This is a genomic window from Vibrio sp. V12_P9A6T4, assembly GCF_963874835.1.
In the GTDB taxonomy this organism is placed as follows: Bacteria; Pseudomonadota; Gammaproteobacteria; order Enterobacterales; family Vibrionaceae; genus Vibrio; species Vibrio anguillarum.
In genome coordinates this window covers 1-115,343 of the sequence record NZ_CAWNJO010000049.1, presented here as the reverse complement: position 1 = coordinate 115,343, position 115,343 = coordinate 1, and the positions used below count along the sequence as shown (strand labels likewise).

88 protein-coding genes, 2 tRNA genes and 1 pseudogene (1 of these 91 running past the window's edge) are annotated in these 115,343 nt (G+C 45.7%); 51 read left to right on the top strand and 40 right to left on the bottom strand.

What is annotated here, in order from left to right; all coding sequences use genetic code 11:
* The 3 genes from pilB to nadC form a co-directional block, all read right to left on the bottom strand.
* Nucleotides 1–814, bottom strand: partial view of a type IV-A pilus assembly ATPase PilB gene (pilB, locus tag AACQ42_RS07685; RefSeq protein ID WP_094165885.1) — the 5' end (the start) only. 875 nt of this gene lie to the left of the window's left edge; the window shows 814 of its 1,689 coding nt (coding positions 1–814); it begins with the start codon at nucleotides 812–814; its stop codon lies beyond the left edge, outside the window.
* Nucleotides 814–1,218, bottom strand: a complete 405-nt coding sequence (locus tag AACQ42_RS07680) for a pilin (protein WP_176429689.1) — start codon at nucleotides 1,216–1,218, stop codon at nucleotides 814–816. Before AACQ42_RS07680 ends, pilB begins: the two co-directional genes overlap by 1 nt.
* A 258-nt stretch (nucleotides 1,219–1,476) precedes the next feature.
* Nucleotides 1,477–2,364: a carboxylating nicotinate-nucleotide diphosphorylase gene (gene nadC, locus AACQ42_RS07675; protein WP_094165883.1), complete on the bottom strand. Its 888-nt coding sequence runs from the start codon at nucleotides 2,362–2,364 to the stop codon at nucleotides 1,477–1,479.
* Nucleotides 2,365–2,467: 103 nt separating this feature from the next.
* On the opposite strand from nadC, the gene ampD reads away from it, so the two are divergent.
* Nucleotides 2,468–3,040 carry a 1,6-anhydro-N-acetylmuramyl-L-alanine amidase AmpD gene (ampD, locus tag AACQ42_RS07670; protein WP_094165882.1) on the top strand — a complete coding sequence of 191 codons (573 nt, stop codon included), beginning with the start codon at nucleotides 2,468–2,470 and terminating at the stop codon, nucleotides 3,038–3,040.
* A 21-nt stretch (nucleotides 3,041–3,061) separates the two neighbouring features.
* Here ampD and fldB read toward each other — a convergent pair whose 3' ends face one another.
* Entirely contained in the window at nucleotides 3,062–3,580 is a 519-nt protein-coding gene (fldB, locus tag AACQ42_RS07665) for a flavodoxin FldB (protein ID WP_013857680.1), read from the bottom strand.
* 152 nt (nucleotides 3,581–3,732) lie between these two features.
* On the opposite strand from fldB, the gene xerD reads away from it, so the two are divergent.
* From xerD to lpdA, 7 genes are all read left to right on the top strand, one after another.
* Complete coding sequence (gene xerD / locus AACQ42_RS07660; RefSeq protein WP_013857679.1) at nucleotides 3,733–4,641, top strand: site-specific tyrosine recombinase XerD; 909 nt, start codon at nucleotides 3,733–3,735, stop codon at nucleotides 4,639–4,641.
* A 13-nt stretch (nucleotides 4,642–4,654) separates the two neighbouring features.
* The gene (locus AACQ42_RS07655; RefSeq protein ID WP_094165881.1) at nucleotides 4,655–5,428 is read left to right on the top strand and encodes a thioredoxin fold domain-containing protein; all 774 of its coding nucleotides are present in this window, start codon (nucleotides 4,655–4,657) and stop codon (nucleotides 5,426–5,428) included.
* A 41-nt stretch (nucleotides 5,429–5,469) separates the two neighbouring features.
* Nucleotides 5,470–7,209, top strand: coding sequence for a single-stranded-DNA-specific exonuclease RecJ (gene recJ, locus AACQ42_RS07650; RefSeq protein ID WP_094150049.1), 1,740 nt, complete (start codon nucleotides 5,470–5,472; stop codon nucleotides 7,207–7,209).
* A gap of 428 nt (nucleotides 7,210–7,637) precedes the next feature.
* The gene (gene pdhR, locus AACQ42_RS07645) at nucleotides 7,638–8,405 is read left to right on the top strand and encodes a pyruvate dehydrogenase complex transcriptional repressor PdhR (protein WP_013857676.1); all 768 of its coding nucleotides are present in this window, start codon (nucleotides 7,638–7,640) and stop codon (nucleotides 8,403–8,405) included.
* 53 nt (nucleotides 8,406–8,458) lie between these two features.
* Nucleotides 8,459–11,134: a pyruvate dehydrogenase (acetyl-transferring), homodimeric type gene (gene aceE, locus AACQ42_RS07640; RefSeq protein ID WP_094165880.1), complete on the top strand. Its 2,676-nt coding sequence runs from the start codon at nucleotides 8,459–8,461 to the stop codon at nucleotides 11,132–11,134.
* A gap of 18 nt (nucleotides 11,135–11,152) precedes the next feature.
* Nucleotides 11,153–13,036, top strand: a complete 1,884-nt coding sequence (aceF, locus tag AACQ42_RS07635) for a pyruvate dehydrogenase complex dihydrolipoyllysine-residue acetyltransferase (RefSeq protein WP_094165879.1) — start codon at nucleotides 11,153–11,155, stop codon at nucleotides 13,034–13,036.
* Nucleotides 13,037–13,336: 300 nt separating this feature from the next.
* On the top strand, nucleotides 13,337–14,764 hold the full coding sequence (lpdA, locus tag AACQ42_RS07630; RefSeq protein WP_013857673.1) for a dihydrolipoyl dehydrogenase: 1,428 nt from the start codon (nucleotides 13,337–13,339) through the stop codon (nucleotides 14,762–14,764).
* 118 nt (nucleotides 14,765–14,882) lie between these two features.
* Here the strand turns inward: lpdA and AACQ42_RS07625 are convergent, their stop codons facing one another.
* Nucleotides 14,883–15,500 carry a LuxR/HapR/OpaR family quorum-sensing transcriptional regulator gene (locus AACQ42_RS07625; protein WP_017043694.1) on the bottom strand — a complete coding sequence of 206 codons (618 nt, stop codon included), beginning with the start codon at nucleotides 15,498–15,500 and terminating at the stop codon, nucleotides 14,883–14,885.
* A 371-nt stretch (nucleotides 15,501–15,871) separates the two neighbouring features.
* Between AACQ42_RS07625 and hpt the strand changes: the two genes are divergently transcribed.
* Nucleotides 15,872–16,402, top strand: coding sequence for a hypoxanthine phosphoribosyltransferase (gene hpt, locus AACQ42_RS07620; protein ID WP_010319544.1), 531 nt, complete (start codon nucleotides 15,872–15,874; stop codon nucleotides 16,400–16,402).
* A gap of 84 nt (nucleotides 16,403–16,486) precedes the next feature.
* Here the strand turns inward: hpt and can are convergent, their stop codons facing one another.
* Nucleotides 16,487–17,155 carry a carbonate dehydratase gene (gene can / locus AACQ42_RS07615; protein WP_013857670.1) on the bottom strand — a complete coding sequence of 223 codons (669 nt, stop codon included), beginning with the start codon at nucleotides 17,153–17,155 and terminating at the stop codon, nucleotides 16,487–16,489.
* A 250-nt stretch (nucleotides 17,156–17,405) separates the two neighbouring features.
* On the opposite strand from can, the gene AACQ42_RS07610 reads away from it, so the two are divergent.
* From AACQ42_RS07610 to AACQ42_RS07595, 4 genes and pseudogenes are all read left to right on the top strand, one after another.
* Nucleotides 17,406–19,073, top strand: coding sequence for a SulP family inorganic anion transporter (locus AACQ42_RS07610; protein ID WP_038220398.1), 1,668 nt, complete (start codon nucleotides 17,406–17,408; stop codon nucleotides 19,071–19,073).
* Between the two features lie 141 nt (nucleotides 19,074–19,214).
* Entirely contained in the window at nucleotides 19,215–20,135 is a 921-nt protein-coding gene (locus AACQ42_RS07605; protein ID WP_026027559.1) for an ABC transporter ATP-binding protein, read from the top strand.
* Nucleotides 20,136–20,140: 5 nt separating this feature from the next.
* On the top strand, nucleotides 20,141–20,911 hold the full coding sequence (locus tag AACQ42_RS07600) for an ABC transporter permease (RefSeq protein WP_094165897.1): 771 nt from the start codon (nucleotides 20,141–20,143) through the stop codon (nucleotides 20,909–20,911).
* A gap of 157 nt (nucleotides 20,912–21,068) precedes the next feature.
* A pseudogene (locus AACQ42_RS07595) lies at nucleotides 21,069–22,457 on the top strand (IS4-like element ISVa18 family transposase).
* A 508-nt stretch (nucleotides 22,458–22,965) separates the two neighbouring features.
* On the opposite strand, the gene panC reads toward AACQ42_RS07595, so the two are convergent.
* The 7 genes from panC to sfsA all read right to left on the bottom strand — a co-directional run bounded on the left by panC (nucleotide 22,966) and on the right by sfsA (nucleotide 28,913).
* On the bottom strand, nucleotides 22,966–23,847 hold the full coding sequence (gene panC, locus AACQ42_RS07590; protein ID WP_010319549.1) for a pantoate--beta-alanine ligase: 882 nt from the start codon (nucleotides 23,845–23,847) through the stop codon (nucleotides 22,966–22,968).
* Between the two features lie 11 nt (nucleotides 23,848–23,858).
* Nucleotides 23,859–24,653: a 3-methyl-2-oxobutanoate hydroxymethyltransferase gene (gene panB / locus AACQ42_RS07585; RefSeq protein WP_094165878.1), complete on the bottom strand. Its 795-nt coding sequence runs from the start codon at nucleotides 24,651–24,653 to the stop codon at nucleotides 23,859–23,861.
* A complete protein-coding gene (gene folK / locus AACQ42_RS07580) occupies nucleotides 24,653–25,159 on the bottom strand; it encodes a 2-amino-4-hydroxy-6-hydroxymethyldihydropteridine diphosphokinase (protein ID WP_047690048.1) in 507 nt (168 codons plus the stop codon). Before folK ends, panB begins: the two co-directional genes overlap by 1 nt.
* Nucleotides 25,156–26,517 carry a polynucleotide adenylyltransferase PcnB gene (gene pcnB, locus AACQ42_RS07575; protein ID WP_026028232.1) on the bottom strand — a complete coding sequence of 454 codons (1,362 nt, stop codon included), beginning with the start codon at nucleotides 26,515–26,517 and terminating at the stop codon, nucleotides 25,156–25,158. Before pcnB ends, folK begins: the two co-directional genes overlap by 4 nt.
* 107 nt (nucleotides 26,518–26,624) lie before the next feature.
* Nucleotides 26,625–27,494 (bottom strand): tRNA glutamyl-Q(34) synthetase GluQRS, encoded by an 870-nt coding sequence (gene gluQRS / locus AACQ42_RS07570; RefSeq protein ID WP_094165877.1) that lies wholly within the window; start codon nucleotides 27,492–27,494, stop codon nucleotides 26,625–26,627.
* A 92-nt stretch (nucleotides 27,495–27,586) separates the two neighbouring features.
* Entirely contained in the window at nucleotides 27,587–28,033 is a 447-nt protein-coding gene (dksA, locus tag AACQ42_RS07565; protein ID WP_013857662.1) for an RNA polymerase-binding protein DksA, read from the bottom strand.
* A 139-nt stretch (nucleotides 28,034–28,172) separates the two neighbouring features.
* On the bottom strand, nucleotides 28,173–28,913 hold the full coding sequence (sfsA, locus tag AACQ42_RS07560) for a DNA/RNA nuclease SfsA (protein ID WP_017049757.1): 741 nt from the start codon (nucleotides 28,911–28,913) through the stop codon (nucleotides 28,173–28,175).
* A gap of 55 nt (nucleotides 28,914–28,968) precedes the next feature.
* Here sfsA and hrpB point away from each other — a divergent pair, with 55 nt between their 5' ends.
* From hrpB to acnB, 4 genes are all read left to right on the top strand, one after another.
* The gene (gene hrpB, locus AACQ42_RS07555) at nucleotides 28,969–31,437 is read left to right on the top strand and encodes an ATP-dependent helicase HrpB (RefSeq protein ID WP_094165876.1); all 2,469 of its coding nucleotides are present in this window, start codon (nucleotides 28,969–28,971) and stop codon (nucleotides 31,435–31,437) included.
* A complete protein-coding gene (gene mrcB, locus AACQ42_RS07550; RefSeq protein WP_094165875.1) occupies nucleotides 31,434–33,782 on the top strand; it encodes a penicillin-binding protein 1B in 2,349 nt (782 codons plus the stop codon). The genes hrpB and mrcB overlap by 4 nt, the downstream gene beginning before the upstream one ends.
* An 88-nt stretch (nucleotides 33,783–33,870) precedes the next feature.
* A complete protein-coding gene (locus tag AACQ42_RS07545; RefSeq protein WP_176429690.1) occupies nucleotides 33,871–36,129 on the top strand; it encodes a patatin-like phospholipase family protein in 2,259 nt (752 codons plus the stop codon).
* Between the two features lie 246 nt (nucleotides 36,130–36,375).
* Nucleotides 36,376–38,973: a bifunctional aconitate hydratase 2/2-methylisocitrate dehydratase gene (gene acnB, locus AACQ42_RS07540; RefSeq protein ID WP_094165873.1), complete on the top strand. Its 2,598-nt coding sequence runs from the start codon at nucleotides 36,376–36,378 to the stop codon at nucleotides 38,971–38,973.
* 208 nt (nucleotides 38,974–39,181) lie between these two features.
* On the opposite strand, the gene AACQ42_RS07535 is transcribed toward acnB, so the two are convergent.
* From AACQ42_RS07535 to AACQ42_RS07525, 3 genes are all read right to left on the bottom strand, one after another.
* Nucleotides 39,182–40,321, bottom strand: coding sequence for a glycerate kinase (locus AACQ42_RS07535; protein WP_094165872.1), 1,140 nt, complete (start codon nucleotides 40,319–40,321; stop codon nucleotides 39,182–39,184).
* A gap of 20 nt (nucleotides 40,322–40,341) precedes the next feature.
* The gene (locus AACQ42_RS07530) at nucleotides 40,342–41,607 is read right to left on the bottom strand and encodes a GntP family permease (protein WP_013857655.1); all 1,266 of its coding nucleotides are present in this window, start codon (nucleotides 41,605–41,607) and stop codon (nucleotides 40,342–40,344) included.
* Between the two features lie 133 nt (nucleotides 41,608–41,740).
* Nucleotides 41,741–42,886: a sugar diacid recognition domain-containing protein gene (locus tag AACQ42_RS07525; RefSeq protein WP_094165871.1), complete on the bottom strand. Its 1,146-nt coding sequence runs from the start codon at nucleotides 42,884–42,886 to the stop codon at nucleotides 41,741–41,743.
* 81 nt (nucleotides 42,887–42,967) lie between these two features.
* Here AACQ42_RS07525 and AACQ42_RS07520 point away from each other — a divergent pair, with 81 nt between their 5' ends.
* The 6 genes from AACQ42_RS07520 to AACQ42_RS07495 all read left to right on the top strand — a co-directional run bounded on the left by AACQ42_RS07520 (nucleotide 42,968) and on the right by AACQ42_RS07495 (nucleotide 49,049).
* A complete protein-coding gene (locus tag AACQ42_RS07520; RefSeq protein WP_017043017.1) occupies nucleotides 42,968–43,354 on the top strand; it encodes a YacL family protein in 387 nt (128 codons plus the stop codon).
* Between the two features lie 191 nt (nucleotides 43,355–43,545).
* A complete protein-coding gene (locus tag AACQ42_RS07515) occupies nucleotides 43,546–43,884 on the top strand; it encodes a P-II family nitrogen regulator (protein WP_010317537.1) in 339 nt (112 codons plus the stop codon).
* Between the two features lie 27 nt (nucleotides 43,885–43,911).
* Nucleotides 43,912–45,141: an ammonium transporter gene (locus AACQ42_RS07510; RefSeq protein ID WP_094133030.1), complete on the top strand. Its 1,230-nt coding sequence runs from the start codon at nucleotides 43,912–43,914 to the stop codon at nucleotides 45,139–45,141.
* Nucleotides 45,142–45,281: 140 nt separating this feature from the next.
* Nucleotides 45,282–46,295 carry a Fe(3+) ABC transporter substrate-binding protein gene (locus tag AACQ42_RS07505; protein WP_088720897.1) on the top strand — a complete coding sequence of 338 codons (1,014 nt, stop codon included), beginning with the start codon at nucleotides 45,282–45,284 and terminating at the stop codon, nucleotides 46,293–46,295.
* 100 nt (nucleotides 46,296–46,395) lie between these two features.
* Entirely contained in the window at nucleotides 46,396–48,021 is a 1,626-nt protein-coding gene (locus AACQ42_RS07500; RefSeq protein ID WP_094147074.1) for an ABC transporter permease, read from the top strand.
* A complete protein-coding gene (locus tag AACQ42_RS07495) occupies nucleotides 48,021–49,049 on the top strand; it encodes an ABC transporter ATP-binding protein (protein ID WP_088720899.1) in 1,029 nt (342 codons plus the stop codon). The genes AACQ42_RS07500 and AACQ42_RS07495 overlap by 1 nt, the downstream gene beginning before the upstream one ends.
* 106 nt (nucleotides 49,050–49,155) lie before the next feature.
* Here the strand turns inward: AACQ42_RS07495 and AACQ42_RS07490 are convergent, their stop codons facing one another.
* The 14 genes from AACQ42_RS07490 to hemL form a co-directional block, all read right to left on the bottom strand.
* Nucleotides 49,156–50,568 carry a phosphoglucomutase/phosphomannomutase family protein gene (locus AACQ42_RS07490; RefSeq protein ID WP_013857648.1) on the bottom strand — a complete coding sequence of 471 codons (1,413 nt, stop codon included), beginning with the start codon at nucleotides 50,566–50,568 and terminating at the stop codon, nucleotides 49,156–49,158.
* Nucleotides 50,569–50,630: 62 nt separating this feature from the next.
* Entirely contained in the window at nucleotides 50,631–53,036 is a 2,406-nt protein-coding gene (locus AACQ42_RS07485; RefSeq protein ID WP_094165870.1) for a GH36-type glycosyl hydrolase domain-containing protein, read from the bottom strand.
* Nucleotides 53,037–53,129: 93 nt separating this feature from the next.
* Nucleotides 53,130–55,043, bottom strand: a complete 1,914-nt coding sequence (locus AACQ42_RS07480) for a beta-N-acetylhexosaminidase (protein ID WP_094165869.1) — start codon at nucleotides 55,041–55,043, stop codon at nucleotides 53,130–53,132.
* Nucleotides 55,044–55,052: 9 nt separating this feature from the next.
* Entirely contained in the window at nucleotides 55,053–55,928 is an 876-nt protein-coding gene (locus AACQ42_RS07475; protein ID WP_094165868.1) for an N-acetylglucosamine kinase, read from the bottom strand.
* Nucleotides 55,925–57,652 (bottom strand): glycoside hydrolase family 9 protein, encoded by a 1,728-nt coding sequence (locus AACQ42_RS07470; protein ID WP_094165867.1) that lies wholly within the window; start codon nucleotides 57,650–57,652, stop codon nucleotides 55,925–55,927. The genes AACQ42_RS07475 and AACQ42_RS07470 overlap by 4 nt, the downstream gene beginning before the upstream one ends.
* A 148-nt stretch (nucleotides 57,653–57,800) precedes the next feature.
* Complete coding sequence (locus AACQ42_RS07465) at nucleotides 57,801–58,793, bottom strand: ABC transporter ATP-binding protein (protein WP_013857643.1); 993 nt, start codon at nucleotides 58,791–58,793, stop codon at nucleotides 57,801–57,803.
* Between the two features lie 37 nt (nucleotides 58,794–58,830).
* Nucleotides 58,831–59,814: an ABC transporter ATP-binding protein gene (locus AACQ42_RS07460; protein WP_013857642.1), complete on the bottom strand. Its 984-nt coding sequence runs from the start codon at nucleotides 59,812–59,814 to the stop codon at nucleotides 58,831–58,833.
* Nucleotides 59,815–59,816: 2 nt separating this feature from the next.
* Nucleotides 59,817–60,842 carry an ABC transporter permease gene (locus AACQ42_RS07455; RefSeq protein WP_013857641.1) on the bottom strand — a complete coding sequence of 342 codons (1,026 nt, stop codon included), beginning with the start codon at nucleotides 60,840–60,842 and terminating at the stop codon, nucleotides 59,817–59,819.
* A gap of 2 nt (nucleotides 60,843–60,844) precedes the next feature.
* Nucleotides 60,845–61,831, bottom strand: a complete 987-nt coding sequence (locus AACQ42_RS07450; protein ID WP_013857640.1) for an ABC transporter permease — start codon at nucleotides 61,829–61,831, stop codon at nucleotides 60,845–60,847.
* 166 nt (nucleotides 61,832–61,997) lie between these two features.
* The gene (locus tag AACQ42_RS07445; protein WP_013857639.1) at nucleotides 61,998–63,668 is read right to left on the bottom strand and encodes an ABC transporter substrate-binding protein; all 1,671 of its coding nucleotides are present in this window, start codon (nucleotides 63,666–63,668) and stop codon (nucleotides 61,998–62,000) included.
* 744 nt (nucleotides 63,669–64,412) lie between these two features.
* Nucleotides 64,413–67,805: a response regulator gene (locus tag AACQ42_RS07440; RefSeq protein ID WP_094165896.1), complete on the bottom strand. Its 3,393-nt coding sequence runs from the start codon at nucleotides 67,803–67,805 to the stop codon at nucleotides 64,413–64,415.
* Nucleotides 67,806–68,004: 199 nt separating this feature from the next.
* The gene (rsmC, locus tag AACQ42_RS07435) at nucleotides 68,005–69,048 is read right to left on the bottom strand and encodes a 16S rRNA (guanine(1207)-N(2))-methyltransferase RsmC (RefSeq protein WP_017049773.1); all 1,044 of its coding nucleotides are present in this window, start codon (nucleotides 69,046–69,048) and stop codon (nucleotides 68,005–68,007) included.
* Between the two features lie 83 nt (nucleotides 69,049–69,131).
* Nucleotides 69,132–70,217 (bottom strand): AI-2E family transporter, encoded by a 1,086-nt coding sequence (locus AACQ42_RS07430; RefSeq protein WP_094165866.1) that lies wholly within the window; start codon nucleotides 70,215–70,217, stop codon nucleotides 69,132–69,134.
* A 276-nt stretch (nucleotides 70,218–70,493) separates the two neighbouring features.
* On the bottom strand, nucleotides 70,494–71,789 hold the full coding sequence (hemL, locus tag AACQ42_RS07425; protein WP_026028237.1) for a glutamate-1-semialdehyde 2,1-aminomutase: 1,296 nt from the start codon (nucleotides 71,787–71,789) through the stop codon (nucleotides 70,494–70,496).
* Nucleotides 71,790–72,111: 322 nt separating this feature from the next.
* Between hemL and erpA the strand changes: the two genes are divergently transcribed.
* The 3 genes from erpA to AACQ42_RS07410 all read left to right on the top strand — a co-directional run bounded on the left by erpA (nucleotide 72,112) and on the right by AACQ42_RS07410 (nucleotide 76,793).
* Nucleotides 72,112–72,453 carry an iron-sulfur cluster insertion protein ErpA gene (gene erpA / locus AACQ42_RS07420; RefSeq protein ID WP_026027518.1) on the top strand — a complete coding sequence of 114 codons (342 nt, stop codon included), beginning with the start codon at nucleotides 72,112–72,114 and terminating at the stop codon, nucleotides 72,451–72,453.
* A gap of 126 nt (nucleotides 72,454–72,579) precedes the next feature.
* On the top strand, nucleotides 72,580–73,686 hold the full coding sequence (locus tag AACQ42_RS07415; protein WP_094165865.1) for an efflux RND transporter periplasmic adaptor subunit: 1,107 nt from the start codon (nucleotides 72,580–72,582) through the stop codon (nucleotides 73,684–73,686).
* Nucleotides 73,687–73,694: 8 nt separating this feature from the next.
* Nucleotides 73,695–76,793: an efflux RND transporter permease subunit gene (locus AACQ42_RS07410; RefSeq protein ID WP_094165864.1), complete on the top strand. Its 3,099-nt coding sequence runs from the start codon at nucleotides 73,695–73,697 to the stop codon at nucleotides 76,791–76,793.
* Nucleotides 76,794–76,844: 51 nt separating this feature from the next.
* Here AACQ42_RS07410 and AACQ42_RS07405 read toward each other — a convergent pair whose 3' ends face one another.
* Nucleotides 76,845–78,137: a peptidoglycan DD-metalloendopeptidase family protein gene (locus AACQ42_RS07405; protein WP_017045385.1), complete on the bottom strand. Its 1,293-nt coding sequence runs from the start codon at nucleotides 78,135–78,137 to the stop codon at nucleotides 76,845–76,847.
* A 129-nt stretch (nucleotides 78,138–78,266) separates the two neighbouring features.
* On the opposite strand from AACQ42_RS07405, the gene tyrS reads away from it, so the two are divergent.
* Both tyrS and AACQ42_RS07395 read left to right on the top strand, forming a co-directional pair.
* Nucleotides 78,267–79,454 carry a tyrosine--tRNA ligase gene (tyrS, locus tag AACQ42_RS07400; protein WP_013857629.1) on the top strand — a complete coding sequence of 396 codons (1,188 nt, stop codon included), beginning with the start codon at nucleotides 78,267–78,269 and terminating at the stop codon, nucleotides 79,452–79,454.
* Between the two features lie 470 nt (nucleotides 79,455–79,924).
* Nucleotides 79,925–80,770: a magnesium transporter gene (locus AACQ42_RS07395; protein ID WP_064624449.1), complete on the top strand. Its 846-nt coding sequence runs from the start codon at nucleotides 79,925–79,927 to the stop codon at nucleotides 80,768–80,770.
* Here the strand turns inward: AACQ42_RS07395 and dacB are convergent.
* The gene (gene dacB / locus AACQ42_RS07390) at nucleotides 80,749–82,191 is read right to left on the bottom strand and encodes a serine-type D-Ala-D-Ala carboxypeptidase (protein ID WP_094165863.1); all 1,443 of its coding nucleotides are present in this window, start codon (nucleotides 82,189–82,191) and stop codon (nucleotides 80,749–80,751) included. The genes AACQ42_RS07395 and dacB overlap by 22 nt on opposite strands.
* Nucleotides 82,192–82,290: 99 nt before the next feature.
* The gene (gene ompU, locus AACQ42_RS07385; RefSeq protein WP_081245022.1) at nucleotides 82,291–83,256 is read right to left on the bottom strand and encodes a porin OmpU; all 966 of its coding nucleotides are present in this window, start codon (nucleotides 83,254–83,256) and stop codon (nucleotides 82,291–82,293) included.
* A 553-nt stretch (nucleotides 83,257–83,809) separates the two neighbouring features.
* Here ompU and greA point away from each other — a divergent pair.
* Entirely contained in the window at nucleotides 83,810–84,283 is a 474-nt protein-coding gene (gene greA / locus AACQ42_RS07380) for a transcription elongation factor GreA (RefSeq protein WP_010318528.1), read from the top strand.
* A gap of 88 nt (nucleotides 84,284–84,371) precedes the next feature.
* Here greA and yhbY read toward each other — a convergent pair whose 3' ends face one another.
* On the bottom strand, nucleotides 84,372–84,668 hold the full coding sequence (gene yhbY / locus AACQ42_RS07375; RefSeq protein WP_010318529.1) for a ribosome assembly RNA-binding protein YhbY: 297 nt from the start codon (nucleotides 84,666–84,668) through the stop codon (nucleotides 84,372–84,374).
* Between the two features lie 119 nt (nucleotides 84,669–84,787).
* On the opposite strand from yhbY, the gene rlmE reads away from it, so the two are divergent.
* The 17 genes from rlmE to AACQ42_RS07290 all read left to right on the top strand — a co-directional run bounded on the left by rlmE (nucleotide 84,788) and on the right by AACQ42_RS07290 (nucleotide 102,765).
* Nucleotides 84,788–85,417, top strand: a complete 630-nt coding sequence (gene rlmE / locus AACQ42_RS07370; protein WP_010318530.1) for a 23S rRNA (uridine(2552)-2'-O)-methyltransferase RlmE — start codon at nucleotides 84,788–84,790, stop codon at nucleotides 85,415–85,417.
* Between the two features lie 98 nt (nucleotides 85,418–85,515).
* Nucleotides 85,516–87,465, top strand: a complete 1,950-nt coding sequence (gene ftsH, locus AACQ42_RS07365) for an ATP-dependent zinc metalloprotease FtsH (protein WP_017049783.1) — start codon at nucleotides 85,516–85,518, stop codon at nucleotides 87,463–87,465.
* A gap of 58 nt (nucleotides 87,466–87,523) precedes the next feature.
* Nucleotides 87,524–88,354 (top strand): dihydropteroate synthase, encoded by an 831-nt coding sequence (gene folP / locus AACQ42_RS07360; protein ID WP_094165862.1) that lies wholly within the window; start codon nucleotides 87,524–87,526, stop codon nucleotides 88,352–88,354.
* Between the two features lie 22 nt (nucleotides 88,355–88,376).
* A complete protein-coding gene (gene glmM / locus AACQ42_RS07355) occupies nucleotides 88,377–89,717 on the top strand; it encodes a phosphoglucosamine mutase (RefSeq protein WP_094165861.1) in 1,341 nt (446 codons plus the stop codon).
* A gap of 263 nt (nucleotides 89,718–89,980) precedes the next feature.
* Nucleotides 89,981–90,316, top strand: a complete 336-nt coding sequence (gene secG, locus AACQ42_RS07350) for a preprotein translocase subunit SecG (RefSeq protein ID WP_010318534.1) — start codon at nucleotides 89,981–89,983, stop codon at nucleotides 90,314–90,316.
* A 26-nt stretch (nucleotides 90,317–90,342) separates the two neighbouring features.
* A tRNA-Leu gene (locus tag AACQ42_RS07345) sits at nucleotides 90,343–90,426 on the top strand.
* 54 nt (nucleotides 90,427–90,480) lie between these two features.
* Nucleotides 90,481–90,557, top strand: a tRNA-Met gene (locus tag AACQ42_RS07340).
* A gap of 210 nt (nucleotides 90,558–90,767) precedes the next feature.
* Nucleotides 90,768–91,223 carry a ribosome maturation factor RimP gene (gene rimP / locus AACQ42_RS07335; protein ID WP_013857619.1) on the top strand — a complete coding sequence of 152 codons (456 nt, stop codon included), beginning with the start codon at nucleotides 90,768–90,770 and terminating at the stop codon, nucleotides 91,221–91,223.
* Nucleotides 91,224–91,259: 36 nt separating this feature from the next.
* The gene (nusA, locus tag AACQ42_RS07330; RefSeq protein ID WP_013857618.1) at nucleotides 91,260–92,747 is read left to right on the top strand and encodes a transcription termination factor NusA; all 1,488 of its coding nucleotides are present in this window, start codon (nucleotides 91,260–91,262) and stop codon (nucleotides 92,745–92,747) included.
* Between the two features lie 24 nt (nucleotides 92,748–92,771).
* Nucleotides 92,772–95,486, top strand: coding sequence for a translation initiation factor IF-2 (gene infB, locus AACQ42_RS07325; RefSeq protein WP_047690112.1), 2,715 nt, complete (start codon nucleotides 92,772–92,774; stop codon nucleotides 95,484–95,486).
* Nucleotides 95,487–95,591: 105 nt separating this feature from the next.
* A complete protein-coding gene (gene rbfA / locus AACQ42_RS07320) occupies nucleotides 95,592–96,008 on the top strand; it encodes a 30S ribosome-binding factor RbfA (protein ID WP_026028089.1) in 417 nt (138 codons plus the stop codon).
* Nucleotides 96,009–96,959 (top strand): tRNA pseudouridine(55) synthase TruB, encoded by a 951-nt coding sequence (gene truB, locus AACQ42_RS07315; protein WP_094165860.1) that lies wholly within the window; start codon nucleotides 96,009–96,011, stop codon nucleotides 96,957–96,959.
* 109 nt (nucleotides 96,960–97,068) lie between these two features.
* Nucleotides 97,069–97,338 (top strand): 30S ribosomal protein S15, encoded by a 270-nt coding sequence (rpsO, locus tag AACQ42_RS07310; protein WP_010318921.1) that lies wholly within the window; start codon nucleotides 97,069–97,071, stop codon nucleotides 97,336–97,338.
* A gap of 316 nt (nucleotides 97,339–97,654) precedes the next feature.
* Entirely contained in the window at nucleotides 97,655–99,781 is a 2,127-nt protein-coding gene (gene pnp, locus AACQ42_RS07305; protein WP_010318920.1) for a polyribonucleotide nucleotidyltransferase, read from the top strand.
* 152 nt (nucleotides 99,782–99,933) lie between these two features.
* A complete protein-coding gene (gene nlpI, locus AACQ42_RS07300) occupies nucleotides 99,934–100,854 on the top strand; it encodes a lipoprotein NlpI (protein ID WP_026029106.1) in 921 nt (306 codons plus the stop codon).
* A 119-nt stretch (nucleotides 100,855–100,973) separates the two neighbouring features.
* On the top strand, nucleotides 100,974–101,384 hold the full coding sequence (locus tag AACQ42_RS07295) for a MarR family winged helix-turn-helix transcriptional regulator (RefSeq protein ID WP_010318918.1): 411 nt from the start codon (nucleotides 100,974–100,976) through the stop codon (nucleotides 101,382–101,384).
* Nucleotides 101,385–101,424: 40 nt separating this feature from the next.
* Nucleotides 101,425–102,765 carry an MATE family efflux transporter gene (locus AACQ42_RS07290; protein WP_026029105.1) on the top strand — a complete coding sequence of 447 codons (1,341 nt, stop codon included), beginning with the start codon at nucleotides 101,425–101,427 and terminating at the stop codon, nucleotides 102,763–102,765.
* A gap of 37 nt (nucleotides 102,766–102,802) precedes the next feature.
* Here the strand turns inward: AACQ42_RS07290 and AACQ42_RS07285 are convergent, their stop codons facing one another.
* From AACQ42_RS07285 to AACQ42_RS07275, 3 genes are all read right to left on the bottom strand, one after another.
* Entirely contained in the window at nucleotides 102,803–103,681 is an 879-nt protein-coding gene (locus AACQ42_RS07285) for a U32 family peptidase (RefSeq protein ID WP_094165858.1), read from the bottom strand.
* 16 nt (nucleotides 103,682–103,697) lie between these two features.
* Entirely contained in the window at nucleotides 103,698–104,711 is a 1,014-nt protein-coding gene (gene ubiU / locus AACQ42_RS07280; RefSeq protein WP_010318915.1) for a ubiquinone anaerobic biosynthesis protein UbiU, read from the bottom strand.
* A 101-nt stretch (nucleotides 104,712–104,812) separates the two neighbouring features.
* Nucleotides 104,813–106,861 (bottom strand): bifunctional diguanylate cyclase/phosphodiesterase, encoded by a 2,049-nt coding sequence (locus tag AACQ42_RS07275; protein ID WP_026027438.1) that lies wholly within the window; start codon nucleotides 106,859–106,861, stop codon nucleotides 104,813–104,815.
* A gap of 196 nt (nucleotides 106,862–107,057) precedes the next feature.
* On the opposite strand from AACQ42_RS07275, the gene ubiT reads away from it, so the two are divergent.
* The 4 genes from ubiT to rimI all read left to right on the top strand — a co-directional run bounded on the left by ubiT (nucleotide 107,058) and on the right by rimI (nucleotide 109,189).
* The gene (ubiT, locus tag AACQ42_RS07270) at nucleotides 107,058–107,585 is read left to right on the top strand and encodes a ubiquinone anaerobic biosynthesis accessory factor UbiT (protein ID WP_010318913.1); all 528 of its coding nucleotides are present in this window, start codon (nucleotides 107,058–107,060) and stop codon (nucleotides 107,583–107,585) included.
* Complete coding sequence (locus AACQ42_RS07265; RefSeq protein ID WP_094165857.1) at nucleotides 107,569–108,072, top strand: GNAT family N-acetyltransferase; 504 nt, start codon at nucleotides 107,569–107,571, stop codon at nucleotides 108,070–108,072. The genes ubiT and AACQ42_RS07265 overlap by 17 nt, the downstream gene beginning before the upstream one ends.
* Before the next feature lie 261 nt (nucleotides 108,073–108,333).
* Entirely contained in the window at nucleotides 108,334–108,738 is a 405-nt protein-coding gene (locus AACQ42_RS07260; protein ID WP_094165856.1) for a DNA polymerase III subunit psi, read from the top strand.
* 4 nt (nucleotides 108,739–108,742) lie between these two features.
* Nucleotides 108,743–109,189, top strand: a complete 447-nt coding sequence (gene rimI / locus AACQ42_RS07255; protein ID WP_013857606.1) for a ribosomal protein S18-alanine N-acetyltransferase — start codon at nucleotides 108,743–108,745, stop codon at nucleotides 109,187–109,189.
* Nucleotides 109,190–109,251: 62 nt separating this feature from the next.
* On the opposite strand, the gene AACQ42_RS07250 is transcribed toward rimI, so the two are convergent.
* Nucleotides 109,252–111,303: a putative bifunctional diguanylate cyclase/phosphodiesterase gene (locus AACQ42_RS07250; RefSeq protein ID WP_013857605.1), complete on the bottom strand. Its 2,052-nt coding sequence runs from the start codon at nucleotides 111,301–111,303 to the stop codon at nucleotides 109,252–109,254.
* Between the two features lie 222 nt (nucleotides 111,304–111,525).
* Here AACQ42_RS07250 and prfC point away from each other — a divergent pair, with 222 nt between their 5' ends.
* Nucleotides 111,526–113,115 carry a peptide chain release factor 3 gene (prfC, locus tag AACQ42_RS07245; protein WP_026028084.1) on the top strand — a complete coding sequence of 530 codons (1,590 nt, stop codon included), beginning with the start codon at nucleotides 111,526–111,528 and terminating at the stop codon, nucleotides 113,113–113,115.
* Between the two features lie 101 nt (nucleotides 113,116–113,216).
* On the opposite strand, the gene srmB is transcribed toward prfC, so the two are convergent.
* On the bottom strand, nucleotides 113,217–114,449 hold the full coding sequence (gene srmB, locus AACQ42_RS07240) for an ATP-dependent RNA helicase SrmB (protein ID WP_017046308.1): 1,233 nt from the start codon (nucleotides 114,447–114,449) through the stop codon (nucleotides 113,217–113,219).
* A gap of 92 nt (nucleotides 114,450–114,541) precedes the next feature.
* Nucleotides 114,542–115,264, bottom strand: a complete 723-nt coding sequence (locus tag AACQ42_RS07235) for a tRNA1(Val) (adenine(37)-N6)-methyltransferase (RefSeq protein ID WP_094165855.1) — start codon at nucleotides 115,262–115,264, stop codon at nucleotides 114,542–114,544.
* Nucleotides 115,265–115,343 lie beyond the last annotated feature (79 nt).

The following is a 115,343-nucleotide window of genomic DNA, read 5'->3' as shown; positions in this document are numbered from 1 at the left end:
AAACGCGCATATCGATGGCGGTGTCTTGATTCAACCGCAGTTTAATTCGTCCATCTTGTGGTAAGCGCCGCTCGGCAATATCGAGTTTGGATAAAATTTTAAGCCGCGCGGCAAGCCGGCGACTTAAGTTGCTTGAGGGACGCTGCGTTTCCACCAAAATACCATCACAGCGCAATCGTACTCGGTAAAGCGCTTCGTACGGTTCGAAATGGATATCGGATGCGCCTTTTCGCACCGCATCAAGCAGGATTTGGTTAATAAAGCGACTGACTGGGGCGTCATCTTGGCTGAGGTCTTCAATCGATTGAATCTCATCATCAGAGAGCTTAACTAAGTTCGCCAGTTCATCTTGGCTGATCTCTTTCCCTGAAGAAGAGGATCCTTGAATTGTTCGGCCATACAAGCGCCGGATGGCTGCTTGCAGCGCTTTGTAGTCGGCTAAAACCAGTTCGACTTGTAAGCCTGTCGCAAAGCGAAAATCATCTTCCACTTGTAAATGGGTCGGGTCGGAAACCGCGATGGTCAGGGTTTGGCCATTATGGGCAATCGGCAGTGCTTGGTAACGGGTGATGAGATCACGCAAACCAAGCTGTTGGCAGAGCTGCGGGTAGTCGTAGCGGGTTAAGTCGGTGTCCGGTAGGCCAAAAAGGGTACTTAACTGCTCAGTCAGATCATGAGGATGGAAAAAATCCAAAGCGAGCAAAGCTTCTGGCACACTCGCACCAGACGCTTTGATATGTTCAATAACTGCGTGTTCTTGCGTCGGGCTCAATATCTGGGCCTGACGCAGAATCGCAGGTAGGTTGGTTAGCATTAGTTGCAGTTGTCTAAAACCGCAGTACCATCATTACATTCCCAACCTGAAGTGGTTTTAGTCAAAGTAATAGTATCACCAGTGAGAGAACCTTTGTTAAAGGTAAAAGTCAATACAGCAGCGCTTACACCGCTACCAGTTGTAGTAATAGAGCCTAGCGCATGTGAGGCTGAACCGCCTAAATCGGTAACGGTACCAGTAAGTGCTCCATCTTGCTGGAGTTTTAATTCTGCTGGAGTAACCAGCGCTCTCAAACTTCCTAATGCAGTAGCCGCTTCACTTTTAGCTACATAATTTTGATAAGCAGGAACGGCAATCGCAGAGAGTACGCCAATAATTGCCACCACAATCATCAATTCAATTAAGGTAAAACCACTTTGTTTCGTTTTCTTATTTGTGTTCATTATTTGATTTGCTCCGTTTGAACGCATAAGGATGGGCAGAGCATAAGAAGCTTGTGGGTTGGTGGGAATGAGATAAAGAGCAGTGCGCGAGCGATTTGGATTTTTTACCTGTTTAGTTGCATATATCAATCACTGAAATACGACTGACTTAAAAATGCCGTCTTGATTTTGATACGCAAGCAATAAAAAAGGAAGCTCGTCCGGCTTCCTTAACTATTTGAAATTTTTGATCTTTATTCCAATAATTGATGTAATTAATTACTGAAAGCGCATTGAGAGATCGAGTGCTTTAATGTGCTTAGTCAGCGCGCCGACTGAGATGTAATCGACACCGGTTCGCGCGTAATCGCCAATGGTTTCTAATGTGACGTTACCAGAATTTTCTAAAGCCGCGCGGCCTGCGTTAATTGCTACCGCTTCGTGCATCATCTCAATGCTAAAATTATCCAGCATAATGATGTCAGCGCCCGCTTGAATCGCCTCTTCTAACTCTTGCAAGCTTTCGGTTTCGACTTCGACGGGTTTACCGGGGTTGAGCTGTTTAGCGGTGCTGATGGCTTGGGTAATACCGCCACAAGCAATGATATGATTTTCTTTAATTAAATAAGCATCAAACACGCCAATACGATGGTTAAAGCCGCCGCCACACGCGACAGCATATTTCAGTGCGCTGCGCAGGCCAGGGATAGTTTTGCGTGTATCAAGTAGTCGGCATTCGGTGCCTTCTAGCTGTTTGGCATACTGAGCAGTAATGCTGGCGCAACCTGACAAGGTTTGAATGAAGTTCATCGCATTGCGTTCACCAGTCAGCAGCGCGCGAGCTGGACCTTCAAGAGTGCACAAAACTTGGTTTGGCTTAACTTGATCACCATCTTGGACATGCCAGTCAATTTTCACTTCACCACCAAGTTGTTTGAAGACTTCCTCTGCCCATGCTTGGCCACAAAGTACGCCATGTTCACGGGTGATGAGAGTCGCAGTATTGCGCGCATCCGCTGGAATAAGGTTTGCGGTGATATCAGCAGTCGCATCCAAGCTGCCACCGAGATCTTCTCTGAGTGCATCGCTAACGGCACGAGTAATTTCCAATGGGAGTTGCTGTTTCAGATAATCAAGGCGTTGTTGGCTGTTGTGTGTATTTTTCATCGCAAATCTAATATGGTGTTGAACAGAGTGAGAATGATACGCTGAGTTTTACTCAAATTCAGCCACTAATCTCGCATTTCCTCTGGCTAAGGTTCATTTTTGTTTGAGTGTAAGGGGTCAACTGATGATCGATAAAAAGGGTTGGTATCAAAGCGCACGTCGAGTGCCATCGCCGTTTTATGATCAGCGAAGCGATGCGCAAGATATTTCATTGCTGGTGGTACATAATATCAGCTTGCCTCCGGGCCGGTTCGGCGGCCCATATATTGAGCAGTTTTTCACTGGCACGCTTGACCCGAATCAACACCCTTTTTTTCAAACCATCCACCAGATGCGCGTCTCGGCTCACTGCCTCATTCGGCGAGAGGGAGAAGTAGTGCAATTTGTGCCATTTAATGCCAGAGCTTGGCATGCTGGCCAGTCAAGCTTCGCTGGCCGTGCAAAATGTAATGATTATTCGATAGGGATTGAATTGGAAGGGAGCGATGAGACGGCTTATACACCTGCGCAATATCAAGCCTTAGCGACTTTGACGTGTGCATTGCAGCGGCGTTATCCGCTCATCACCAATCAACGCATCACCGGGCACCAATACATTGCGCCATTACGCAAAACTGACCCCGGTTTGGTATTTGATTGGCGGTGCTATCGAGCCTTGTTGGCAACAAATGACTAACAACAAATAGCGAACAACGAATTAAATCGAATCGTGATATTCCACTAAAATTTGCTCAACCCAGCATTGAATGCGTTCGTCGCTTTGCTCGTATTGCGAATCTTCATCGAGTGCCAGACCAACAAAGTGGCGGCCATCTTTCGTTAGGGCTTTTGACGCTTCAAAATGGTAGCCTTGGTTGGGCCAGTAGCCAATCAATTGAGCACCAATTTGTTTTAGCTCATCATGCAGCATCCCCATCGCATCGAGGTACCATTCGCCATAACCTTCTTGATCGCCTAAGCCGAATAATGCGACGTACTTGCCGTTTAGCGACACGCCACCGATTTGATCCCATATTGCGCTCCAATCTTCTTGGATTTCGCCAAAGTCCCAAGTTGAGATGCCCAGTATTAAAAGATCATAGTTGCTCATCAAAGAGAGTGGCGTTTCTTTCACATTGTGAATCTCCACCAAATCCTCACCGATGAGCGCACGGATCTTCTCTGCTGCCATTTCGGTATAACAAGTTGTTGAGCCGTAAAAAAGACCGATCTTCATAATTTTGTGTTCGTTTTAAATCAAGAATAGTGAATTCTAACCATAAAATGACGCGCTTTGCAGCGATTATCCTGCCGATGATGTTTTTTTATGGTATTAAACCAGTGGCTCACATAACCTGAGCAACTCGATTTTCACCACAGAGGTTTGATGTGTCTGAATATATTTCTCCTGATCAAGGGGTTGTGGAACAGTTTTTAGATGCGATGTGGATGGAGCGTGGTTTAGCTGAAAACACGCTCTCATCGTATCGCAATGATCTGACGAAATTGTTGCAATGGATGCAGCACAATAATTATCGCCTTGACTTTATTAGTGTCACTGGTTTGCAGCAGTACCAAGCGTGGCTCGCGGATCAAGACTATAAGCAAACCTCGCGGGCACGTATGTTGTCGGCGATTCGTCGTTTATTTCAATATCTTCACCGTGAGAAGCTCCGCGGCGATGATCCGAGCGCGCTCTTAATTAGCCCTAAATTGCCGCAGCGTCTGCCTAAAGATTTATCCGAGCAGCAAGTGGAAGATCTATTGAATGCTCCCGATACCAATAATCCTCTAGAATTACGTGACAGAGCGATGTTGGAACTCTTGTATGCAACAGGGCTACGGGTGACCGAATTGGTTTCACTGACCATGGAAAATATCAGTTTACGTCAAGGCGTAGTAAGAGTGATTGGTAAAGGTGGCAAAGAGCGTCTTGTACCGATGGGCGAAAATGCCGTTGATTGGATTGAAACTTTTCTTGAACAAGGGCGGTCTACTTTGCTGGGCGAACAAACGTCGGATGTGGTTTTCCCCAGCCGACGAGCAAGGCAGATGACTCGTCAAACCTTTTGGCACCGAATTAAACACTACGCAGTGATCGCACAAATCGATGTGGAAAAACTCTCTCCACACGTATTAAGGCATGCTTTTGCCACGCATCTACTCAATTACGGTGCCGATTTGCGTGTAGTGCAAATGCTGCTCGGTCATAGTGACTTATCGACCACGCAAATTTATACTCATGTTGCGACTGAGCGACTTAAACAATTACATAGCGAGCACCATCCAAGGGCTTGAAAAGGTGAATTTAATGAGCGTATTACGCCAACTGACTCTTCTTACATTTCCACTTTTTGCTGTGGCGTGTAACGCCGAAACCACAGAGCAAGTGACGTCAACGGCTGTGCAAGCGGCTGCGCTTGATAAAACGGTTTTTGAACAACGTTTTTCTAAACTCGGATTGGAAGTACTGAGTGTTCAAGCCTCTGATATTCCGGGAGTGATTGAAGTGCAAACTTCCGGTGGCGTGCTGTTTTCTGCGCCTGACGCGAGCCATTTTATCGCCGGAACCTTGTATGAATTAGATAAGAATGGTGGTTATGTCGATGTGTTAGCCAAACGCCAAGCGCCCGTTAATGCGGCGAAGATCGCGCAGTTTGAATCGAGTATGATCGAATACAAAGCCGCCAACGAAAAATACGTGGTGACTGTTTTTACTGATATTACCTGTGGTTATTGCACTCGTTTGCATAGTCAAATGAAAGGGTATAACGACCTAGGGATCACCGTGCGCTATATGGCTTACCCGCGTCAAGGCGTTACGGGGCAGGTAGCTGATCAAATGGCCGCTATCTGGAATGCAGATGATAAAATGGCAGCGATGAATGAGGCCAAAACCAATCATAAGTTGCCAGAAGCAGGACAGAACATTCAACAGGCTAAGCAGTTGATTACCAAGCACTATCAGCTCGGGCGTGAGTTAGGCATCAACGGCACGCCTGCGATTTTCCTACCGAATGGCGAAATGGTTGGCGGTTATTTACCACCAGAGCAATTGTTGCAACGCCTTCAGCAGATTCAATAACTTTAGGAGTCGGGCTTGAGTGTTCTTGAGCCCGCTGATTTATGATTGAAATAAAACAAAGACCAGCCCCCGATCTTTCGCAACTCCCTGACACGATTCCTACACTGCTTAAACGTATCTATATCAACCGTGGTATCACAAACCTTGAACAACTCGACAAGGCCGCGAAAGCACTGCATTCCTACCAACAATTAGGTGGTATAGAGCAAGCGGTACAACTACTTTTTCACGCCATCGAGCAGCAGCAGCGCATCATAGTCGTCGGGGATTTTGATGCTGATGGCGCAACCAGTTGCGCTTTATCTGTTTTGGCGTTGCGAATGTTGGGATCGCACAATGTGGACTATCTCGTGCCTAACCGTTTTGAAGATGGTTATGGCTTAAGCCCTGAAGTGGTCGATCAAGCGATTGAGCTTGGCGCGCAGATGATCATGACGGTCGATAACGGCGTCTCCTCTATCGACGGGGTGCGTTATGCCAAGCAGCAAGGGCTGACCGTCTTGGTGACCGATCACCATTTACCGGGACACGAGTTGCCAGAGGTTGATGCGATGGTGAATCCCAATTTGGCTAACTGCCCGTTTCCCTCGAAGGCATTAGCTGGCGTAGGGGTGGCTTTCTATTTGATGATGGCGCTGTGCGTGCATATGCGAAAAAACGGCTGGTTTACTCGACAAGGTATGAGTGAACCCAAGTTGATGGAGCTGATTGACTTAGTCGCACTGGGTACTGTCGCTGATGTTGTGCCGCTCGATGAAAACAACCGCATTTTAGTGTATCAAGGTTTGCAACGCATTCGCGCCGGGCATGCAAGGCCGGGTATTCAAGCTTTGATTGAGGTTGCTAAACGTGACGCGAGGCGTTTAGTTGCCTCGGATTTTGGCTTTGCGTTAGGGCCACGCATCAATGCGGCAGGGCGCTTGGATGATATGTCATTTGGCGTTGAGCTGCTAATGTGCAATGACATTCACGCTGCGCGTAGAATGGCTAGTGAGCTGGATGGCCTTAACCAAACTCGCAAAGAGATTGAAGAGGGGATGAAGCAAGAGGCGCTGGCTTTTTGTGAGCGCCTGCAACTGAGTGAAAATAGCGAATTGCCACACGGCTTAGTACTGTTTCAGCGCGATTGGCACCAAGGTGTGATTGGTATTTTAGCCTCACGTATTAAAGATAAATACCATCGCCCTGTGATTGCGTTTGCCGATGGTGGCGATGGCAGTATCAAAGGGTCATGCCGCTCTGTTGCTGGGTTACACATGCGCGATGTGCTGGATCGCATTGATACACAAAACCCCGGTTTAATCGTCAAATTTGGTGGTCACGCGATGGCGGCAGGTTTAACTATTGCCGAAAAAGAGTTTGAGCGTTTTGCTGAGCTGTTTGATCAAGCCGTACGTCGCGAGTTAGATGAAAGCGCGCTCAAGGGCGTGATTTTATCCGACGGGGAGTTAACACCTGAAGAGTTCTCGATGCACACCGCTGAAACCTTGCGTTCCGGCGGCCCATGGGGGCAGGCGTTTCCTGAACCTCTCTTTGACGGTGAGTTCAAACTATTGCACCAAAAGCTGGTGGGAGAAAAGCATTTGAAACTGATGCTTGAGCCGTTATTCAAAGGCCACCCAACCAATATTATGATCGATGGTATCGCTTTTAATGTCGATTTAAGACGCTGGCCAGATGCGTCGGTGAAAACGGTGCGTCTTGCGTATAAGCTTGATATTAATGAGTTTCGCGGCAATCAGTCATTGCAATTGATGATTGATCACCTCGAAGCGAAGTAACGGCTTGATATTTCTCTTCTTTCGATGCGTGACATAACCTTCCCTCCCCTAGAAAGGAGATCTCAACGAATGTTTGCTCTTACATTCCCTCCCCTTATTAGGGGAGGGTTAGGGTGGGGTGTCTCTTTTGATTGATTTTGTATTTTTCGAATTACCCCCTCCCAGCCTCCCCCTAGAAGGGGGAGGAGCCAAAGAATGTTTCCCCATTTCTAGCCCATCATTTCCCCATCTGTATTCATTTTGTAATTGGTCTGACCAATAATATTGCTGTTTTAATCGACTATTGTTATCAAAGTGTTTAGGCGTGGGCTGTTCTATGATTTAGGTCAACTTTTGGCTGGACAGCTACGTTTTAATTATGTTAATTTCTGCACCAACTTGAAATTGGTATTACCAATTGACTGCAAAGAGTAGAAGAATAATAAATTATGGCTTATCAAAGGATTCGTCAGCCAAAACTCTCTGATGTAATTGAACAGGAGTTAGAAAGGCTGATAGTGGAAGGAACACTCTCTCCGGGGCAACAATTGCCTCCAGAACGAGAACTGGCAAAACAGTTCGAGGTGTCTCGTCCATCCATTCGTGAAGCCATTCAACGCCTCGAAGCCAAGCGTTTATTAACCCGCCGTCAAGGTGGAGGTACGTTTGTCAGTGAGAACATTTGGCAGAGTTTTTCTGATCCTCTGCTAAATTTATTGTCTAGCCACTCTGAAACCCAGCTCGATCTATTGGAATCGCGCCACGCGATGGAAGGTATTTCAGCTTATTTCGCAGCATTGCGTGGTACTGAGGAAGATTTTGCTCGCATTCAAGCCTGTTTGGCGAGAATTGGTGAACAACAAGCGAAAAAAGAGGTCGAAGCAGAGGCGTCTGCGGTGGTCGCGTTTTTAGTCGCTCTCACTGAAGCGGCCCACAACGTGGTGCTTTTGCATATTGTTCGCAGCCTCGCTCCTTTGCTTGAGCAAAATGTTCTACAGAATTTAAAACTATTACACCGCCGCCATGAAGTGGTGGAGAAAGTAAGTAGACACCGAGCTAATATCGTGGATGCGATCGTTTCTGGTCAGCCGGAAAAGGCGCGCGAAATGTCCCATTCTCACTTAGCTTATATCGAAGAAACATTGCTGGATTTGACCAAAGAAGAGTCTCGTCGTGAGCGTTCGTTGCGCCGAATTCAGCAGGGTAATGAGTCGTAACCTACGGCGAATTGCTTGTTTTATAGATCCAACCAATAGAAGGATAGATCGCCATGTCTGACATGAAGCATGACGTAGATGCACTGGAAACTCAGGAATGGCTAGCCGCCCTTGAGTCAGTTGTACGTGAAGAAGGTGTAGAACGCGCTCAGTTCTTACTTGAGCAAATTCTAGATAAAGCACGTCTAGACGGTGTTGATATGCCAACCGGTATTACCACGAACTACATCAACACCATTCCAGCTGCGCAAGAACCAGCATACCCAGGTGACACAACGCTTGAGCGTCGCATTCGCTCAATCATCCGTTGGAACGCGATTATGATCGTTCTACGTGCATCGAAAAAAGACCTCGATCTTGGCGGCCACATGGCGTCATTCCAGTCTTCTGCTTCGTTCTACGAAACATGTTTTAACCACTTCTTCCGTGCGCCTAATGAAAAAGATGGCGGTGACTTGGTTTATTATCAAGGTCACATCTCTCCAGGGATCTACGCACGTGCGTTCGTTGAAGGCCGCCTAACGGCTGAGCAACTTGACAACTTCCGCCAAGAAGTGGATGGCAAAGGTATTCCTTCCTACCCACACCCGAAATTGATGCCTGAATTCTGGCAATTCCCGACCGTATCTATGGGTCTGGGGCCAATTTCTGCAATCTATCAAGCGCGTTTCCTCAAATATCTTGATGGCCGTGGTATGAAAGACACTTCTGAACAGCGTGTATACGCGTTCCTAGGTGATGGCGAGATGGATGAGCCAGAATCACGCGGTGCGATTTCATTCGCCGCTCGTGAGAAGCTTGATAACCTATGTTTCCTTATCAACTGTAACTTGCAACGTCTAGACGGCCCGGTCATGGGTAACGGTAAGATCATCCAAGAACTTGAAGGCCTATTTAAAGGCGCAGGTTGGAACGTTGTTAAAGTGATTTGGGGTAACAACTGGGATTCTCTACTGGCGAAAGACAGCACAGGTAAGCTGCTTCAGTTGATGAACGAAACCATCGATGGTGACTACCAAACATTTAAAGCGAAAGATGGTGCTTACGTGCGTAAACACTTCTTTGGTAAATACCCAGAAACAGCGGCGCTTGTTGCTGACATGACTGACGATCAAATTTTCGCGCTTAAGCGTGGTGGTCACGAGTCTTCTAAACTGTACGCAGCCTTTACTAATGCTCAAGACACGAAAGGCAAGCCAACCGTGATTCTGGCGAAGACCGTTAAAGGTTACGGCATGGGTGAAGCGGCAGAAGGTAAGAACATCGCTCACCAAGTGAAGAAAATGGACATGACTCACGTGCTGCAACTGCGTGATCGTCTTGGTCTACAAGATCTTCTAACAGATGAAGCTGTGAAAGAGTTGCCATACCTAACATTGGCAGAAGGCTCGAAAGAGCACGAATACTTACACGCTCGCCGTAAAGCGCTAAAAGGTTACACACCTCAACGCTTGCCTAAGTTCACTCAAGAACTTGTGATTCCAGCGGTTGAAGAGTTCAAGCCTCTGCTTGAAGAGCAAAAACGTGAAATCTCAACCACAATGGCATTTGTCCGTGCGTTGAACATTTTGCTCAAAGATAAGAGCATTGGTAAAAATATTGTGCCAATCATTGCAGATGAAGCACGTACTTTCGGTATGGAAGGTCTGTTCCGTCAAATCGGTATCTATAACCCACACGGTCAGAACTACACTCCTCAAGACCGCGACATCGTTTCTTACTATAAAGAAGCGACTTCAGGTCAGGTACTGCAAGAAGGGATCAACGAGCTGGGTGCTATGTCTTCATGGGTTGCTGCTGCAACTTCATACTCGACAAACGATCTGCCAATGATTCCGTTCTACATCTACTACTCTATGTTTGGTTTCCAACGCGTTGGCGACATGGCATGGATGGCAGGTGACCAACAAGCACGTGGTTTCCTATTGGGCGCTACCGGTGGTCGTACGACGCTGAACGGTGAAGGTCTACAGCACGAAGATGGTCACTCGCACATATTGGCGGCAACGGTCCCTAACTGTCTTTCTTACGATCCAACATTTGCTTACGAAGTTGCAGTCATCATGCAAGACGGTATTCGCCGCATGTATGGCGATCAAGAGAACGTGTTCTACTACCTAACGCTGATGAACGAGAACTACGCAATGCCTGAAATGCCACAAGGCGCTGAAGAAGGTATTCGTAAAGGTATCTACAAATTAGAAAGCTACGCTCCACAAGGAACGACTGGCTCTAAAGGTAAAGTTCAGTTAATGAGCTCAGGTACGATCATGAACGAAGTACGCAAAGCGGCTCAAATCTTAAGTGATGAGTACGGCGTGGCTTCAGATGTTTACTCAGTAACATCATTCAATGAAGTTACTCGTGATGGCCAAGCATGTGAGCGTTACAACATGCTTCACCCTGAAGCGCAGCCGCAAGTACCTTACATTCAAACGGTAATGGGTAGCGAGCCTGCCATCGCAGCAACTGACTACATGAAGAACTACGCTGAGCAAGCGCGTGCGTTTATCCCGGCTGAATCATACAAAGTACTAGGTACTGATGGTTTTGGTCGTTCTGATAGCCGTGAAAACCTACGTCGTCACTTCGAAGTGAACGCAGGTTACGTGGTGGTTGCCGCGCTAAGCGAACTAGCGAAACGTGGTGATGTTGAGAAATCAGTTGTGGTTGAAGCGATTAAGAAATTCAACATCGATACTGAAAAAACAAACCCGCTATACGCTTAATTAAGGTAGGAAAGAATAATGGCAATCGAAATTAATGTACCGGATATTGGTGCGGATGAGGTTGAAGTTACTGAGATTCTTGTCAGCGTTGGCGACAAGGTTGAAGAAGAGCAATCTCTTATTACTGTAGAAGGTGATAAGGCTTCTATGGAAGTACCAGCTTCTCAAGCGGGTATTGTAAAAGAAATCAAAGTAGTCGCTGGCGATAAAGTATCGACCGGTTCACTTATCATGATTTTTGAAGCAGAAGGCGCTGTGGTCGCAGCGCCAGCAGTGGAAGCTGCACCGGTTGCGGCTCCTGCTGCCGCGGCTGTCGCTGAACTTAAAGAAGTTCACGTGCCAGATATCGGCGGTGATGAAGTGGAAGTCACTGAAATCATGGTCGCAGTCGGCGATTCAATCGCAGAAGAGCAATCTCTACTGACGGTTGAAGGTGACAAAGCCTCAATGGAAGTACCTGCTCCATTTGCTGGTGTACTGAAAGAGATCAAAGTGGCCGCGGGCGATAAAGTATCGACAGGCTCACTGGTGATGATCTTTGAAGTGGCGGGTTCTGCTCCGGCGGCAGCCTCTGCTCAAGTGGCAGCACCTGTAGCTGCAGCACCAGCCGCTTCGGCAGCAAAAGAGATCCACGTACCGGATATCGGTGGTGATGAAGTCGAAGTGACGGAAATCATGGTGGCGGTTGGCGATACCGTGAGTGAAGAGCAGTCTCTTATCACCGTTGAAGGCGATAAAGCATCAATGGAAGTTCCTGCGCCGTTTGCTGGTGTTGTGAAAGAGATCAAAGTTGCAGCTGGCGATAAAGTGTCAACAGGCTCTCTTATCATGGTGTTTGAAGTTGCCGGTGCAGCGCCCGTTGCCGTAGCGGCCCCTGCGCAAGCAGCGGCTCCAGCAGCATCAGCGCCAAAAGCGGAAGCGGTAAAATCAGCGGTGGCAGCACCTGCCGAGTTTGAAGAGAACAATGAGTACTCTCACGCATCACCTGTTGTGCGCCGTATTGCGCGTGAATTTGGTGTTAACCTAGCGAAAGTCAAAGGTTCTGGCCGTAAGAGCCGCATCCTAAAAGAAGACGTGCAAAACTACGTGAAAGAAGCGCTGAAGCGTCTTGAATCGGGTTCTGCCGCAGTGGCTTCTGGTAAAGGTGATGGCGCCGCGCTTGGCTTGCTACCTTGGCCAAAAGTGGACTTCAGCAAGTTTGGTGACACAGAAGTAAAACCGCTTTCACGTATTAAGAAGATCTCTGGTGCTAACTTGCATCGTAACTGGGTGATGATCCCACACGTTACCCAATGGGATAATGCGGATATCACCGAGCTTGAGAACTTCCGTAAAGAGCAAAATGCGATTGAAGCGAAGAACGACACTGGCATGAAGATCACCCCACTGGTGTTCATCATGAAAGCGGTAGCGAAAGCACTAGAAGCATTCCCATCGTTTAACTCTTCACTTTCTGAAGATGGCGAAAGCTTGATTCTGAAGAAGTACGTGAACGTGGGCATTGCTGTTGATACGCCAAATGGTCTTGTTGTTCCTGTCTTCAAAGATGTGAACAAAAAAGGCATTTATGAGCTATCAAGAGAGCTGGCTGAAGTATCGAAGAAAGCCCGTGCAGGTAAACTGACCGCTGCAGACATGCAAGGTGGCTGTTTCACTATCTCTAGCTTAGGTGGCATCGGCGGTACAGCGTTTACGCCGATCGTTAACGCGCCAGAAGTCGGTATCCTTGGGGTATCTAAGTCTGAGTTTAAGCCAGTGTGGAACGGTAAAGAGTTCGAACCACGCCTACAACTGCCACTATCATTGTCATACGATCACCGTGTGATTGATGGTGCGGAAGGTGCACGTTTCATCACATTCCTAAATGGCGCGTTATCAGACATTCGTCGTCTGGTTCTGTAAGCCAAGTTTAGTGAAAGAGAGGGCGGCCGTTAAAGCCGCCCTTGTTAACACGAATAATTGAACAATTGGATTATGAAGGGTTTTTTCTTAATCGAATTGTCGTCTAGCTCACAGGCTAAATGGATTTACTTTTCACACCATTAACATCTCTGTAAACTGTTGCGGTCTGAAAATAATTCGTTTTAATTCATTTGTTTTAAGTAATTGGCTCAGTCATGGGTTTAATTCATTGGATTAAACACTAAAAACAACGAGAACATCCACTCAGCCTGTTAGGGATAATGACTACAAGAGGTCAAAATGAGCAAAGAAATCAAAGCCCAAGTCGTCGTACTTGGTGCCGGTCCTGCTGGTTACTCCGCTGCATTCCGCTGTGCAGACTTAGGTCTTGAAACAGTACTTGTTGAACGCTACAGCACCCTTGGCGGTGTGTGTTTGAACGTGGGTTGTATCCCATCAAAAGCGTTGCTGCACGTTGCAAAAGTTATCGAAGAAGCGAAAGCATTGGCCCAGCACGGTATTGTGTTTGGTGAACCACAAACGGATATCGATAAAATCCGCCTTTGGAAAGAAAAAGTTATCAACCAGTTAACGGGCGGTCTTGGCGGCATGGCGAAGATGCGCAAAGTGACGGTCGTGAACGGTTTCGGCAAATTTACTGGCCCTAACGCCATTGAAGTTGAAGGTGAAGACGGCAAAACCGTGGTTAACTTTGATAACGCCATCGTTGCAGCTGGCTCTCGTCCAATTAAACTGCCATTCATTCCTCATGAAGACCCACGCATTTGGGATTCAACGGATGCACTTGAACTGAAAGAAGTTCCTGGAAAACTGTTGATCATGGGTGGTGGTATCATCGGTCTAGAAATGGCGACGGTTTACCACTCGCTAGGTTCTAAGATTGATGTGGTTGAGATGTTTGACCAACTTATCCCAGCGGCGGATAAAGACATGGTTAAAGTCTACACCAAACGTATCAAAGATAAATTTAACCTGATGCTTGAGACCAAAGTAACCGCTGTTGAAGCAAAAGAAGATGGTATCTACGTTTCAATGGAAGGCAAAAAAGCACCAGCGCAAGCTGAGCGTTATGATGCCGTTCTTGTTGCTATCGGCCGCGTACCAAACGGTAAGCTGATGGATGCTGAAAAAGCAGGTATTGAAGTGGATGAGCGCGGCTTTATCAATGTTGATAAGCAAATGCGTACTAACGTTCCTCATATCTTCGCGATCGGTGATATCGTTGGTCAACCAATGTTGGCGCACAAAGGTGTGCATGAAGGCCACGTAGCGGCAGAAGTAATTTCTGGTAAGAAGCACTACTTCGATCCTAAAGTTATCCCTTCAATTGCGTACACTGAGCCAGAAGTGGCTTGGGTTGGTAAAACTGAAAAAGAAGCCAAAGCAGAAGGCATTAACTACGAAGTCGCGACATTCCCATGGGCAGCTTCTGGCCGTGCTATCGCTTCTGATTGTGCTGACGGTATGACTAAGCTTATCTTTGATAAAGAGACTCACCGCGTGATTGGTGGCGCTATCGTCGGTACTAACGGCGGCGAACTGCTTGGTGAAATCGGTTTGGCTATCGAGATGGGTTGTGATGCAGAAGATATCGCTTTGACGATTCATGCTCACCCAACGTTACATGAATCGGTAGGCCTTGCTGCGGAAGTATTTGAAGGCACGATTACTGATCTGCCAAACGCAAAAGCGAAGAAGAAAAAGTAACCTCAACGCTGATGCGTTAAATTACTGGTTCGTTAAATTGCCGGTTCGTAACATAGTAAAAAACCGCTGAATTCAGCGGTTTTTTTATGCTCATAATTCAGAGACTAGGAAGTTAAGCCTAGTGATCTTTTTTATAGATGCAGAGCATGCTGAGGTAGCTTTTCACGAGTACACCCATGCTGGCTTCGTCTTGTATGCGATTTGCTTGTACAAATAGTGAGTAGAAGATACCAAGAAAGAGCGTAGCAAGATGTTCTGGCTCATGTTGATCGCACACTTCGCCACGTTCAATGGCTTTGATAAACATATTTTGTACCAAAAGTTGATTAGTACGGTTGGTGGAGACAAAAAGTGGCCACACTTCTTCGCGCGTTGAAGCGCTCCATTCAAACCATACTTTTAACCAGTGACAATCTTCAATCACAAGAGAAATCATCTTAGTGGTGATGTTGGTTAAGTTATCTTTCGCATGCAAATCAAGATCAATATTATCTGCGAGGAAGTTTGAAAACTGACGTACAACATGAGTGAGTACGTCGTCGACTAAATCTTCTCGGGTTGGAAAGTAGTTAAAGACAGTAGCGACTGAAACTTGGGCGATTTCAGCAATATCTGCGTGGCCACCTCGGCCTATTCCCCGTGTTGCAAACACTTCAAGGGCGATTTCCATCAGTTGAAGTTTGCGTTTTTGTGGTGATAAGCGAGTTCTGGGACGTTTTTCTATCGATGTTTCCATGAGTTCTTAATCCTTGCCAATGACTGTTGAATTGAGCTTTTCGCTCTAATGATTATTTTGTTAGTTGCTTTAAAGCTTTATGAGTGTACTGCTGCATATGGTTGAGGTCAACGTTTCGAGTTTGTTTTTTGTGCGATCGTGTTAAATCCCATCAGATTCAACGTGTTTTATTGTATCTTTTATTGATGTGGCGTATTTGTGGTGAGCGTGTCTGCGGCAGCGTAGGAGCTTTATTTCATCATATCCAGAGTTTTGCTAATTATTTAACTATCCTGTGTGGCAGTGGTACTATACGCGCCAAGCTAGTTACGCGACGCCATCATTAAACTGCGATGATCGTAGCGTGTCGCATCACCCGAAAAGAGAACAGTATGAAACATACAGTTGAAGTGATGATTTCTGAGCAAGTGGTTCAGGAACGAATTCGTGAATTAGGCAAACAAATCACAGAGCATTACCAAGGTAGTGAAGATCTGGTGCTGGTGGGCTTGTTGCGCGGCTCATTTGTCTTCATGGCAGACTTAGCTCGCGCGATCGACTTAGTTCATCAAGTCGATTTTATGACCGCGTCAAGCTATGGCAACACGATGCAAAGCTCACGTGATGTGCGCATTCTGAAAGATCTGGATGATGACATTAAAGGTAAAGATGTGTTGCTGGTAGAAGACATTATTGATACGGGTAATACACTAAATAAAGTAAAAGAAATTTTGTCTTTACGTGAACCTAAATCCATTCATATTTGTACTTTACTGGATAAGCCTTCACGCCGTGAAGTACCTGTAGAGGTCAAGTGGATCGGTTTTGAAATCCCAGATGAATTTGTCGTGGGCGTAGGTATCGACTACGCGCAAAAATATCGTCACCTACCTTACATTGGTAAAGTTGTGCCGCAAGCGTAATTTTGCCAGCGATAATAGAATGCCCACTAAATAGTGGGCATTCTGTATTTTTAACTATCAGTTTTAACGGCAATTAACACGCTGTTATCGACACAGCAAGTTATGTTGCGCATTAAGAATTTTTTCCATCGCTTTTTGATAGGTGTCGTTGACTCGCTCACGTGAATCGCAGCGAACGCCTAAGTATTCCAAACGTCCGTCTTCAATACCGTAGACCACGCCATGCAGCTCGACATCTTGGCCGCGCTCCCATGCGTTTTGCAGTACGGTTGAGTTACCTAAATTATACACTTGCTCGGCAACGTTGATTTCGCACAATTTGTCGGCTTTATCCTGTTCTGGCATCGCATCTAAGTAGGTACGGTGTTTAAGGTATAAGTCACGCACGTGCAGTAACCAGTTGTTGATCAAGCCCAGCGGTGGGTTATCAATCGCTGCGTTGACGCCACCGCAGTCATAGTGCCCACAGATGATGATGTGCTTGACCTTCAGTACGTCAACCGCGTACTGCACTACAGAAAGGCAGTTAAGGTCGGTGTGAATCACTTGGTTTGCAACGTTGCGGTGTACAAACAGCTCACCAGAATAAAGCCCAGTCAAACGCTCGGCCGGAACTCGGCTATCAGAACAACCAATCCATAGAAAATCTGGGTCTTGCCCGCGAGCGAGTTTTGCAAAGTACTCAGGACGTTCAGCCTTAATCGATTCAGACCAACGTGAGTTATTTTCAAAAAGCTGTTTCAGTTCTGGCATCTCACTTCCCTTAAAAATAGTTCAATCGCATCAATGGTAATGCGCAAGAATAGGCCTGACTATACACAATGTTACAATTCTGTTCTCTTATAAAATGACAAAACACTCACTCATCTGACGAGTTTTCCTAGTAAAAAAATTAAACTGCTTCCATCGCTATTTGGATGGTCAACAGAGAATCAATCACATGTAAAATAATGGTTAATGATTAGAATGATGATTTGTTAGAGTGAGACAACCTATTTTGAGTATGAGGAAAAGCATTGTGTTTAGAGGCCGTTTTGCCGATATCGACCTAAAAGGTGACGTCTTTGGTGGCGTCACGACCGCGATTATTTCACTGCCACTTGCCTTGGCTTTTGGTGTGGCGTCTGGTGCGGGTGCAGAAGCAGGGCTTTGGGGAGCAATATTGGTGGGGCTGTTTGCTGCCTTGTTTGGTGGTTCATCTACATTAATTTCTGAACCCACAGGGCCAATGACGGTCATTATGACGGCCATTTTAACCAGCATGGTGGCGCGTTATCCTGAAACGGGGCTTGCAGTTAGCTTCACGGTTGTCATGATGGCAGGCGCTTTTCAGATTGTACTTGGCACTTTAAAACTCGGGAAATACATCACCTTAATGCCCTATAGCGTGATCTCCGGCTTTATGTCAGGAATTGGGGTGATTTTGATTATCCTGCAGTTGTCACCGCTGCTTGGTCAGGCGGCCCCCGCAGGGGGAGTGATGGGAACGTTAACCGCGTTGCCCGAGATCATTAGTCAGATGAAGTTCAGTGAGCTCTTTCTTGGTTTGTTAACCTTAGGCATTTTATTTTTTCTCCCGGCTCAATATCGCAAACAAGTGCCCGTTCAATTGGTCGCTTTAGTCGGCGTGACGCTTGTTTCGGTACTGTTATTTGATAGCGAAGAGATCCGCCGTATTGGTGTGATCCCTGCTGGCTTACCCTCTTTTGTTATTCCAACCTTCAATGCCGAGATGTTCACCACCATGGTGATTGACGCTTTAGTACTCGGTACGCTCGGCTGCATTGATACGTTGCTCACCGCGGTAATTGGCGATTCTCTAACGCGTAAAGAGCATGATTCCGATAAAGAACTGCGAGGGCAAGGGCTGGCTAATATGATCGCGGGCTTATTGGGTGCGTTGCCAGGTGCAGGCGCAACCATGGGTACGGTGACCAATATTCAGGTCGGCGCGCGTTCTCCTCTGTCTGGTGTAGTTCGTGCCTTAGTATTAGCCTTAGTGGTATTGGTGGCGGGAGGCTTAACCGAACCGATTCCAATGGCTGTATTGGCAGGGATTGCGGTGTATGTTGGTTTTAATATTCTTGATTGGAGCTTTATCCAACGCGCGCATAAAGTGAGTGTGCAGGGGATGGCCATCATGTATGGCGTGATGCTGTTAACTGTCTTTGTCGATTTGATTGTTGCGGTTGGCTTGGGCGTTTTTATCTCAAATATTTTGATCATAGAACGCTTGAGCCGCGAGCAAGCTCGCCAAGTGAAAGCCATTAGTGATGCTGATGAAAACGATGTGCCATTGACTGATAGCGAACGAGCTTTATTGGATCAAGCCAATGGTAAGGTGCTGTTTTTTTATCTCTCAGGGCCGATGATTTTTAGTGTATCTAAAGCGATCGCTCGCCAGCACAATCACATCAGTGACTATGAAGCGATGATTTTAGATCTTACTGATGTACCTATGATTGATGTGACGGTTGGGCTTGCTTTAGAAAATGCGATTAATGATGCCTTAGATGCCCACTGCGCGGTCTACTTACTTTGCCCAAATGTGCACACCAAACAGCAACTGGAAAAGTTTCATATTTTGGATCTGGTGCCAACCGAGCAGACTTTTTCGTTTCGTTATGAAGCGCTCAATGCTGCGGTTAAGCAGGTAGCCCAAAATCGTTAAGCGTTAAGGTTGTGCAAGAATGAATTACGCAGATCGCTGGATCTGCGTTTTTTTATTTTATCAATTTCTAATATTGGGTTGAAAAACGCGAGCCTTAGCAGCACATTGGATAGGTTAACATCACAAAGAGTGATCCGTGGAATGTACGCATTAGAAATAGAACAATTACGAAAAACTTACGCTGGTGGGTTTGAGGCCCTAAAAGGGGTGAGTTTACAGGTTGAAAAAGGCGATTTTTACGCACTGCTTGGGCCCAATGGAGCCGGGAAATCAACCACCATTGGCATTATCTCTTCGCTGGTCAATAAAACCTCTGGCACCGTTAAAGTGTTTGGTTTTGATATTGATAAAGATCTTGAGCTTGCCAAACAACACATTGGTTTAGTGCCGCAGGAGTTTAACTTCAACCAGTTTGAAACGGTTGAGCAAATTGTGTTGCAGCAAGCTGGGTATTACGGCGTGACGAAAGCGTTAGCGAAAGAGAGGGCAGAGAAGTACCTCTCAAAACTCGATTTGTGGGAAAAACGTAAAGAGCGTGCGCGTAATCTTTCTGGTGGTATGAAACGCCGTTTGATGATTGCTCGAGCCTTAATGCATGAGCCTAAGTTACTGATTTTAGATGAACCCACCGCCGGTGTGGATATTGAACTGCGCCGTTCGATGTGGGAGTTCTTAACCGAGATTAACGCGCAAGGGATCACCATTATCTTAACCACGCACTATTTAGAAGAAGCGGAGATGCTGTGCCGCAATATCGGCATTATTAACCGAGGTGAGCTTATTGAAAATACCTCGATGAAGGATTTGCTGGCCAAATTACAGCTCGAAACCTTTATTTTAGATATCGCAGAGAATTCTCCGCCAGCGCCACAACTCAGTGGTGTGATCTCGCAAACCATGCTCAACGGTTCGTTACAAATTGAGTTGGAGAAAACGAAAGGGCTAAATTCAGTCTTTTCACAGTTAACAGAACAGGGAATTACGGTGCTTTCGATGCGTAACAAAGCGAACCGCCTTGAAGAGCTGTTTGTCAGCATTGTTCAACAGCAAAGCCGAGGATAATCATGATGTATCGTTTATATTGGACGGCTTTTTGCAGTTTGCTGACTAAAGAAATCAACCGTTTTACGCGTATTTGGGTGCAAACCTTAGTACCGCCAGCCATCACCATGACGCTCTATTTCATTATTTTTGGCAACCTAATTGGTTCGCGTATTGGCCAGATGAACGGCTTTAGCTATATGGAATATATTGTCCCGGGCTTAATCATGATGTCGGTGATCACTAACTCATACTCGAACGTCGCCTCTTCTTTCTTTAGTGCGAAGTTTCAGAAAAACATCGAAGAGTTGTTAGTTGCACCTGTACCTAACTACGTCATTATCGCCGGATTTGTGATGGGCGGGGTAGTGCGTGGCTTGCTGGTGGGTACGATAGTGACCCTTGTGTCGCTGTTCTTTGTTGATCTCAAGGTCGATCATTGGGGGATTATTGTGGCGACGGTTTTTCTCACCTCTGTTGTGTTCGCTTTAGGTGGCATGATTAACGCCATTTTTGCTAAAACCTTTGATGACATTTCGATTATTCCTACCTTTGTATTGACGCCATTAACCTACTTAGGTGGGGTGTTTTATTCGATCAACCTATTGCCTGACTTTTGGCAAGCGGTATCGAAAATCAACCCAATCGTCTACATGGTTAATGCCTTCCGCTACGGTTTTCTTGGTGTGTCGGATGTGGGAATTGTTACCTCGTTCAGTGTGCTTGGTATTTTTGTAGTGGCGCTGTATGGGGTTGCGCATTATCTGGTTTCGCGTGGTATCGGGTTAAGGACTTAATAGTTCCTCCCCCTTTTAGGGGGAGGCTAGGAGGGGGTTCACCCCACCCTAACCCTGTCTCTTATACACAAACCCCCAAGCCTCTGCTTGGGGATTTTTTTGAACTAATTTTATGTTTCATGATCTGATCATCTAAGCAATAATAAGGATGATTAGAATGACTTATATAGAACCAACCCTCTGGGCACAAAAGCAATTTGGTCAAGCTCACCTCAATGACCCAAGACGTACTCAAAGACTCGTTGCCCTAGCTGCCTCTCTGGCCGAGTAACCTGGCGTATCGGTCTCGAAACTCATCATCTCCCCTGCAGATATGGAAGGGGCTTATCGCTTTATCCGTAATGAGCAAATCAAAGCAGAAGATATCGCTGAAGCGGGCTTTCATGTCACAGCGCAAGAGGCTTTAGAACAACAAACACTTCTTGCATTAGAAGATACGACTTCTCTAAGTTACTCCCATCGCAGCATACAAGATGAACTTGGGCACTCCAATCAAGGCAATCGAAATCGAGCTATGTTCATACACTCGACCTTACTTTTTGCTCCCGAAACTCAAGTGGTTGTTGGCTTAATTGAACAACAACGCTGGACTCGAGATATTGAAAAGCGTGGACAAGGACACCAGTACGCCACTCGACCATACAAAGAGAAAGAAAGCTATAAATGGGAGCAAGCTTCTCGCCATGTCGCAGAGCGACTTGGCGATAAAATCTCAGATGTTATTTCTGTGTGCGATAGAGAAGCCGACCTATTTGAATACCTCACTTACAAGCAAGAGCAACAACAGCGATTCCTCGTTCGCTCAATGCAAAGTCGCTGTATAAAAGAGCATGATAATCGTCTTTATGACTACGCTTCCAAGCTGCAATCAGCAGGAGAAAGAGTGCTCGACATACCGCAAAAAGGCGGCCGTAAAGCTCGCACGGTTCACCTAGACATCAAATATGCCCCCGTGACACTCAAATCTCCCGCGAAGAAAAAAGAGTTCAATAACATTTCGCTTTACTACGTGGGATGCATAGAGCAAGGAGAGAGTAACGATAAGCTCGCATGGCACTTACTGACCTCAGAGCCAGTAACGAGCAGGGAAGAGGCACTTAAAATTGTCAGTTATTATGAGCTGCGTTGGCTAATTGAAGATTTTCATAAAGTCTGGAAAAGTGAAGGCACTCAAGTCGAGCAATTGAGAATGCAAAGCAAAGATAACTTAGAAAGGCTCAGCGTTATTCTGGCTTTTATCGCGACTCGGTTGCTCCAGTTGAGATTTATGAATGAATCAGATGAGTTATCTAAGAGAAGTTGTGAGCCGATATTAAAAGGCAAAGCATGGAAGCTAATGTGGCTAAAGCTAGAAAGAAAAGGGCTACCGAAGGAAGCTCCGGACATATCATGGGCTTACAGAGGTATTGCTCGATTAGGGGGTTGGAAGAATACAAAGCGAACGGGTCGTGCTTCTATAAAGACATTATGGCAAGGATGGTTTAGGTTACAAACCATCCTTGAAGGGTATGAACTGGCTAAGTCTCTTGATTCACCAGACTTGTGATCAAGAGACAGACCCTAACCCTCCCCTTGAAGGGGAGGGAATTAGTTTTGTGAGCGTTGGGAGTAAGCTATTTATGATGATAGATGTGGTTTGCTAAAACAGTTTTTGCCACTTAATGCTTTAAAGTAGAAGCTCATAACGGTTCTGTTCCTCCCCCTTTTAGGGGGAGGCTAGGAGGGGGTTCACCCCACCCTAACCCTCCCCTTGAAGGGGAGGGAATTAGTTTGTGATCGTTGGGAGTAAGCCATTAATGATGATCGACGTGGTTTGTTAAAACAGTTTCTGTCCAAAAATGAGCTAAAAATTTATCACTATTTATTGTCATTTCATCAACCTTAGTAGTAACGAACCTCAAAAATGATCAAACTATATTGTTCTCCGACAATCGCGTTCACCTCAGTTAAATAACGAGACAAAAAAGGTCGCTCCTTATGGGCGACCTTTGCAATATAGGGTTTTGAAGTGAGAATGAGTCATCACTTCATCACTTCATCACTTGAAATAGCAATTACTCTTCTTCAGGGTCCGCTTTCGTTTCGGCGCTAAATTCCAACACTTGGTTGTCGATTAAGCGTACTTTACCCAGAAATGCAGACACTAAGATCACCGCTTGTGTGGTCTCATTAGAGATCAGTTGCAGCGTTTTGGCATCGCGAATAAACAACTCATCAGGTTGTAGCCCAGCAGCGCGCAATTGGTCACTGGCATCTTCAATGATCGACGCGTAATCGTCGCGGCCACCACGCAGTGCACTGCTTATCCAACGCATGGTGCGAGCAAGGACAGGTGCACGTTGGCGTTCATCTAACGTCAGCAGCCCGTTACGTGAACTCATCGCCAAGCCATCCATTTCACGGACGGTAGGGACGCCGACAATCTCGATATCCATACAAAGATCGCTGACCATTTGGCGGATTACCGCCAACTGTTGAAAATCTTTTTCACCAAAACAGGCAACATTCGGCTGCACTATGTTGAACAGTTTAGCAACTATGGTTGCAACGCCACGGAAATGCCCTGGTCTTGATGCGCCTTCGAGCATATGAGAAAGCCCCGGTACTTCAACAAAGGTCTGTTTTTCTAATCCTTGCGGGTACATTATTTCTGGGGTTGGGGTAAAGACCAAATCAACCGCTTCCGCGTTGAGTTTACTTAAGTCTTCATCCAGTGTTCTCGGGTAGTTATTTAAGTCATCCGCGCGGTCAAATTGCATCGGGTTAACAAAAATACTGACCACGACCACATTGCCCTCTTCACGTGCTTTACGCACTAGGGTTAAGTGGCCTTCATGTAAATTGCCCATGGTCGGTACAAAAGCGACTCGGCGGCCTTCACGCTTATACTGTTTGATCTGCTCGCGAAGAGCTGAAATGTCAGCAAAAGTTTGCATGAATATCTCCTTTAGGCGATGGTATGAGCGTCATCAGGGAAAGCGGCACTTTCTACATCTGCGATGTATTTTGCGACGGCTTTACGCATATCCCCTGTTTCAGCAAGAAAGTTTTTCGAGAATTTTGGCATGTAATTCGCCGAAATTCCGAACATATCGTGCATTACTAGAATTTGTCCATCGGTCACGTTACCTGCGCCAATGCCAATCACTGGCACATCAAGCACTTCGGTAATTCGCGCTGCTAGGCTGGCCGGTACACACTCTAATAACACAATTTGTGCGCCCGCTTCTTGGAGCGCCAACGCGTCTTTGACCATTCGGTCTGCTTTTTCTTGGTCGCGGCCTTGTACTTTATAGCCACCAAAAATATTGACCGATTGTGGTGTTAAACCAAGGTGTGCGCAAACCGGAACCGCGCGTTCAGTCAGCATTTTCACCGTATCGACCAGCCAATCACCACCTTCGATTTTGACCATATTTGCACCCGCTTGCATCAATTTAGCGGCGCTTTCACAGGCTTGTTGTGGTGTGGCATAGCTCATAAAAGGCATATCAGCCATCAATAAACAGTTAGGGCTACCAGCACGCACGCTGCGTGTGTGGTAGGCAATCTCTTCAACGGTGACGGGTAGGGTATCTGTGTGACCTTGTAGCACCATGCCTAGAGAATCGCCCACTAATAATACAGGCATCTCTTGGCTTTCAAAAAGCTGAGCAAAGCTTGCGTCATACGCGGTGACGGTTGCAAATTTACGACCTTGTTGTTTCCATTGGATCAGATCGTTTATGGTGATTTTTTTCATTAAATGTCCTTACGAGGCGCTGGCGAGTGCCAAATACCGAGCCCGTTACGTTCGACGAGCGGTAACAGTTGATTGAGCTCAGTCCCATCAGGGAGCTGTAAACTTGGTGCGATTTCGGCGAGCGGGTAGAGCACGAATTCACGTACTTTCATTCCGTAGTGAGGAATGGTCAATCGCTCGGAATCGATCACCTCATTGCCGTAAAGAAGAATATCCAGATCGAGTGTTCTTGGCCCCCAACGTTCTTCTTTGCGAACTCGCCCTTGCTCTAACTCGATATTTTGGGTGCAATCGAGTAGCTCAAGTGGCGTTAAATCGGTTTCTATCGCAACCACCGCATTGATGTAATCGGGCTGGTTTTGTGGCCCCATCGGTGTACTACTGTACAAGGATGAGGCGCTTAAAAATCGAGAGTGTGGCAAACATTTCAAGGCTTCAATGGCCTGCTTAGCTTGCGCGATTGGGTCGCCTAAATTACTGCCAACAGCAATATAAACGAGAATCATGATTCTGGGCGGCTCTTTTTATTACGTGGGCTTCTGCGGCGGCGTACATTCGGCTTGTTACTTGCGCCACTTTCCAAATCATTTGCCATCGCTTGGCGCATATCTCGCCCGGCGCTTTCAAACGTTGTCCACCAGTCAGCCAGCTTTTTCGTCTCTCCGCCTTCGATCTCGCCACGCATTTGTAGAAAATCAAAACCCGCTCGGAATTTGTTGAGCTCCATAAGGCGGAAGGCGCGTTTCCCATTGCGACGTGGTAAGCGCAACTGCAATTGCCAAATTTCGCGAATTGTCGCGGTATGACGACGAGGTATCGCAAGGGTTTTCACCACTTGGTCAAGGATGAGGTTACTCGCTTCCATGACGGCGTCGTAATAGGCGAAATTACGCTGCTGCATTAACGCATCAGCCAGTTTCACCGTCGGGTACCAGAACATGGCAGCAAACATGAAGGCTGGGTTGATGCGTTTACCTTCTTCAATACGCAGGTCGGTTGAATCTAAGACCAGATCCAACATCTGTTCTGTGTGCGAGTCGTAGTCTGGAGTGAACTCTTGAGCTATCACAGGGAACAACTGCTGGAACAGGTTGTACTCACGCATTAAGTGGTAGGTTTCTAAACCGTGGCCAGTTTGCAGCATCTTTAGCGATTCTTCGTACAAACGTGCCGCAGGAATATCTTGCAGTAAAGGAGCGAGATGTTCGATTGGGTCGGCTGTTTCTTCTTCGATATCGAAATCGAGCTTGGCCGCAAAACGAATGGCACGCAACATGCGCACTGGGTCTTCACGGTAGCGCGTTTCAGGATCGCCAATTAAGCGGATGAGCTTATCTTCTAAGTCGTCCATGCCGCCAGCATAATCATGAATGCTGTAATCACCGATGTTGTAATACATGGCGTTAATCGTAAAGTCCCGGCGTTCTGCATCTTCATCAATGGTGCCGTAGACGTTATCACGCAGCAGCATACCCGCTTCAGATTGTGCTGAGACGTTTTGGCTCGGCTCTTGATGGTGTCCACGGAAAGTCGCCACTTCCACCACGTCGCGGCCAAACATGATGTGCGCTAAGCGAAAGCGACGGCCGATCAAGCGGCAGTTGCGAAACTGTTGGCGTATTTGCTCTGGTGTTGCATTAGTGGCGATATCAAAATCTTTTGGTGTCTCACCTAATAGTAGGTCGCGTACTCCACCACCGACTAAATAGGCGTCAAAACCTGCGCCATGAAGTCGGTATAGCACCTTGAGCGCATTATCGCTGATTTGCTTGCGCGAAATATTGTGTTCATCACGAGTGATAATATTTAGAGCTAAGTCTTGGTAAACGCGATTTTCGCGTGGTGTATAGTCGTTTTTATTCATGTGCATCTGGCAATAATTGGTTTTTGCCAACCTTGCTTTTGTTATTTAAAGTGCCCGTTCGGGACGATTTTGCGGCTAATCATAGCGTAAGGATAGCCTTTTGAGAATCACGGTGTGATCTCTGTCTCCCGAGGGAGTTGTTCAACGTGCCAATTCTGACTGCCCCAAAAGATAATTTCATCGATGGAAGCGTCGCTAATCTCTTGTTTTATCTCAAACCCTAAAAAGCGCATTGCCTTAAGCAAGGTAGGTTTAGGATTTTGAATATCAATGGCTGTGGCATGATTCTGTTTGGATAATTTATTGCCATTACCATCCATCGCGAGCGGCAGGTGAAGGTAGCTTACCGGAGTTTTATGTAAGCAATGATACAAGCTGATTTGTCGTCCTGTTGGTTCAATTAAATCGGCTCCCCGCACCACTTCCGTCACTCCTTGATTGATATCATCGAGCACTACGGCAAGATTATAAGCAAATAAACCGTCACGTCGCTTAATGATGAAGTCTTCCTGTGCTAATGCTTTAGGAATGTGAATTTCGCCATGTTTTTGGTCGAAAAATGACTCTACCGGTGTATCAACACGCAACCTAACCGCGCAATCTTCGGTTAATGTTGGTTTTTTATAGCGGCATGTACCGGGATAAAAGCCACCCATCTGTTTAATTTGTTTACGCGTGCAATCACAATAATAGGCTTGCCCCGATTCAAGCCAAGCCTCAATTTGATCTTGGTATAAAGTGTGGCGCTGGCTTTGATAAACCACCTCGTCATTCCAATGCAAACCATAGGCTTCGATGGCTTGAAGTATCAGGGTGGAGGCTCCTGGCATTTCCCTTGGCGGATCTAAATCTTCGATGCGAACCAACCACTTACCTTGCTGTGATTTTGCTTGAAAGTAGCTGCCAAGTGCAGCGATCAAAGAACCAAAATGAAGTGGGCCTGAAGGTGATGGGGCAAATCGGCCAATATAGTGCATTGCGATTCATCCAAGTTACAAGTTATTTGGGTATCGAGTGAAAACAAAAAGGGAGCTTTAGCTCCCTTTTTTAACACAAACAAAAGGTAAGATTAACCTTGCATCTGCTTTTCTTTAAGTTCGGCTAGCGTTTTGCAGTCAATGCAAAGGTCCGCCGTTGGTCGAGCTTCTAAGCGACGAACGCCGATTTCCACGCCACAAGATTCACAAAAACCAAAATCATCTTCTTCAATTTTGCTTAATGTTTTTTCAATTTTCTTGATCAAGCGACGTTCACGGTCACGGTTACGCAATTCCAAGCTGAATTCTTCTTCTTGAGAAGCGCGATCAACGGGATCGGGAAAGTTTGCGGCTTCATCTTGCATATGGTGAACGGTACGCTCAACTTCTTCACGAAGTTGGTTGCGCCAAGCACTTAAAATTTTTGTAAAGTGAGCTATTTGCTCAGGTGACATATACTCTTCACCTGGCTTTTCCTGATACGGCTCAACACCTGCAATGGCTAGGATGCCTATCGCTTTTTTCTTTAATTCCGGCATGCAGCATCTCCTACTAACACCTAGTCAACTGCGCGAGCAGCTAATTTTAGGCGGGTATCTATAGCAAAAAGATCTATAGGAGGCAAACACTCAATCGTAAACTTATTGTCAATGTGAAGGCGCCATCAATTTTTTGTCACTAATGGGCGAATTCTACAGTGTTAACGAGCTTGATTTCATTCCTTGAAAGTACAGCCTTGTAGCACAGTACTTCCACCCCTTCTTTTTGCGCTTGTTTCAATAATAGTGAATAGTTTGCGTCTATATGGAGTGCAGGCGAGACTTTTTCAATCCCTGAATGCAAAACAGCAAACAAAAGTACTGCTCTGCTTCCACTTTTTGCCATTTCCGTTAATTCACGCAAATGCTTTTGTCCACGCGTTGTGACGGCATCGGGGAAATAACCTTGCCCTGAATTGCAGGCGACATCGTCGTGTGGAGAGTAACGCTCATCCAATAAGGTGACGCTTTTCACTTCTATATAGCACGTCGGTTTAGAGGGTGATTTGAGCAAGATATCAATTCGGCTATTTTCTTGGCCGTAGCGCACTTCAGTTTGTAATTGCTCATATCCTTGCAGCTCTTTGATGATGCCGTTTTGAATCGCTTCTACTGCCAGCGTATTCGCCCGAGCAGTGTTGACGCAAATGCAGTGGCCTTGCTGGGTTTCAGTCAGCTCCCAACTGTGTGGGTATTTACGTTTAGGGTTGTCCGAGGTGGAGAACCAGACACGATTACCCGCCTCGGCGCAGCCCGTCATCGCGCCAGTATTGGCGCAGTGAATAGTCTCTTGTTGACCATCGGCAAACTCAATGTCGGCCAAAAAACGCTTGTAGCGTTTGAGCAAGGTCGCGGATCGAAGTGGAGGATTGAACTGCATTTATCTACTGTTTTTATGTACAATGTTGCCGCCATTTAACCATAAGGATTGCACATTGTCACAATTGCCCATTCAAGCTGTGATGCCCGAGCTGCTGGCGGGAGTACAAGCTCACCCACAGATGATTGTAAAAGCCGCTCCTGGCGCGGGTAAGTCGACCCATTTCCCGTTACAGCTATTAAAAGCGCAATTATTCACGGGTAAGATCATCATGCTTGAACCGCGTCGTTTGGCGGCGCGCAGTATTGCTTGCTATTTAGCACAGCAATTAGGTGAGAGTGTTGGGCAAACCGTCGGCTATCGTATGCGTGGTGAGAGTAAAGTCAGCGCAGCGACGCAGCTTGAAATTGTGACAGAAGGGATCATGACACGTATGATCCAAACCGATCCTGAGCTAGGCGGAATCGATCTCTTGATCTTCGATGAGTATCACGAGCGGAGTATTCACGCGGATACGGCTCTCGCACTCAGTTTGGAAGTGCAATCAGCGCTGCGAGAAGATCTTAAAATCGTCGTAATGTCAGCAACCTTAGATCAACTGGCACTGCAGTCATTATTACCCCAAGCGCTTTATGTGCAATCTGAAGGTCGCGCTTATCCAGTTGAAGTGCGCTATGCACCGCTGCGAGCCAATGATTATCTTGTGCCGACGATGAGCAAACAGATTGAAGGCTTGATGCGAGCTGAAAGTGGCTCTCTGCTGGCTTTTTTACCTGGCGTTTCAGCCATTAAACAGCTTGAACAGCAGCTCGTACACTTAGCCGATGAGTTTGATATTTGTCCTTTATATGGGCAGTTGAGTCTACAAGCGCAGCAAAAAGCGATTGCGCCTGCAGTAGCAGGCAAACGGAAAATTGTGCTAGCGACTAATATTGCCGAAACATCGCTGACCATTGAGGGGATACGCTTAGTGGTGGATGCAGGGCTAGAGCGGATAGCGAAGTTTGATCTTAAAACGGGCATCACTCGTTTAGAGCAAGTGAAAATTGCCCAGTCATCGGCGCAGCAACGCACGGGGCGCGCCGGACGCCTAGAATCTGGCATCTGTTTGCGCCTTTACAGCGAAGCACAATATAAGCAGCAACCCCAAGTGCCGAGCGCGGAAATATTGCACAGTGACTTAGCGCCTTTAGCGATGGAGCTTGCGCAGTGGGGTGTGGTGTCGGTCAACGATTTGCCTTGGTTGGATGCACCACCAGCAGCAGCGATGCAGCAAGCTTGGAGTCTATTGCATACGCTTGGTTTGATGGACAGCAAACAGCAGCTCAGCGCATTGGGTAAAAAAGCGCAGTCACTCGGTGTGGAACCAAGGCTGGTGAGTATGCTGCTCAAAGCCCATGAAACGAGTGATTCAATGCTAAATACGGCGCTCGCTGTGACCGCTTTATTGGAAGAGCCTGAGCGTAATGTGCTGGATTTACAACATAGCTTAATGCGTTGGCAGCAAGCGACTCACCTTAAAACACAAAACCTACATCAGCGTGCCACGACGCTTGCGCGCGCACTCGGTGGCCAATTTCAGCTAACACAAGTGGATGAATCATTGTTGGCGTTAGTGCTGAGTTTGGCTTTTCCCGATCGCATTGCCCAGCGTCGCAGCGAGTCGCAACGGGGGCAGTTTTTATTGGCGAATGGTCACGGCGCGCAAATGCGTGACGATGAACGTCTCGCGGGCGCGCACTATTTAGTGGTGGTGGATTTAATGCGCAGCGGCTCACAAGCGAGCCAAATCTTTGTTGCGACAGAGTTGGATATTGATGCACTGCAAGCCCATTTCCCTGAGCTATTTAGTACACAAGAACGAGTCGATTGGGATGAGAAAGCGGGGAAACTTTGCGCGGAAAGGCTAACCCTGTGCGGTAAATTGGTCATTGAGCGTGAAGCACTGCAAGAGCCTGCTCATGAAAAAATGACGCAAGCCTTGCTCAATTATGTCCGTCGCAAGGGGTTATCGGTATTACAGTGGAGCGAAGCGGCGGGCGCTTTATTAACGCGCATGCGTTGCGCTGCGCAATGGCTACCGGAAGCGGCGTGGCCTGCTGTCGAGGAACAAGCGCTGCTTGATGATCTTGAAATTTGGTTAGCCCCCTATTTAGTCGGAGTAAAATCGGTCAAAGCGTTAGCGAAAGTACCGCTTTTTGATGCGCTCAATGCCTATTTAGGTTGGCCATTAAACCAAGAGATTGATCGCTGGCTTCCAACTCACCACCCGCTACCCACAGGTAATCGAGCCGCCATTCGTTATCAACTGGGCGCGGAGCCGATGCTGTCGGTCCGTATGCAGGAGATGTTTGGCGAGCAAGATTCCCCCACCATCGCTCAAGGGCGCAAAAAAGTGGTGATGGAACTGCTCTCACCTGCGCAGCGACCTTTGCAAGTAACTCAAGATCTCGCCGGTTTCTGGCAGGGCGCTTATAAAGAAGTACAAAAAGAGATGAAAGGGCGTTACCCAAAACACGTTTGGCCTGATGATCCTGCCAACCACATAGCGACGACGAAAACTAAGCGGCAATTAGCACAATGACAACCCAGAAAAAGCCTACGGGCACTCAAAAAAATAGCGTAAAAAAACCTTCACGTCGCCCGGCTAAGAAGCTTTCATCGCCACGCAAAGCATGGTGGAAAATTGTGTGGGGTATTGGCTGGAAACTGAGCCTTGCACTGGCTGCGGTGCTGTTGTTTGTTGGTATTTACTTAAATAGCGTGGTTAAACAACGCTTCGAAGGCCAGCTTTTTGATTTACCGACCGTCGTGTATGCACGCATTTTGAATTTAGCACCCGGTGATGACATCCCGCTGCAAGAGCTGCGCAATGAGCTTGATGTACTCAACTATCGCAAAGTGAACCAGCCACGCTATGCTGGCGAGTACTCTTCATCATCAAGCAAAATTGAGATCATCCGCCGCCCTTTTGAGTTTGCCGATGGCCCTGAGCCTGACCGCCATGTGATGCTCCATTTTAATGACAGCGGTTTAGTTCGTATCCAATCTCTTGAGCAAAAAGGGGATTTAGGTTACTTGCGTATTGAGCCCAAAATGCTCGGCATGCTTGAAAAAGGCAACGATGAGCAGCGGCTATTTTTACGTCGTGATCAGTTTCCTGAAGTGATGGTGGATGCGTTGCTTGCGACCGAGGATCGCTATTTTTATCAACATGATGGCATCTCTCCATTTGCGATTGCCCGTGCTTTAGTGGCCAACATCAAGGCTGGGCGCACTGTGCAAGGCGGCAGTACGTTAACTCAGCAGCTGGCAAAAAACATTTTCTTATCTAGCGATCGAACCTTATGGCGTAAAGTGCGTGAAGCTTATATGGCGCTCATTATCGACTATCGCTACAGCAAAGATCGCATTTTAGAAGCCTATCTAAATGAGGTCTATTTGGGGCAAAGTGGCGGTGAGGCGATTCACGGTTTCGGCCTCGCCTCACGGCTTTATTTCGGTCAACCATTGCAAGAATTGCGCATTGATCAATTAGCGTTGTTGGTGGGCATGGTTAAAGGGCCTTCTTATTATAACCCTGCGCGTTACCCTGAACGTGCTAAAGAGCGTCGCGACTTGGTTTTAAAGCTGATGATGCAGCAAGATATTTTGACGGCTAAACAGTTTGAACAAGCGGCCAGTCGACCGTTAGATGTGCAAAAGCATCCTCACATTGCTAGCCGGCAGCCAGCGTATTTTCAGCAGTTAAAAATTGAACTGAAAGAGAAAGTGGGCGAGATCTTCAAAGCGGATACTGGCTTGCGCGTTTTTACCTCGCTCGATCCTGTTTCGCAAGCCAAATTGGAGCTGGCGATTGATCGACAAATTCCAGTGCTTTCCAAAACGGCGGGGAAAAACTTAGAAGCCGCAGCGATCGCTGTTGATCGAACCAGTGGTGAGATCCGTGCCATGGTTGGCGGTAAACAGACCGGTTATGACGGCTTTAACCGCGCTTTAAATGCAAGCCGTCCTATCGGCTCGTTAGTCAAACCAGCGGTCTATCTCACCGCACTCGCACAGCCAGATAAATACAACTTAGCCAGCACGCTTATCGATAAACCCATCACACTCAAAGGGAACAAAGGCGAAGTGTGGTCACCGCGCAACTTTGATCGTCAGTTCCGTGGTGAAGTGCCGCTGTATCTCGCGTTAGCTAAATCACTTAATGTGCCTACGGTACAATTGGGCATGCAGCTTGGGATTGAACAAGTTTCTGACACTTTGGTGCGGCTCGGTGTCAACAAAGAGGAGATCCGTCCTGTACCGTCGATGTTTCTTGGCGCGTTCTCTCTGACGCCTTATCAAGTGGCGCAGATGTACCAAACCTTAACCAACTCGGGTAAAAAAGCGCCCTTATCGGCGCTGCGCTCGGTATTGGATTTAGAGGGCAATGTGCTCTATCAATCAATTCCCAAAGTATCCCAAGCCGTTGAGCAGCAAGCGGCGTGGCTTACAACTTATGCGATGAAGCGAGGAGTACTTGAAGGGACTGGGCGCTATCTCAATAATCAGTTCGCTTGGGCGGCATTGGCGGGGAAAACTGGTACCACTAACGATAGCCGCGACAGTTGGTTTGTCGGGGTGGATGGTCGTGAAGTTACCACGGTTTGGCTTGGCCGCGATGATAATCAGCCGATCAAACTTACGGGTTCGAGTGGTGCATTACGGGTGTACGCGGAATATTTACAACATCGGATCCCAGAAAAATTACTTCTTCCTTGGCCGCAAGGCATTACTACAATTGGCTTTAAAACCAGTGCCGAAGGGGAATTAGTCCAAGATTGTCACAACGAATTTAAACTGCCCATGTGGGATAAAAACGGCGCATTGAAACAGAGCTGTGATAAACAGCCAGGACAATGGTTAAAAAATCTCTTTCAGTGGTAGCTGGGGGAGTTTATATTAAATTGATTTCAAAGGAATTTAAGGAAGAGTCGTGAAACAGTTTTTAAGTAACTTATTGTTCTTGGTATTCATGTTTCCTGCGACTTTCGCGGTGGCTGATGAGCCACAAGCTGAAAAACCTATGCTGGACAGGGCTGCGCGCCCCAAAGTTGCCGTCGTTCTTGCGGGAGGAGGGGCAAAAGGTGCAGCGCACATTGGCGTTCTCAAAGCGTTGGAAGAGATGCGCATCCCCGTTGATTTCATTACTGGTACCAGCATGGGCGCTTATGTGGGCGGCCTCTATGCCAGTGGTATGAGCGCTGATGAAATTGAAAGTTTAATTTACAGCGTAGATTGGAATGAAGGTTATCGTGACCGGGTCAACCGTAGCCAACGTCGTGTTCGGGATAAAGAGTACGAAGACCGCTATCAACTGACCACCGACCTTGGACTGCGTTGGGGGGAGATCCGCGCACCACGCGGTGTGGTGCAAGGGCAGAATATGTTGCGTATTTTGCGAGAAACGTCGGGCAATCTCTCTGAATTTCAGTCCTTTGATCAACTGCCCATTCCTTATCGCGCGGTAGCCACTGATATCATTGCTCTTGAGGAAGTAGTGCTGGATCGTGGCTATTTAGTGGATGCGATGATGGCGAGTATGTCGGTACCCGGAGCACTACCACCTTACGAAGTTAATGGTCGTTGGTTAGTCGATGGCGGTGTGACCAATAACATGCCTGTTGATGTTGCACGTGCCTTAGGGGCTGATATTGTTATCGCGATAGATATCAGTACCGATTACAAAAACCAAGAAGCTTTTACCACCTTTTTGACGGTAGCCGATCAGCTTTCCAACTATCTCGTACAAAGAAGCACTCAAAAACAAGCACGTTTATTGAATGAGCAAGATGTATTTTTACGCCCTGATGTCGGCAGTATGGAAACCACTGAATTTGATAAAATGCCTACCGCTTATGAAAAAGGGTATGAGATTGCAATGGCGAACCAATCGGTATTGACTTCGTTGTCATTATCGAGTGCTAGTTATCAACGCTATGTGGAAGCAAAACAAGCTCGCCGCAGGGCTTTAATTTATGGCGATGATGTGCAGGTTGATGAAATCGTACTCAACAACCGCAGTCATTACAGCGATCAATTGTTAAAAAACCGTTTACATTTAAAGACAGGACAACCGCTATCAACCGAGCAGATTGAAGCGACGGTCGAAAATCTCTATGCATTGGATCGCTTTGAGTTAGTGACCTATGAATACCGAGAATTTGAAGGAAAGAACCAACTGGTCATCGATGTAAAAGAGAAATCTTGGGGGCCAAATTACCTCAATTTTCGCTTTTTCTTAGAAGATGATTTTCATACGGATAGTCAATATGCGCTGGGTATCTCTTCCAATTTCACTAACTTAAATTCGTTTGGTTCTGAATTACGTTTCAATTTAGAAATGGGCACCGATAAGATCATCGAAGCGGAGCTTTTTTCTCCTCTGTTCTCAGGGCAAAAAGCGTTTACCTCAGCTTTGATTTCGTTTAGTAATGATAAACGTAATAAGCCAATGCAAGGGTTTGATGACACCAGTCTAGAAGCCAGTAAAGACTATTTACCGATCAGCTATTTAGAATGGATTGGAGAATTGTCGCTTGGTTATCAAGATAAATTATGGCGAGAGTTTAAGTTAGGGATCCGCTATACCGATGGGGAGGCTGAAGTGTCAAATTGGCCATCCATGGGAAATATGGATTACACCCGTGCTGGTGTGTTTGCTAACTATCGCATTGATACCTTAGATGACTTTAGCTTGCCTACCCGCGGTGTTTATCTTGATCTTGAGTATCTTGCATCGCACGATAAAGTTTCTGGCGTCTCTTCTGATCTTGAATCAAACGATACCGTGTATGAATTTTCCGGTGAACTGATCGCCGCTTACAGCTTTGGTCGCCATACTTTGGTCGGTAATCTTGATTACGGTGTGGTACAAAGTAAAAATTCCAGTGAACCGATAAACCCTAAATCGATTGGTGGTTTCTTAAATTTATCGGGTATCCCTCGTAACAGCTTAATTGGCCAGAACAAAGCGTTCACCAGTTTAGTGTATCGTTATCGCTGGTTTGATAATGACTTTGGCCTGTTCAGTTCCCCATTTTATGTCGGTGCATCAATAGAATACGGCGGTGTATGGTCTGATCCTGATCTAAGCTTTGATACCGCCCCATTATACGGTGCGGGATCGGTGTTTGCTGGTGTTGATTCGCCGATTGGACCGATTATGTTTGCTTATGGTCGAACCGAAGATAATTTTGATTCGATATACTTGAGTATTGGCACTACCTTTTAGCGAGAATTGAGCTGAAAAGTGGGCGGTAAGTGACTCAAAAATCATAGAACTTTAGTCTTAAGTTGCTATGTTGGTCAAAATGATAAGATTTTAATTTAAAGTTAAATTTGCTATTCTTCGTCCCACAGTTTGGCCTCTCTGCCGCTGATTACATAAAAATATCTGGCAATGGAGAGCCAAGTTTCCAAGGATGTTTGCCCATCATGTCAATAATAATGGGGTAAACCGCAATGAGAGGAAAAAGTCGTGCTTGAAGCCTACCGTAAACACGTCGCAGAGCGTGCTGCCGAAGGAGTTGTTCCTAGACCCCTAAATGCTGAACAAGTCGCAGGACTTGTTGAACTGTTGAAAAATCCCCCTCAAGGTGAAGAAGCGTTCATGCTTGATCTCCTTGAAAATCGAATTCCTCCCGGTGTGGATGAGGCCGCTTATGTTAAAGCGGGCTTTTTAACCGCCATCACTAAAGGTGAGGTCTCTTCACCGTTAGTGAGCCGCGCAAAAGCTGCGCAACTACTCGGAACTATGCAAGGTGGTTATAACATCGAGCCGCTAGTCTCATTGCTTGATGATGCTGAGCTGGCACCGATTGCGGCTGATGCACTATCGCGTACTCTACTGATGTTTGATGCGTTCTATGACGTTGAAGAGAAAGCAAAAGCGGGTAATGCACATGCACAAAAAGTGTTGCAATCATGGGCAGACGCGGAATGGTTCCTTTCAAAACTGGCGCTTCAAGAGAAGATCACGCTAACCGTATTTAAAGTTACTGGTGAAACCAATACTGATGATTTGTCACCAGCGCCAGATGCATGGTCACGCCCAGATATTCCAGTGCACGCACTGGCTATGTTGAAAAATGAACGTGAAGGCATTCAACCTGATAAAGCAGGCAGCATTGGCCCTATCACTCAAATCGAAGCTCTAAAAGAGAAAGGCCATCAGCTAGTCTATGTGGGTGATGTGGTCGGTACAGGCTCGTCTCGTAAATCCGCGACTAACTCTGTTTTGTGGTTTATGGGTGACGACATCCCATTTGTGCCCAATAAACGCGCGGGTGGCTACGTGCTCGGCGGTAAAATTGCACCTATCTTCTTCAACACCATGGAAGATGCCGGCGCGTTGCCGATTGAAGTTGACGTTACCAAACTCAACATGGGTGATGTGATTGATGTTTACCCATTTGAAGGCAAAGTGTGTAACCACGACACTGGCGAAGTGCTTGCCACGTTCAAGCTTAAAACCGACGTATTGATTGATGAAGTGCGCGCTGGCGGCCGTATTCCACTGATCGTTGGTCGTGGTTTAACGGATAAAGCACGCGAAGCACTAGGTTTAGAAGCGTCAACAGTATTTCGTCGCCCAGTAGCAGTGGCTGATACAGGCAAAGGTTATACACTGGCTCAGAAAATGGTTGGTAAAGCATGCGGCGTGACGGGTGTTCGCCCGGGGACTTACTGCGAACCTAAAATGACCACGGTTGGATCGCAAGATACCACTGGCCCGATGACACGTGATGAATTGAAAGATTTGGCGTGTCTTGGTTTCTCTGCTGACTTAGTCATGCAATCTTTCTGTCATACCTCGGCTTATCCAAAGCCTGTCGATGTGAATACCCACCATACCTTGCCTGATTTCATCATGAACCGTGGCGGTGTTTCACTGCGTCCGGGTGATGGCGTGATTCACTCATGGCTAAACCGTATGTTGTTACCTGATACCGTCGGTACTGGTGGTGACTCGCATACACGCTTCCCGCTTGGCATTTCATTCCCAGCCGGTTCTGGCTTGGTTGCTTTTGCGGCCGCAACGGGTGTGATGCCACTGGATATGCCAGAATCTGTCTTGGTGCGTTTCAAAGGTGAAATGCAGCCGGGCATCACGCTGCGCGATCTAGTGCACGCGATTCCTTATTACGGGATTAAGCAAGGCCTGCTTACAGTGGCGAAAGCGGGGAAAATTAACGAATTCTCTGGCCGTGTGCTAGAAATCGAAGGGGTTGAGCACTTAACGGTTGAGCAAGCGTTTGAACTTTCTGATGCCTCGGCAGAACGTAGTGCTGCAGGTTGTACGGTTAAATTGTCACAAGCCTCAATTGAAGAGTACCTCAACTCTAACATCACTATGTTGAAGTGGATGATCGCCGAAGGTTATGGTGACCGCCGTACTATTGAGCGTCGTATTACGGCGATGGAAGCGTGGCTAGCCAATCCTGAGTTGATGCAAGCGGATAGTGATGCAGAATACGCACATGTGATTGAGATTGATCTTGCTGAGATTAAAGAGCCGATTTTATGTGCGCCAAATGACCCAGACGATGCGCGCTTACTTTCTGATGTACAAGGTACGCCTATTGATGAAGTCTTCATCGGTTCTTGTATGACCAACATTGGTCACTTCCGCGCGGCAGGTAAATTGCTTGAGAAGTTCAATGGTCAGTTAGATACGCGTTTGTGGGTTGCGCCACCGACTAAGATGGACAAAGATCAGCTTATCGAAGAGGGCTATTACGGCATCTTTGGTCGCGCTGGGGTACGCATTGAAACTCCAGGATGTTCGTTATGCATGGGTAACCAAGCGCGTGTTGCTGATAAAGCGACCGTCATGTCGACGTCGACTCGTAACTTCCCGAACCGTTTAGGGACTGGCGCGAATGTTTACCTTGCTTCGGCAGAGCTGTCGGCCGTGGGCGCCATTTTAGGCCGCATTCCGACACTGGAAGAGTATCTAGAGTACGCGAAGCAGATCAACGCAACTGCAGCTGACACCTATCGCTACCTCAACTTCCATCGTATGGCGCAATACACTAAAAAAGCAGACAGTGTGATTGTCCAGCAAGCGGTGTAAGAGCTATCCAAGCTAACCTCCTAATAAAAAAGCCACCGATTCGGTGGCTTTTTACCATTCTAGCTTCTCAATCAATGCTGAAATAGCATTAGATTAAGTTCGATCGGTGGCTGCATCCGCCAACAATGACTTGACCCATAATTCATAACGTTGTTCTGTCAATGGCGTTAAAATGAGCGTGAACGTCATATGGTATTCAGCGAAATAGTTATTGCCTGTAAGACAAGCTAAAAACACACGCGACATTACGCGCGGTCATTTCTACATTTTGCGCCGCTTCGGCAAGGGCTGTAGGCAAGTCGACCGAGCGTGGAACGATACTGAATACCGCATCGATGCCATGTGGGTGAACAACGGCGCAGTCTGCTGACAAGCAGCCTGCAATACCGATCACTGGCACGGAAAAACGTTTGGCAGTGCGCGCAACACCGATTGGCGTTTTACCGTGAATGGTTTGGCTATCAATGCGTCCTTCCCCGGTGATGACTAAATCGGCATCCTTTACTACATCGCTAAGGTTCACGGCATCCATCACAATTTCAATGCCCGGACGAAGGCTCGCTCCTAGTAGACCAACCAGCGCCGCACCTAAACCGCCTGCCGCGCCAGCGCCCGGCATCTCTTTCACATCAAGGCCTAATTGCGTTTTGATGATGTTTGCATAATGCGCAAGGTTGTCATCAAGTTGCGCGACCATCTCAGGTGTTGCTCCTTTTTGTGGGCCAAAGACATGCGAAGCGCCTTGTACGCCGCACAGTGGATTATCGACATCGCAGGCGACCTCCAGTTTGATGCGGGCTAAACGTGGATCAAGCTGCGAGAGATCAATTGAGGCCAGTTTCGACAATTCACCGCCACCAAAGCCTAATGGATTGCCATCTGAATCAAGCAGTTGAATGCCGAGGGCTTGCGCCATGCCGAGGCCACCATCGTTGGTTGCGCTGCCACCAATGCCGATGATGATGTGTTCAACACCTTGATCGAGCACGGTTTTAATCAGCTCACCAGTACCGTAGCTGGTGGTGTTCATTGGGTTGCGTTGCTCTGGCGGCACAAGGTGTAAGCCAGATGCGGCCGCCATCTCAATAATCGCTGTTTTGCCATCACCCATTAAGCCATAAAAAGCCTCGACTTGTTCACCCAGTGGGGCCGTTACGGTTGTGGTAACAATCGATCCATTAGTGGCATCAACCAGTGATTGGACCGTCCCTTCACCGCCATCGGCCATCGGTAACTTAATGTAGTGCGCATCGGGCAACACTTGTTTGAATCCATTCTCTATCGCGGTGGCGACTTCCATTGCCGTTAGGCTCTCTTTATAAGAATCTGGAGCAATAACAATTTTCATTTTTTAACACCTTAACTGCGTTAAACAAACAGACCAAATACGCCAAAAATCATCACAGAAATGAAGGCAATTACTAAACCTACTGCCGATTCATAAGGAATTAAGGTGAGACGCTCACGAATGTCCATATGTACCGCTCCGCCCGTAGCATGGAAGAAACTACCGTGTGGCATATGATCAAGTACGGTCGCACCTGAATGGATCATGGCAGCCCCTGCCAGTGCGGGTACGCCTAGTTCGAGTATAGTGGAGCTAAAGACGCTGGAGGCAACGGCTGTACCTGCGGTGGTTGAAGCGGTTGCCAGTGACATCATTGCACCTGAGATCGGTGCAAGCAGGTAAGAAGGCAACCCAGAAGCGGTCAGTACTTCGATTAAACCGCCTTTAAGACCTGAATTGGCGATGATGCCGGCTAAAGTACCAGTACCAAGCAGCATAACCGCAACTGGAGCCATGCGTGTTAAACCTGAAACCGCGAAGTGGTTAGTGTCTGCAAATCGTCCCATCACGACCGCACCGACTAATCCGCCTAATGGGAGTGCAATTAAAGGATCCACATTGATGCCAGCGATAGGGCGTAGTGCGAGTAACACAATCGCCACTAATGGTGCGATGATCGCTGAGCTAAAGCGGGGGAGCCTAGAATGATCCACCGCAACGACTTCACTGGCAGAGACTTTACTTCCTTTATTGACTAAACGTTTGGCAATCAAGTAAGCCACAATAAGCCCGCAGATCCCAGGAATAATACCCGCCGCCATTACAGAAGTAAGTGGCACGTTAAACGCGTCGGCTGCGGCAATCGCATTAGGGTTAGGTGACATTACGTTACCCGCTTTACCGCCGCCAATCATCGCTAGCAGAATGGCCGCCTTGGAGAGATCGGCACGACGAGCGATCGCCAGAGCGATAGGAGATACGGTGATTACTGCCACGTCGACAAACACGCCGACCGCAGTCAAAATTAAGGTTGCTAAGGCCAAGGCAAATAAAGCGCGAGTTTCTCCAACCTTTTTCACTATGGTTTCTGCAATGGAAGTGGCAGCGCCTGATTCAATCAATACACCAGCCAAAATACCTGCTGCAAGAATGCGTAGCACTGCGGTCACAATGCCTTGTGCGCCACCAATCATCAGAGCAACGGTGTCGGTCAGCGATACACCGCCGATCACGCCACCGACCAACGCGCCGATGATCATGCCATAGGCGGGTGGTACTTTTTTTAGAATGAGCGTGATAGCCACGACTAATGCGGCCAGAGCTCCGAGAGTTGAAACTTCAATCATCTTCTATATCCATATTTTTTATCAGTGATTGGCTGCAATATAGGGAGCAAAAATAAAAGAGTCTTCAGTCTATTGCACAGATTACTGGCTTTGATGCGACTGATTAATTGTGCAAATGCACAATTTTATGTTTTTATTTGAAGCAAGATAAAGCCAAATAAAGGTGAGTAATGTCATTTAACTGATTGAATTTCAAAGCAGTTACTTGCTCAATCTTTTCAAGCCTATAGCGCAAGGTATTACGGTGAATATGCAGTGTTTGGCAAGTTTGATGAACATCGCAGTTCTGCTCAAAATAATGGCGGAGGGTTTTAATTAATATTCCCTTAGTGTCATACCGTTCCAGCAGGGTATAGGGTTGGCGTAACTGCTCGCGGCTCCATAGCTCATGCTGTACGCTATTGAGCAGTACAGGTAACTTATCATCTTGATAAAAGAAGACGTCTCCCTGTTTATGGTGGGAGGCTTGCATCGTTAACTTGGCGGTTTGATAAGATTGAGCCAGCCCAGAGAGCGTTGCAAAATAATCACCTAGTGCAATTTTGATGGTGAATTTGCCCTCTTTTTTCACTCGCTTCAACAGTTGATTGACTCGTTTCGTTTCGGCCTCTTGTGACCAACCTTTTTCGGTGAGTGAGATGGGTTTTAAAACCACCACTTCGTTGTGAGAAACTGAAATGATCCCCACCAAATTGTCCCGTTCAGGGTATTCCAGCAGATGCACTAACTGCTGTAAGTGTTCTAGCGATAAGGCGGTGTCGTTATCTGGGATCAATTTGACCACGGCAGCGATACGCGGCTGGGAAAGGTCGAGCCCTAATCGCTCGGCGATTGAATTGAGCTGTGTTTCATTGAGAGTGGCACCTTGAATTAGTTGTAATAGCAGCTCTTCACGGTGGCGCTTATTCCACTGTACTTGTGCCATTAGTGCGGCTTGTTCAACGATAAGCTCCGCCGTCATTTTGACCAGCTCGCCATAACGGTGAACTTCCGTTGGGTTACCGGAAATTCCAACTACGCCGATCACTCGTTGTTGATAAATGATGGGGAAATTGATGCCGGGTTTAACGCCTTTTAGGTAACTGGCGGTGGCATGATCAATTTCAACCACTCGATTTTCATTGATGGCTAAAATCGCCCCTTCGTGTTTCTGGTGCAAACGAGTGGGATCACCTGAGCCAATAATGCGTCCCTTTTCATCCATTACGTTGACTGAATAAGTGATGATCTTCATCGCTCTTTCTACAATCTGGCGTGCGGTGGTTTCTGTGATCTGCATAATCTCAAGTGGTTTCGTTAGCCATAATCACCGATAATAACAAAGTTATCCGTATCCCCAAGCACCAATATCGAGAACCCGATGGACTACGAATTTAAAAAAAATACCCTAGATGGGAGCTATTACTGCTCTTTTTCGATGGGGCACGAAATTATTGGCCGTTGGCTACAAGAGGAGATCAGCAACGATCTTCCCAAAATAGATCAAGTTATTGCGCTAATGGCAGCATCGAAACGTGCATTTAATCAAGAGCAGACGCTTGAGGGGCAGGAAATCAGCGTGATGATTCTTGCCGATGAGGTCACGGTTCAGGCCAATGTTTTGACGCATGGTGAAGCGCTTGATAGTGACAGTGAGTTTGATTTTTACGATTGTGAAAGCACCGCAATCTGCGGCATTGATGATTTTGCTTTGATGATCAAGCAGTGGTGCGAATTTGTACGTTACTCACCTGCGGACTTCACTTAGCGCTGCACAAAACTGGTGAAGATTAACCACTTCGCTTTATTTGTGGGAAAGGGTTGCACCTTATTTGTGCAACCCTTTTCTTTTTGGCATAAGAAATGGTTGCAAATCTTTTAAAATCATTAAGTTAAAAAGTTGGCACGCGGCTTGGATTGTATTGATCGTAAACGGACTACTGCTTGTGAGAGGATGCAATGAAACTGATCAACGCGATAATTAAACCATTTAAGTTAGACGATGTGCGTGAAGCTTTGGCCGATGTCGGCATCGAAGGGATGACGGTTTCCGAAGTGAAAGGCTTTGGTCGCCAAAAAGGGCACACCGAGCTCTACCGAGGCGCGGAATATCAAGTCGATTTTCTGCCTAAAGTGAAATTAGAAATAGCGACACAAGCTGAAAATGTCGATCGCGTGATAGAGGCGATTATCAAAGCGGCGCACACCGGAAAAATTGGTGACGGAAAAATTTTTGTGTATGACCTCAGCCAAGCTGTGCGTATTCGTACTGGCGAAATGGACAGTGAAGCACTGTAAAGATTCAAAGGATTGGAGATAACCATTATGGAATTAGCAGCAACGGTAACAGAGCTACGTTACGCACTCGATACGTTTTTTTTCTTGATTTCGGGTGCGTTGGTGATGTGGATGGCGGCTGGCTTTGCCATGCTAGAGGCAGGTTTAGTTCGTTCTAAAAACACCACTGAAATTTTAACCAAAAACTTTTGTTTGTACGCGATTGCCTGTACCACGTATTTAGTGGTTGGTTACAACATTATGTATGTTGATAACGCAGAAGCAGGCTGGCTGCCTTCATTCGGCTCCTTGATAGGTAGCCAAGCAGAAGGCGCGGATCACTCCCTTGAATCAGACTTTTTCTTCCAAGTGGTGTTTGTGGCAACCGCGATGTCGGTGGTTTCTGGCGCTGTCGCTGAGCGAATGAAATTGTGGTCGTTCCTTATTTTTTCCGGCATTTTGACCGCATTCATTTACCCAATGGAAGGCTATTGGACTTGGGGCGGTGGCTTTCTTTCAGCTGCCGGTTTCAGTGATTTTGCCGGCTCTGGTATTGTTCACTTAGCGGGTGCATCGGCGGCGCTAGCTGGGGTCATCTTGTTGGGAGCACGTAAAGGTAAATACGGTAAAAATGGTGAAATTTACCCTATTCCGGGCTCCAACATGCCACTTGCGACTTTGGGTACATTTATCCTGTGGTTTGGCTGGTTTGGTTTTAACGGTGGTTCACAACTAATGCTGTCTGATTTTGAAAACGCAACAGCGGTTGGTCAGATTTTCCTCAACACCAATGCCGCTGCAGCAGCGGGTTCTATCGCGGCTCTATTAGTGTGTAAAACCACTTGGGGTAAAGCGGATTTAACCATGGTACTCAACGGTGCGTTGGCCGGGTTAGTGGCTATTACCGCTGATCCTCTCTCTCCATCACCACTGTATGCGGTAGCGATTGGTGCTGTAGCGGGTGTGTTAGTGGTGTTTAGCATTATTGCCCTTGATAAAGTGAAAATTGACGATCCTGTGGGCGCAATTTCAGTACATGGCGTATGTGGTTTGTTCGGTTTAATGGTTGTGCCAATCAGCAATACTGATGCGAGCTTTGGCGCTCAACTACTTGGAGCCGCAGTGATTTTCGCTTGGGTATTTGGTGCAAGCCTTGTGGTTTGGGGCATCCTGAAGGCAACGATAGGCATTCGAGTTTCGGAAGAAGAAGAATTAGAAGGGATGGATATGCACGACTGTGGGGTGGGGGCCTACCCAGAATTCGTGACAATAAAGTAATATTTCCTTACAGATAACCTACCTAAAAACCTGCCGATTAAGGCAGGTTTTTTTATTGATTGAATTGTTTTTCAATCTATCATCAATATAATAACGAAACTGATAAACATTATCATTACCAATTTTAAAGGGAACTAGAAATGAAGAAACTGCTTACTCTGTCTGCGATGGCATGTAGTGTGATGGCTCCGAGCGCGATGGCGGCAGAGGAGGTCAACGTTTACTCATACCGCCAACCATTTTTGATTGAGCCGATGTTTAAAGAGTTCACTCAACAAACGGGCATTAAAGTGAATGTGAAGTTTGCGAAAGAAGGGATTGCTGAGAAATTGGTACAAGAGGGTGAGTACAGCCCTGCTGACGTGATTTTAACCTCAGAATTTAGCCGTCTTTTTGAGTTATCTGAAAAAGGTTTAGTCCAAGCGGTGGATAACAAAACCATTGAAACTAACATTCCTGCCCAATATCGCGATAGCGCAGATGAGTGGTTTGCACTAACAATACGTACCCGTAGCGTCTACTCATCACGCGATCGCGTAGGCAAGCTGGGTGATGACTTCAACTACGCTGACCTCGCGAAGCCTGAATTTAAAGGCAAAATCTGTACTCGTAGTGGTAAGCACCCTTACAACGTGGCGCTGGTTGCATCCATGATTGCAGAGCAAGGCGAAGCGAGCACTAAAGTTTGGCTTGAAGGTGTCAAAGCAAATTTAGCACGTAAGCCTCAAGGTAACGATCGTGACCAAGTTAAAGCGATTAAAGAAGGTTTGTGTGATGTCTCATTGGGTAATAGCTATTATTTAGGGAAAATGTTAGCTGATGATAAGCAAAAATCATGGGCTGAAGCTGTCTACATCAACTTCCCAGGTCAGAATGCGCAAGGCACGCATGTTAACGTGAGTGGTATGGCGATGGCGAAGTACGCGCCTAACAAAGAAAACGCAGTTAAGCTGATGGAGTTTTTGACCAGCGATAAAGCACAGCACATGTACGCTGACGTCAACTTTGAATACCCAGTAAAAGCAGGTGTTGAGCGTTCTGCACTAGTCGCTTCATGGGGTGATTTTAAAGCGGATCCACTGCCGCTCGAAAAAATTGCCGACAATCATGCCGCGGCAATTAAGCTGCTTGATGAAGTGAAATTTGACCTTTAATCGGTTCTAGGGGTATAACAGTGCCCCTATTCTATTGAAGGGGCATGAGATGTATTTGCAAACGCATTTATGTGTCAGTAAGCCTTATTGTAATTAGGCAATGAAAGAAAAAAATACATTATGGAAAACCAGTAGTGCCAGTGTCACTGTGCTACTGGTTTTGCCGATCTTAGCCATCTTTATTACCGCTGCGGGACAAAGTGATGAGGTTTTTTCTCATCTCATGTCAACAGTGATGCCCACCTATACCTTTAATACCGTCGTATTAACGTTCAGTGTGATGGGGCTTTCTTTGCTATTTGGCATTCCCAGTGCTTGGTTAATGGCAATGTGTAAGCTGCCAACCGAACGCATTTTACAATGGGCTTTGGTGTTACCACTTGCGATGCCCGGCTACATTATCGGTTACATCTTTACTGGTTGGTTTGACTACGCAGGCCCAGTGCAAGTGTTACTTAGAGATATTACGGGTTGGGGCGCAGGTGATTACTGGTTTCCCGACATTCGCAGTTTGGGCGGGGCAAGCATTGTGCTTGCGCTGGTGCTTTATCCATATGTTTACCTACTGTGCCGTGCAGCATTCATGGAACAAAACGTCTCCTTATTGCAATCCGCTCGTCTATTAAAATGCTCTCCGTGGCAGAGTTTTCGTCTGATTTCACTACCGCTTGCACGACCCGCGATGGCGGTTGGCCTCTCCTTAGTGGCGATGGAAACGGTGGGAGATTTTGGTACGGTGAGTTACTTTGCCGTTAATACCCTAACGACTGCGGTGTATGACACTTGGCTCGGTTATTCTAATTTGAATGCGGCAGCGAAAATATCCGCCATCATGTTGGTGATTGTATTATTACTGCTGAGCGCAGAGCGCTATAGTCGTCGTAAACAGAAATTATTTCAAAGCCAATTTAACAGCCATGAAGATTTTCGCTATCAGTTGCAAGGGTGGAAAAAATGGGCCGCTTTGTGTTGGTGTTGGGGGCTAGTTGCGCTCGCGTTTCTTCTGCCTTTATTGCAGTTGGTCTCATTCGCTTATCACTATTTTGCGAAAAGTTGGACTTCGGAGTTCCAAGACTTTGCGATCAATAGCTTAACGGTTTCGTTGACGACAGCGCTGGTGGCGGTGTTGATTGCTTTGGTCGTGAATTTTTGCCATCGGTTGAACGCCAATGGGGTGACTTTAGCCTTTATGCGCTTGTCTTCTATGGGTTATGCGGTTCCCGGAACCGTGCTAGCGATTGGTGTGATGGTTCCGGTGCTGTTTATGGATCATTGGGTCAATGATGTTGCTAAAGCGATGCAATGGGGGCGACCGGGTCTTATCTTTTCTGGTTCGATGTTTGCTATTATTTTTGCTTTAGTGGTGCGTTTTTCGGCCGTGGCGATTGGTAGCATAGAAAGTAGCCTCAATAAAGTCTCACCTTCTTTGGATATGGCGGCTCGAACTATGGGTTATCGATCGAACGCTATGCTGTGGCGAGTTCATCTGCCATTGATCCGCCGTGGTACGCTTATCGCTGGGTTGTTGGTGTTTATTGAGTCAATGAAAGAGCTGAATGCCGCTTTGTTATTGCGTCCGTTCAATTTCGAAACCTTGGCGACCTATGTTTATAACTACGCATCGGATGAACAATTAGAAGTGGCTGCTTTGCCTGCGATACTCTTGGTCGCGGTTGGTTTAATTCCACTTATCGTCGTTAACCGTTCACTGGAGCAAAATCACTGATGAGTTGTGCGCTGTCTATCCATGATTTGACTTGCAAATATGAAAACCAAACGGTTTTACAATCACTGTCGCTGGAAGTCAAACAGGGAGAAATCGTCTGTTTATTAGGAGCAAGTGGTTGTGGGAAAACGACCTTATTGAAAGCTATTGCGGGTTTGCTGCCGCTTAGCTCTGGGGTGATGAGCCTTAATTGTGTGACGATTGACGATGGTCAACATTGGTTGCCACCGGAAGCGCGAAACATAGGGATGATTTTCCAAGATTATGCGCTGTTTCCTCACTTAACTGTTGCGGAAAATATCGCGTTTGGATTGCGTCAACTCTCTCAAACCGAGCGCAAAGCAAAAGTCGAAGAGATGTTGGCATTAGTGCACTTAGCTGAGCTGGGGGATCGTTATCCTCATCAACTATCAGGTGGGCAGCAGCAGCGAGTGGCGATTGCTCGCTCCTTGGCGTATAAACCGGATCTACTCCTGCTTGATGAGCCGTTTTCCAACATCGATACCCAAGTTCGCCATGAGTTGATCGGTGAAATTCGCAACATTTTTAAAAAGCAGGGTGTGACGGCTATTTTTGTGACCCATAGCCGCGAAGAAGCTTTTGCTTTTGCTGATAAAATGGCGGTAATGAATCACGGTGTGATTGAGCAATATGGCACCGCATCAGAGCTGTACTACCAACCGTCGAGTAAATTTGTGGCCGATTTCTTGGGTGGTGGAAGTTATTTAAGCGCCAAACGAATTTCAGAATGGCAATTTGAGACCGATTTAGGTGTAGTTGACGCCAAAGCTCAGCAACCCATTGAGCTTGAAGCCAAATGCGAATTACTACTGCGGCCACAACACATTCAAATTAGTGCGCAGCAAGAGAGCAAAGTCCGCGTGTTAGAGCAGCAATTTATGGGCGATCACTGCCGTTATGTGATTGATGCGTATGGCAGTAAGTTGCTGGCGAGTTCTTCACAGCCGTTGAGTGTTGGGCAAAGTGTTGCAGTCAGCATTGATACGCAAGGTGTGTTGGCTTTTTAAAAAAAGCCCGGCATGACGCCGGGCAAGTGTTCTTCACCGATATACCTACAACCTCTTCATACTGTGCGGGTATAGCGACTCAAATTTGAGTCGAAGTGGGTAAAAGCTATAACGATAGAAAATCTTTCACCTGTTGAAGAACACGTTCTGCAGTGTCTTTATCCGCCATTTCAGCAAAAATGCGTAGTAATGGTTCGGTACCAGAGAAACGAGCAATAACCCAGCCGCCGTTTTTAAAGTAGACTTTGGCTCCGTCTTCGTAACTGACTTTCTCAATCTCATACTCAAATTGAGGCAACTGTTTCTCAACGTAAATTTTGTTATACAACGACTCTTTTTGCGCGGCTTTAAATTTGCAGTCACCTTCTGCGGTGTAGGCGTAACCGTATTTCGCGTAAATTTCCCCCAGTAATTCGGAGAGTTTTTTACCTGTCACGCTGATCATTTCAACCAACAAACTCGATGCAAAAACCCCATCTTTACCTTTGATGTGTCCACGAATGGTTAAACCGCCGGAGCTCTCACCACCAATCAGTGAATCATCCGCTTCCATTTGTGAACTGATGTGTTTAAAGCCAACGGGGACTTCAAAACTTTTCTCATCGTGGTCAGCGGCAATTTTATCCAGTAGGTGGGTGGTGGCGATGTTACGCACCACGGATCCTTTCCAACCCTTATATTCAAGCAGGTAGTAGTAAAGCAGGATCAGTACTTCATTAGGATGGATGAAGTTGCCTTTCTCATCAATAATACCAAGTCGGTCTGCATCGCCATCGGTACCTATCCCAATATCGTAACCTTCTGCGGCCACTAAATGTTTGAGACGATAAAGAGTCGCTGCATTAGGGGAAGGCATTAAACCGCCAAAATCGGGGTTTTTGCCATCATTGATCACATCCACATCGCAGCGGCCATTGATCAGAACCGTCTGCAATGCATTTTTCGCGACGCCAAACATAGGGTCAATCAACACACGCAGGTTGGCTTTTTTGATCGCTTCAATATCGATAAAATTGATGATTGAATCCACAAACTCATTCATTGGATTTATGATGACAATCGATTTATCTTGCAGCGCTTGTTCAAATTCGACGTGTTTTACATCGGCAAGCGTCAGTGACGCGATTTGCTGTTCAATCTTTTGTGTGATCACCTCATCAGCGTCTCGTCCACCTTCAATGAACACTTTAATGCCGTTGTAGTCCGCAGGGTTGTGGGATGCCGTAATACACGCCGAATAGGCGCAATTCATCTCTTTGGCCTTGAACATCACAATAGGGGTGGGAACAAACTTATCGATAAAGCTTACCACCACGCCATTCGCTGCTAAGACTTGCGCAAACCAACGTGCGGCTTTGTCAGAAAGAAAGCGGCGGTCGTAGCCGATAACGAACCCGTTGTTAGCCACATTTTCGTGGTTAATGATGTTGGCAAGTGATTGAGCCACTAGACAGACGTTGTCTTTGGTAAACTCTTCACCAATAAAGGCGCGCCAGCCACCTGTACCAAATTTGATCATAATAAAATCCTTGTGGGACGAATGTTGAGCCTCAGCTCCTTCGCGCTGAGGCTCAAATCGCGTTAACCGAGAATAACCACTACATCGTTGACACTGCCTTGTGCCATGACAGGAATCACGCCTTCTACTGCTTCGCCATTCACTGTGATTGTTTTCACCCCTTTACTGACGGAGTTCGGGTTTTGCACTGTGATGTTGTAAGTCGCGCCGCGCCATTGGCGAGTGACTTCAAAACCAGGCCAATTGGTAGGAATGCATGGGTCGACGACGAGGCCATCAAAACCGACACGAACACCCAAAATGAAGTTGGTGACGGCAAAGTAGGCCCAACCAGACGTACCTGTTAACCATGGATGGTTCGCACGGCCGTGATCTTGGTGATCTCGTCCCATAATGAACTGCACGTATGAGTAAGGTTCGGCAACGCGCTTTTCAATGATGTCGTTTTGGTTATAAGGGTTTAATGCGTCGTAGAACTTCATGGCTCGATCACCACGGCCAAGCTTCGTTTCTGCAACCCATGCCCAAGGGTTTGGATGTGAGAAAATAGCGCCATTTTCTTTAACACCTTGATAAACACGAGTAACGAAACCGATGTCATCATTAGGGGTTGAGAAGGAAGGTGCGTTCAGATGTAGACCGTATTCGGAGAATAGATTCTCATCAACGGCATCCATCGCTTTTTCACCACGCTCTTGCGACACTGCGCCCGATAAGACGGCGAGTGTGTTTGATTCAAGGTGAACTCGACCTTCAGTTTGCTGAGCAGTTCCTATCTTGTCGCCATTTTTCGTTAGGCCACGGATATACCAGCCACCTTCTTCATCCCAAAGGTGAGTTTCACAAGCTTCACGTACGTTCGCCGCCATTTCGGTGTATTTCGCAACGTCCTCTGCATTGTCACGGTATTTTGCAAGGTCAATAAACTCTTGCAGTGCCCAAAAGTGGAGGAAAGAAACCATAGATGATTCGCCACCACCTAAGTTCAAGCAATCGTTCCAGTCAGCGCGTAAGCCTTTGCAGATACCTGTTTGCCCCACGTATTCTGCCGAGAAGTTAAGCGCCGCCTTCATGTGTTCGTAAACCGTTGCATTGCCACCATCGGCGTAAGGGATCACTTCATCAAAGAAGGATGTTTCACCTGTTTCCATCACGTATTTACAGATGGTTGGAACGAGCCAGAGATGATCGTCAGAACACGTATCTTCAATGCCGTGGATCTTATCTTCATCACTTGGTGTTGGTACAACGGTTGGCGATTTTGATGGTTTGACATCCGCTTTTTCTGGATCAAACCAGTCAGGATCAAATAGGTGTAGGCCATAGCCCGCTTTGACTTGACCACGAAGCAGATCAACCAAGCGTTTACGGGTCATCTTCGGGTTTGCGTGCGGTACTGAAATGGCATCTTGCGCCGTATCACGGTAACCAAGGCCAGTACGACCGCCCACTTCAATGAAAGAGGCAAAGCGAGACCACACCACACACGTTTCCGCTTGATAAAGCGTCCAAGTGTTGATCATGGTATCAAGGCCTTCATTCGGTGATTTTACTTGGAATTTCGCACAACGTTCATCCCAATGCGCTTTGATCCCAGCAAAAGCGGCATCGACATTAGCCAAGTCTTGGTACTTAGCACGCAAACGCGCGCCATTGCCTTTACCAATTCCCAAAATATAAGCAAAGCGAACTTCTTCACCCGGTTGGATCACAAATTGTTTGTGCAGCGAACCGCAATGGTTGTAGCAGGTTTGCGCGCTGTTCGAGCAGTGACCACGTTCTACTGCAATGGGATTGGCTTCGTCACGATACAAGCCGAGGAAGGTATCGCGTTGTCCATCATAAGAGTCTGGATCAAACGTCGAGGCTAAGTAGTAAAAGCCTTCGAAATCATTGGTGTTGTAGTAAAGATCGTACTCAATCACACCCGCGTGATAAGCGGTACCTGCAGAGTAAAGCGACATCTGATGGTTTTGGTTATCGGATTGAATGTGACTAAAAGAGAATTCAACAAACGAAAAAGCGCTGATAGTGCGAGTCTCAGTGGAATCGTTTTTAATGACGACATCCCAAATTTCAGCATCTTCGCCTTTCGGTACAAAGAGAGTTTTAGTGGCACTAATGCCGCTGTATTCACATTTGAATTTGGAGTAAGAGAGGCCGTGGCGGACTTCATACTTCGCTTCTTCTAAGCTTTTTGCTACAGGTTGCCAAGAAATAGACCAATAGTCGCCAGTTGCATCGTCACGTAAGTAAACATAGTGCCCCGGGCGATCAAAAGAAGCGTTCGGGCGAAATTTGGTAACACGGTTATATTCTGGTGAATTGTAAAAAGAGTAACCGCCCGCGTTATGAGAGATCACGGTGCAGAATTTTTCTGTCCCTAAGTAGTTGGTCCAAGGCGCTGGAACGTCAGGGCGTGTGATGACATATTCACGATTGTCGTTATCGAAATAGCCGTATTTCATTGTCATTTCCTTTTAAACAAGCTGCGTCTTTTGCAGCCAAAAATTATGCTAGTGAAAACCAAGGAGAGGTAATGCCGACTCCAAGTTTTGTGTTTATTTCCATGGTGCTCGGTAACGGATGCCTTGCTTGTCCAACATAGGCAGATGTCCTTTGAGCCGTGACAGATAATCTTGCCAATCACGATGCACTTTATGGGTCCATCCTGCTTCGGCGAGTGCAGTTAAGCGTGGGTAAATCATGTATTCCATACGCTGTGGGTTATTGATTAATTCACACCATAAAGCGCACTGAATACCGAGAATTCGTTTACGGAGTGGATCGTTTTCGGGCACTTCGGCTAAAGGTTCATAGCGATAGGCTTTTTCTAATGGGGTAACACCTGCCCAGTCAACGCCCGGTTCTTCTGGCGCATAATCTTGAGCAATATCCAGATACGTGTACTGACCGGGTTGTAAAATCACATCAAACCCCTGTTTCGCGCAGTTCAATGCCGCCGCTTCAGAAAGCCAAGAGTAGATAACAGTATCTTTACTGACCTTATTGCCATGATGCGCTTCTTCCCAGCCGACCATGCGTTTGCCAAGCGTACGCAGTTTTTGTTCGGCATAACGTAGTAAGTGTCCTTGTAATTCTTTGGCCTCGGTATAGCCATTATCAGCCATCAGTTGTTGACATTTAGGGCTGTTAATCCAGACCCCATCGGGCACTTCGTCGGCACCAATATGGATAAAGGGGGATGGAAATAGCTCAGAGACTTCTTGCAAGACGATATCTAAGAACTCATACGTACCTTCAAGGGCGGGGGAGAGGACGTTATCGTTATAATATTGAATGCTGCGATAGTGTGATTGATCCTCTTCATCGGCCAGCAGATGAGGCAGAGATTTGATCGCGGCTCGGCAATGTCCGGGAACATCAATTTCAGGGATCACTGTGATACCACGCTCTTGAGCGTATGCGATAACCTCTTTGATCTCTTGTTGTGTATAGAAACCACCGTGGCGCTGCGTTAACAAGCTGTATTGAGGTTCGAGCACTTCATCAACCCCTCGCCATGCACCGATGTCGGTGAGTTGTGGTAGTGCTTTAATTTCGATACGCCATCCTTCGTCATCGGTCAAATGCCAATGGAACGTATTGAATTTGTAATGCGCTAATTGGTTAATAAGCCGCTTAACTGTCTCGATTCCATGAAAATGGCGCGCACAGTCGAGCATCATGCCTCGGTACTTAAAGCGTGGCGCATCACTGATTTTGACGCAGGGGACTAACCACGATTGATCTTGAATTTGGATCAACTGCAACAGGGTCGCGCTAGCATACATAAAGCCTTGATGGCCACTCGCCTCTAAGCGAATGCCAGTACGATCGACGTTGAGTTGATACGCGCCCTCGTCAAAGGTCGGGTTAGTGCGGTAGATAATATCAGCACTGCCAATGGGTTTGGGCTGAAAATCAAATATACGGTTGAGTTCCTGTTGTAACCAAGTCGCAGCTTGCTCAGCGCATGTGGATTGCAAGGTAATCTGGCTCGAAGTCGTTAAGGTGCAATGCCCTGTGCCGGATTCAATCTTGTTTGGTAATGGAATGAGACTGAGGCTCGCGGCTTCTGTTGCGGGTATTTCACTGCGCTCACGATAAGGCGAGGCGAGAGCAATCGGAGTTACGATCACATCATGACGTTCGATAGGTTGCTCACCATTGCATTGAACAAAGGCGTGCTTTACGCCATCAGTGTAAAAATGGAAAGGGGCGGTTTTGATGCTAAATTCACAGTAAAAATGTGAGTTTGCAGCAAGCACGGTCATATCTGGCGTTAATGAGCAGAAACTGCCTATTTGCACTACGTTGCCATGGGTGATGCTGTCTGGCTGAATGAAGCGATCAATCACAAAATGTAACGACCAGTCTTTTAGGTCTTGATCGCTTAAGTTATGGAACGTTAAACCAAAACGGCAAAATTGCTTCTGTTCTGAGAGTACCGCAAAGTCAATTCGATAGCTCATAGTGATTCCTTAATACAAATTATGCTCGGCTTTGCCGGCAAACATAATCGCGCCTTCGATAGCGTCGAATTGAGGTTGAACAATCCACTGCTGTACCGGTGGAGAAAGCCAATACAAGATACGCTCTGCAATGCTACCCATGAGGCAGATCCGCTTGGCTCCTTTGTTATGAAGAGCGACAAGAAACATTTCGATGTCTGCCGCGGTTTGTTTGAGAAGCTCGATCGCCAGCGCATCACCTTGTTGTGCTAGAGAAAAAATAACGGGAGAGAACTGGCCATAGTCGCGTGGGAGTGCGGTTTTTGACCATTCGACAATCTGATCAACATCGTGGTTAAAATGTTGCATCACATGAGCGCTTAATAATGAAGGTTCGCCGATGCCATCCTCAATGAGCAGCACGCGCTGGATTAGGCGTAAACCCATGATGGCACCACTGCCTTGATCGGATATAGGAAACTCTCGTCCACCCACCACATGCTGCTGCCCAGCGTGTAAAAATAAGCCACAAGAGCCCGTTCCCGCGATCATAATTGCGCCATCGTCGCCATTATGAGCACCAATACAGGCACCGTAAGCATCTGTGTTGAGCGTTAGTGAAGCAAAAGGATGTGTCTGAGACATAAACGCATGCCATGCGGATTTTTGTTCTGCGCCAGCCAGAGCAAGACCCACGTGCATCTGAGCAAAATTCTCTTTCGTCAGCCCGCTTTGGTGCGCCGCTTGAGTAATTGCATCAATGATCGTCTGCATGGCAAGTTCCACACCCAATAAAATATTGGCGCTACCGCTTTTCGCTTCACCTAACAGCGCGCCTTGCTCGTTGCGGATGCGTGCGCGACATGATGTGCCGCCTCCATCAATACCGACATAATAAAAAGTCATGATTGCCTCTCTAAGTCTGGTGTTGAGAAGTGGCAAAACTGGGTTGTGATTGCCAGCAGATACCAAGCACCATGAGGAATCCATTGCTCAGCCCAACGCCAGTTTTGCATCATGTCATCCTTCTGTTTCGCTGGGTTGAAAGCGATATCTTCTTCATCTTCAAAACCGCCTGTAATGCCATTACACACTCCCCCTTTGGCGTTAAAAAAGCCTAGGTGGGGGAGGTAGTCTGGATTGTTGCGACCGTGCCCATCGAGCATGCACATATCGTATGGATTTAATCCGACAATCCAGTTCAATGCATTTTGTGCAAAGGTGGTTAAAGGGGCATGCAGATCCGCGTTGACGAACGCTTGGGCGCGATAAGCCATACACGCGAGCGATCCTAAACGCGCATTTTCGCCTTGCCACCAGTAGCCGGATTCATTGTCGTGAGCGACAAAAAATGCGCAGCGTTTGTCGCCATTCACAGGTTTTACATATTGGCGTGGGTAGCCAAATGGGTTACTGACTTGATGAGTGATAGTGAGCTCAAAGCGGCAAGCATTCTCAATCACTTGAACGACCGATTGTTTGCGGTGTTCTTCTGTTTCAATCTCGAGATATTCGCACAGTGCAATCACTGGTAGTCCAGCTTCGGCGGCGTGATAATAAGGACGAGTGGCATCACTATTGGCTGCCCAATAATGAGCGATGTTAGCGTCGCTGTGTTGATAAGCGCATAACCTTTGTGCCCAAAGACGACACTCAACCAGATAATTTGTTTGATGAGTTGAGCGGTAGAGTTCAACCGATGCAAGCAGAGCGCAATAGGCATCAATGATGTTCTCTTGACCATCGTCGAGATAGCGCGTGTTATTTTCTTTTAAATGCCAGTAACCATGCTCCGCCGCTGTTAAATAGTGTTCTGAGGTGAAATCACCGTGAACATCTAAACGTGCTGCCACCGCAAGAGCAGCAATCGCAATGCCTCCCCCTTGACGAAATCCGGCTTGATAATCGTCAGACTTGTGGCCAGATTGAGTGGCATAGGCGCAGATCTCTCGCTGCTTAATGTCCTTGCTCCATTTGTCAAAGACCGTTGTATAAAAGAACCCCTCGGAGTTTTGCATGCGGATCAGAAAATCAGCACCAAATAACGCCTCTTCCTTAAGGCGAGTGCGAGAAAATGCAGCAAAACTCGAGTGGTGTTCTAGTTGTGCCAATCCCTTTAGCATATTCCAAACCACCATTGGGGTTTGTTGAGGGTTTAAATAGTTGGCGTAAGAAAGGTGACTCAGATACTTACTGACGTCACCGGAAGCGTCGTACCAGCCACCGTGTACATCGGCAGTGGTTGATGTACCAAGCAGTGGTACGAGCTTATCTTGCTGGTCGAAAATGCCACCACAACGTTGTGATTTGAAGTAGTGCAATACATCAGAAAACGTTTTTTTCATCAGTATCCCTTCACCAATTTCAAAAATAGGGGAGTGGGTATTTTCAAAACGCAGGTAATACTGCCCTGAAGTGGTGTATTGAGAAAAGTCGATCGTATAAAAGCTACCTAAATGCCAATGTGCGACTTTAGCTTGTGGTTCAACAACGAAAGTCGACACCGTTTGATGGCTGTTTGCACAAACAAGCAGGGCGATATCGGAAGAAACACGGAGCGTGTTACTCATTAGTATCGCCTGTTTTGGCCCTTGTGGCTCATAACCAATATGGTTAATCAGTAGCAGCATTAAAGATCTCCAAGCCAGATCATTGATTTCTCGCCAGCACTCAATTCGTCGGGGGCGTGTGCTGACTTTGTTTTATATTTTTACCTAAGGTATTGAAGCCGACGAGGTTATGCCAGCGGCTTCAATCGCTTAAGGTGTGCGTTAGTGATTATTCAAATAAGTAACAACGAACAAAGTGGTTATCAGACAACTGAGTCACCGCTGGAAGTTGTTCACGACATTTGTCACTCGCCTGCATGCATCGACCAGCAAAAGGGCAGCCTGTTGATACCGGGGTCCAAAGTGGAATTTCGCCTTTGTTCCCTTTGAGCTTCTCGTGTATCGATTTACTAGGATCGGGCACCGCGGAAACCAATAGTTGGGTATATGGGTGCTGAGGATCGTGAATGATCTCTTCGGTATCGCCCCATTCCACCATATGTCCGACGTACATGACGGCTAAGTCTTCGGCGATGTAGCGTGCGGTGGCGATGTCGTGTGTGATATAAAGCAGCGACATCTGCTTTTCAAACTTCATCTCTTCCATCAGGTTGAGAACACCCGCACGAATCGACACATCCAACATGGAGGTTGGTTCATCAGCCAGTACCACTTCGGCACCAACTGCGATATTACGCGCTAAGTTGACACGTTGGCGCTGTCCACCAGACAACTGGTGCGGATATTTCGCGGCTGTTTCTTTTGGTGGAATAAGGCCGACTTGTTCCAGTAAATCGTGAACGCGTTCTTCTAACTCTCTCTTATTACCTGACGTCACTTTTTTATGGATAAGCAGTGGACGAGCAATATGATGAAAAATGGTATGAGTTGGGTTGAGTGAGCCAAACGGATCTTGCCATACCATCTGGACGCCTTCGCGATAGTGCATCAGGTCACTGCGTGAAGTGATGTCTAAAATATCGCGTCCTTTGTATTCAATTACACCGGATGTTGGGGCGTACATTTTGGCAATCATTTTAGCGGTTGTTGATTTGCCAGAGCCTGATTCACCCACGACAGCCAAGCCGCGGCTTTTGAACATTTTGAACGATACGTCGTTGATCGCTCGCATCATAGGTTGTTTTAGGGTGTTACTGTTGATTGGAAAATCTTTAACTAGATTTTTCCCCTCAACCAGTAATTCACCGAAATTTTTGCTCATAATTGTCTCCAGAAATTTTTGTAATACAGCTTGTGCTCTACAGTTTCACTTGAGCAATTGGGTCACCGTAAAGGTGGCAACTGGAGAAGCGTCCAAGCTCTATTTGGCGCAAACTCGTTGGAATTTTGGTGCAAGCTTCATGTACGCGATCGCAACGAGCTTGGAAGCGACAACCTTGAGGTATATCCAATAAGTTCAACGGGTTACCTGGTATTCCAGTTAACTTCGTTTTAGGGCCTGTCAGTGGAGGGAAAGAACTACCCAGCCCTTTGGTATAAGGGTGGAAAGGGCTTTCCAGAATCTGTTTAGAAGGAGCCACTTCAATTAATTCACCGGAATACATGATGCCAATCCGATCGGAGAACTCGACCATCAACGACAAATCATGGGTGATGAACAAGATAGAGAAGCCAAACTCTTCTTTCAGCGCATAGATTTTTTGCAATATTTCACGCTGGACAACCACATCAAGTGCCGTAGTCGGCTCATCCATAATGATCATTTTAGGATTGAGCGCGAGAGCAATTGCAATCACCAAGCGCTGACGCATCCCCCCTGAGAATTGGTGTGGGTAATCGTTTAAGCGACTTGGGTGAATATCGACAATTTCTAACAAACCTTCAGCGCGGCGTTTAGCTTGTTCACGAGTCATGTTGGTATGGCGCATGATCACGTCACAAAATTGCTCTTCCATCGTCAATACTGGGTTCAAAGCGTTCATCGCACTTTGAAACACCATCGACATTTGGCTCCAGCGAAAGGATTGCATGCGTTCATCGCTGTATTTAATGATATTTTCACCATTAAAAATCACTTCTCCACCAGTAATAAACGCGGGCGGCTTATGCAGACGCATCAGTGAAAATGCGATAGTTGATTTACCACAGCCAGATTCACCAGCAAGGCCAAATACTTCGCCAGGTGCAATATCAAAACTGACGTTGCTGCATGCTCGAACATCACCTGCGTCGGTGATGTAGTCAACGCATAGGTTACGGATTGAAATAAGTGGGTTTGTCATGATTATTTATCTCCGCTCCAAAGTGCATTTTGTGGTGGCAGGTCAGGCTGACGCTCTTTCTTGTCTTGCTCTGCGAGTTTTTTCCAACGCTTCATTCCTTTGTGTGAACGCAGTTGTGGGTTGGCAATTTCATCGACCGCAAAGTTCAGTAAAGCCAGACCAGTAACGAGCAGAGTCAAAGCAATACAAGGCGCAAGCAGTTCCCACCAAGCGCCAATCAGCATAGAAGAGGACGTTTGAACGTTGTACAACATGATGCCCCAACTGATGGTGTTTGGATCGCCAAGACCAAGGAAGGAGATGGTCGCTTCCATCATGATGGCGTACATCACTGAACCGATGAAGCTAGCGCCAACGATGGAGATGAGGTTAGGTAGAATCTCAACGAAAATGATGCGCCATGATGATTCACCCAAGACTTCCGCCGCTCTGACAAATTCTTTCTCACGCAGTGCGAGGGTTTGTGAGCGTACGACCCTAGCGCCCCAAGCCCAGGAGGTGCAGCCAATGATGAGTGCAATGGTTAATGGGCCGGCCTCTCCAATAAATGCCGCGACCACGAATAAAAGAGGATATTGAGGTATCACCAGCATGATATTCATAGCGGCGGTTAGAATGTCATCGACCTTACCGCCAAAGTAACCGGCAGAAACACCAATCACAGTCGCAAGAAAACAGACGGTCATTCCTGCGCCAAAACCCACGGCGAGTGAGACTCGTGCGCCATACACCACTTGTGACCAAACATCGCGTCCCATACGAGAGGTGCCTAGCACATGGTCTTCACCTTTTGAGAGTAGTAAGGTGCGGCGGTCAGTCGCCAAGTTTTCAGCAATCCAGCCATTCGGATCTGCTTTAGCGGCTTTGACGACGAACGATGGGTACTCGTGTGGATTTCCGGTACGTTTATCTGGCGCATGTTTGGTGATCAGTGGCGCAGCAAGGGCGATGAATAAAAATAGGCCCAAAATAATGACACCGACCATGGCAACGGTATTGCCGCGAATGAGTTTAATGAGATCTTTCATGATTATTTACCTCCCTTGCGTAGGCGAGGGTCTAGTACGACATAAAGCATGTCCGCCAACAGGTTAAAGAACAGCATAAAGAGCGTCATAATCAGTAGCTGCCCTTGCAGAACTTGGTAATCACGAGCGTTGATCGCATTAAATAAAACGGTACCAAGGCCAGGATAGTTAAAGATAATTTCAATGATGAGCTGACCACCGATAGCCATACCCAAAGACATCGATAGAGCGGTGACACTTGGCAATAAAGCATTACGAGCGGCGTACTGGAAAACCACACGGTTTTCGCTGAGCCCTTTCCCTTTCGCCATCGTTATGTAGTCTTCAGCGAGCAGGTTAATCATGTTGTTACGCATGTTGACGAGAAACCCACCGATTTGTACTAGAGACGCACAGACAAGAGGCAAGAAAGCGTGGTAGGCCACATCTTTAATGAATGTCCAACTTGTCCAATCTGGCATCGTACCAGCAGTGTAGGCATAACCCGTAGGGAACCATTGCAAGCCGATAGCAAAAGTAAACATAGCGATCATCGCAATAACCACTTGCGGAACGGCTTGTATAACCAACATCCCTGGAGTAATAAACGTATCGTAACGACTGCCTCGTTTCCATGCGGCAAAAATGCCCAGTAGAGAACCGATTGAGAACGAGATCACAACCGCAGTACCCGCTAGAAATAACGACCAACCAAATGCACTACCCAGTAATTCATTGACACTTAACGGATAGAACTTAATCGACGTGCCTAATTCCCAACTTAGAATGCTTTTTAAATAGGTCAAATATTGTACGGGTAACGGACCATCAACGAAACCGAGAAGCTGTTTCATTGCTTCGATTCGTTCTGGCGTTACTTGCGTTGTTGCGTTTGCGAACATCATGGTCACTGGGTCTCCAGGCATGGCTCGCGGAATGATGAAGTTCAATGTTGCTGCAACCAGCAACGCGATAAAATAAAATGACAAACGTCTTAAAAAATAACCCATAACTCACACCTTACTCACCCAGTTTTATCCTGTACCTGGTTTCAGGTCGCTCCTAGCGAAATTTAGAGCGAAAAATCCCCTAACGACGAGCGTTATACATTTGCTAGGTATTTAGGGGATTTTATTTAGCGGCGCACGAAGTACGCCGCAAGGAATGAACTTCTACTTACTTAACTGGTTTTAGGTCCAGTACGTGTAATAGACGCTCCGGGATACCAGCCCAAATGTTTGGACGACCCTTAGGATTTTCTTCGTTCCACCAGCCGCTAAAGCGTGCTGTGTTGTATTGGTACATGTAAGCACCTGACATTACAGGGATGGTCACTTGGTTTTCAGCAATGATTTTCTGAATTCCGTGAGCGATTTCTAGCTGCTCATTTTTATCCGCTGTTTTGTAGAAGCTGTCTAGCAAAGTATCTAGCTTATCGTTTTTGTAGAAGTGCATAGCAAAACGAGGCATACCTTCACCTTTCTGTAGTGCAGAGTTGTATGCACTGTTCCAGTATAGATGTGGATCCGCACCGTGGAAGTAGTTGGTGTAAGCGACGTCATAAGTACCTTCAAGCATTGCTTGGTTATAAACCGCAAACTCTGGAGTACGAGCACGTGCTTTGATGCCTACTTCGGCAAGCTGTTCAACGGCAAGTTGTACTGTGTTGTTGAAGTCAGTCCAGCCATTTGGTGATTGAACAAGTAGCTCAAAAGATTTACCTGATGGAGTATCAACAAAACCGTCTTTGTTCACGTCTTTGAAGCCCGCTTTAGCAAGCAGTTTTTTCGCGCCTTCAACGTTGTACGTGTTGTAGCCTTTGTACTTATTGTGGATGTTTTCATCAGACCAAGCTTGGAATGCATAACCTAAGCCTGAAGCGAAGTCATTAACGGTACCGCCGCCATAGAAAGCGATATCGATAATAGTTTGACGGTCAAGAGCCATAGAGAATGCGCGACGGAAATCAACGTTGCTTAGCGCTTCATTTTTTACTGCATCTGGGTTTTTGAAGTTAACCATAAATGCTTGTGTGCCTGATGGCGGATACCAGTAGTGGTGGCTAGGGCTTGCAGCGGCATAAGTACGGTCAATATCTGGAACGAATGAAGAGGTCCAATCGAGTTCAGAGTTAACAATTTTACCTAGCAATTGGTCATTGTTTGCAATTTGAGGTACACGCAAACAGTCAACCTCAAGGTTTGCAGCATCCCAGTAATTCGGGTTACGACATTGGATGTATAGCTGTGGAGTGAAGGTGTCGATTTCAGTAAACGGACCAGTACCTACAGGGTTTTCGTTGGTGAAAGTCGCTGGATCTTTCACATCTTTCCATACATGCTCAGCAACGATAGGAACTAACGAGATTTCATAAGGTACGTTTGAGTTAGCTTCACTTAAACGGAAACGGATTTGGTAGTCGTTCAGTTTTTCTACGCTCGTTACCCACTTGTTGATACCGCGTTGGTCGAGTTCAGGTTTATTTTTCAATAAGCCATAAGAGAACACGACATCATCCGCTGTAAATGCTTGACCATCTGACCATTTAACACCTTTACGGATATCAAAAGTAACACTCATTAGGTCATCAGACATTTTAAAGCCTTCAGCCAAACGCATAACGGGTGTATTACCATGCATTTCGTTGAATATCACCAGTGGTTCATAGATGAAATCAGTGGTCGTACGTAGGTTTGTTGCTAGATACGGGTTAAAGTTACGTACCATTGTAGGGTAGAAATCAGGTACGATCGTTAGCTCACTGCGTGCGGCTGCTGGAGCTGAAAGGCTCGCTGCGGCGGCGATTACTGCAGCGGCTAGCGCTGTTTTTTTAATATTGGCAAGCATAGCTGTTCCTTACTATTTGCTTTCATTTCACTAATGGATATGAATGTCATCAATTGATAAACACTCTCCAAGGCCTACCTCATTGCGTGTTAACAAACCGGAGGAGTTGGTCAACATGAGTGGCCTGTAGACCTTTGGCAGGAGTAAGAAGACACCTTGGAGAGAAAATTATCAATTTGAATTCCCGTTAAAAACGTCAATTTGTAGAAAGTGATCGTTATAAACGTCAATTTACCATCTTTGGTTTGATTTTTACTCTCATTTAGGTCAGTGATCTGCCTCTCATACTCAATTCGATTAACTTATAGTTGTAAGCGCTCGCTATCTTTTTATCCCTTTATTTTTAATGTTTTTTTGTTTTTTTTGTATCATGAGATCTTGCTCACTTATAGTTTTATCGTTAATTTTTTTACTTAAATTAATTCTGCCGAATTGTTGTGATTCGGTTCGCAATCTGGATCTTTATTCATCTTCAATTGAAAATCTGCTGGTGAAATTGCCTAGAAATCAGTTTTTACTTCCAATTTTCATCATCATTTTGCCTCTTTTTTTCTATTGAGAAGTAAGGTTTGTAATATGCAGTGAGTAAGGCGTACCAGAGTAATGGATGCTTGAGGTTAACATTGATTAAATTTAACTAGTCATAACTCTGGATGCATCAATGGGGTGGTTGTTCCGTTGATGGTCATGGAAATATAGTGATAAAAAAGCCTGCAGAGTGCAGGCTTAATGGTGTTGATGTACTTAGAGTGATGAGGTCAGTAGCTTTTGCAATTTATCGCGCTGCGCTTCGATGTGAGAGCGTTCAGGGCCGTGCTCCTGACAATGATCAAGAATGTAATCTAACGAATTAAGAACGGTACGCCAGCGAGGTGTTTTAGGCAGTGTCTCGATACGTAAGTACTTGTCTAGTGTCCGAGTCTGTAATGTGCTTCTATCGAGATACACTCGCCATAGCCCACTCTGCTCTGCAAAGGTAAACTTGCTTTGGTTACTGACCCGTTCCCAGTAATCTAAAGCACTGGTCATTGCTTCAACCAGTACTTCGCGCATTAAATCTTGCTTAGATTGACTCTCTCCCGATACTTTGTCGGCGATACGAGTGAACTCGCCACCGAGTTCTTTGAGCTGCTGCAGTTTTTCTTTATCGCCTTCAAATGCGTAACTGGATAGCGCTTCAATAGCGGTTTCAAGGTTATTGATGCGCGCTGCATTGATGTTTCCACCCACGTTAAAGATGTACATAGCCTGCAACCCAGAGCCATCCGGTAGTCGTAACACATCAGCAGACATATGTTGACGTGTATCTTCGACATAGATATCGATATTACCGCAGTAATGCTCTTGCTCGACGACTAAGTATTTAGGAGCGATGAGTTCTTCCGCATTTGAGCGCTTTAGTTGTTCTTGGCTGCGCTTAAATAACCGAGCAGCCGCTTCGTTCGCAAAGCGGATTTTATGATCGTCTCGAATGCAAATAATGGCCTCAGGAGCAGATTCAAGCTGCTCTAGTAGACGGCCTTGGGTTTCCAATAAACTGGCCTCTACCATTGCTCTATGCTTCAGCTCTTGTTGCAGTTGGTTGTTCTCAATACGTCTTTGTTCAGCTTTGCTGGCCGTTAAATGCGCCGTAATACGTGCAGCGAGCTCTTGCTTATTAAAAGGTTTCGATAAGTAATCGTTCGCTCCCGCTGCAAAACCACGAACTCTATCGTCAGTTTGATTTAATGCCGTCAACATAATGATAGGTAGCTCGGCATGATCGTATGTTTCTCTTAACTTTTCACAGACTTGGTAGCCGCTTAATCCTGGCATCATAATGTCGAGCAGTAGAAGTTCCGGTTTTTCTTTTTCGACCGCGCTAATGACTTCATTGCCATCTTTAGCGGTGCGGACTTGATAGCCTTCTAAACGTAGGAAACTGTCTAGGACACGCAGATTGACGGGTTCATCATCTGCTATCAGTAGTACTGGGCCTTCTTTATTTTCAGGTAGTGAATGCATTTCAGGCAGTTCAATGTCTGAAATGGTCGGAGATTGGAAGTGGCCAGCTTCCATATAGCTTGTCGACTCAATTTCCGCTTTTGATGCTAATGGCAAGGTAAAGCTGAATGTCGTACCGACCATAGGTTGGCTACTGACATAAAGCGTTCCTTGCATTAATTCGATCAATTGACGGCTGATCGAAAGACCCAAGCCTGCGCCTTGTCGATAACGACTGGCATCTTGCCCTGCTTGAATCAGTGGTTCGAAGATGTGTTCAAGTTGTTCAGCAGGAATGCCTTGCCCCGTATCGACAACTTGGACACGAATCTTGTCATCAACCACATTGGCTGAAATGACAATTTTCCCTTCAGTCGTATATTTAATGGCGTTTCCTACAAGGTTATAAAGCACTTGCTCTAATCGTTGTGGATCGGCAGAGACCCAAATGCATTCATCAGGGATTTGGTTTATTACGCGAATGGGCTTTTTGTTGAGTAGATGGTTAGACAGCTCTAACACTAAGCGTGTTGCGCCGGATAGATCAACAGCACACTGTTTGATATCCAAGCTGCCATAGCGCATTTTATGGTAATCGAGTAAGTCATCGACCAAGTTTGTCAGCCGTTGTCCACTGCTGATGATTATGCCTAATTGATAACGATGATCGGCGGTGATAGTTCCACTTGACCCAGAGATCAGTGCTTCTGCAATACCGACCATACCGTGCAGCGGTGTTCTTAATTCATGTGAGGTTGTGGCTAGGAATTCATCTTTTAGTTTGTTAGCGAGATGCAACTCATCGTTCTGTTTGCGAATTAATTGAATGTTGCTTTCGAGCTCTTTATTTTGCGCTTTAATCAGCTGCATTTTTTCTCGGATTGAACGCTGCATACGTTCAAAACTCACTGCGAGTCGACCAATCTCATCTTTACGATCGGTATTGATAACATTTTCATCTAAATCCCCAGCTGAGACTTTTTCTGCCGCCCAAGTGAGCTTCAGTAGGGGAGAGGTAATAAAATTAGAGAGATAATGTGAAGCGATGACGACTAAAATAATCGCGGTTAGCATGGCGAAAATAAATAACTTCTCAAGCTGATGAACTCGCGCATAAGCCTCTTTTTCTGGTATCTCTACGACCAAGGCCCAGTTGATATTTTTATTTGCAACAGGTGCATAGGCGGCAATGGTTTTCTCATTCAATGTATTGGTGTAAGTACCAACGGCACTCAACCCAGAAAGTGCAAGATTGATCACTTTTTGACTAGTCTCGATTTCTTGCTGCGTGTAAGAGAGTATTCGAGAATGATGATCTTGCCCGACGAGTAAAGTCCTTATTTGCGATGTCGCATTGGTGTCAGCAACGAGCTTTGTGATGCCATTGTTTGGTAGGCGGAACATGGCGTAGCTGTGCAGGTAGCCCTGTTGAATAATGGGCGCGCCAAGCCAAGCAACTGATTGCCCTTCTTGTGGTGAAAAATCAGAAATAATAACTGGTGTATATTCTTCATTGATTTTTCGTTGTTCGCCAACTTGCTGCTCTAGCTGGCGGAATGTTTTACCCAGATTGCTATCTTTGTATTTTCCGGTCAGTAAATTCGTCCCATAGTTGTCGTGCTTATAAACGGAATAAACGACATCACCATCGAGATCCACCAGTAAAATATCGTCAAAATCAGAACGTTTAAGCAGTTCTAAATACGCCCAATGATAGCGTTTGTGCAGCAGGCGATACCGTTCACTGCCTACATAGCTGCTCGATTGTGGCAATATTGACGTTTTTATCTGATCACCAGAGCCAGGAATATAACGCTGCTGGGCATGCTCACGAGCTTGATCAATATCCAGACCAAGTCTTTGGAACGCATTGACTAAGCCGTAAAAGCGCCCTCCACTAGCATAAGCTAACTCTGAACGGACAAACCCCATCACTTCTGATTCTTTGGCCGTGAGGTAATCGAGAACTTGCTGTTGCTTAGTGTCTCTGACTGACAATAAGTGAGACGTGCTTTGTTCTTGAAGATCTTTAGTGTGTGATTGCAGAAAAAAAATGGCAGTCACAGTTAAAGGCGTGATGCTCAAAACGAGAAAAGCCAGCATAAGAGTATTTTGCAGGCGCTTAAATTTTTGCTTACGAGAGAACCTAAACATAGAAAAAGGCATTACTTTCCGTGAGGCTTTAACGGCATGAGGTAGTCGTTAAAGTGAATGAAAAAAACAAAGAAAACCTAAAGTGACGAAATTAACGAGTTTTTTTACTTTGACAAGTAAGTCCTGTGGAAAGCGTGGTCACTAACGCAAAATTCGTAAAAATCATCCAGTTTAGTGACCAATTGAGAGTGGATTACACTTATTGTTGCGACTTTTGTAATGTTTTTTTTGCGTGGTAAATGATGAATTTGTTAGTTTTATTTAACACCTCGCAATGACCATAAGCCTGTTCAATCAGCGGGGTATATTTAAGAAAACTGTTGGCCACAATAAAAAGTTCGCCTTTCGCGGTTTGATGGCTTGGTGCGTTCGCCAGTAAGGCTTCTGTCGCACTATAGCTGGTCTCTAATCCGGAGTGGAAAGGGGGGTTTGAGACGATAAATTGATAATCTTTAGCGGTATCTGAGTAGACATCAGAGGCAAATACATTCCCTGATATGTTATTCGCTATCAAGGTTGCTTTGGTTGATTCAATCGCAAGCGCGCTGATATCGCACAGTTCAATCTCGATATCTGGGTTTAATGTGGCCATTACAGTACCCAACACACCAGCACCACAACCAAAGTCGAGAACTTTTCCTCTCAGTTTAGGTAGTGTATCGAGTAACAGTTGGCTACCGAGGTCAAACTCGCCATGACTAAATACGCCAGGTAAACTTTTTACAATCAGTGCGTGTTGCTGATACTGCACCTGATAAGTTTTGAACCAGTCTGCAATTTGGAAGCTTGGTGGCTGCTGAGTGCATTGCCCCCAATAGAACGAACAGCGTCGAGCTGAATCATACTTTTTAACCACCCCATAAGCTGCAAACATTTTTTCAATGCTTTTTATGCCCGAGCGGTTTTCACCCACGACCACAATCTCAGTCTCTTTGCCCAGTTTGGCCAACAGCATTGCAAGCAGATATTCAGCTTCCTGCTTCGCTTTGGGCCAGTAAAGCAGAATCATGTCAGCATCGGTTTTTTGCTCAAATTGAGCGCCAAAATGACATGTAATTTGCGGATAGGATTCGAGTTGGCGGTAGTAACCATAATGAGTGGTGAACACCGAAACAGAGCGACAATGATTAGCTAACTCTACAGGAAATAAATCCTCCGCTTCTCCAGCCACTAAAAGATGTTTTCCTTCGAAATAAGCAAGCTGACGCTGGGCAATTTGACTTGGTGCGGTGTAACTGGACATAGTGGGCTCTGCGCTAAAAAAGAGGGGCAGATTCTCGCACAGTCTGCCCCTTGCTTCTAGCTTGATCGTCAGTAAGTCAAAAGTTAGCTATTATCTTGTTGATTGAGAAAACCTTTAAACTCTTCCTCATAAATATTAAACAGCACCATAGTGATGGCAAAAATGAGTGGGCCGTAAATTAACCCAATCAGGCCAAACAGCTGAATACCACCGAGCAGAGAGAAGAAGATCATTAAGGTGTTCATGCCCGCGCTCCCTTGCATTAAAAAGGGCCGCAATAAATTATCAATTGAGCCAACAACGATAACGCTCCAGAGGGCCAAGAATATGCCCCATGTGCTATCTCCGGTTAGAAAGAGATAAACAGTGGCTGGAATCCATATCAGAGCAGTACCGACAACCGGAATAAACGAAGCAAACCCCATCATGGTGCCCCAAAATAACCCAGGGAAACTGGCGAGCCACATACCAAACCCGCCCGCAAAGCCTTGTGCTATTGCGGTTAAAAATGACCCCATGACAGCCGATTTGGAGACTTGCTCAATTTCGCAGAGCAACCTGTCTTCTTGACTACGCGACAATGGCAAGATATGCCTAAGAGCGCTGATGAGCTTATCGTGATCACGGAGTAGGAAAAACAACACGAACAGCATTAAGAAGAAATCCATCAAAAAACTGGTCGCATCACCCAGCACTTTTGCGCTAATACTGACCAAGTTGGTACCAAATGAACTGGCAAATTGCCCCACTTTTTGTGCGATTTGTTGTGGCTGAATTTCATCAAAGGGCAAATATTGATTCGCAATGGCGAGTCCTTTGACAATCCAAGGATGAGCAAAGGCGGTTTGAATGCCACCATGAGTCACCCATTGATACATGTTCTGAGAAAATACCGACCCTTGCTGCACAATAGCAGCAAAGACAAACAGCAGTGGAATCACAATAATAAACGTCAAAATAATACACGAGAGAAACGAGGCGGTATTTTTGTATTTGGGGATTTTTCGTTCGAGCCACTCATGAATGGGAAACATCAATAACGAGATGATGAAAGCCATGACAATCGAGTTGATATAAGGTGCAATCAACAGATAACAAGCAATAGCCGCAGCGACAAGTGCCGCAATGAGCACCCAGTGGCTAGAGGTGATTTTCACTTTTTCTGACACGTTGTTAATCCAACCTTGTAAAGTAATAGGGTTATAATGACTGCAAATCAGCGTGTTATCAATGAGGAACTGATGAGATGGGATGTTGTGATAATGAAAAAGGGTGTCAAAACCAGCATAAAAAAAAGTTGAAGCTACCGTGGTTTGCCATCAGCATGATGGCGTTGGTCGTTTTAGTGATTTATTACTGGCAATGATAGCTTGCTTATTGAGTCTGAAATAAATAAAGGGCTGACCTACAGCCCTTTATACTATGATGAGTTTGCCTAATGGTGCTTATTCCGCTTGAGCTGCCATCATCGCAAAACAGCGATCGGCCGCTTCTAATGTCGCTTCAATTTCTTTGGAGCCGTGCGCCAAAGAAGTAAAACTTGCTTCAAAAGCTGAAGGCGCTAAATAGACACCATGATCGAGCATCAAATGGAAGAAGCGCTTGAAACGTTCAACATCACATTTTGCGACTTCTTCATAACAGGTGACGCGTTCTTGATCGGTAAAAAAGAAGCCGAACATGCCACCAACTTGGCTGACCAGCAAAGGAATACCGTGTTTGTCTGCGAGTTCTTTGAATCCATCAGCCAATTGCTTTGTTTTGGCCGCGAGACGTTTTTCATTGCCTTCTTCTTTTAGAAGCGTCAAGCAGGCATAACCCGCAGCCATAGCCACAGGGTTACCTGATAGCGTACCAGCTTGGTACACCGGGCCCGTTGGAGCGATGTATTGCATCACATCACGGCGTCCACCAAAAGCGCCAACAGGCATACCACCGCCAATCACTTTCCCTAGCGTTGTTAAGTCTGGTTTGATGTTGTAGTAAGCCTGTGCACCACCTAGTGCAACACGAAAACCTGTCATTACTTCATCAAAGATCAGCAGAGCGCCTTCTTGGTCACAAATCTCACGTAAGCCTTCATGGAACCCTTCTACTGGTGGAATGCAGTTCATGTTGCCCGCGACTGGTTCGACGATAATGCAGGCTATTTGGTCTTTATTGGCCGCGAACAATTCACGTACAGATTCTAAATCATTAAAAGTGGCGGTCAGTGTATGTTTAGCAAAATCAGCAGGCACACCAGGAGAGCTTGGCTGGCCTAATGTTAAGGCGCCAGAGCCTGCTTTTACTAGCAAACTGTCCGCATGACCGTGATAGCAGCCTTCAAATTTTAAAATTTTATCGCGCCCAGTGAATCCACGAGCTAAACGAATGGCGCTCATCGTCGCTTCGGTACCGGAACTGACCATACGCAACTGTTCCATCGATGGAACCAGCTCAGAAACTAATTCTGCCATATCGATTTCCATCTCGGTCGGCGCACCAAAACTGAGACCGCGCTGCGCTGCGCCTATCACGGCTTCACGAATGACCGCGTGATTGTGGCCTAGTATCATTGGCCCCCAAGAGCCGACATAATCAATATAAGCTTTGCCGTCAGCATCAAAAATCAACGGGCCGTCTGCGCGGTCGATAAAAATCGGCGAGCCACCAACTCCGTTAAAAGCACGTACAGGAGAGTTAACTCCACCGGGGATTGCACGTTGTGCCTTTTGATAAAGCTCTGCTGATTTGGTCATGGATTTATCCTCTTCTGCTTGTTCGGACCAGTTGGTGTCGCATTGTATACCCAAACTCACCAAAGACACTTTTTTTCACTCATTTTCTGAGCCCATTCACAGCCAAATAAGCGCCGTATAGTGTACAACTCACGCGACAGTGAGTGTTTTTTCAGTGCATAATGCCTCGATAGTTGGAGTTTTAGCTTAAGTGACGGTGAATACTTGAACGAATAGGTCAGGTATTAGATAATCATTGCATTATTAAAAAAGAATCACCTTTACAGGCATAAGTTAAGCATAATAAGTCTGACAGGTATTAACACGAGTGAGAGAGGCCATCGTGAGTGAAGTAAATGTACCATTGTCATTTTCTGATACTGCAGCACAACGCGTAAAAATGTTGATTGCTGAAGAAGAGAATCCAGCGCTAAAACTGCGCGTTTATATTACTGGTGGTGGTTGTAGCGGTTTTCAATATGGGTTTACCTTTGATGAAAATGTAAACGATGGCGATACCACAATAGTTAATAGTGGCGTGACATTAGTGGTTGACCCGATGAGCTTACAATATTTGATAGGTGGCATTGTCGATTACACAGAAGGCCTAGAAGGCTCTCGTTTTTTTGTCAACAATCCTAATGCAACAACAACATGCGGTTGTGGTGCATCATTTAGTGTTTAACTAAAAAAGGTTCGATGCACAATTAATCTACTGTAGCTAATTAAGCTTAATAGCCCTATGTATTTGGATGTTATGTAGGGCTTTGCCTTAACCTTAAGAAGGCAAGAACATAATAAAGGATTATTTATGCCTGATACCAAAATCAGCCGTTCATCTATTGGCCGCTTTTTTTCGCAACGACCTTGGCTACTCTCGACGATTTTTATTCTACTTCTCTGTTTTTGGTTAGGTTTTGGGACATTGAAAGCGGAAGAGCCCCGGCAAACTGCCAATGACACCATTCCTTTTGCGAAAGTTATTTACCAATCTTTTGAGGCTGAATTGACCGATAAGCATATCGATCTTTACGGTCGGACCGCACCTAATCGTCAAGCTAAAATTGGTGCTGAAATCGCAGGGAAAATTACTCAGATATCGATAGCAAAAGGACAGCCTGTCAATAAAGGACAACAGATCGTCTTAATCGATCAAGCTGATCTAGCGGCTCAATTAGAGAGTGCGCAAGCCTTGTTCAAACTCAAACAAAAAGAATTCAGTGCCGCTGAGTCGTTAAAAAATCGAGGTTTGCAAGGCGAAGTGGCCTTTGCTTCGGCGCAAGCCGCTTTGGCGGAAGCCAGCGCTGTGCAAAGTCGTGCCCAATTGGCTTTACGTAATACGTCAGTTGTGGCTCCCTTCGATGGCATTGTTGAAGACATATTGATAGAAAAAGGCGATTTTGTCGGAGTGGGTGACCCGATGATCACCTTTATTGATCTCAGTAAATTAGTGATAGAAGCGGATGTCAGCGAACGACACATCCAAAAAATCAAACAAGACCAAATTGCTCGTGTACGTTTTATCGATGGTTCTATTGTCGATGGCAAGGTTCGTTATATTTCTCGCGTCTCATCGCCTACCACCAACACGTTTGCTATCGAAGTGGAATTAGACAATCCCAATCAAACGATCCCCGCGGGTGTGAGCGCTGAAGTGGAGATGAGTTTGGAAACACAACTGGCGGTGAAAATCACGCCTGCCATGCTTGCGCTTGATGATCAAGGAAATTTAGGCGTTAAAACTCTGCAGCAAGATCGTGTTCGCTTCATCCCCATTCAATTGGTAAAAGCGGAGCAAGATGGTGTGTGGCTAACTGGGCTAGGGGAGACGGTGGATATTATCACCGTTGGGCAAGGTTTTGTTCGAGATGGTGATCAAGTGATTGCGGTCAAGAAACCTAACCACTCAGCGCAGTAGGGGGCGCCATGTTTTCTATTATTGATGCGGCGCTATCTCGCTCGCGCACTATGTTATCGCTGCTGATTTTTATCTTGATCGCTGGCGTAGCGACCTATTTTTCGATCCCTAAAGAATCGAGCCCTGACATTACTATTCCTATTATTTATGTCTCCGTAAGTCATCAAGGCATATCACCGAGTGATGCTGAGCGCCTTATCGTGCGGCCCCTAGAGCAAGAAATGCGCTCTATTGAAGGCGTAAAAGAGATGACGTCGAATGCTTCCGAAGGGCATGCTTCTGTAGTTTTGGAATTTAACGTTGGCGTTAACCTTGATAAAGCGATGGCGGATGTGAGAGATGCGGTCAATTTGGCCGAGCCGAAGCTACCCGCAGACAGCGATGAGCCGACCGTGAACGAAGTAACATTGGCATCAGAGCAACCGGTATTATCAGTGGTGCTTTATGGCACTTTACCAGAGCGAGCTATCGTACAAATTGCAAGGCAGTTGAGAGACAAATTAGAAAGCTACCGACAAGTATTAGAAGTTGATATCGCTGGCGATCGCGAAGATATTGTTGAGATCATTGTCGATCCCCTATTGATGGAAAGTTACGGACTTGATCAAGGCGATATCTATAACTTAATCGCACTGAATAATAAAGTCGTTGCGGCGGGTTTCGTCGATACGGGCTACGGACGTTTTTCCGTAAAGGTTCCTTCAGTTTTTGAATCCTTGAAAGATGTGTTAGAGCTTCCGGTGAAGGTTGATGGTAAGCAAGTAATCACCTTTGGCGATATCGCGACCGTCAGACGAGCATTTCGGGACCCTGAAAGCTTTGCTCGTTTAGATGGCAAATCGGCGGTGGTGTTGGACGTTAAAAAGCGTGCTGGTGAAAATATCATCGAAACCGTTGAGCTGGTAAAAACGGTAATGGGAGAGGCGCAAAAACGGGAAGATTGGCCAAGTAATTTGTTGGTGAAATATACGTGGGATGAGTCGAAAGACGTTGAAATCATGCTCAACGATCTACAAAACAATATTCTGTCGGCCATTATTTTAGTCGTGATCGTGATTATCGCTATTTTGGGAATGAGGACGGCGCTGCTGGTTGGTATCTCAATACCAGGCTCATTTTTGACCGGATTACTAGTCTTGTCGGTGTTTGGACTAACCGTCAATATTGTCGTGTTATTTGCATTAATTATGGCGGTTGGCATGCTGGTTGATGGAGCCATAGTGGTAACTGAGTTTGCTGATCGGCGTATGCAAGAAGGTGTGCCGCGTAAAGAAGCGTATCGAGATGCCGCAAAACGGATGGCATGGCCGATTACCGCATCAACTGCTACCACTTTAGCCGCTTTTGCTCCTCTGCTTTTTTGGCCAGATATCACGGGTGAGTTCATGAAATACTTGCCTCTCACGCTTATCGCTACACTGGCTGCTTCACTGATTATGGCACTGCTTTTCGTACCTGTGCTGGGAGGCTTAATTGGCCGACCGCAACATGCTTCGGCTGCCAGTCAAGCACGGATGATTGCTTTACATGAAGGTGATTTTGCCCAAGCGACGGGCATCACCAAGCTCTATTATCACACGTTGGCCATTGCGATTCGTCACCCACTTAAAATATTGTTTAGTGCGATAGTGCTCGCGATTGTGATTGGCTTTGCTTATGCCAAAGCAGGGCTCGGTGCCGAATTCTTCCCAGAGGTGGATCCGCCTTATTTCACCGTTAAAGTTCGTTCTTATGGCGATCTGTCCATCCAAGAAAAAGACACCTTAATGCGAGAAATTGAGCAGGTGATGCTTGGTCATGAGGAATTTGAGAGCGTCTATACTCGAACGGGGGGAGAGGATGAAATTGGCCAGATTCAAATTACCCCTGTTGATTGGCAATATCGCCGCACCGTCAAAGCGATTATTGAAGAGCTTAAAAGCACTACGGATCAGTTTTCAGGGGTGGAAATCGAGTATAAATTTCCAGATGCAGGGCCACCTGTTGAGCATGATCTGGTGATTGAAATGTCGGCGCGTACTCCTGAAAATCTTAATGAGGCCGCTAAAATGGTCAGAAAGTGGGCTGATAACAATCCCGCGTTGACTAATGTCAGTGACACCTCAAATAAAGAAGGAATTGACTGGCGAATTGATATTCGACGTGATGATGCTTCTCGATTTTCAGCCGATGCGACATTGGTGGGTAACACAGTGCAATTTGTGACTAATGGACTAAAAATTGGTGACTACTTGCCTGATGATGCAAACGAAGAGGTCGATATTTTGGTGCGTTATCCAGAGGATAAGCGTGATATTGGTCGATTTGATCAGTTACGGGTCAACACACCCGCAGGTCTGGTGCCGATAACCAATTTTGCGCAGATAAAACCGGATCACAAACAAGATACGATCAAACGGATTGATGGTCGACGGGTTATCGATATTATGGCGGATCTAAAGGAAGGGTATAATCTGGCCCTTGAATTGCCCAAAGTTACTCAAGCATTGTCGGAACTGAATTTACCTAATGGGGTGGAGTTTAAGTTACGAGGGCAAAATGAAGAGCAGGAACATTCCTCAGAATTTCTAAAAAATGCCTTTTTGATTGCGCTGGTGGTTATGGGGTTAATTCTGGTTACGCAATTTAATAGTTTTTACCAAGCATTCCTCATTTTAAGTGCAGTACTGTTTTCAACGGTCGGAGTATTTGCGGGCCTGCTGATTTTCCAAAAACCTTTCGGCATTATTATGTCAGGTATTGGGGTCATCGCCTTGGCCGGCATCGTGGTGAATAACAATATCGTATTGATAGATACTTATAACCAACTGATACGCAGAGGCTTGTCAAAACAAGAGGCCATTTTACGCACTGGTGTTCAGCGTTTAAGGCCCGTTTTATTGACCACAGTGACGACTATTTTAGGGTTATTGCCAATGGTACTGGAGATGAACATCGACTTGATTAACCAGAAAATTGAGTTTGGTGCTCCCAGCACGCAATGGTGGTCACAACTCGCCACGGCCGTTGCAGGAGGCCTTGCTTTTGCCACTGTCTTAACGTTAGTGCTGACGCCTTGCTTGTTGATGTTGGGGCGTAAGGAACCACCACCTATTCTCGAAGAGTAATCTGCTCAATCTTACACAATGAGGCCCACATTATTGGTGGGCCTTTTCTTATTATTTATTGGCATAGAGTAATTGGCTATAGCGTTCTAGCTTCCCAAGCCTAATTTGAGCATTGGCGATAAAGGTGCTTTTTGCTTGGCCCGTTAAGGATTTAGATTGCGGTAAAGAGACCGTTCTTGGGTTTTTGTGTACACCGTTGACCAAAAATTCATAGTGGAGGTGAGGGCCGGTAACTCTTCCTGTCCCTCCTAAAGTACCAATCGTTTGTCCTTGCTTGACTCGTTGACCCGTTTTGACCATACGTCGTTGTAAGTGTAGGTATTTGGTAATGTAGGTGTTGCTGTGACGAATAAACACATAATTACCATTAAATTGGTTGTAACTTGATTTCTCAACCACACCATCGCCGGCGGCCCAAATTGGGGTACCAACTGGCGCGGCATAATCGGTTCCTCTGTGTGCGGTGACTTTTCCTGTGACGGGGTGGCGACGCACAGGATTGAAATTCGATGTCACGCGACGAAAATCGATCGGCGAGCGTAAAAAGGCCTTTTTCATGGCCCGGCCATTTTCGTCATAGTAATTGCCTGTTGCATCGTCCAATATTGCTGTGAACGTCGTACCTTGGTTGGTAAAGGCGGCGGCAATGATATTTCCGCGGCCAATTACCTCACCTTCCACCACCTTTTCTTGGAATAGCAGCTTAAATTGGTCACCTTCACGAATATCTAACGCAAAATCCACATCCCAACCAAATATACCCGCTAACTCCATGATTTGGTTTGCCGTTAAACCTGCGCTTATCCCCGCATTCCAAAAATTTGAAGTAATGATCGCTTCGGCATAGTTGTACTGGAACATCAGCTCTTTTTTATCAAACTCAGAAGTAAAGCCATCGCCCGATTTAGTGATACGAAAGGTTTCAAAGGCGCTAATAATGCGATTGAGTTGAACAAGTTCATTATTTTCATCAAAGCCAAATTGCAGCTCATCTCCTGGCTTAAGCCGTGAAAGCTGGCTGTCAATATCACGATTTGTTGCCGTGAGTTGATAGAGTAAGCGAGCCGAAAGCCCAATTCGCTGAAATAATACGGCGGCACTTTCCCCCGATTTAACTTGATAAGTTTCCCAACGCAGCATGGTGGAAGGCGAGATAGATATTCCCGGAGAGAGTGCTTCTGCGTTAATGGTTAATGGATAATGGCGACCAATTTCTAGACGATTTGGATCCTGAGCGAGATCTTCAGGATTTGGCAGAAATAGCAGCGCGAAAACCATGAGTGCGCTTAAAAAGGCGATGAGGATTCGATGCACCCAAGGGAGACGAGCGAAAATTGAAAGCATATTTAGGTTCGTTTAGTAAATTATAAAGAAATTAGCTGGTTCGTTAGTCTAACTGGTTTCAAAAAGCATCGCTATTCAAGTAAGATGTTCAACTATTAAATTTTGCCAAATCTGTAGGAGTGAACAAGAATGGCGAGTATTGAAGCGGCTTTAGCTGAAATTAAACGCGGCGTTGAAGAGCTAATCCCAGAAGATGAATTGATCGCGAAACTGAAAGAAAACCGTCCACTGCGCATTAAATTAGGTGCTGATCCAACGGCTCCAGATATCCATCTTGGACATACGGTGATCCTCAATAAATTACGTGCATTTCAAGATTTGGGCCATGAAGTCACCTTTTTGATTGGTGATTTCACGGGTATGGTTGGTGACCCAAGCGGTAAAAATACCACGCGTCCACCGCTCACTCGTGACGATGTTTTGCGTAATGCTGAAACCTATAAGACACAAGTGTTTAAGATCCTCGATCCGGCTAAAACGAAAATTCAGTTTAACTCTGAATGGTTGTCTCTATTGGGCGCGGAAGGCATGATCCGTCTTGCATCGAACCAAACAGTGGCACGCATGCTAGAGCGCGATGATTTCAAAAAGCGCTACGCTAATGGTCAGCCTATTGCCATTCATGAATTCATGTATCCACTCCTACAGGGTTATGATTCAGTCGCAATGGAGACAGATGTTGAGCTTGGCGGTACTGACCAAAAATTCAACCTATTGATGGGCCGTGAACTGCAAAAAGCACATGGTCAAAAACCACAAGTTGTCTTGATGATGCCACTGCTTGTTGGTTTGGATGGCGAGAAAAAAATGTCCAAATCAGCGCACAACTACATTGGTGTCAGTGAATCGCCAAGTGAAATGTTTGGCAAAATCATGTCGATCTCTGACACATTAATGTGGAGCTACTACGAGCTGCTTTCTTTCCGTCCATTGGAAGAAGTCGCACAGTTCAAAGCTGATGTTGAAAATGGCACGAACCCACGCGATCTCAAAATCTTGTTGGCGAAAGAGATCATTGCACGTTTTCACTCTAAAGAAGAGGCGGATGCGGCTGAGCAAGAGTTCATCAACCGCTTCCAAAAAGGTGCGATGCCAGAAGAGATGCCAGAATTTGAATTTGCAGCGGGTATTGCTATCACTAACCTGCTCAAAGAGGCGGGTTTAGTGGCTTCAACGTCTGATGCGATGCGAATGATCAAGCAAGGCGGTGCCAAACAAGATGGCGAAAAAATCGACGACAGCAAAAATGTACCAGCCGCGGGGACTTATGTTTACCAAGTCGGCAAGCGTAAGTTCGCACGAGTTACTGTAAAGTAAAAATCACAGTAAAGTGAACCGTCTATTCATTAAAGCGCCTAAGGGCGCTTTTTTACTGGGCCAGCCATTAAATATCCAATCTGAATGGTGGTTTTTTGTGATTGAGTATGGTTGAAATTGAAACGCATTGGATGCAAAGATCAGAGTGTATTTCGCCAAAGGCTTTGGTACAATTTGCGCACTGCTAATTGAGCAGTACTTTCGGAGATTTTTATGAACAATACCGACCATCCCCCTAGTATGAAGGGAGAAAAATAACCGCTTTCGGTATTGGCGATCTTCGCTCCTACCTTCAGTGGTAGGGCTTATCTTTTCTGATTTACTCCTCTCGATTTTTCTCCTGCTTTCTAGTTTGAAATGAAAACTTATCTGTGAATTACATTGATGAACAATGACGTCATTGCTCACGAATATATTGCATTTGGGTATCATTTCGATGGTCGTTACCTTTGCCAATCGGGAGATTCGCCATGACGGTAATGAGCAACATTTATATTGAAAATTCACCTAACTTTTCTTTAGAAGAGATTGGTGCGGCTCGTAATGCATTTTTGCAGTACGAACAGCAAAAACAGGTACATTTATTGGCAGTGATGCCTATCGAAGAGGCAGTGGCGATTTTACGTCACTGTACTATTGGTTATGTTCAGCAACTACTCAGTGAATTAGATAAAGGGGGCTATGACATTCGCGCTCGCCATTACGCTAACCAATTGGGGTTTATTTACTCAGAAGTTGAAACGGCGCAAAGCTATTTAACCACTAGCGTGATTGAACATGTGAAGCAGCGTATTGGCTGGATTATTGTATTGGCACTACTTGGTATCGTATCCGGGCTGATTATTACCCAGTACGAAGATACATTGAGCCAGCTTGTGCTCTTGGCTGTGTATATGCCTGTTATTGCCGCTGCAGGTGGGAATACTGGCTCGCAAGCTGCGACGTTAGTCGTGCGCGCGTTGGCGGTTGGTGAATTACGCAAACGTCAATGGTTGCGTGTATTGTGGAAGGAGTGCCGTGTTGCGGTTTGCCTTGCGTTGGCTATCTCTGCGGTGATGGTGGCTCGCATTATGTTGTTTAGTGATGCCAACTCAACCGGAGGCTTTCCACTAGAAAACATTGCGTTTGCAATTGCGGTTGCGCTCTTTATCCAAGTCACCATTTCCACGACGATTGGCGGCTTATTACCCATTGCTGCGCGCGTTTTTAAATTAGATCCTGCGGTATTAGTTAGCCCTGTACTGGCTTCTATCGTCGATATTTCGGGTATGTGGATCTACTTTAACGTGGTGAATTATTCATTAGGACTGAGCTGACTGAACTTAACGACATCTTCAAAGAAGAGCGTCTCAAATTGAGCAATCGGGGCGGTAACACTAGTGTTATCGCCTTGATCTTGCGGATAATAATCAGTGATGAATTGAACAAATAATGTACTCGGTTTTCCTTGTTTATCTAAACCGAAGCCCGCCATGTTATGCGTTCCATAAAGCGAACCACTTTTGGCAATCAGCTGCCCTTGTATAGCTTGGCCACGCATACTACGTCGGTACTGTAAGGTACCGGATTCACCTGCTTTAGGCATGATGTCAATAAGCTTAAGGGTTTGATTATTAATCCAAATGTAATTTAGCACATCCACCATATTTTGTACTGAAAGGCGGTTGTTACGTGATAAACCCGAACCATCAGCCAACTGAGCTTGTGCCAAGTTGATGCCTGTTCGAGAAAAAAGGATTTGCTTGATCGCCTCGGTGCCATTACTAAAACTGCCGGGTTGAATAAAAAAATGCTGGCCAAGTGTTTTGGTTAAACTGTCAGCAATCAAATTGTCAGACTCTTTAAGCATCATTTCTAACAACGGGTACAGTGGCATAGATTGATGTGTTGCTATCAATGCACCCTTTTCTATGCTCAGTTCATCTTGCTTTACACCCAGCTTAACCTCGCCTAGCAATTCAATGCCAACTTGTTTGAGTTGCTTATAAATCATACGTGTGGCGTATAAGTTTGGGTCTTGCACGGCAAACTTTAGTGGCAGAGGTTGTGTTCGCTCGGCCAAACAGCCGTTGAGCTGGTAATGGTTCTGCTCTGAAGTACGCAGTTCTAAATCACAGCGAGCGCTCTCTTGTTCAGTCTTAGTAACACTTCTTGCGTAGCTGGTCACGTGAATGGGATAGTGATCAGGCACATAAACCCGAGTTTTCCCGTTCGGCTGCGTATAAATAGAGGCTTGTACACAATTACCATCCAGAGTGATTGCACTTGATGGGGCGCTATAGCATACCCCCAGAATATCCCAAGGTGATCCAACCGCGCGGTCGTAACCTGAAAAGGCTGAATTATCTAACCAAAGGTTGCCTTTTATTTGTGAGATGCCCTGTTTTTTTAGCTCGCTGAGTAGCTGCTTCATATCTTGGCTGGTTAACGTAGGGTCGCCAGAGAAGTGAATAACAATGTCATCGCCATGTTGAGTTAGCTGAGTTGTGAAGCGAAATTGTTCGCCAAGCTCTAGCGTGGCGGCAAGCGCGGTGAGCATTTTTAAAGTGCTGGCAGGAGGGAAAAGCGCTTGTATGTTATCAGTATCTTGAAAAACCTGTTCAGTGGCTAAAGAGTGAACGAATAAACCCACCCGAGTACCTTGTGGCAGTGTTTGCAAAGGCGTATACGCCAAAGTGGATAAAGGAAGGAAGAATGAGAGTATGAATAAAAAAGCACTGCGGTTTAATAAGAGCATAACACGGCATTTCAGGGCGGAGTGTGCATACAGTATAGCGAGATAAAAAAACGCCTGCTAGCAAGCAGGCGTTTTAAATCTATGACATTAAGCCAAGAATTAGAAGTCGTAGCGTAGACCTAGTGCTAGTTCGTCTTCAGATTTAGCTTTACCTACTTTGTCTGAATCAAGTAGGTTGAAGTTGTAAGAGATGTACGAACGGAAGTTAGGTTTGAAGAAGTAAGTTGCATCAACTGCAACGTAATCAATAGAAGTTACATCACTTGTTTCGGCGTTGTTGTAGGTTGTTGTGAATACCGCTTGGCCCATTGTATAGGCTGCAGCTAGTTCATAACCAGTGTAATCAACGTTAGTGTCTTTTTCGCCGTCAGTGAATACACCTGCGAAGTAGAAATCAGAGATGGCGTAAGATGCAGCAAGCATGTACTCGTTTTGAGTATCTTGGTCAGCATAGCCCGCACCTAGCTTAACGCCAGTGTCGCCGATTGCATAGATAGCCGATAGAGAGTAGCCGTCTGCGTTGTTATCTGCATAACCACCGTCAGGCGCATTCTCTGTACGATCTGCAAATTTATAGCTTGCTTTAACGCCTAGGTTATCGAATTGACCTTTATAAGCCACCATATTGTCTACGCGGTCTGCTACAGCAATTTTGTCTGCTGCATTGTTACCGTGGTAAGACATGATATCAGTAAAGTCAGTGATAACACCTAGCGCGCCGTCGTTTTTACCGTAAGTCACTTCACCAAAGTTACCGCCGATACCTGCATAAGTGTAACGGTTGTCTAGGTTATTATTTGACTTATTTTCGCCTTGGTCGTTAGTAGTGAACTCACCTTCGTAGAAACCAACACCGTATAGGCTGTCGTTGATCGCTACTTTACCTAGGAAGTTTAGACGTACGCGTGATGCATCGTCCGCTTTGCCATCTTTAAGAGAAAGACGTGCTTCTGCGCGGCCGCCCATTTCTAGAGATGTACCGTCTTGGTTGTATAGCTCACCAGCATTTACACCAGTTACTACTGCAGCAGCTGATACTGCTAAAGCAATCAGAGTTTTGTTCATCTTATTAGTCCTAATTTACTGTCCATAAATATTTTTATTTGCGACGTCTATATCGTCCTTCGAGTGCTTTTGAACATTGAGTTGCATAGATTGGGTTTTGTAAACCTTCACTAACGTACAACCAAACGTTACTAGCATTTCGTGTTCTACTTTTTACTCTTAAGTTCCGAAATTAGTTAGTAAAATGATATAAAACAGGTTTATGAACACCGTTTTATTTTGTGTAAATAAATATCAAGTATTTGTTTTTTATTTTGTTTATTGGTTTTTATCAACTGGTCTGAATAGTTTGTTTTTTATTTTTTTTTAGTGAAGTGGGTCGTTTTTTTGTGCGAAAATATTCGTGAAAATGAGCTTTGTGTCTGTTTTTTATCACTTTCCCCCAAACTCATTCACAGAAATCTGACAGGGGTCACGTGTGATTTAAGATGATTTAGTCACGAAGTTTGATTACACTGATTAGCAACTATGTTAATCCATGTACTACCTAACCTTTGTTGTGTTGGGTAGTTTTGTTTTGCCCAAATACGAATTTTGGCATTAGAGGTATAAAATGGAAAAAGTTCCAATGACAGTTCGTGGTGAACAATTGCTGCGCGAAGAGTTAGATAGGCTGCTAAAATTACGTCCACAAATTACCCAAGCTATTGCAACCGCACGTGAACTTGGCGACCTAAAAGAAAATGCGGAATATCACGCTGCTCGAGAAGAGCAAGGTATTTGTGAGGCTCAAATTCGTGATATTGAATATAAGCTATCTGTTGCTCAGGTGATCGATATCACTAAAATGGAAAATACAGGCAAAGTGATTTTTGGTTCAACAGTGACATTGATTGATAGTAATACTGATGAAGTGAAACGCTACCAGATTGTGGGTGAAGATGAAGCTGAGATTAAATCTGGGCGCATTTCTGTCAGCTCACCGATTGCCCGCGGTTTGATCGGTAAAATGGAAGGTGATGAGGTGATTATCGCTACTCCCGGTGGTGATAAAGATTTCGAAATCGATAAAGTTGAATACCTCTAATTCATTTCAACAACAATCAAAAAGGTCGCAGTGTGCGACCTTTTTTTGTCTGTATCCATCAGAGTCAGAGCGTCGATAACGCGACTGATTACTTACGAGGGATCTCGATTTTACGTTGCTCGGTTTGACGAAATAGTACGAGAATCTTACCAATGGTTTGTACTTTTTCTGCGCCAGTCTCACGCACGATAGCATCGATAATCAACTGCTTAGTTTCGCGATCTTCGGATGCTACTTTCACTTTGATCAGTTCGTGGTGGTTGAGGGCAATCTCGATTTCCGCTAGAACAGCCTCAGTGAGTCCATTCGCGCCCATCAGTACAACAGGTTTCAAACTGTGTGCTAGGCCTTTAAGGTGCTGCTTTTGTTTGGTGCTTAGGTTCATTATGCGGCCAATTTTATTTAATATAAGGGTTGAAAAAAGCTATTTTAACGCCATCTATCCCTGAAGACTATATTTTCTACCATACTTTCTTGGATGGAAACATTTCAGTTAGGAATCGAATGAGTAAACAGAAGCATTCGGCCAGCTCTAGTCGCTGGTTGAAAGAACATTTTGATGATAAATACGTGAATGAAGCCAAAAAGAGAGGTTATCGTTCGCGTGCTATTTTCAAAATAGAAGAGATTCAAAATAAAGATAAACTGCTTAGGCCAGGAATGACTGTTGTGGATTTAGGGGCGGCTCCCGGCGGGTGGTCTCAATATTCAGCGGGTATCGTTGGTGATAAAGGCCGAGTGATCGCGTGTGATATTTTGCCGATGGATCCTATTGTTGGCGTTGCTTTCTTACAAGGCGATTTTCGTGAAGAGGCCGTGCTGGAAGCACTATTAGATCGTATACAGCCTGATATGGTTGATGTGGTTATGTCAGACATGGCACCTAATATCGCCGGAAATAATTCGGTTGATCAGCCAAGGGCAATGTATTTGGTTGAACTAGCTCTAGATATGTGTCGACAAGTTCTTACTCCAAATGGTAGTTTTGTGGTCAAGGTTTTTCAGGGAGAAGGCTTTGATGATTATGTCAAAGAAGTTCGAAACCTGTTTAAAGTCGTGAAAATAAGAAAACCAGACTCTTCGCGAGCTCGCTCAAGAGAAGTCTTTGTTGTAGCCACTGGTTACAAAGGTTAACGTTTTTGCTGTACAAGGCATAAGTTAACATATGGCTACAGGTTACAAACTGTAGTACCCTACCTTTAATTACAATTAGTTATCGCGAGGCTTACACCTTGAGTGATATGGCAAAAAATTTAATTCTGTGGCTAGTTATAGCTGTCGTTTTAATGTCGGTATTCCAGAGCTTTGGCCCTGGTGATAGTAACGGCAAAGCAGTGGATTACACCACGTTCGTACAGGAAGTTGGCCAAGGCCAGATTCAAGAAGCTCAATTTAACAATAGTGAAATTTCCTTTACTCGTAGAGGCGGTGGTACTCGCTATGTAACTTACATGCCCGTGTACGATCAAAAACTGCTTGATGATTTGATTAATCAAAACGTTAAAGTACAAGGTACACCACCAGAAGAGCAAAGTTTGCTCGGGACCATTTTTATCTCTTGGTTCCCAATGATCCTACTGATCGGTGTTTGGATATTCTTCATGCGTCAAATGCAAGGTGGCGGTGGCAAAGGTGCCATGTCATTTGGTAAGAGCAAAGCTCGTATGATGAGTGAAGAGCAAATCAAAACCACGTTCGGTGATGTGGCTGGTTGTGACGAAGCGAAAGAAGATGTGAAAGAGCTTGTGGATTACTTGCGTGATCCGAGTCGCTTCCAAAAACTGGGTGGGAAAATTCCAACCGGTGTTTTGATGGTTGGTCCTCCTGGTACAGGTAAAACATTACTGGCAAAAGCAATTGCTGGTGAGGCGAAAGTACCGTTCTTCACTATATCTGGTTCTGATTTCGTTGAAATGTTTGTTGGTGTTGGTGCATCTCGTGTACGTGACATGTTCGAGCAAGCGAAAAAGGCTTCACCTTGTATCATCTTTATTGATGAGATTGATGCGGTAGGTCGTCAACGTGGTGCTGGTGTCGGCGGCGGTCACGATGAGCGTGAGCAGACTTTAAACCAAATGTTGGTTGAAATGGATGGTTTTGAAGGCAATGAAGGCGTTATCGTCATTGCGGCAACTAACCGTCCAGACGTTTTAGACCCAGCATTGCTGCGTCCGGGGCGTTTTGACCGTCAAGTGGTGGTCGGTTTACCTGATGTTCGCGGCCGTGAACAGATCTTGAAAGTTCATATGCGCAAAGTACCTTTAGCTGGTGATGTTGAACCTTCATTGATTGCTCGCGGAACACCGGGTTTCTCTGGTGCCGACTTGGCGAACTTAGTGAACGAGGCGGCGTTATTCTCTGCTCGCGGTAACAAACGCAATGTTTCAATGGTTGAGTTTGAGTTAGCAAAAGACAAAATCATGATGGGTGCTGAACGTCGTTCGATGGTGATGTCTGAAGAAACTAAAGCATCGACAGCTTATCATGAAGCAGGACACGCCATTGTTGGTCGTTTGGTACCTGAACATGACCCTGTTTATAAAGTATCGATTATTCCACGTGGTCGAGCTTTAGGTGTGACGATGTACTTGCCTGAACAAGACAGAGTTAGCATGTCGAAGCTGCATCTTGAGTCTATGATTTCAAGCTTGTATGGCGGTCGTTTAGCGGAAGAGTTAATTTACGGCCCAGAAAACGTTTCAACTGGTGCATCAAACGATATCGAACGTGCGACAGCCATTGCTCGTAAAATGGTTACGCAATGGGGCTTTTCGGAAAAACTTGGCCCATTGTTGTATGCAGAAGATGAAGGTGAAGTCTTCTTAGGGCGTAGCGTGACTCAAACTAAGCATGTGTCTGAAGATACTGCTAAGTTGATTGATGACGAGGTTCGTAAAATTATTGACCGCAACTATGATCGTGCGCGCAAAATCCTTGAAGAGAATATGGATATTATGCATGCAATGAAAGATGCGTTGATGAAATACGAAACGATTGATGCAGGCCAAATTGATGACTTAATGGAGCGTAAAACTGAGATTCGCGAACCTGCAGGTTGGGCTGATCAAGCCAAAGCTCAAGCAGAAAAAGCGGAAGCGGAAAAAGCTCAAGAGCCAAAAGTAGAGCCAGCAGCAGAAGACGAAGTAGCCACTGAGTCCTCAGAAAAGAAAGATGCTGAGTAATCGTTAATATTCAAATTAAACCCCGAGCTTTCTCGGGGTTTTTGTGTTTTAGAGCAAAATGAAGATTCAAACCCCAACAAAGACACTTATCCTCGATCGTCCTCATGTCATGGGTATCTTGAACATGACTCCGGATTCATTTTCCGATGGTGGAAAATTTAACGCGCTAGATTTGGCACTAGAGCATGCCGATAAAATGATTGCCGCAGGTGTCAGCATTATTGATATTGGAGGGGAGTCAACTCGGCCGGGGGCTCCAGAAGTGACTCTCGATGACGAATTATCTCGTGTTATTCCTATTATTAAAGCTATTCGTGCAAAGTATGACGTCTGGATTTCAATTGACACCAGTAAAGCTGAAGTGATGCGTCAGGCGGTTGAGGCTGGTGCTGACTTGATTAATGATGTTCGTGCACTGCAAGAGCCGGGGGCATTAGAGGTTGCGGCTAAAGCACAAGTGCCTGTCTGTATCATGCATATGCAAGGCCAGCCACGAACGATGCAAACCAGCCCACATTATCAAGATGTGTTAGCGGATGTTAAGCTCTTTCTAGAAGATCGAGTCGCAGCGTGCGAGCGCGCAGGGATCGCGCGTGCAAATATTATCCTCGACCCCGGTTTTGGATTTGGCAAAACCATTGAGCATAATTATTATCTGCTTGCACATCTAGACGTATTTCATCAACTAGGTTTGCCGATATTGGCTGGGATGTCCCGTAAGTCAATGATTTTTAAACTACTCAATAAAAAACCAGCTGAATGTATGGTGGCGAGCGTTACCTGCGCGGCTGTAGCGGCAATGAAAGGTGCACACATTATTCGTGTCCATGATGTGAACGAAACCATTGAAGCAATGAAAATAATACAAACCATTATTCAAAATAGTTAACAATAATAATTAAGGAAAAATCATGTCTGACAAAAGACGTTACTTTGGTACAGATGGTGTCCGCGGTAAAGTTGGACAGTATCCTATCACTCCCGATTTCGTATTAAAACTTGGCTGGGCGGCTGGACGTGTATTGGCAAAACAAGGCACGAAAAAAGTCATTATTGGTAAAGATACGCGTATTTCAGGTTATATGCTTGAGTCGGCTCTAGAAGCGGGCTTAGCCGCTGCAGGATTAAAGGCGATTTTTACCGGACCTATGCCGACGCCAGCTGTTGCTTACCTGACTCAAACCTTTCGTGCCGAAGCGGGGATCGTTATCTCAGCGTCGCATAACCCTTATTACGATAACGGCATCAAATTCTTCTCATCCGAAGGGACTAAATTACCTGATGAAATTGAATTGGATATCGAAGCTGAATTGGATAAACCGATTGAGTGTGTCGAGTCTGCCGAACTTGGTAAGGCTTCACGTATGGTCGACGCTGCAGGGCGGTATATCGAGTTTTGTAAAAGTACCTTTCCATCGCAATGGAATTTATCAAAGCTGAAAATCGTCGTTGACTGTGCTCATGGTGCCACCTATCACATCGCGCCTAATGTCTTTAAGGAACTTGGTGCTGAAGTGATAGCAATGGGGGTTGAGCCAGATGGTCTGAATATTAATGACGAAGTTGGAGCAACGGATGTCCGCGCGTTGCAACAGCGCGTTGTGGCAGAAAAAGCAGATTTAGGACTGGCATTTGATGGTGATGGCGATCGCTTAATTATGGTTGATGAGCTTGGTAATAAAGTGGATGGAGATCAAATTGCCTATATCATCGCCCGTGATGCCCTGAGACGTGGAGAATTAAAAGGTGGTGTTGTTGGAACGCTAATGACAAACCTTGGTATGGAAAACGGCTTAAAGCAGTTAGGTATCCCTTTTGTACGAGCGGCGGTTGGTGACCGTTATGTGATGGAAAAATTGCTGGCAAAAGGTTGGAAAATTGGCGCAGAAAATTCAGGGCACATCATACTGCTAGACAAAGTGACTACGGGTGATGCGATTGTTGCGGCGTTGCAAGTTCTTGCTTCCGTTGTGGGCAGTGAAATGTCGCTCAATGAACTGGCTAAAGGCATGACGCTTTGCCCGCAGGTTTTAGAAAACGTACGTTTTAGTGGTGATTCCAACCCATTAGAAGCCGAAGCGGTAAAAGCGGCTGTAGCTGCCGTAGAAGCGGAACTTGGTAACCAAGGTCGAGTGCTCTTGCGTAAATCAGGTACTGAACCTTTATTGCGCGTGATGGTGGAAGGGGAAGATGCTGAGCTAGTAAAAAATTCAGCATTAAAGATAGCTCAAGCGGTTAAAGATAATTGCTAACCAGGCAAATAATATGAGTTAACCTAGGATTTCATGACCGTAATTCGGCTTGAAATCTTATGGTTAGCTATACACATAGGGTGTTGTTGCCCTTTTTTTAACCGCTTGAAGCATAAACTCCATTTTTTTATCAAATACTCCTTGTCAGCATGGGATGCATTCGTTAGTATTGCGTCCGCCTTCGTTGAGGAGGTCGCTAGCCTTGTTCAAGTCAGTTGATAAGAACGGCGCTGGCTCAACTATTTGGAACATAGGTGGAAGTAATGTTTACAGTTCTACTTGTGATTTACCTGTTGGCAGCGCTTGGTATCATTGGCCTAGTGTTAATTCAACAAGGTAAAGGCGCAGATATGGGAGCCTCTTTCGGTGCTGGCGCGTCAAACACTGTGTTTGGTGCTAGTGGCTCAGGAAATTTCCTAACCCGAATGACTGCAATTTTTGCAACCGTATTTTTCATTCTTAGTTTGGCATTGGGCAATTTGTCTACGCATAAAACTGAATCACAATGGATTGACCCAACTAAAGGTCAAGTGATTGAGCAAACTACGGATACAGCGAGTGACGTTCCAGTAAAATCTGGTGACGAAATCCCGCAATAACTTATCTTAGATAAGTACAAATAATTGCCGAGATGGTGAAATTGGTAGACACACTAGCATGAGGTGCTAGCGCCTTAGGTGTGAGGGTTCGAGTCCCTCTCTCGGCACCATTATTTACAAACTTGTAAATCACTTGATAGAGCGTATAATGCTCGCAAGTCGGACGCGGGGTGGAGCAGCTTGGTAGCTCGTCGGGCTCATAACCCGAAGGTCGTCGGTTCAAATCCGGCCCCCGCAACCAATTCTTTTTGGGTTTTGGATGCAAGTTTGTGCAGTGTCAACCTCACTGCAATTGAGAATTTAGATTCTCAATCATCAGGGTCCAGCAACAAAAAACCCCGACTAATCGGGGTTTTTTGTTATCTGAGTTTCTCAAGTATGAGATTTTCAGATAGTTGCTTGGAATTTAAATTGGGCTCTGTGCCCTTTTTTTGTTTCTGGAGTGGTTTAAATGACTGGTTTAGAAAGACAACTTACTGAAATGCTTGACGCTCCAGTAGCGGCATCAGGTTATGAGTTAGTTGGATTAGAATTTATTCGTGCCGGAGAGCACTCAACATTACGCATCTATATTGATCATGAAAACGGTATTAACGTTGATGATTGCGCAGAAGTGAGCCATCAAGTGAGTGCTGTGCTCGATGTTGAAGATCCAATTTCTGTGGCTTACAACCTAGAAGTTTCTTCACCAGGTTTAGAGAGACCACTTTTTAAAGCAGCGCATTATGAACAGTTTATTGGTCACGAAGTCAGCATCGTTTTGAAAATGGGTGTCGGCAACCGTCGCAAATGGAAAGGAATTATCCATTCTATTGATGGCGAAACCGTTGCAATTAGCGTTGATGGGAAAGAAGAACTATTTGCGCTAAGCAATATTTCTAAAGCTAACCTGATCCCTAAATTTTAGTTCTCCTAGAGAAAAGAGCTTAAGAGGCTAGATTAAATGAGTAAAGAAATTTTAGCGGTAGTTGAGGCGGTTTCGAACGAGAAGGCCGTACCTCGTGAGCGTATTTTTGAGGCGCTTGAAACTGCGCTTGCCACATCAACAAAGAAGAAACATGAAATTGAAGTCGATGTACGTGTTGCTATCGACCGTAAAACGGGTGAGTTTGAAACTTTTCGCCGTTGGTTAATCGTTGAAAATGTTGAACATCCAACAAAAGAAATTTCATACGATGCAGCTAAATACGACGACGAAACAGCTGAACTTGGTCAATATATTGAAGATCAAATTGAATCAGTGACCTTTGACCGTATTACAACACAAACAGCAAAACAAGTTATCGTACAAAAAGTGCGTGAAGCTGAACGTGCGCAAATCGTCGAACAGTTTATTGATAACGAAGGTGAGTTGGTTACTGGCGTTGTTAAGAAAGTAAACCGTGATTCGGTTATTCTGGATTTAGGTAATAACGCTGAAGCGGTTATTTTACGTGATGACCAGCTACCGCGTGAAAACTTTCGTCCAGGTGACCGAGTTCGTGGTCTGCTATATGCGGTACGTCCTGAAGCGCGCGGATTCCAACTCTTCATTACTCGTTCAAAACCAGAAATGCTCGCTGAGCTATTCCGTGTAGAAGTGCCAGAAATCGGTGAAGAGCTGATTGAATTGAAAGCCGCGGCTCGTGATCCGGGTTCGCGTGCGAAAATTGCAGTCAAAACCAATGACAAACGCATTGACCCTGTGGGCGCGTGTGTCGGTATGCGTGGAGCACGTGTTCAAGCCGTATCGAGTGAACTTGGCGGTGAGCGCATTGATATCGTTCTTTGGGATGATAACCCAGCCCAATTTGTTATCAATGCAATGGCACCAGCAGATGTTGCATCGATCATCATGGATGAAGATACGCACTCAATTGATATTGCTGTTGAAGCGGATAACCTAGCGCAAGCAATCGGTCGTAATGGTCAAAACGTACGTCTCGCTTCTCAACTGACCGGTTGGGAATTGAATGTCATGACGGTTGCTGATCTACAGAAAAAACATCAAGAAGAGTCGATGGCTTCTATTGAAAACTTCATGAAGTATCTTGATATTGAGCAAGACTTCGCTGAGTTATTGGTTGAAGAAGGCTTCTCAACGCTTGAAGAAGTGGCTTATGTACCAGTTGCAGAGCTACTTGAAGTTGACGGCCTAGATGAAGATATCATCGAAGCATTGCGTACTCGCGCGAAGAATGCGTTGACCACGATTGCGCTAGCACAAGAAGAGTCTTTTGAAGGGCTAGAGCCAGCAGAAGATCTGCTCGCACTAGAAGGTTTAGAGCGTGAAATGGCCTTTAAACTCGCAGCGAAAGGCATAGTCACATTAGAAGATCTTGCTGACCAAGGTATTGATGACCTCGAAAATATTGAAGGTCTAACAGAAGAACGCGCAGGTCAACTGATCATGGCAGCGCGCAATATTTGTTGGTTTAGCGAAGAAGAATAATTCTCAGCAAGGGGAGAGAGCGGCATGACACAACTTACAGTTAAAGCACTGAGTGAAGAAATTGGTACGCCAGTTGACCGCTTGTTAGAACAACTTGCTGATGCAGGCATGAACAAAACGAGTTCTGATAACGTTTCTGATGACGAAAAGCACAAGCTATTGTCACATCTTAGAAAAGAGCATGGTGATACCACTGGTGACTCAGAGCCGACTCGTTTGACGTTGCAGCGAAAAACACGCAGCACATTGAGCGTCAATGCCGGCGGCGGCAAAAGTAAGAATGTTCAAGTTGAAGTGCGTAAAAAACGTACCTACGTTAAGCGCAGTGCAGTAGACGATGAAGCAACACGTGAAGCGGAAGAAGCCGCGCAACGTGAAGCACAAGAATTAGCAGCGCGTGAAGCACAAGCAAAAGCAGAGCGCGAAGCCGAAGAAAAAGCAAAGCGTGAAGCCGAAGAAAAAGCGAAGCGTGAGGCACAAGAGAAAGCGAAGGTTGAAGCACAAACGAATGCAACAGCTAACGCGGATGAGAAAGCAAAACGTTCTGCAGTGAAACCAGAACTTTCTGCTGAAAATAAAATGAAGCAAGAAGCAGCGCGAAAAGAAGCCGAAGAGCTTAAACGTCGTCAAGAAGCCGAAGCATTACGTAAAGCTGAAGAGGAAAGTCAGCGCCAGCTAGAAATAGCACGTGAATTGGCTGAGAAGAATAAAGAGCGTTGGTCTGCTGAAGAAGAGAAAAAGGGTAGTATGGAAGAAAATACAGATTACCATGTTACGACTTCAACGTATGCACGTGAAGCCGAAGATGAAGCAGATCGCCGTGAAGAAGGTGCTAGCCGTAAATCTACGAAAGCTAATAAGAGCAAAATCTCATCTCAGGATGATAAGCAAGAGCGCGGTACGCGCCGAGGCAAAGCTCGTAAAGGTCGTATGGCTAAACCTGCATCGATGCAACATGGTTTTGATAAAACAGCGGTTGTCGCTAAGCAAGATGTTGTGATCGGTGAAACGATTGTTCTTTCGGAACTGGCAAACAAAATGTCAGTGAAAGCAACTGAAGTTATCAAAGTGATGATGAAGATGGGCGCAATGGCAACCATCAACCAAGTGATCGACCAAGAAACCGCGCAATTAGTCGCTGAAGAAATGGGTCATAAAGTTCTCATCCGCAAAGAGAATGAACTGGAAGAAGCGATCCTTTCTGACCGTGATAACAAGTTTGAAGCAGTGCCTCGTGCGCCAGTTGTGACCATCATGGGCCACGTTGACCACGGTAAGACATCAACACTTGATTACATCCGTCGCACACACGTTGCATCAGGCGAGGCCGGTGGTATTACTCAGCACATTGGTGCTTACCACGTTGAAACACCAAACGGTATGATCACCTTCCTTGATACTCCTGGACACGCTGCGTTTACTTCAATGCGTGCTCGTGGTGCTCAAGCGACAGATATCGTTGTATTGGTTGTTGCAGCAGATGATGGCGTAATGCCACAAACGGTTGAAGCGATTCAACATGCGAAAGCGGCTAATGTGCCACTTATCGTTGCAGTGAACAAAATCGATAAAGATGGCGCGAACCCAGATGGCGTGAAAAATGAGCTTGCTCAACACAACATCATTCCTGAAGAGTGGGGCGGTGAGAACATGTTTGTTCACATCTCTGCGAAACAGGGAACCAATATTGAAGGCCTACTAGAAGCTATCCTACTTCAAGCTGAAGTTCTTGAGCTTCATGCTGTTAAAGATGGTATGGCGTCTGGTGTGGTAGTTGAGTCTCGTCTTGATAAAGGCCGTGGTCCTGTGGCAACCGTTCTGGTTCAATCAGGAACACTACGCAAAGGCGACATCGTACTGTGTGGTCAAGAATATGGCCGTGTTCGTGCGATGCGCGACGAAACTGGTAACGAAGTTACGGAAGCGGGCCCATCAATTCCTGTTGAAATTCTAGGTTTGTCTGGTGTTCCAGCTGCCGGTGATGAAGCAACAGTGGTACGTGATGAGCGTAAAGCACGTGAAGTGGCAAATTATCGTCAAGGAAAATTCCGTGATGTGAAGCTTGCACGTCAGCAGAAATCTAAGCTCGAAAACATGTTCTCTAACATGACAGCGGGCGAAGTGGCTGAACTGAACGTGGTACTAAAAGCAGACGTTCAAGGTTCGGTTGAAGCCATTGCTGATTCACTGCGTAACCTTTCAACTGATGAAGTGAAAGTGAACATCGTGGGTTCTGGTGTGGGTGGTATCACAGAAACTGACGCAGTACTTGCAGCAGCTTCTAACGCTATCGTACTTGGCTTTAACGTTCGTGCTGATGCATCAGCTCGTCGTACTATCGAATCTGAAAACTTAGACCTACGTTACTACTCAATCATTTATCAATTGATTGATGAAGTAAAAGCGGCCATGAGCGGCATGCTAGCACCAGAGTTTAAGCAAGAGATCATTGGTCTTGCTCAGGTTCGTGAAGTATTCAAATCACCTAAACTAGGCGCAGTTGCTGGTTGTATGGTGACTGAAGGCGTTATCAAACGTAATAGCCCTATCCGTGTTCTACGTGATAACGTGGTTATCTACGAAGGTGAACTTGAGTCACTACGTCGCTTTAAAGATGACGTGCAAGAAGTGAAGAATGGCTACGAATGTGGTATCGGCGTTAAGAACTACAATGATGTTCGCGTTGGTGACCAAATCGAAGTCTTCGAAACAGTGGAAATTAAACGTACACTGGATTAATTGACTGACGTTGCTGTATTGAAATAGACAGTAATCGGTTGTTGAATACACCATGGGGGGCTGGGTTGAACCATCCCCCCATTCTTTCTATATGTGAGAAAAGATATGTCAAAAGAATTTAGCCGCACGCAGCGCGTATCCCAACAGCTGCAAAAAGAACTCGCTATGATCATACAACGTGAAGTCCGCGACTCACGCTTAGGTATGGTGACTATTTCAGAAGTCGAAGTGTCACGTGACCTTGCTTATGCAAAAGTGTTTGTGACGTTTCTATGCGTTGGTGAGCAGACCCCAGAAAGCTGCTTAGCTGCGTTAAAAGAGCATGAAGTTCATATCCGCATGATGCTTGGCAAACGTATTCGCTTACGTTTGACACCAGAAATTCGCTTCACTTATGACAATACTTTGGTTGAAGGTATGCGCATGTCCAACTTGGTGACTGAAGTGGTCAGCAATGATAAGCGCAGACAGAAAGATGCAGGACGTGAAGATGAAGCGTCTGCTGAAGAAGGGAATGAATAGATGGCTCGTCGTCGTAAAGGTCGCCCAATTAACGGGGTAATTTTACTGGATAAGCCAACGGGTATCTCCTCGAATGATGCCTTACAAAAAGTAAAACGTATTTATTTTGCAGAAAAAGCCGGACACACTGGCGCGCTCGATCCTTTGGCAACAGGAATGTTGCCTATTTGCCTTGGTGAAGCGACAAAATTCTCTCAGTTTTTACTTGATTCAGATAAGCGTTATCGAGTCATTGCAAAACTGGGTGAGCGAACCAATACCTCTGATTCAGACGGAGAGGTAGTGGAAACACGCCCTGTCAATGTGCAATTAAATACCCTGCGAGAGTGCATCGAGCGTTTTCGTGGTGAAACCGACCAAATACCGTCAATGTTTTCTGCACTGAAATATCAAGGCCGTCCTCTATATGAATACGCTCGTGAAGGCATTGATATTCCGCGCGAATCTCGAAAAATCACTGTCTATGATATTGAATTGATCCGTTTCGAAGGTGATGAAGTTGAAATGGATGTGCACTGTTCGAAAGGCACGTATATCCGTACCATCGTGGATGACTTAGGTGAAATGCTTGGTTGTGGCGCACATGTGACCATGCTGCGTCGTACTGCGGTCGCGAAGTACCCATATGAGAAAATGGTGACTTTAGATCAACTTGATGCATTGCTGCAACAGGCGCTGCGTGATGATGTCGCACCGAAAAATGTGTTGGACTCGTTATTGATGCCAATGGACAGTGCGGTGCAAGATTTGCCGGAAGTTAACCTTATTCCTGAGTTGGCAGACATGGTACAACATGGCCAACCAGTGCAAGTGTTGGGTGTGCCACTTGATGGCACAGTGCGCATGACCATGGGTGAAGAGAAACTCTTTATCGGTGTGGGTGAAATTGACCAAGATGGTCGTGTTGCGCCTAAGCGATTGGTCGTTTTTAGAGACGGAGAGTCGCTTTAAATAGCTATTGCTTAACGTTGGGGATTTCCCTATAATCCCGGCTTCGCGTAGCGGCTGAATCAGAGATTGGCTGCTACACCTTTAAACTTACTCTTATTAGGAGAGCATTATGTCTCTGAATGCAGAAACTAAAGCGGCAATCGTTGCTGAATACGCACGTGGCGAAGGCGACACTGGTTCACCAGAAGTACAAGTAGCACTACTAACTGCTTCTATCAACCACCTACAAGGTCACTTCAAAACTCACAAAGGCGATCACCACAGCCGTCGTGGTCTACTACGTATGGTTTCAAGCCGTCGTAAGCTTCTAGACTACCTAAAAGGTAAAGATTTAGGTCGTTACCAAGACCTAATCAAACGTCTTGAGCTACGTCGCTAAGATCAGTTTGTTCAGAAAAGGGGCTTTTAGCCCCTTTTTTGTTATCTAAATTTGGCACAATCTCTCCTAAGTCGCTATACTACCCGCCGTTAAAGTGTGTTGTATGTACTTTAACGCTTCATACTCATAGCATTACAGTCACCGAAGTCGGCCAGCAGGTCGCGGCTATTAAAAGTAGCGTTCAGATACCAGTGGGAGCGGCAAGCCCAACGCTTTGTTTCCCGTGATATAGAGCCTATTTTTACTAGTCGCGATTCGTAATGTCTTGAGTGTTATTTCATTCAATCTAGAGGTAACTCTAGAGCAAGGATAAACAATGTTTGATAAACCAGTAGTGAAATCATTCCAATACGGTAATCATACCGTCACTCTAGAAACCGGCGTTATCGCACGCCAAGCTACATCGGCCGTTATGGTCACTATGAACGATACCGCGGTATTCGTTTCTGTTGTTGGTAAAAAAGAAGCAGTAGAAGGTCAAGACTTCTTCCCTCTTACTGTTAACTACCAAGAGCGTACTTACGCAGCGGGTAAAATTCCAGGTGGCTTCTTCAAGCGTGAAGGTCGTCCATCAGAAGGCGAAACTTTGACTGCGCGTCTGATTGACCGCCCAATTCGTCCTCTTTTCCCTAATGCATTTAAAAATGAAGTTCAAGTCATCGCGACAGTGATGTCTGTAAACCCAGACGTTCAACCTGACATCGTAACTATGATTGGTACTTCAGCAGCACTTGCTATCTCTGGTATTCCATTCAATGGTCCTATTGGCGCGGCGCGCGTGGGTCACATTGATGGTCAATTAGTGCTTAACCCAAGCATGACCGAGCTTGCAGTATCTCGTCTTGATCTTGTGGTTGCAGGTACAGACAACGCGGTACTGATGGTTGAGTCAGAAGCGGATAACCTAACTGAAGAAGAAATGCTAGCAGCGGTTGTTTACGGCCACGACCAACAACAAGCTGTGATTAAAGCGATCAATGAATTTGCTGCTGAAGTTGCCACTCCAGCTTGGGATTGGGTTGCTCCTCAAGAGAACACAGTACTTAACAGTAAGATCGCTGAACTAGCAGAAGCTAAGCTTGTTGAAGCTTACAAAATCACTGAAAAAATGGCTCGTTACGACCGTATTCATGAAATTGCTGCTGAAGTAAACAAAGTAATTCTTGCTGAAGATCCTGAAGCAAATGCGAAAGAAATCCACACTATCTTCCACGATCTAGAGAAGACGGTTGTACGTCGTAGCATTATTGCTGGCAACCCACGTATTGACGGTCGTGAAAAAGACATGGTTCGTGCGCTAGACGTACGCACTGGTATTCTTCCTCGTACTCACGGTTCTGCACTATTTACTCGTGGTGAAACTCAGGCAATCGTAACCGCTACTCTTGGTACTCAGCGTGATGCTCAAATCATCGATGAGCTAACAGGTGAGCGTAAAGATAACTTCCTACTACACTACAACTTCCCTCCATACTGTGTGGGCGAAACTGGTTTTGTAGGCTCTCCTAAGCGTCGTGAAATCGGCCACGGTAAACTGGCTAAGCGTGGTATCGCTGCTGTTATGCCTTCAGTGGAAGAGTTCCCATACACAGTTCGTGTCGTATCAGAAATCACAGAATCTAACGGTTCATCTTCAATGGCTTCGGTATGTGGTACTTCTCTTGCTCTGATGGATGCAGGTGTACCAATCAAGTCTTCAGTTGCAGGTATTGCAATGGGTCTTGTTAAAGAAGGCGATGATTTCGTTGTTCTTTCTGACATTCTTGGTGATGAAGATCACCTAGGTGACATGGACTTTAAAGTAGCGGGTACTAACCAAGGTATCACTGCACTGCAAATGGACATTAAGATCGAAGGTATCACCAAAGAGATCATGCAAATTGCGCTAAACCAAGCACAAGGTGCACGTAAGCATATCCTTTCTGTGATGGATCAAGCGATCTCTGGTGCTCGTGCTGAGATTTCTGAATTTGCACCACGCATTTACACCATGAAGATCAGCTCTGAGAAAATCAAAGACGTGATCGGTAAAGGTGGTGCTGTGATCCGTGCTCTAACTGAAGAGACGGGCACAACCATCGAAATCGAAGATGACGGTACAATCAAGATTGCGGCAACCGATAGCGCTCAAGCTAAAGAAGCGATTCGTCGCATTGAAGAGATCACGGCTGAAGTTGAAGTCGGCGCTATCTATACTGGTAAGGTCGCTCGTCTGGCTGATTTTGGCGCGTTCGTTAACATTCTTCCTGGTAAAGATGGTCTAGTACACATTTCTCAAATCGCGGATCAACGCATCGAGAAAGTGTCTGATTACTTGAAAGAAGGCCAAGAAGTTCAAGTTAAAGTACTTGAAATCGACCGCCAAGGCCGTGTTCGTCTAAGCATGAAAGAAGCGGTAGAGAAACCAGCTGAAGAAGTTGTTGCAGCACCAACGGCTGAATAAGGCCACTTTAAGCTTGAGAAGCACGGCGCTTTAGTCGCCTTTTCAACATAAAGCATGATATAAAGGGAGCGTTATTCGCTCCCTTTTTCATGCCTATATTAATGCGATACACCCACTTATCTTGGGCTTTGGGGTACACAGGAGTTTTATTTGTGAAATGGTTTCCAACGGCCGCATTGAGTGCTTTGATACTGATAATGTCGGGCTGCGCGTCAACTCAAAATGACAATCAAAGTCAATGGGTATACCCTCCGATGGCAGTGCCATTGCAGTCTTCATTACAGCAACAAGTTCAGATAGCGCGTTTGACGCAACTGCTACAACGTACTGATCTGCCTGATGATGTGCGGGCCAAAATGTTTTATGAGCGTGGTAACAACTACGACAGTGTTGGGCTACGCACTTTAGCTCGTTTAGATTTTGAGCAGTCACTCGCGCTTAACCCGGCGCAGCCTGATATCTTTAATTTATTAGGCGTGTATTACACGCAAGTTGCAGAGTTTGATGCCGCTTATGAGGCATTTGATTCGACATTAGAACTTGAACCTGACAATTTTTACGCTGAGCGTAACAGAGCCATCGCACTTTATTACGGCGACCGTACAGAACTTGCGCTGGAAGAGATTCGTGCACATTATCAACATGACCCTAGCGATCCCTTTCGTGCATTGTGGCTATATATTATTCAAAGTGAAAGCGAGCCTTTGCAGGCACGTGTGGATCTCTTCAATCGCTATAAAGTTCGAGATGATCAATGGGGATGGCTCTTGGTTGCGTTAACGCTTAAGGAGATATCGGAAGAGCAAGCTTTTAAGATGATCTTAGAAGAAGGCAGCGGTAATGCGATACAAGCACAGCGTTTAACTGAGGTCTATTTTTATCTCGCTAAGCGTTATCAACAAGAGGGAAATTACGCGCACGCGATCGCCTTGTACAAGCTTGCGTTGTCATTTAACGTCTACGAATATGTTGAGCATCGATACGCTTATCTTGAATTGGGGAAAATTTTCCAGCAAGTAAGAGCCGACTATTTAGCTAAGGCGAAAGCTGAGCAGCCAGAGTCTCAGCAATAAGTACCTTATTATATCCTTTTCCTTAAAGCCGCTGACTTTTTCAGCGGCTTTTTTGTTGCTTAACGATCTAAAGATCCATAAAATAGTTAGCCTTGATAACCATTTTAATTTGAAAAACAGTGAAACTAGAAGCTAACTTAGAAAAATTAGAGCGTTTTAGTGCCAAAATCTGGCGTCGGTATAGCAAAGCTGATCCCATTTCACAATTGAGCTTTAATGAATATGATTACCTTAAAGTGATTCAAAGCTCTTCTTTGCCACTGCGCTTAACTGATTTAGCTAATGAGATGGAAGTGAGTAAACCATCGGTATCAAATATGGTTAAAAGGCTTAAAAATAAAGGGTTAGTTCAGACGGCACAATGCCAAGATGATGCGCGTTCTTACCGAGTTTCTCTCACCGATACTGCGCGTGAGCATTTAGCGGATGAAGCGAAAGTGTACGCTGTTGTCGCAGAGCAAGTGACTAAGCATCTCTCGGAAGAAGAAGCACTGTGTTTTAATATGTTGTTATCCAAAGTATTACTTTAATTTACTTATATAGTTAGCTTTGCTAACTATGGTGTCTGTTATGAAAAATTCAATTTACCGCCAATTTTGGCGCTATACCATTCCGACCGTGGCAGCTATGTTAGTCAATGGCTTGTATCAAGTGGTGGATGGTATTTTTATTGGTCATTATGTTGGTGCTGAGGGATTGGCGGGCATTAACGTTGCGTGGCCTATTATTGGCTTTATTTTAGGGCTTGGCATGTTGGTGGGCGTAGGAACTGGTGCTCTGGCTTCGATCAAGCAAGGTGAAGGGAACATGGCGGCAGCCAAGCAAGTGCTTGCTACTGGCCTATTGTTGCTTGTGATGCTAGCTCCCGTGGTGGCGACAATTCTATGGTTTCTTGCGGACGATTTCATTGCGTGGCAAGGCGTTGAAGGACGAGTCTACGAACTTGGCTTGCAATATTTGCAGGTATTAGTGATCGCTTGTGTCTTTACGCTTGGCTCTATTGCGATGCCTTTCTTGTTACGAAACGACGACAGCCCTAATTTAGCCACATTGCTGATGGTGAGTGGTGCGATAATCAATATTCTCTTTGATTATCTGTTTATTGCCGTTTTACATTGGGAACTTACTGGTGCCGCCATAGCAACGGCACTCGCACAATTAAGTGTGACTGTATTGGGCATAGGCTATTTCTTTTCGACGCGAGCCAAGTTGCAGCTGTCACTCTCGGTGATGAGGGTGCAATGGTCGTTGTTACCTAAGATTGTTGCGATTGGTACTTCAAGCTTTTTTATGTATGCCTACGGTTCGATGATGGTGGCGGTGCACAACAGTCTATTTGCTCACTATGGCAGCGCAGTACTTGTTGGGGCATACGCGATATTAGGCTATATCGTCACGGTTTATTACTTAACGGCAGAGGGCATCGCGAATGGTATGCAGCCGTTAGTTAGCTTCAATTATGGTGCCAAAAACTATCTTCATATTAGAAAACTGCTCAAAATTGCAATGAGCATTGCTGTGCTTGGCGGGCTGGGTTTTGTGGTGCTGCTGAACTTGTTTTCCACTCAGGTTGTTGCGGTCTTCAATTCAACTGACCCGCAATTGATGGCAAGCGCTGTACTGGGCTTAAAACTGCATATGTTCGCGCTGTTTTTGGATGGATTTTTAGTTGTCGCCGCCGCCTTTTATCAAGCGACCAATCGCGGCAGTAAGGCGATGTTTGTCACCATTGGTAATATGGCGATCCAACTACCGTTCTTGTATTTGTTACCTAAGTTATATGGTGTGACTGGTGTGTGGATTGCCTTCCCCATTTCCAATATTGCGTTAAGTTTGGTGGTGGGTTTGATGTTGTGGCGAGATTTGCGTGCACTACCTTGTGATAACGCAAAGCAAACCGTGTTCGCTTAACAAGAGCCTCCCCCTTGTCTCTAGGGGGAGGCTACGCTCAGCTTTGTTGAATCGCTAGGCCCGGTAATTGGTGCCAATAGCCGTTACATTGGTGATTGGTTAAAGGGGAGGGATGCTCTCCTTTTTCATTGGCCTTGAACTGCGACAGATGTTCGAATGTCTCAAGACCAAGTGGGCTTAAACGAACGACATCGACCAATCCCGCCATGCTTGGCAAATCATTAGCAAGGTTATAGCAATAGCCCGATTGGGTTTGGATACCGTTGAGGTTAAATACCGCTTGGCCTTCTTGGCTGTGAACCTGAATTCCGGTTGGATACTTGATACAACAAGTCTCACATTCATCCTTCGCGCGGTTTTCGGCCCGTGCGGTAAAGCAGCGTGCGGAGTAAGCCAGTGGCAGGTATCCGTGGCTAAAAACTTCTACTTCAAACTGGTTTTTGATACCAAGCTCATCACATTGTTGCAATACATTGATTAGCCAATCACGGGAGAGTTCAACAGGCATGCACCAACGGATCATCCCTTGCTTTAGGAACAGTTGCAGTGTGCGCGCGTTGTAAGCATTCACGGCGGGCCCAACCACAAAAGGAAGGCGTTTTTCACTGGCGAGTTGAATCGCCGAAACGTCATTGGCTTCAATCGCAAAATCGCCATTCTCAATATACTTTTTCATCACATTGATTTCGCTCGGCGCTTCCAGTAGCGCCATGGTTGAGATCACAACCTGTTTACCCGCTTGTGAAAGCGCTTTGGCGATCTCAAACCAGTGTTGTGGTTTTATCTCACGTCGCTTGGAGCAGACCGATTCACCCAAATAGATCACATCAGCAGGGCTATTGATTGCCTGTTGATAAAAAATTTCTACCTCTTGTTTGGGCCAGAAATAGAGTAAAGGACCCAGCGCATATTTCATTCTCTTCTCCATTCTCTTATTGCCATTGGCGATGGTACGCGCCGAGTGTCGTTTGCGTGCCTTCAGAAACGTTGGCTAAGGCGGTATTCCAAGCCGTTTCTACTTGGTAGGCTTGTGGATTTGCTTGGTAGCGATCAATCGCCGCTCGCCAGGTTTTAGTCACTTGCTCCACATATGCAGGGCTACGTTGGCGACCTTCAATTTTGACGGAAGCAACGTTGGCTGCAAACAGTTCTGGTAATAGTGATAACGTATTTAAACTGGTTGGTTCTTCCAGTGCGTGGTAGCGTTTAGGTTGCCCATCGATCTGCGCTTCAAAACGACCTTTGCACAAGGTTGGGTAGCCTGCATTTTCTCCGGCTGCGTATTTATCAATCAAAATTTCGTTTAAGCGAGATTCCAAACCTGAGTCCGTTTCTTGCCAGCGGACATACTTCGCGGGCGAACAGGCTCCGACAGTATTGGGTGATTCTCCCGTCATATAGGAAGAGAGATAACAGCGCCCTTCAGACATAATACATAAGCTGCCAAAGGCAAATACTTCAAGCTCGACGTCACTCATCATATTACGTGAGAGCTGTTTGACTTGATGGATTGATAGCACTCGTGGTAACACCACTCGTTTTATATTGAAATTTTGTTTATAAAACTCGATAGCGGCGACGTTGGTGGCGGAGGCTTGCACAGAAAGATGCAGTTCCAGATCTGGATATCGGTTAGCGGCATAATCCAATACCGCGATATCGGCGATGATCAACGCATCCACGCCTAAACTGGCGGCATTATCGACGGCGTGAGTCCAACGCTCGAAGCCATTAGGGTGGGCGAAGGTATTTAACGCGACATGAATTTTTTTATGGTGATCATGAACATATTGCACCGCTTTATCTAACTTCTTACCTGCGAAATTAAGGCCAGCAAAGTGGCGAGCATTGGTATCATCTTTGAAGCCGATATAAACCGCATCTGCACCACAATCGATCGCTGTTTTTAGAGCAGGCAGGTTACCTGCAGGACATAAAAGTTCCATTGATCCGTACGATATCTAAGGGAAAGTAGTGGTATTTTATGAAGCATTATGAATAGCAAATTTGATGTAAGGCAGGTTTGGGGCGAATAAACGAGATTTACTTATTTGGGAGTAGAACGATGACGACGATTTTGAACGAATAACTCTTCGACTTCCTGCCTCGGTTGTGGCCGATAAAAATGGAAACCTTGAATTGAGTTACAGTTGAGATTAGAGAGTAGCGTGGCTTGTTGTTGAGTTTCCACACCTTCGGCAACGACCGTTAAGTTGAGTGATTTTCCTAAATTGATGATGTTTTCAATGACGGTGATTTGTTTAGGAAGTGTGTCGATATCCGTTATGAAAGCGCGGTCAATTTTAAGTTCATCAATCGGGAAGCGAGCGAGATAAGAGAGCGAGGAGTACCCCGTGCCAAAGTCGTCAATGGAGAGCGAAAATCCCAGTTTTTTGATCGCATTTAACATTTGCAAGGTGTGTTCGCTGTCGCTCATGACGGCACTTTCGGTCAGTTCAAATGTGATGCAGTTTGGATCAAGCTCCGTGGTACGAAGCAGTTTTTCCATATAATCAATCAGCTTCGGGTTACAAAACTGTTCGGGCGATAAATTGATCGCCACGCGACCTGGTAAAATACCTTGCAGCTTCCAGCGTTTTACGGTCGAGAAGACATCACGCATCACCACTCGGCCTAAATGTTCAATCAGCCCAGCTTTTTCCGCGACAGGGATAAAAGCGCCCGGGTTGATATACCCTTCCACAGGGTGTTTCCAGCGCACCAAAGCTTCCGCACCATTGATGCTGAAGTCGCGAGCATTTACTTTCGGTTGATACCACACTTCAAGGCCATTTTGTTGCAGCGCTTTTTGCAGTTCAATTTCAAGCCATAAGCGCATGCGCGCTTCTTTGTTCATTTGATCGTTGAACTTAATCAGACGGTTTCTACCACGATCTTTGGCTTCATACATCGCCGTATCGGCGTTTTGCAACAATACGCGTGCATCGCTACCGTCACCAGGGTAGGCGACACTACCTATGGAGCAGGCTAAGCGTTTACTGAAATGGTGCAGATCAAACGGTTGGTTAATCAAAGAAATGATGCGTTCAGCCAACATTTCAGCGGCGCGACTATTTTCAGGATCAGGCAGTATTAGTCCAAATTCATCGCCGCCAAGGTGGCCCACAATCGCTTGTTGCGGTAGTAAACGTTTCAGCCGTGCTGAGACCTCTTTAATGACTTTATCGCCAATATGATGGCCTAAAGAGTCATTGATGTTTTTAAAGTTATCAATGTCTAAATAGAGCATCACAAGGGGTGTTTCATTTTGAATGAACTGTTCTAAACGTTTAGTGAAACCAAAACGGTTATACAAGTTAGTCAGAGAGTCAATGTGGATATCGGCATGCATAGTCGAAGACAACTGCTTAGGTGCATCTTCTGCATCTTGAATCAAAATCAGTTGTGAGCTGTTGCCCAGCACGACAGTGGCTCCAGCGTGCAGTTGAACTTTACGTTCAAAGCCACACTTTGGCCCAGTGAGGCAGACCAACGGCGCCCCTGCGAGTAATAAGCTGAGTGGAGAGCTGAATACGGTTTTACTTTTTTCATCAACAAACAAGCGCGATAACTCTTCACCAAGAAGCTCTGAGGTATTTTCAAAACCGAGTAAACGAGCCGATGCGGGGTTAGCAGAGATAATGCAGTCGTCATCGACCAGCAACAATCCATCGGGAAGCAAGCTAGTCAAGGTTGAAAACTTATTTTCCGACTCTTCTAATGAGCGAATGAGGATCTGTTTTTCGGAGGTGTCGATGGCGTGAAACACAATATTTTCGACTTTTTTATCACCCATGATAGGTGATAAAGAGAAATGCAAACTCGTTTCTAAATCGATCTCGTGAAGCGTCAGTTCGGTCTCAAGCGTTTCTCCTTGAAATGCCCGTTCATAATAAGGTTTGAGATGGCGGTAGAAATGCTCACCCAGAATTTGTGAGTCATTCATTCCAACCAATTCGGTTGTGCTCAGCCCTGCAATATCACAATAACGTTCATTGACCATCACATAGTTATGTTGGTCGTTCAAGATGGCAAAAAAGAACGGACTGTTCGACGTGATTTTTGCAAACCAATGTTGTAAATGTTGCGAAGGCATCAAGCTACTACCACTCTCCAGAGCACTTATATTCATGAGGATGTTACAACGTAAGTAACACATTAACTATAACTTTGATTACTAAGCTAGAAAAGGTTCTCAAACAATGTACGTTTTTTGATGCATCACAGGAATTTGCACCCCCACATCCATTATGATTAGGTACTATTGCATTACAAAGTAACGGATAACGCTCGTGATTCACAAGATTCGTACTCAACTAGTTCAAAACGCCGCTTCAATTTTGCGATCCCCAGTCCACTTCTTACCGCAAGTTGTACAAAAAAAAGCCTTGCTAGAAGGGTTGAAAACTATATTTCATGAGGCTTTGCAAGAAGGTGACTTTGAATTTCTTGATGGGAAATGGTTAAAGGTTTCAATTCGCGATTTGAATTTGAATTGGTATATCAGCTATCAAGCGGAACAACTTGTTGTGTCTGATAAGACGGAAGTGGAAGATGTCAGCTTTAGCGGTAACCTAAATGATATGGTGTTGATTGCTGGTCGAAAAGAAGATCCTGATACGCTGTTCTTTCAACGTCGACTCTCCATTGAAGGGGATACCGAACTGGGGTTAGAGGTGAAGAATCTGATGGACAGTGTTGACCTAGAGCTTTTACCAAAACCGTTCCAGATGTTAATAAATCAGCTAGCAGATTTTGTGCATAAGGGCGTACAATCGCCAGTGACACAAAATGAGGTAATGAATGCTTATTCGAACTGAAGCGCCAGCGGATATCTTAGCGATTGACCGCTTATTAAAATCAGCCTTTGAGACAGATGCTGAAGCTAATTTGGTCATGACATTAAGGGAAAACAGCCATTTGACACTCTCTTTGGTGGCTTGTGATGATGACGGCGAAGTCGTTGGTCATGTGATGTTTAGCCCGGTCTTACTCAATAGTGAAGGCTTAAATTGGCAAGGGCTTGCACCGTTGGCCGTGAAAAAAGAGTGGCGAAATCAAGGTGTCGCCACCTCGTTGGTAAAAGAGGGGTTAATCTGTTTGGCTGAGTTCGATTATCCAGCTTGTGTGGTTTTGGGTGACCCGGATTATTATCAACGCTTTGGCTTTAAAGAGGCGGCGAAATCTGATTTTTGTTGTCGTTGGGATGTTCCAGCTGGCGCGTTTCAGATCGTTGCATTAGTCGACGGCGAATTGAGCGGACGAGCGGGTTTCATTGAATATTGCCCAGAGTTCAACGATCTTTAATCACCGTATTTCTATTCAAAACAGGGAGCCCAGAGCTCCCTGTTTACTTTTATGCCCTTCTCATTTGAAGCTACCGTGGTATTGGCTACGTTCGCTCACCCCAATCACATCGTTTATCTAGGCTCATGGGGATGAATTCACTTGCCACCTACCTGCAACTTCAAGTTGTTTGGGCATAGCTCTTGAGTCATTGGATGATTAACGGTTTCTGTCTTGGCGCTGATTTGTTAGGATTGCGATGTTCAATGAGGTCATAAACAGATGTCACATCACGAAAATCAATATTTACAAGAAATGGGCATCCAGCGTTGGGAGCTTATCCATCCACAGCGGCTGGCTGGCTATCAACCTGATCCGGTGACGCTGCCGATCGCGTGCCGATTATTACTCGTTTCCCACCAATACCCGCAACAAGGTGCTCTATTGCTGTTTTCAAGAGTATTGAAGAGTATGGGGCTCGAAATTAGTCAGGCGTGTCATCTTGAGCCTCACTCTCTTAGCCAACTAACAGGCTCCAGCATTGAATGGGTGTGGTTTTCAGGCTGTGAAAAGAAAGAAAGCCCGTTGGCTCAGAAAGTGTTAACGTCACCGCCGCTAGTTGAGATAGATGGCAATACCGAGCTGCGCCGGGCGTTGTGGCAGCAAATTTGTTCTTATGAGTCATAAAACCATGAATATTGATGTTGTGCCTTTATCACTTCCTTATCTTGATGCTATTTGGTCCATTGAGCAGCAAGCTCACAGTTACCCTTGGGCTGAATCACTCGTACGCGACTTGGCGAGTCGTGGTGCATGCCACCATGCTATGTTGGTTGATGGCAAAGTTGTCGGTTATTTTTATGCACAGAATATTGTTGGAGAGGTGACTTTGTTGAATATCGCAGTAGATCCGCAGCAGCAAGGTAAGGGTTACGGAAAATTGTTGATGGAGTTTTTCTTAACTTACTGTGAAAAAGCGCAAGCTGAAAGTGCGTGGCTTGAAGTTCGCGAAAGTAACATCCGCGCTTATAGCTTGTACGAATCGCTGGGTTTTAATGAGCTCGATCGTCGAGTGAACTACTATCCCACTCCGAAAGGATCAGAAGATGCGATCATCATGAGCTACTATTTTTTGTAGCTTATTTTCCATCAGCAGATTGTTTGCAAACTCAGGTTTTTTCATGGTCAGGCGTCTCGGAACTATTTCTGGTGCGCCTTATCTTTTTGATGTTCATTGAGTTGATAGCATGGGCTTGCAAAACGCTTGACGACTTCCTTAGCGGTTAACGGCTTATCAAATAAGTAACCTTGGAACTGATCACAACCCAATTGTTTGAGAGTTTCGAGTTCTTGGCACTCTTCCACACCTTCGGCTATTACCTCCAAATTTAAACGTTTCGCAATCATAATAATCGTATCCACAATTGCTTGGTCACTCTCATCTAGATGCAATTGAGTGACAAAAGAACGATCGATTTTGAGCACATCCACCGATAAAAGTTTGAGGTAACGCAGTGATGAATAACCAGTGCCAAAATCATCAATCGAGATGCTCAGCTTACTTTTTTTAAGTTGCACCATTTTTTGAATCGCACTTTCTACATTTTCCAGTAATAGCCCTTCAGTAATCTCCAATTCAAGATGTTCACCAGTAATACCTGCTTGTTGCATTGCATGGTTAATGTGTTCAACAAAAGAATCTTGAGAAAACTGCAACGGACTGATGTTGATGGCTAAACGGCGAAAATGGGGCGGTAATACTCCTTGGCGCTTCCAAGCGGCGTATTGATAGCACGCTTGCTCTAATATCCAGTTTCCAATCGGAATAATTTGCCCCGTTTCTTCTGCTATGGTCATAAACACACCCGGTGGCAATACACCTTTGGTTGGGTGGTTCCAGCGGATCAAGGCTTCCACACCGACAATATTGTGCCGCTCATCGACTTGAGGTTGGTAATAGAGTTCTAACTGTTGGGTATTGAGGGCTTCATGGAGGCCTTTTTCAATTTCCAGAAACGATTCGACTTGAGCCTGCATTTCTGGCTCATAAAACATGTATTTATTGCGTCCATTCGCTTTTGCGCGGTAAAGCGCTGTATCGGCTTGTCTAAGGACATCGATATTGGTTTTGCCCACTGACGGAAAAATCGAGATACCAATACTCACAGTGCAATAAAGCTGGTGGTCATCAATCGAGTAAGGGTTGGAAATCAGAGCCAGAAGCTGCTGAGCTACCTTCTCTGCTTGTTGGCGAGAGAGATGAGGAATCAACACCGCAAACTCATCGCCACCGATGCGTGCGGCGGTGTAATCGTGTTTAAGCCAGCCATCCATACGCATGGCGATAGCTTTGATTAAATGATCCCCCGTTGTGTGTCCAAGTGAATCATTGATCGTTTTGAAACGGTCGAGATCAAGGTAAAACAACACACCAGAAGTGTGGGTGCGAATACTGTTATCAATGGCATCAGTGAGCAGTTGCAGCAGCAAGCTGCGATTAGCAAGGCCAGTTAACGTGTCGTAGTAGGCTAATTGGTTAAGTTTAGCATCCGCGAGCTCTCGCTCTTTCCATAAAGTATAGAAAGTACCGGCTAACTCACTGAGCTCATTTTTTTGCTGTTGTAATGGCGGCTGTGTTGGACGTTGATTGTTTTGCAATGAGCGAACCCACGAAATTAACGTGGTGATGGGTTTTGACAGCTTGTAGTAAAAAAAGACTAAAAGGATCGAAGTCAGCAACACATTTCGAAAGAGATCAAACAGCAATACTCGTGTGGTTTTTGCAATAAATTCTTTGGCAATGGAAGAGCCGTTGACGGAAAAACTTAAGCTACCTACCACCACACTCGAATTGGGTTGATGCAAGTCAGTTTTAAAGATGGGTATTTCAGGTGTCAGATAATTCGATAAGAGCCGAATAAAAGCCGTCTGCGCTGGAATTTCTCTGCTTTTTTTTGCCAGTGTATCGCCAAAATCATCAATAATTTCAACGTGATAAATGGCATTGTCAACCATTAGGCTAGAGACGACTTGATTGGCTAATAAGTTGTTGAGGTGATAAGCAGCCTGGCTGGCATTTGAATAATTTTGCAGCAGTTTAAAACGGTAGTGATCTTCAATGCGAGCTTGCTCATGGTGTAGGTCGAGCAAAGTATGATACAAACTAAAGCCTATCCCAAGGATCACCGAGACTAGGAACACTGTTTTGGCTTGTTTAAATGCCAGAGAATTTCTTTGTTTGGTTATCAGCATAATACTCGCTTATTCTCTTCGCCCTTTTTAGTTATAGCTCATATTTATTGATAATTTAATTACAAATAGAAAGGTCGTCATTCTCTTGTTGATTTGTATAGCGACGAAAGTTGCTCCTAGATCAAATATAGGGGAGAATACCGCGCAAATTTGAATCGAACTGCTGATCAGCGTAAGCGCTTCGGCTCTCCCTTATATCAGCATATTGAGAAGACCTGTTTCATGTCAAATACTCCTTTTTTGAGTGAAGTTTCTAAACGTAGAACCTTCGCTATTATTTCGCACCCGGATGCGGGTAAAACCACCATTACTGAAAAAGTTCTGCTATTCGGGAATGCCATTCAAAAAGCGGGAACGGTAAAAGGGCGCGGCTCTAACCAGCATGCTAAATCAGATTGGATGGAAATGGAAAAAGAGCGTGGTATTTCGGTCACGACCTCTGTGATGCAATTTCCTTACAATCATTGTTTGGTTAACTTGCTCGATACTCCAGGGCACGAAGACTTCTCGGAAGATACTTACCGCACATTGACGGCGGTTGACTCGTGCTTAATGGTGATTGATGCAGCAAAAGGTGTTGAAGATCGTACTCGTAAGCTGATGGAAGTGACTCGCTTACGTGATACACCGATTGTAACCTTCATGAACAAATTGGACCGTGAGATCCGCGACCCAATGGAATTGCTTGATGAAGTGGAGAATGAGCTGAAGATTGCCTGCGCCCCGATTTCATGGCCAGTGGGTTGTGGTAAAGAGTTTAAAGGCGTGTACCACATTCACCGTGATGAGACGATTCTGTACGCGACCGGCCAAGGCCACACTATTCAAGAAGAGCGCATTGTTAAGGGCCTCAACAACCCTGATCTGGATAAGGCCGTGGGTGATGACCTTGCCGCTCAGCTGCGTGATGAGCTTGAATTGGTATTGGGTGCTTCTCATGAATTTGATCAAGAGCTGTTTTTAAAAGGTGAGTTGACCCCTGTTTTCTTCGGAACGGCATTAGGTAACTTTGGTGTGGACCATATGCTGCATGGTTTAACTGAGTGGGCTCCGGCGCCGATGCCACGTCAAGCTAATGAGCGTATTGTTGAAGCCACGGAAGAGAAATTCTCAGGCTTTGTGTTTAAAATCCAAGCGAACATGGATCCTAAACACCGCGATCGTATTGCGTTTATGCGTATTGTGTCGGGTACTTATACCCAAGGCATGAAAATGAACCACGTGCGTATTGGTAAGCAAGTGAGTATTTCTGATGCAGTTACCTTTATGGCGGGCGATCGCTCTCGTGCTGAAAATGCTTATGCTGGCGATATTATCGGTTTGCATAACCATGGAACGATTCAGATTGGTGATACCTTTACTCAAGGTGAATCGTTGAAATTCTCAGGTATTCCTAACTTTGCTCCTGAGCTGTTCCGTCGTATTCGCTTGCGCGATCCACTGAAGCAGAAGCAACTGCTTAAAGGTTTAGTACAGTTGTCGGAAGAGGGAGCGGTTCAAGTCTTCCGCCCACTACAAAATAACGATTTGATTGTGGGTGCAGTGGGTGTGCTGCAGTTTGATGTGGTGGTGTCTCGTTTAAAATCTGAATACAACGTCGAGGCAATTTACGAAGGTGTTAACGTTGCAACAGCACGTTGGATTGAGTGCGCAGATGATAAAAAATTCGAAGAGTTTAAGCGCAAAAACCAAAGTAACATCGCACTGGATGGTGGGGATAACCTGACTTACATCGCGCCGACTATGGTCAATTTGAATCTGGCCAAAGAGCGTTTTCCTGAAGTGGAGTTCCGTGCGACACGCGAACATTAAACCTTGGTGAGTTTGAAGAGAGTGATACTCTCTTCAAACGTTAAAGATAAAAAATGCCGATATTTCAGTATCGGCATTTTTTTATAGGTGGTATTGGAACACTATTTTTTCTTTTTGTTCGCTTTCTTCTTCGAAACCACTTTGACTTTTTTGTCATCGGTTTTCTTTTTCTTTTTGAATACCGGCTTTTTGTGCTGCGGGCGCATATCTTTAATGAAGCGCTCTTTGATCTCCTCATCGACATAACGCGCGACGCGGTCCATCATCACTTGATCATGGGCTTCAACCAAAGAGATCGCATTGCCTTTTTTACCAGCACGAGCCGTACGGCCTATGCGGTGTAAGTACACATCCGCTGAACGTGGCATATCAAAGTTGATCACGTGACTTACGTCAGGTAAGTCAATACCGCGTGCGGCCACGTCGGTTGCCAGTAGTACGTTGACTGCGCCTTCACGGAATCGCGTAATGGCGTTATTGCGACGATCTTGTGGCATTTCGCCTTGAATCCAAGCACAAGGAATTTGCGCTTTTTCTAGCTCTGTACGCAAATCAGCTAAGCGCTCACGAGTTTTGATAAACACGATAGAACGTTCGGCTTGCTCGGTGAGGATTTTCTTCAATAGCTCAACTTTGTGCACCATGGTATCGGCGCGGTGATACCATTGAGTGATTTTTTTGCGTTCACGACGAGAAGGATCGGCATTGATTGTTGCTGGTTCTTTTAAGAGATCGGCAGTAAAACCTTCCACACCATGACCTTCCAGTGTTGCAGAGAAAAGCAAGGTCTGTTTACGCCAGCGACATTCCGCAGCGAGACGATCGACGATTGGGCCAAAGCCCATGTCCAGCATGCGGTCAGCTTCATCCAAAATAAGCCATTCAATCGCACGACAATCAAAACGCTCGCCTTCAATGTATTCCATCAAGCGACCAGGCGTTGCCACCACAATATCTTGCGTTTTGGCTAAGATGTCGGCGTGCTCTTGATATTGTACGCCGCCGGTGATGGTGACGATATTGAGGCGAGTATTCTTCGCCAGTTCACGAGCTTGATCCGCCACTTGCATCGCCAATTCACGAGTTGGGGTCAGAATCAAGACGCGTGCAGGGCCGGCTCGCTTGCGCGGAAAATCTAAAAGATATTGTAGCGCGGGTAAAACAAATGCAGCGGTTTTACCGGTTCCCGTTGGCGCAGAGGCAAGAATATCTCGACCATCTAGGGCTTGTGGGATCGCTTCAGCTTGAACTTGGGTGGGACGTTCAAAGCCCATATCTTCAATGGCCGCAATGATGCAAGGGTCAAGATCGAGGTCAGCAAAGGTTTTGATCACAGTGAGTACTCCACAAGCCGTTAGGCTTATTTGGCTATAAAATTAAGGTCGAACATTATAGGGGGATTGGTGATTAGGATCACATGTTATTTCTACATCTTGAGATAAAAATCTTGAGTTAGGGCAATAAAGGCTTCGCTATAACCACTTGATGAGTGAATGACCAACGATGAATCAATCATAGAAGCCGAGGCTAAACTTAGTTCAATCAATAGCCGATGAGCGGGTTTGTGTGCTCTGGGTTGTACAGTGCAGCACCGCTTAAGCTGCCAGCCGAGCGTGAGTGCTTGCTCGATAAATTGTTCCCCTTCATACACGGGCAAAATAAAACAAGCTTGCCCCTCATCGTTGAGAAGACTTTTTGCTCTGACTAATAAAGCGTGATGAGCAAGTTGATTGGTGTGCCTAGCAGTAGCTCGCTTGGGATCATGAGACAGTTCACCACTGTTGAAATAGGGTGGGTTACAAATAATTGCATCAAAGGACGGCGTAAAAGAGGTGTCTAAAATATCACCTTGTAAAACCTGTATGCGTTGCCCCCATGAAGAAGCATTACTGTTGTATTGGGCCGCTTCAAAGGCAAAGGCATCGATATCGATGGCCGTAATTTGTGTATCGCTAAAACGTTGTGCGCACATTAATGCCAATAACCCAGTACCGGTGCCAATATCGAGAATGGTTTTGGGATGGTGCGTGAAAGCCCACGCGCCTAATAGAACCCCATCGGTACTGACAGGCATTCCCGCTTGTCCACCGTCAATGGAAAATTGTTTAAATTTGAAACGCTTATTTTTGGGCGTGTGACTTTTCATCATTATTTCAAAATATAGCTCTAATTAAGTGATAACCACTATTGTTATCTATTTGTTCGGATTATTCTTCTATCTGTTATGA

Coding starts and splice junctions, on each gene's coding strand:
- AACQ42_RS07680 (WP_176429689.1), bottom strand. CDS start 1,218: ATGAACACAAATAAGAAAACGAAACAAAGTGGTTTTACCTTAATTGAA.
- nadC (WP_094165883.1), bottom strand. CDS start 2,364: ATGAAAAATACACACAACAGCCAACAACGCCTTGATTATCTGAAACAG.
- fldB (WP_013857680.1), bottom strand. CDS start 3,580: ATGAAGATCGGTCTTTTTTACGGCTCAACAACTTGTTATACCGAAATG.
- AACQ42_RS07655 (WP_094165881.1), top strand. CDS start 4,655: ATGAGCGTATTACGCCAACTGACTCTTCTTACATTTCCACTTTTTGCT.
- recJ (WP_094150049.1), top strand. CDS start 5,470: ATGATTGAAATAAAACAAAGACCAGCCCCCGATCTTTCGCAACTCCCT.
- pdhR (WP_013857676.1), top strand. CDS start 7,638: ATGGCTTATCAAAGGATTCGTCAGCCAAAACTCTCTGATGTAATTGAA.
- aceE (WP_094165880.1), top strand. CDS start 8,459: ATGTCTGACATGAAGCATGACGTAGATGCACTGGAAACTCAGGAATGG.
- aceF (WP_094165879.1), top strand. CDS start 11,153: ATGGCAATCGAAATTAATGTACCGGATATTGGTGCGGATGAGGTTGAA.
- lpdA (WP_013857673.1), top strand. CDS start 13,337: ATGAGCAAAGAAATCAAAGCCCAAGTCGTCGTACTTGGTGCCGGTCCT.
- AACQ42_RS07625 (WP_017043694.1), bottom strand. CDS start 15,500: ATGGAAACATCGATAGAAAAACGTCCCAGAACTCGCTTATCACCACAA.
- hpt (WP_010319544.1), top strand. CDS start 15,872: ATGAAACATACAGTTGAAGTGATGATTTCTGAGCAAGTGGTTCAGGAA.
- can (WP_013857670.1), bottom strand. CDS start 17,155: ATGCCAGAACTGAAACAGCTTTTTGAAAATAACTCACGTTGGTCTGAA.
- AACQ42_RS07610 (WP_038220398.1), top strand. CDS start 17,406: ATGAGGAAAAGCATTGTGTTTAGAGGCCGTTTTGCCGATATCGACCTA.
- AACQ42_RS07605 (WP_026027559.1), top strand. CDS start 19,215: ATGTACGCATTAGAAATAGAACAATTACGAAAAACTTACGCTGGTGGG.
- AACQ42_RS07600 (WP_094165897.1), top strand. CDS start 20,141: ATGTATCGTTTATATTGGACGGCTTTTTGCAGTTTGCTGACTAAAGAA.
- panC (WP_010319549.1), bottom strand. CDS start 23,847: ATGCAAACTTTTGCTGACATTTCAGCTCTTCGCGAGCAGATCAAACAG.
- panB (WP_094165878.1), bottom strand. CDS start 24,653: ATGAAAAAAATCACCATAAACGATCTGATCCAATGGAAACAACAAGGT.
- folK (WP_047690048.1), bottom strand. CDS start 25,159: ATGATTCTCGTTTATATTGCTGTTGGCAGTAATTTAGGCGACCCAATC.
- pcnB (WP_026028232.1), bottom strand. CDS start 26,517: ATGAATAAAAACGACTATACACCACGCGAAAATCGCGTTTACCAAGAC.
- gluQRS (WP_094165877.1), bottom strand. CDS start 27,494: ATGCACTATATTGGCCGATTTGCCCCATCACCTTCAGGCCCACTTCAT.
- dksA (WP_013857662.1), bottom strand. CDS start 28,033: ATGCCGGAATTAAAGAAAAAAGCGATAGGCATCCTAGCCATTGCAGGT.
- sfsA (WP_017049757.1), bottom strand. CDS start 28,913: ATGCAGTTCAATCCTCCACTTCGATCCGCGACCTTGCTCAAACGCTAC.
- mrcB (WP_094165875.1), top strand. CDS start 31,434: ATGACAACCCAGAAAAAGCCTACGGGCACTCAAAAAAATAGCGTAAAA.
- AACQ42_RS07545 (WP_176429690.1), top strand. CDS start 33,871: ATGTTTCCTGCGACTTTCGCGGTGGCTGATGAGCCACAAGCTGAAAAA.
- AACQ42_RS07535 (WP_094165872.1), bottom strand. CDS start 40,321: ATGAAAATTGTTATTGCTCCAGATTCTTATAAAGAGAGCCTAACGGCA.
- AACQ42_RS07530 (WP_013857655.1), bottom strand. CDS start 41,607: ATGATTGAAGTTTCAACTCTCGGAGCTCTGGCCGCATTAGTCGTGGCT.
- AACQ42_RS07525 (WP_094165871.1), bottom strand. CDS start 42,886: ATGCAGATCACAGAAACCACCGCACGCCAGATTGTAGAAAGAGCGATG.
- AACQ42_RS07520 (WP_017043017.1), top strand. CDS start 42,968: ATGGACTACGAATTTAAAAAAAATACCCTAGATGGGAGCTATTACTGC.
- AACQ42_RS07515 (WP_010317537.1), top strand. CDS start 43,546: ATGAAACTGATCAACGCGATAATTAAACCATTTAAGTTAGACGATGTG.
- AACQ42_RS07510 (WP_094133030.1), top strand. CDS start 43,912: ATGGAATTAGCAGCAACGGTAACAGAGCTACGTTACGCACTCGATACG.
- AACQ42_RS07505 (WP_088720897.1), top strand. CDS start 45,282: ATGAAGAAACTGCTTACTCTGTCTGCGATGGCATGTAGTGTGATGGCT.
- AACQ42_RS07500 (WP_094147074.1), top strand. CDS start 46,396: ATGAAAGAAAAAAATACATTATGGAAAACCAGTAGTGCCAGTGTCACT.
- AACQ42_RS07495 (WP_088720899.1), top strand. CDS start 48,021: ATGAGTTGTGCGCTGTCTATCCATGATTTGACTTGCAAATATGAAAAC.
- AACQ42_RS07490 (WP_013857648.1), bottom strand. CDS start 50,568: ATGATCAAATTTGGTACAGGTGGCTGGCGCGCCTTTATTGGTGAAGAG.
- AACQ42_RS07485 (WP_094165870.1), bottom strand. CDS start 53,036: ATGAAATACGGCTATTTCGATAACGACAATCGTGAATATGTCATCACA.
- AACQ42_RS07480 (WP_094165869.1), bottom strand. CDS start 55,043: ATGAGCTATCGAATTGACTTTGCGGTACTCTCAGAACAGAAGCAATTT.
- AACQ42_RS07475 (WP_094165868.1), bottom strand. CDS start 55,928: ATGACTTTTTATTATGTCGGTATTGATGGAGGCGGCACATCATGTCGC.
- AACQ42_RS07470 (WP_094165867.1), bottom strand. CDS start 57,652: ATGCTGCTACTGATTAACCATATTGGTTATGAGCCACAAGGGCCAAAA.
- AACQ42_RS07465 (WP_013857643.1), bottom strand. CDS start 58,793: ATGAGCAAAAATTTCGGTGAATTACTGGTTGAGGGGAAAAATCTAGTT.
- AACQ42_RS07460 (WP_013857642.1), bottom strand. CDS start 59,814: ATGACAAACCCACTTATTTCAATCCGTAACCTATGCGTTGACTACATC.
- AACQ42_RS07455 (WP_013857641.1), bottom strand. CDS start 60,842: ATGAAAGATCTCATTAAACTCATTCGCGGCAATACCGTTGCCATGGTC.
- AACQ42_RS07450 (WP_013857640.1), bottom strand. CDS start 61,831: ATGGGTTATTTTTTAAGACGTTTGTCATTTTATTTTATCGCGTTGCTG.
- AACQ42_RS07445 (WP_013857639.1), bottom strand. CDS start 63,668: ATGCTTGCCAATATTAAAAAAACAGCGCTAGCCGCTGCAGTAATCGCC.
- AACQ42_RS07440 (WP_094165896.1), bottom strand. CDS start 67,805: ATGTTTAGGTTCTCTCGTAAGCAAAAATTTAAGCGCCTGCAAAATACT.
- rsmC (WP_017049773.1), bottom strand. CDS start 69,048: ATGTCCAGTTACACCGCACCAAGTCAAATTGCCCAGCGTCAGCTTGCT.
- hemL (WP_026028237.1), bottom strand. CDS start 71,789: ATGACCAAATCAGCAGAGCTTTATCAAAAGGCACAACGTGCAATCCCC.
- AACQ42_RS07415 (WP_094165865.1), top strand. CDS start 72,580: ATGCCTGATACCAAAATCAGCCGTTCATCTATTGGCCGCTTTTTTTCG.
- AACQ42_RS07410 (WP_094165864.1), top strand. CDS start 73,695: ATGTTTTCTATTATTGATGCGGCGCTATCTCGCTCGCGCACTATGTTA.
- AACQ42_RS07405 (WP_017045385.1), bottom strand. CDS start 78,137: ATGCTTTCAATTTTCGCTCGTCTCCCTTGGGTGCATCGAATCCTCATC.
- tyrS (WP_013857629.1), top strand. CDS start 78,267: ATGGCGAGTATTGAAGCGGCTTTAGCTGAAATTAAACGCGGCGTTGAA.
- AACQ42_RS07395 (WP_064624449.1), top strand. CDS start 79,925: ATGACGGTAATGAGCAACATTTATATTGAAAATTCACCTAACTTTTCT.
- dacB (WP_094165863.1), bottom strand. CDS start 82,191: ATGCTCTTATTAAACCGCAGTGCTTTTTTATTCATACTCTCATTCTTC.
- ompU (WP_081245022.1), bottom strand. CDS start 83,256: ATGAACAAAACTCTGATTGCTTTAGCAGTATCAGCTGCTGCAGTAGTA.
- greA (WP_010318528.1), top strand. CDS start 83,810: ATGGAAAAAGTTCCAATGACAGTTCGTGGTGAACAATTGCTGCGCGAA.
- yhbY (WP_010318529.1), bottom strand. CDS start 84,668: ATGAACCTAAGCACCAAACAAAAGCAGCACCTTAAAGGCCTAGCACAC.
- rlmE (WP_010318530.1), top strand. CDS start 84,788: ATGAGTAAACAGAAGCATTCGGCCAGCTCTAGTCGCTGGTTGAAAGAA.
- folP (WP_094165862.1), top strand. CDS start 87,524: ATGAAGATTCAAACCCCAACAAAGACACTTATCCTCGATCGTCCTCAT.
- glmM (WP_094165861.1), top strand. CDS start 88,377: ATGTCTGACAAAAGACGTTACTTTGGTACAGATGGTGTCCGCGGTAAA.
- secG (WP_010318534.1), top strand. CDS start 89,981: ATGTTTACAGTTCTACTTGTGATTTACCTGTTGGCAGCGCTTGGTATC.
- rimP (WP_013857619.1), top strand. CDS start 90,768: ATGACTGGTTTAGAAAGACAACTTACTGAAATGCTTGACGCTCCAGTA.
- nusA (WP_013857618.1), top strand. CDS start 91,260: ATGAGTAAAGAAATTTTAGCGGTAGTTGAGGCGGTTTCGAACGAGAAG.
- infB (WP_047690112.1), top strand. CDS start 92,772: ATGACACAACTTACAGTTAAAGCACTGAGTGAAGAAATTGGTACGCCA.
- rbfA (WP_026028089.1), top strand. CDS start 95,592: ATGTCAAAAGAATTTAGCCGCACGCAGCGCGTATCCCAACAGCTGCAA.
- truB (WP_094165860.1), top strand. CDS start 96,009: ATGGCTCGTCGTCGTAAAGGTCGCCCAATTAACGGGGTAATTTTACTG.
- rpsO (WP_010318921.1), top strand. CDS start 97,069: ATGTCTCTGAATGCAGAAACTAAAGCGGCAATCGTTGCTGAATACGCA.
- pnp (WP_010318920.1), top strand. CDS start 97,655: ATGTTTGATAAACCAGTAGTGAAATCATTCCAATACGGTAATCATACC.
- AACQ42_RS07290 (WP_026029105.1), top strand. CDS start 101,425: ATGAAAAATTCAATTTACCGCCAATTTTGGCGCTATACCATTCCGACC.
- AACQ42_RS07285 (WP_094165858.1), bottom strand. CDS start 103,681: ATGAAATATGCGCTGGGTCCTTTACTCTATTTCTGGCCCAAACAAGAG.
- ubiU (WP_010318915.1), bottom strand. CDS start 104,711: ATGGAACTTTTATGTCCTGCAGGTAACCTGCCTGCTCTAAAAACAGCG.
- AACQ42_RS07275 (WP_026027438.1), bottom strand. CDS start 106,861: ATGCCTTCGCAACATTTACAACATTGGTTTGCAAAAATCACGTCGAAC.
- AACQ42_RS07265 (WP_094165857.1), top strand. CDS start 107,569: ATGCTTATTCGAACTGAAGCGCCAGCGGATATCTTAGCGATTGACCGC.
- AACQ42_RS07260 (WP_094165856.1), top strand. CDS start 108,334: ATGTCACATCACGAAAATCAATATTTACAAGAAATGGGCATCCAGCGT.
- rimI (WP_013857606.1), top strand. CDS start 108,743: ATGAATATTGATGTTGTGCCTTTATCACTTCCTTATCTTGATGCTATT.
- AACQ42_RS07250 (WP_013857605.1), bottom strand. CDS start 111,303: ATGCTGATAACCAAACAAAGAAATTCTCTGGCATTTAAACAAGCCAAA.
- prfC (WP_026028084.1), top strand. CDS start 111,526: ATGTCAAATACTCCTTTTTTGAGTGAAGTTTCTAAACGTAGAACCTTC.
- AACQ42_RS07235 (WP_094165855.1), bottom strand. CDS start 115,264: ATGATGAAAAGTCACACGCCCAAAAATAAGCGTTTCAAATTTAAACAA.